Raw genomic sequence first — 112,643 nt, 5'->3', positions numbered from 1 at the left:
GCCCGCAGATGATGGTGACCGCACCCGCTTCAGCGAACTTGTGCGCCGCCGCCAGACCGATGCCCGAGCTGCCGCCGGTGACCAACACGACCTTGCCGGCCACGGTGCCACGCAGGCTGCGGTCGATGTGCAGGTCCGGGTCGAGATGCCGCTCCCAGTAGTCCCACAGGCGCCAGGCGTAGTCCTTGAGGTCGGGGCAGGCGATGCCGCTGCCCTTGAGCGCGGCCGTGGTCTCGCGGCAGTCGAAGCGCGTGGGGTAGTTGACGAAGGTCATCATGTCCTCGGGCAGACCGAGGTCCTGCATCACCGCGCGGTAGACGCGGCGCACCGGGGCCAGGGCCATCAGGCCCTTCTTCACGCTCTTGGGAATGAAGCCCAGCAGCGCCGCGTTGACGAACAGGTTCATCTTGGGCGCGTGCGCCGCCTTGCTCAGGATGTCGAGCACGTCGCCGACGCGGTAGCCCATCGGGTCGACCAGGTGGAAGCAGCCGCCGCTGGCGCGCTTCTGGTGGCTGATGTGGTCCAGCGCGTTGACCACGAAGTCCACCGGCACGATGTTGATGCGACCGCCCTCCAGGCCCACGCTGGGCATCCACGGCGGCAGGATCTGGCGCATGCGCTGGATGAGCTTGAAGAAGTAGTAGGGCCCGTCGATCTTGTCCATCTCGCCGGTGCGGCTGTCGCCGACCACGGCCGCCGGCCGGTACACCGTCCATGGCAACTTGCATTCGAGGCGCACGATCTTCTCGCTCTCGTGCTTGGTCATGAAGTACGGATGGTCCAGTCCCTCGGCCTCGTCGAACATGTCCTCGCGGAACACGCCTTCGTACAGGCCCGCCGCGGCGATCGACGACACATGGTGGAAGTGCCCGGCACCAATCGCCTTGGCGAACTCGACGGTGTTGCGCGTGCCGTCCACATTGACGACGATCTGGCTCTCGGCATCGGCCTCCAGGTCGTACACCGCGGCCAGGTGGTGGAAGTGGTCGATCTGGCCCTTGAGCGCCTTGATGTCCTCGGCGCTCACGCCCAGCTTTTTCGCCGTCAGGTCACCGAACACCGGGATGGCCCGGGTCGCGCCCACGCCCCAGAACTCGCGCAACCCTGCCACCTTGCCCGCACTTTCCTTGCGCAGCAGGAAGTGCACCACCGCGCCCTTGCGCTCCAGCAGTTTCTTGACGAGCCGTTTGCCGATGAAGCCGGTGGCGCCGGTGACGAAATAGTGCATCGAGGTACTCCTGGATTTGTGGGTATCGGGAACAACCGTTCATTGTTCACCACTAGCCGATGGCGCCGGTTCAGCACAAACCCGTGGCGCGCACCCCAGTTTTTAGTCGCTGGCCCCTACACAGGCATGGCGCCACAGCCGTACAGTCCCATCACCCTGAGGCATTGCCACGCCTCCATCCCGATCCACCCCGTTCACGGAGCTTCCATGGTCACCAAGACTCGCAAATCCGGCACCGCCAGCACCGGTGCATCCGCCGCCGCCTCGCCGCTGTCCGGCGCGATCAAGGATTCCGCCCAGCAGATCTGGCTGGCCGGCCTCGGCGCTTTCTCCAAGGCCCAGGCCGAAGGCGGCAAGGCCTTCGAGACCCTGGTCAAGGAAGGCCTGTCGATCCAGCGCAAGACCCAGGCTGTCGCCGAAGAACGCCTCAACGAGGCCACGCAGCGCATGACCAACATGGCCAGCGATATCGGCAGCAAGGCCGCGGGCCAGTGGGACAAGCTGGAGAACATCTTTGAAGACCGCGTGGCCAAGGCCCTGAACAAGCTGGGCGTGCCCTCGGCGCGCGACATCGAGGCGCTGATCGAGCGCATCGACGCCCTCAGCGCCGCCGTGGCCGGCGAGGGCGGCAAGACCGTGAAGGCCGCCGCACCGCGCAAGGCCGCCGCACCGAAGGCCGCGGCCAAAGCTGCCACGAAGACCAGTCCGAAAACCGCCAGCGCCAAGCCCGCCCGCAAGGCACCGGCGCGCGCCAAGAAGGCGGCCTGAGCGGCCGGGGCCATGCGCCGCTCGGCTGAGCAGGAAGGGGCGCCCGGCGCCCCTTTTTTTCGTCCGCGCGGACTGCTGCAACGCAACACCTGCCGCCTTCGTGGCGGTCTACACTCGACCGCATGACGCCTTCCCGCCCCCGTTCGACACGGCGTTCCCGCCCCACCCCCCGCATCGCGCTGGCCTTTGCCGGCGGCGGGCCTCTGGGTGCGATCTACGAGATCGGTGCCCTGTGCGCCCTGGAAGACAGCCTGCACGGACTGGACTTCAACGGTTGCGACCACTACATCGGCGTGTCGGCCGGCGGCTTCATCGCCGCGGGACTGGTCAACGGCATCACACCGCGCCAGCTGTGCGATTCCTTCATCGAGGACCGCCTGGGCGATGACCGCTTCGACCCCGCCTGGCTGATGCGCCCGGCCTGGCGCGAGTTCATCGAACGGGCGCAGCGGGTTCCGGCGCTGATGGGCGGTGCGCTGTGGGCCTGGGCCGCCCAGGGCAAGCGCTTCACCAACGCCTTCGAGCGCATGGGCGCCGCGCTGCCCACCGGCGTGCTGGACAACGAAGGCATCCACGAACAGATCCAGCGCCTGTTCAGCAAACCCGGCCGCAGCAACGACTTCCGCCAGCTGCGCGCCCGCCTGACCCTGGTGGCCACCGAGCTCGACACCGGCGATGCCACGCCTTTCGGACGCCCGGGCTGGGACCACGTGCCGATCTCGCGCGCCATCCAGGCCAGCGCCGCCCTGCCCGGCCTGTTCCCGCCGGTGGTCATCGACGGCCGGCACTACGTGGACGGCGCGCTGAAAAAGACCGTGCACGCCACGGTGGCGCTGGACGAGGGGGTGGACCTGCTGCTGTGTCTGAACCCGCTGGTGCCGTTCCACGCCGGCGCCGCCAGCGAACACATTCCTTCCCTGGTCGAAGGCGGGCTGCCGGCGGTCATGAGCCAGACCTTCCGCTCGATGATCCACTCCCGTCTGGCACTGGGCTTCAAGCACTACGAACGCACCTACCCCGACACCGACATCGTGCTGATCGAACCCGACCAGCGCGACGCCGAGCTGTTCTTCGCCAACACCTTCAGCTACCGCCAGCGCCGCGAGCTGGCCGAACACGCCTTCCAGCAGACCCGCCAGCTGTTGCGCGACCGGTCCGGCCACCTGGGTCCGACGCTGGCGCGGCACGGGATCACGCTGGACGGGGCCGCCCTGCGCGACCCGCACCGGCGGCTGCTGCCTGCGGAACCGGTGCGGCGCGAGACGGCCCTGGAGCGACTGGACAGCGCCCTGGAAACCCTCGAACACCGGCTGCAGACGCAGCGCGCCTGACATGACCCGCAAAGCCCCCCGACGCACGGCCGAACGCATCCTGGAAGTCACCCTCGCGCTGTTCAACCGCTTCGGTGAGCCCAACGTCTCCACCACGCTGATTTCCTCCGAACTCGGCATCAGCCCCGGCAACCTGTACTACCACTACCCGGCCAAGGACGAGCTGATCAACTCGCTGTTCGAGCGCTACGAGAAGGCGCTCAACGAGCTGCTGCAGGCCAGCGACGGCGTGCGCAATGTGGAGGACGCCTGGTTCTTCCTGCACTCGCTGTTCGAAATAGTCTGGGAATACCGCTTCCTCTACCGCGACCTCAACGACCTGCTGTCCAAGAACCGGCTGCTGGAGACGCGCTTCCAGGCCGTGCTCAAGAACAAGATCCGTTCGGTGCGCAGCCTGCTCAGCGGCATGTCGCGCGCCGGCGCCATCGACCTCGATGCGCGGGAACTCGAACCCACGGCCAACTGCATGGTGGTGCTGCTGACCTACTGGCTGAGCTTCGAGTACGTGCGCGACCCGCGCCATGCGCTGGAGCCGGACAACGCGCAGGCGGCGCTGCTGCGTGGTGCGCAGCACGTGCTCAATGTGCTGGCACCTTACCTCGAAGCCGGCCAGCGCCAGCATCTGCTGCAGCTCACGGGCGCCTACCGCACGGCGCCCTGAGCCCGGGGCCGCCGCCTGGGCCTATTGGGGCGGGCTGCGGCGCAGCCCGTCCACCGCCTGGAACAGGGCCTGGCGGGCCTGGGACACCACCTGGGCCCGCCAGTCGTCGGTGTTGACATAGAACGCGTCCCGCACCCGTTTCTGGATCACGGTACGCAGGCCGGCCGGGGCATCCGGGTGCAGGCGCATCCACTGGTCGCCGCGCAGGGCGTTGAGGACATCCAGCAGCGGCAGGGTGCCGTATTCCAGCGCGATCCCGGTGTATTGGGCCTGCGGGCACTCTTCGTAGACCGCGTTCCACATCAGGCCGGTCAGGCGGGCCGAGGCAGAGCTGCCGTCGTAGATCGAGGTCACGGGCGTCTGGCCGTCGCCACCCCACCAGGCGCGGGCGCGCTGCAGGGCCGCGTCGTCGTCGCGGCAGGCGAAGATGCGCTCGCCCAGGCCGCTCGGGCCCAGCCCGGTGTGCAGGTCGATCCAGGCGATGTGGCGCGCGCTGCGCCCATGTTCGCGCAACACCTCGCGCAGCGTGCGGTGGCTCCAGGTCGGCGCCGTGCCGCCGAAGAACAGACCATCGGGGTGGCTGTGCTGGCCCTGGGAGACCGCGCTCTGGTACGCGCCCAGCCCCTTGCGCCCGATGAAGTGGGCGATGACCGCCTCGTTCTCGGCCACGGGCGGCCAGACCGCCGGCAGCAGGAACGGGTGCAGTTCGTCATAGGCCGGGTTCGCCGGCAGGGGCTGCGAGAAATCCTGGAAGTTGCGGTTGAGATCGACGTTGTCCTCGGTCACCCGGCGCAGGTGCGAGAACCCGTAGGGATTGAGCGCGTGGATGTACAGCACCGCGACCCCGGCGGCACGGGCGTGCGCGCGCCAGTCGGCGTCGTGGGTGGCAAACACCTGGATGCCCGAGCCACAGAACCCTTCCACGCCGTGGCAGGCGCTGCTGACGATCAGGAGTCGCTCGGCATCCGGCGGTCCGTCCAGGGCCACGTCCATGGCCAGGGTTTCCTGGTCGCGCCCGGGCAGCGGGTGGTTGTGGCTGCGGATGGCCATGCCGGCGGCGGCGGCCCCCTCCAGAAACTGCACGCGGGCCCGGGCATAGGACGACGCGAAAGCGGACTGGGGATTGATCATGCGGCGTCCTTGCGCGGTTGCGACAGCCACTGCTCGGCCAGCCGCACCCAGTAGGTCGCGCCCAGCGGGATCAGGTCGTCGTTGAAGTCGTAGCTCGGGTTGTGCAGCGTGCAGGGGCCGCCGCCGTGGCCGATCTCGCGGTGCGCGCCCTCGCCGTTGGCGATGAAGATGTAGCAGCCTGGCCGCGCCTGCAGCATGTAGGCGAAGTCTTCGGCCCCCATGGTCGGCTCCTGCACCAGCACCTGGTCGGCGCCGACGATGCCGGCCAGCACCTCGCGCACGAACGCGGTCTCGGCCGGGTGGTTGACGGTCGGCGGGTAGTTGCGGCGGAACTGGAACTCGCAGCTGGCGCCGAAGGCGGCGCAGGTGTGCTCGGCGATCTCCTGCATGCGCCGCTCGATCAGGTCCAGCACCTCGTAGGTGAAGGTGCGCACCGTGCCCTGGATCTCGCAGCTGTCGGGCACCACATTGGTCGCTTCGCCGGTGTGGATCATGGTCACGCTGATCACGCCGGCGTCCACCGGCTTCTTGTTGCGCGAGATGATGGTCTGGAAGGCCTGCACCATCTGGCAGGCCACGGGCACCGGGTCGATGCCGTTGTGCGGCAGCGCGGCGTGCGAGCCCTTGCCGCGGATGACGATGTGGAACTCGTTGCTGGAAGCCATCACCGGGCCGGCGCTGGCGGCAAAACTGCCCACCGGCAGGCCCGGCCAGTTGTGCATGCCGAACACCGCCTCGACCGGGAACTGCTCGAACAGGCCGTCCTTGATCATCTCGCGGGCACCGCCGCCGCCCTCTTCGGCCGGCTGGAAGATCAGGTAGACAGTGCCGTCGAAGTTCCGGTGTTTCGAGAAGTGCTGCGCCGCCGCCAGCAGCATGGCGGTGTGGCCGTCGTGGCCGCAGGCGTGCATCTTGCCGGCGTGCTGGCTGGCGTGCGCGAAGTGGTTGTGCTCCTGCATGGGCAGCGCGTCCATGTCGGCGCGCAGGCCGATGGCACGGCCACAGGCCCCGCCGTCGCGGCCGTGCACGATGCCGACCACACCGGTGGTGCCCATGCCACGGTGCACCGGGATGCCCCACTCGGTCAGTTTGGCGGCGACCACCTCGGCGGTGCGCACCTCTTCAAAACAGAGCTCGGGATGGGCGTGGATGTCGCGGCGCACGGCGGCGATGGCCGCGGACTGGGTCAGGATGGAGTCGATCAGCTGCATGGTGTCCTCATCTGCAAACGGCCATGGTAGCCATGCACGGCCCTGGAGACAGGTCCGTTCGCGACAACCCGGACCGGACCGGGGATGTCGGCCCTGCCCGCGTCAGCGGCGCACCCGGCCGTCTTCGGTCAGCAGGGTCAGTTCGACGAAGCGGGAGCCGGCGTGCTTCTGCGGCCCGAAGTCCAGCGGAAATCCACCGATGCTCACATCCTTCATGCCCCCGATGGCATCGATGAAGGCCTCCCGGCCGGCGCCTCGGGCGCGCTTGAGCCCCTCCACCAGCACCTTCGCGGCCACAAAGCCTTCGATGCCGGAGTAGTTGGGCGCCACACCGCGCTGGTCCTTGAGCGCGGCCAGGTACTCACCCGAGATAGGCGTTGCAGGCGAATAGGGAAAAGGCATCACCTGGCTGACCGCCACACCCTTGGCCACCGCCCCCAGTTCGTCCAGCAGCGCCTGCGTGCCGACGAAGGAGACGTTGTAGAAGTTGCCAGGGTAGCCCTGCTGGCGCGCCAGCCGGATGAAGGTGGCACAGGCCTTGTACGAACCGATCTGCACGATGGCCTCGGGCTTGACGGCCATGATGTCCTTGAGCGCCGGCGCCACCTCGTTGCTGTTGCGCTCCACCGTTCCCACCGCCGCCGGCTCCATGTTGAGCGCCTTCAGGGCGCGCTCGACACCTTCGAGCCCGGCCTTTCCGTAGGCGTCGTTCTGGTAGAACACCGCCACCCGCTTGACGCCGATCGAGGTGACCTGCTTGACGATGGCGGCGGTTTCGTCAAAGTACGAGGCCCGCACATGAATGGCGTAGCGGTTGAACGGCTCGCGCAGGGCCTGCGCCCCGGTGAAGGGCGCAAAGAAGGGCAGCTTGGCTTCAGTGGCCAGCGGCAGGGCGGCGAGGCTGGTGGGGGTACCGACGTAGCCGAACAGGGCGAATACGCCGTCGGCGATGAACTGCCTGGTGTTGGCCACGCAGCGCTCCGGATCGTAGCCATCGTCCAGCCGCTTGAGTTCGATGCGGCGCCCGTTGACGCCCCCGGAGGCATTGACCTGGTCAAAGTACAGCTGGGCCCCCAGGTTGAACTGCAGCCCCAGCTGCGCGGACGGCCCGGTGAACGGCGCCGACTGTCCCAGCACGATGGCCCCCGATCCGCCAGCCGCCTGGGCCCACGCGGAACCGGCCACGCCGGCCAGGGTAGAAGCGCCCAGACAGGCACCCAAGTAAGAAAGAACCCGACGACGTTGCATCCAGTGACTCCTGATATGCTTTTTTGAGCTGGTCGGATGTCACCTCGTTCGTAACAGGGCGTCACCAGACTTGCGAAGCCTACTACATAGGCCCCGCCCCGCCTATACGCCATTCACCGCATTTCATGGCCCACAACCCCAACGAATTCACGGTCCGGGGCGCTTGCCCCCACGACTGCCCCGACACCTGTGCCCTGGTCACCACAGTGGTGGACGGCAAAGCCGTGCGCGTGGCCGGCAACCCGGCACACCGCCACACCGACGGCGCGCTGTGCACCAAGGTATCGCGCTACCCCGAACGCACCCACCACCCCGAACGCATCCTCACGCCGCTGCGCCGCACCGGCCCCAAGGGCAGCGGGCGGTTCGAGCCCATCGGATGGGACGAGGCACTGGATGACATCGCCGCGCGGCTGAAAGACATCGCCGCGCGCAACCCGCAGGCCATCGTGCCCTACAGCTACGCCGGCACCATGGGTCAGGTGCAGAGCGAGGGCATGGCGGCGCGCTTCTTCAACAGGCTCGGCGCCTCTTTCCTGGACCGCACGATCTGCGCGGCCGCCGGCGGCGAGGCCCTGGTGCACACCCTGGGCGGCAAGCTGGGCATGAAGGTCGAGCACTTCGCCGAGGCCAAGCTGATCCTGATCTGGGGCAGCAACTCCATTGCCAGCAATCTGCATTTCTGGCGCCTGGCGCAGCAGGCCAAGCGTGACGGCGCGCGCCTGGTCTGCATCGACCCGCGCCGCAGCGAAACCGCCGACAAGTGCCACGAGCACATCGCGCTGCGCCCCGGCACCGACGCCGCACTGGCGCTGGCGCTGATGCACGAACTCATCAGGAACGACTGGCTGGATCACGACTACATCGCCCGCCACACCCTGGGGTGGGAGCAGCTGCGCGAACGCGCCCTGCAGTGGCCGCCCGAGCGTGCGGCCGAGGTTTGCGGCATCCCGGTCGAACAGATCGAACGGCTGGCGCGCGACTACGGCACCACGAAGCCGGCCGCCATCCGCCTGAACTACGGCATGCAGCGCGTGCGCGGCGGCGGCAACGCGGTGCGCGCCATCGCCTGCCTGCCGGCGCTGACCGGCGCCTGGCGCCACCGCGCGGGCGGTCTGCTGCTCTCGGCCTCGGGCCACTTTCCTGTCGACCGCGCCGCGCTGCACCGCCCCGACCTGCTGGCCGGCCGCACGCCACGTACCATCAACATGGTCACCATCGGCGACGATCTGCTGCGCGAATCCTCGCCAGCGTTCGGCCCGAAGATCGAGGCGCTGATCGTCTACAACAGCAACCCGGTGGCGGTCGCGCCCGAGTCGCCCAAGGTGGTGCAGGGTTTTGCGCGCGAAGACCTGTTCACCGTGGTGCTCGAACACTTCATGACCGACACCGCGGACCACGCCGACATCGTGCTGCCCGCCACCACCCAGCTGGAGCACTGGGACATCCACACGAGTTACGGCCACACCGACGTGCTGCTCAACCGGCCCGCCATCGCGCCGGTCGGGCAGGCGCGACCCAACACCGAGGTGTTCCGCCAGCTGGCTCAGCGCATGGGCTTCGACGACCCCTGCTTCGCCGACGACGATGAAACCCTGTGCCGCCAGACCTTCGGCGACCGGGTGGACTTCCAGCAACTGCTCGACCAGGGCTTTGCCACGCTGTCGGTGCCCGAGGCCCCGTTCGCCGAGGGTGGCTTCCCGACGCCCTCCGGCAAATGCGAGTTCTTCAGCGCACGCCTGGCGGCGCAGGGGCTGGACGGCCTGCCCGACCACGTGCCCAACCACGAGCCGGCCGGCAGCGACCCGCGCCACCCGCTGGCCATGATCTCGCCGCCCGCGCGCAACTTCCTCAACTCCAGCTTCGTGAACGTGAAGAGCCTGCGCGACATCGAAGGCGAACCACTGCTGGAGATCAGCGCGGCCGACGCCGCCCCGCGCGGCATCGCCGACGGTGACCTGGTGCGGGTGTTCAACCAGCGCGGCAGCTACCGCTGCACCGCGCGCCTCTCGACCCGGGCACGCGAGGGCGTGGTCAACGGACTGGGCATCTGGTGGCGCAAGCTGGGCCTGGACGGCAGCAACGTGAACGAACTGACCAGCCAGAAGCTCACCGACCTGGGCCGTGCACCGGTGTTCTACGACTGCCTGGTGCAAGTGGAAAAGGGATGACCCCCCCTGCGCCGCCTCACGGCTTCCTCCCCGGAGGAAGGCACCGCGCCAGAGGCCCGGCGAAGCCGGTTCCTCGGCGCGTGCTGGTGGTGTGTTGTCTGGCGGGTTTGCTGTCCGGTTGCGCTTCGTCCGACGCCGGCCCCGGCTACTACTGGCAGTCGGTCACCGGCCACCTGAAGCTGATGCACGCGGCGCGGCCGGTGCAGGACTGGCTGGACGACCCGGCCACACCACCCGCGCTGCAGCACAAGCTGCAGCTCACGCAGCGCATCCGCACCTTTGCGGTCACCGAACTGGGTCTGCCCGACAACGCCAGCTACCGGCGCTATGCCGACCTGCAGCGCAAGGCGGCGGTCTACAACGTGGTCGCCGCGCCCCCGCTGTCGCTGCGCCTGCAGCAGTGGTGCTTCCCGGTGGCCGGCTGTGTCGGCTACCGGGGCTACTACGACGAGGCCGAGGCCCGGTCGTTTGCGGCCGGGCTCGGCAGCGACCTGGACGTGGCGGTCTATCCGGTGCCCGCCTACTCCACGCTGGGCTGGATGAACTGGGCCGGTGGCGACCCCCTGCTCAACACCTTCATCGGCTACCCCGAGGGTGAGCTGGCACGGCTGATCTTTCACGAGCTGGCCCACCAGGTGGCCTACGCCTCCGGTGACACCGTGTTCAACGAGTCCTTCGCGACGGCGGTCGAGCGCATCGGCGGCGCGCGCTGGCTGGCCCAGGCCGACGAGACAGCGCGCCAGACCTACGCCGGCTTCGATGAGCGCCGCAAAACCTTTCGTGCGCTGACGCGCGAGACCAGGGAACGGCTGCAGGCACTCTACGACGACGCCACGCTCGACGACACCGCCAAACTGGCCCGCAAGGCCCAGGTGCTGCACGACTTCCGCCAGCGCTACGCCGGCCTGCGCCGAGGCTGGGGCGGCTACAAGGGCTACGACGCCTGGGTCGCCCGGGCCAACAACGCCAGCTTCGGTGCCCAGGCCGCCTACGACCAGTGGGTGCCGGCATTCGAGGCGCTGTTCGAGCGCGAGGGCCGCGACTTTGCGCGGTTCTATGATGCGGTGCGCGCGCTGGCCCGCCAGACCGCGGCCGAGCGCCAGGCCGCCCTCCAGGCCCTCGATCCCGCCGCCCGGCCACCGTCAACCCTCTGAACAACGCGAACACCATGGCGAACATCCACATCCGGCGCAACCACCACCTCGGCATCTCCGGCGCACGCAAGGTGGCCTGGCAATGGGCCGAACAGGCCGAGGCCGAGTTCGACATGCAGTGCGCCTACGAAGAGGGTGTGGATTGCGACGAGGTGCATTTCTCGCGCACCGGTGCCAAGGGCACGCTGCGGGTCACGGCGGATCACTTCGAGCTGGACGCTCAGCTCGGCTTCCTGCTCGGCGCCTTCAAGGACCGCATCGAGAGCGAGATCGTCAAAAACCTGGACGAGCTGCTGGCGGCCAAGAAAAAGCCGGCGGCCAAAACGGCCACCGGCTCGAAGAAAAAGTAAGACAGGCCCCGCGCAGCAGCGGAGCGTGGGAGCTCAGCTCAGCGACGCGATCAGGTCGATGTACTGCTGCTGCGCATCGTCCTGAGACGTGCCCTTCAGGCCGTTCCAGGCGTCCCACTTGGCGCGGCCGACCATGTCACCGAAGCCGGGCTTCTTCTCGGTGTTGTCGCCCACCGTGCCCTGCTTGTACAGGCCGTAGATCTTGAGCAGCGTGGCGTTGTCGGGGCGCTCGCTGAGGTTCTTGGACTGGGCAACGGCGGCATCGAAGCGGGACTTGAGGTCGGACATGAAGGTCTCCGTGAGTGAGGGGGTGGCCCGGACCCGGGCTAGGGGAGGCCCGGTATCTTACGGTTGCGACTGCCCCCAGAATAGACGCCGCCACCCAATCACAACCAGCCCCCAACCCCGGGGCCTCGCAGGAGACACCATGGTCACGCGCATCCGCAAAGGCACGCCGAAATCCCCACCCGAGGGCCGCAGCACCCTGCAGTCGGTGGCCGGCGTCCTGGGCCTGGAGGGCGAGCGCATGAGCAAGGTGGACACCGCCTGGCTGCGCATGGACTCGGACACCAACCTGATGATGATCGTGGGCGTCTGGATCCTGCGACCCGGCATCACGCGCGAGGCGCTGGCTCAGCGGGTGCAGGACAAGCTGCTGGGCTACCGGCGCTTCCGGCAGACCGCCCAGCAGGACGCCGCCGGCGCCCACTGGCGCGACGACCCCGACTTCTCGCTCGACCGCCATGTGGTCACGCACACGCTGACCCGCCGCCGCGGTCAGGAAGCCCAGGCGGCGCTGCAGGCGCGCGCCGGCGCGCTGGCCATGGTGCCGCTGGACCCGGCGCACCCGCTGTGGCAGTTCGAGCTGATCGAGGACTACGAGGGTGGTTCGGCGCTGATCGCGCGCATCCACCACTGCATCGCCGACGGGATCGCGCTGATCAGCGTGATGATGAGCCTGGTCGATGGCGGCACCGAACCGCCCAAGCGAAAGCCCCGGTCGCACAAACAGGGGCTGGAGGCGGCCGAGGACTGGGTGGCCGACACGCTGATCCGCCCCTTCGGTGACATCGCCGCACGGGCGCTGGACGCCGCCGGTGGCGGGGCGGCGAAGTCGCTGTCGATGCTGGCGGCGCCGCAGCAAGGGCTCGGGGAAACACTGGACCAAGCCATGGAGGTGGCGCGCCTCGGAGGCCAGCTCGCCAGCGATCTGGCGGCACTGGCCCTCATGCCCGACGACTCACCCACGCGGCTCAAGGGCGCACCCAAGGGTGAAAAGCGGGTGGCCTGGTGCCAGCCCATCCCGCTGACCGAGGTCAAGGCCATCGGCAAGGCGCTCAACTGCTCGGTCAACGACGTGCTGCTCAGCTGCGTGGCGGGCGCGATCGCCGGCTACCTGCGCCACCATGGCGACGACCCGGCAGGCAAGGAGATCCGCGCCATGGTGCCGATCAACCTGCGGCCGATGGAGGACGCCTGGAAGCTGGGCAACCGCTTCGGCCTGATCCCGCTGGTGCTGCCCGTGGGCATCGCCAACCCGATCGAGCGCGTGTACGCGGTGCGCGCGCGCATGAACGCGCTCAAGGGCAGTCTGCAGCCGCTGCTGACCTTCGGCCTGCTGTCGGTAGCGGGCCTGCTGATCAAGCCGGCGCAGGACGCGATGCTCAGCCTGTTCGGCCGCAAGACCACCGCCGTGATGACCAATGTGCCCGGTCCCGGCGAGAAGCTGAAGTTCTGCGGCGCGACGCTGGAGCAGACCATGTTCTGGGTGCCACAGACCGGCACGGTGGGCCTGGGCGTCTCCATCCTGAGCTACGGCGGCGGCGTGCAGTTCGGCGTGATCGCCGACAGCGCGCTCTGCCCCGACCCGCAGCGCATCATCGACGCCTTCGAACCGGAATTTGCGCAACTGCTGGCCGTGACCCTGATGCTGCCCTGGGGCGAGGTCTAACCGAACCGCTTGTGGGCGATTTCGAGCAGGCCGTCGAAAATGAGGCTGTCCACCAGCTCGCAGGGCGTGGACATGCTGGGCGCCATCTTCCAGCCCGCGCCGCCGGTCATGTAGCAGACCGGGTCTTCGCCGCAATGGCCGCGCAGGTTGTCCCACATGCGCTGCACCGCACCGGCGATGGCGAAGGTGCCACCGCTGGTGAGGGCGTCGCTGGTGTTGGTCGGGAAGTCGCGCACCTCGCCGGTGGGCACGTGCAGCCCGGCGGTGCCGGACTCCAGCGCGCGCAGCATGATGCCGTGGCCGGGCAGGATGATGCCGCCCAGGAAGCGGCCGGCCGAATCGATCGCCTCGACCGTCACCGCGGTACCGACCATGACCACGATGCAAGGCCTGGCCGGCCCCTTCTGCAGCAGGCGCTGGCGCGCGCCGATCATCGCAACCCAGCGGTCGGAACCCAGGCGGGCCGGGTGGTCGTAGCCGTTGCTCAGACCCGCCTCCGACGCGCTGGACACCACCCACTGGGGCGTCACGTCCCACTGTTCGAGCTGTTCCTCGACCCGCCGCTTCACAGCGTCGCCCGCCACGATGCAGCCCAGCACCCGGGTGGGTGCGGACAGGCTGCTCCAGTCGCCCTCGGCCAGTTTCTCGATGTTCTCCAGGAACTGTGCACCATGCGCCAGCAGGCGCCCTCCCACACGGGGGGCGTCGTACAGCGCCCATTTCAATCGCGTGTTGCCAACATCCAGCGCCAGTAAAGTCATGCGGAAGATTATGAACAAGGCCTGGCAGGCACTTTGCGGCGATGCAGCATCCTCATCGCGACATCACCGGCGTCAGATCAACCCGATCCAGCAGGCCCGCTGCACCGCAGAGAGCTTGTTGTCGGTCTTGAGTTTGGCCATGGCATTGGCCAGGTGGTAGTTGACGGTGCGCTCCGAGCAGTCCATGCGCTGCGCGGTTTCGCGCGCGGTCAGGCCTTCGAAGGCGTAGTTCAGGCTCTCCTGCTCGCGGGGGCTGAGCGTGACCCGCTGCTCGGCGATGGCGCGGCGCAGCATCGGCCAGATGTTGTAGGCCGACCAGGCCAGGGCCGCGGCCTCGGAGCGGTCCGCGAAGGCCCGGGGGCTGAACATGAAGCACTCGAACGCGCGCCCCGCCGGCAGGCTGAAGGCCACCCGCACCAGGGTCTGGTGCCCGTGGGCCAGCCAGAGCCTGCGCCAGCGGCTGGACGGCTCGGCATAGGCCGCCTTGGAAATGTCCTGCCAGGCCACCAGGGGTGCATCGCTGTCGCGCCAGCTGGCGCCAAAGTCGGTGCTGGCGGCCAGGGCCTCCGCGGCACCGAGCAGGCGCGGCGGATGCACGGCCAGCACCTCGCGCTCGTCCCGCCCCCCCATCGGATTGGGCCCCATCACCAGCACCGCCTCGACCCCGGAGTCGCGCAAGGCGCGAACCCAATCGGCCAAAATGGCGTCCACGCCCACGCTGTCAAAGTTGACAGGAAGGGTCATGACGGGCGACGCCCCGTTGCCGGGACAATGGACCCGCCCGCCACAAGACCACGGGCTGGCAACGTCGGTCGACGCTGGAAGGAATACATGTTGCAGTGGGACCGTCTCAGGGTTCACAACGCCAGGCTGAGGTTCTGGCGCTGGGTGGTGGACGAAATTGTCCATGCACCTCTGGAGCCTATTTTGCATCCTTCGACGGCCCGCCTCCAATGGCTGGGCGTCTTCACCTTCGGCGGCCACTTCATCTTCGGGTGGCTGTGGGGCCAGGCCCTGCCGCAGCCCTACGAGCTGTTTGCGGTGCGCGTGGTGCTGGCCCTGACGGGGCTGCTGCTGCTGCATCCGCGCGTGAACCGGGACCTGCAGTCCAAGACCAGCGTCTGGGTGTACGGACTGATCTTCTGGCTGCAGCTGCCGCTGTTCTTCGGATGGATGTTCCTGATGAACGAGGGCAACAAGGTCTGGCTGGCCAGTGTGTGCAGCATGATCCTGATCTATTTCCACATCACCGACTGGCGCCTGGCCTCGCTGGGCTGCATCACCGGGTTCGCAGTCGCCGCGGGCCTGTTCCTGCTCACCGGCACACAGCAGACCTGGGTCGGCATCGAGCCCGAGAACCTCACCCTGATCGGCTTTGCCCTGGGCATGAGCCTGATGCTGGGCATGTCGGGCGCCAACCTGCGCCGGGTCCGGCTGATCAACACGCTCAGCACCATGGGCGTGATGGCGCACGAACTGCGCACGCCACTGGCCACGGTGAACCTGGTCGGCGACGTGCTGCGTGGCCTGGCCCAGCACGACGTGCCCGAACCCAAGCGCAAGAAGCTGGAAGAGCTGGCGCAGCGGCTGCAGAACCTGGTGCGCAGCATGAACCGGCAGATCGACACCCAGATCTCCAACGCGCAGCTGCTGAGGCTGCCCCGGCCCACCGCCCATCTCACCGCGTTCGAACTGGTGCAGGACGTGCTCGGCCAGTACCCGTTCCGCTCACCGCGCGAGCGCGAATGCGTGCAGCTGGCGCTGGAAGAGGACTTCGGCTTCCTGGGGTCTCGTGCCCAGTTTTCACAGGTTCTGGTCAACCTGATCAAAAATGCCATGCATGCGCTGGCCGCATCCGGAGACGCCCCCAAGCCGGGCGACCTGCGCGTGGAGGTGACGGTCAAGGACGGGCTGGGCAGGATCGTGGTGACCGACAAGGGCACCGGCATTCCGCTGCAGAAACAACACCGCATCTTCGAACCCTTTTTCTCACTGCAGAGCAGTGTCGGCAACGGACTGGGGCTGACGTTCTGCAAAAACGTGGTGGAGGCGTCGGACGGTCGGCTGCTCCTCCAGTCCCAACCCGGTCACGGTGCCTCGTTCACGATCGTGCTGCCCCTGCGGGACGAGCGTGCCCCCTTCATACCGCCCACGAGCACACACTGAGCCATGGCCTTCAACTTTCCGCTGTACCACCGTTCGGGAAGCCTGATCTTTCTGGACGACGACATCGACTATCTGGAGATGCTGGGCATGGTCGTGCCCAGCTTTCTGCAGGTCGAACTGTTTTCACGACCGGCGGCTTTCATCGCCCGGATGAACGACGAGCCGGCGCGCTGGGAGGCCGACGCGGGGCACCACCTGCAGATGATCGACCGCTGGCGCCACGGCCACCATCTGCTGCCGCAGGTGCTGCGCTACTGGGGCTCCAACCCGGCGCGCTACCAGCTGGCACAAACCTGTGTGGTGGACTTCGCCATGCCAGGCATCGATGGCCTGAAGGTGCTCGAAACCCTGGTGGACTGGCCGGGCTCGCGCATCCTGCTGACCGGGCAGGCCGATGAGCAGATCGCGATCAAGGCCTTCAACAACGGCCTGATCGACCAGTTCATCCCCAAGCAGACGGCCGACATCGCCGGGCGCCTGATGACCACCCTGATCAAGCTGGCCCGGCGCGCCCATCCGCGGCTGAACACCGTCTGGCGCACGGCCATGCAGTCCCACCACCAGGCCCTGCTTGAGGTGCCATCCATCATGGAGGCGCTGCTGACCCGCGCCCGCTCGCACTGGATCGAGTACGTCGTGCTCGATGAACCCTTTGGCATGCTGGGCCTGACGCCGGAAGGCCTTTGCGAATGGCTGCAGCTGGAGCCCGCCTCCGGCCTGAAGGACGTGGCCGATCTGGCCCGGTCGGCGGGACTGGGGTTCGACGTCGTGCAGGCCATCCAGAAGGGGCTGCTGCTTCCGGCGGTCGAGCTGCACCAGCAGCTGGGCCTGCGCGGGCCGATCCGGACCGAAAAGGCCTTTGCGGTGGGCGACGACGGACAGCTCATCGGCGCCCTGTTCCTGCTGGCGGAGACCGACCTGCCGCTGCCGATCTACCCGTACCGCAACTTCCTGGACATGCAGGGCGTGCGGACCATTCAGGACAGCTGAGCACCACCGCGCTGGCGGCGGGCGGCCGCCCATTCCCAGGGCCGGACCCGGTCGGCGACCAGGCGCGCAGCCGACTCGACGTGTTCGAGCTCCGCCTCGGTCAGCGCCGAGTGCAGGGTCATCCGTGCCAGGGACCGGTTGCGGCTGGTGGCCGGTGCACCAAAGAACGCGGTGTGCACCCCCAGCGCATCCAGCTCGTCGCGCACCTGGATGGTGGCGGGCTCCGGCCCCGCTTCGAGCGCGATGATCTGCTCGGTGCCCTGGTCGATCGGATACCCCATACCGGTCAGCGCGCTGCGGATGCGCCGGGTCACCAGCCGCAGGTTCTCGCGCGCGGCGTCGGCCTGCTGCAGCACGTCCACCGTGGCCGCCAGGCCGGCCGCTTCGTGCGGCAACACGCAGGAGCTGAAGATGTTGGGGAAGCTGGAGGTGAGGATGTGGTAGCGCAGGCGGTCCGGCGCGGTGAAGAAGCCGGCCCGCCCCGCCATGGCCTTGGCCAGGCTCGCGGAGATGAAATGCACCCGGTCCGTCACCCCCAGCTGGGCGCACAGGCCGGCGCCCGAGGGACCGTGGGTGCCCAGCGAGTGCGACTCGTCGACCAGGATCATCGAGCCGTGCCGCTCCACCACGTCGAGCATCTCCAGCAGCGGGCACACCGCGCCGGTGGTGCTGTAGACCGAGTCCACCGCCACCAGTCCCGGGCCGTGCCGGCTCATGAGCTTGTCCAGGTGCTGGGGGTCGTTGTGCCGGAACACCTGCGAGGGTGCGCGGGCCGCGTGGGCACCTTCCCACAGCGAGGCGTGGGCCTGCCCGTCCAGGTACACCGGCGTCTCCGGATTGGCCACCGACTGGATCAGGCCGACATTGGCCGCGTAGCCGGACTGGCACACGAACCCGTCCTCCTTGCCCACCCAGCGCGCGAGCTTCAGTTCGAGGTTGCGGGTCGGGTGTTCGTCGTGCATGAACACCCCGGACTGCACGGCGAAACTGCCGCTGCGGGTCAGCGCCTCCACCTGGGCCCGCACGATGTCCGGATGGCCAGACACCGACAGGTAGTCGTTGCCGTCCAGGCGCACCGAGTTGGGGCCGGGGCGTGCGCCCTGCACCGCAAACCGACCCTGCCACAGGTCGTTCCAGCGGGGCACGAAATCCTTCTGGATCCGCGCCTCCAGCGCGGCCGTCAGGCGGGGAGAAGGACGTTGCGCTTCAAGGGTGTGGTCCAGCAGTTCCATGGGGTGCTCCTGTTAAAGAAGAACCCATTGAAAAAACTTGTAGGATGAAAATCGCCCCCTCCCTGTCAGCATTAGCAGGGGTGGTTACGCTTTCTTCTCAAGTCTGACGCTGTTTATCCGATAAGCGGCGCGCCAGCGGATGGCAGCGGTCTCTCTGATCTCAGTTCTGGCGCCAGGGCAGCCCGTGGTACCGCCAGCCGCCCTTGCGCCCGCGCTGGCCGTGGCCGTCGGGATCACCCTCGAAGCCTTCGAGGATGTTGTAGGCCTCCAGGCCCAGTTCCGTGGCACGCCGCGCGGCCGCGACCGAGCGCACACCGCTGCGGCACAGCAGCACCAGCTTGCGTCCGCCATCGGCGGCGGCGCGCACCGCCTCGTCGAACCCGGCGTTCATGGCCATGCCCGGCCACTGCTTCCAGGCCACCGGCAGCGCGCCGGGCACAAAGCCCACCCATTCGCGCTCGGCGTCGGTGCGCACATCCACCAGCACCGCCTCGCCCTGCTGCACCCACTGCCAGGCCAGCTGGGGCGACACATCGCCCGCGTAGCCGCCCTGCCCGGTGCGCGGCTGCATCAGCTGCACCCCGTCGGCGTCGTGGCGCAGCCCGGACGTGAGGTTGGCCGGCACGGCCTCGTCGATGCGGCGCGGCCGGGGCAGGTTCAGGCTGTCCATGATGGCCACGAATTCGGCCTCGGTCTTGCCGGCCACGCGCGGGTTGCTGGTCTTCTCGTTGCCGATGGTGGACGAGGTGCGGCCCTGGTAGTCGTGCCCGGGCCAGACGGTGGTGTCATCGGGCAGCGCAAACAGCACTTGTGTGAGGCTGCGGTAGAGGTCGACCGCGCTGCCCGACTGGAAATCGGTGCGGCCACAGCCGCCGATCAGCAGCGCGTCGCCGGTGAACACATGGTCGCGCCAGAGGTAGCTCATGCTGCCGGCCGTGTGGCCCGGCGTGTGCAGGGCGCGCAGGCGCTCGGCACCGAACTCAAGCTCGTCGCCATCCTGCAGCTGCCGGCCCGCGGTGCCGATGCCGCAGCCCGCCGGCGCCGCCGTCCTGGCGCCCGCCAGCTCGGCCAGCTTGCCGGCGCTGGTGATGTGGTCGGCATGGGCATGGGTCTCCAGGGTCCAGACCAGGCGCAACCCATACTCGCGCAGCACCGCCAGGTCGCGCTCGATCTGCTCGTCCACCGGGTCGATGATCACGGCCTCGCGCGTGGCCTGGTCGAACAGCAGGTAGGTGTAGGTGCTTGACGCCGGGTCGAACAGCTGGATGGGTTTCATGGCAGGACCTGAAGGGCGGTGGGTCAGGAAAAACGGGCCAGCATGTCGGCCACGTCGTCGGGCGGCACGTCGCCCTGGGCGATCACGCAGCCGACCATGGCAAAGAAGCTCTTGTCCAGGGCCTTGCGGGCGGCGGACAGCTGCTGGGCCACCGTCTCGCAGTCGGCGTCGGACTCCAGCAGCTTCTGGATGCCGCGCAACTGCCCTTCGACGCGCTTGAGGCGCAGCACCAGGGCACGTTTGCGTTCGGGGTCGTGGACGGTGGGCATCGGTTTCTTTCTCTCTGGGCGACGGCCGAAAGATTCTAGGCCTCCAGGCCTGGGCGGGCTTCCCCCATGGTGTATCCGGGCGGCCTGCGTTAACATTCGAATTTACGTTTACGTAAACGTCAATCAACCATACGGACACCTTCATGAACACCCGGAACGGCAAAGACCAGGCGCTTTTTCAGGCGCTGCGCGCACCGGCGGACAGCCCCTGGGCTCGGTGGCAGGTCGGGCCGGGCCGGCGCCAGGTTCGGCTGAAGGACTTTGACCCTGGGGACAAGCCTTTCTCGAAGGGCAGCAAGGCCGAGGACCAGGCCCGGGTGCTGGCCCTGGCGCGCGAGATCGACGAGCTGCAGAACCTGTTCTACGCCGATGGCCGGCACAAGCTGCTGGTGATCCTGCAGGGCACCGACACCTCGGGCAAGGACGGCACCATCCGCGGCGTGTTCGGCCAGACCAGCCCGCTGGGCGTGCACACCGTGGGCTGGAAAGCGCCCACCGAGCCTGAGCGTGCGCACGACTACCTCTGGCGCATCCACCAGCAGGTGCCGGCCGCGGGCCACATCACCGTGTTCAACCGCAGCCACTACGAAGACGTGCTGGTGCCGGTGGTCAATGGCTGGATCACCCCGGCGCAGACGAAACAGCGCTACCAGCACATCAACGACTTCGAGCGCCTGCTGGCCGAGACCGGCACCGTGGTGCTGAAGTTCATGCTGCACATCGGCTTCGACGAGCAGCGCGAGCGCCTGCAGGAGCGGGTGGACGACGTCACCAAACACTGGAAGTTCAGCCTCGGCGACCTCGAAGTGCGCAAGCAGTGGGCGCAGTACCAGCAGGCCTACGAGGACCTGCTCGAAGCCACCAGCACGCCGTGGGCGCCCTGGACCGTGGTGCCCGCCAACAGCAAGACGCACCGCAACCTGATGATCGCGACCACCGTGCGCGACACGCTGCAGGCGCTGGACCTGCGCTTTCCTCCCGAAGACCCGGCCCTCAAGGGGCTGCGGGTCGAATGACCGCTCATCCCGACAAGACCACCCGAGAGAGACCCCACCATGACCGACCTGTCCGCCGACTTCAAGGCCCTGGCCAGCTACCGCCCCACGAACAAGGTGCGCTTTGTCACCGCCGCGAGCCTGTTCGATGGCCACGACGCCGCCATCAACATCATGCGGCGCATCCTGCAGGGCATGGGCGCCGAGGTGATCCACCTGGGCCACAACCGCTCGGTGGACGACGTGGTCACGGCCGCGCTGCAGGAAGATGTGCAGGGCATCGCCATCAGTTCGTACCAGGGCGGCCACGTCGAGTACTTCAAGTACATGGTGGACCTGCTCAAGCAGCGCGGCGGTGAGCACATCCAGGTGTTCGGTGGCGGTGGCGGCGTGATCGTGCCGGCCGAGATCCGCGAGCTGCACGCCTACGGCGTGGGCCGGATCTACAGCCCCGAAGACGGCCAGCGCATGGGCCTGCAGGGAATGATCGGCGAGATGGTGATGCGCTGTGACCGCGACATCAGCGGCTATGCACCGAAGGCGATCGAGGCTATCGAGGGCCATGGCGAGATGAACTGGCGCGCGCTGGCGCAACTCATCACGGCGCTGGAGAACGGCAAGGCCGACGCCGCGCTGGTCGAGGCCATGCGCACCGCAGCGACCGGCAAGACCGTGCCCGTGCTCGGCATCACCGGCACCGGCGGCGCCGGCAAGTCCTCGCTCACCGACGAGCTGATCCGCCGCATCCGCCTGGACCAGGACGACGCGCTGCGCGTGGCGGTGATCTCCATCGACCCCAGCCGCCGCAAGAGCGGCGGCGCCCTGCTGGGTGACCGCATCCGCATGAACGCCATCACGCCCTGGCAGAAGGGCCCGCGCGTCTACATGCGCAGCCTGGCCACACGCGACACCAGCAGCGAGATCAGCGCTGCCCTGCCCGACGTGGTGGCGGCCTGCAAGGTGGCGGGCTTCGACCTGATCATCGTCGAGACCTCGGGCATCGGCCAGGGCGATGCGGCCATCGTGCCGCACGTGGACATTCCGATGTACGTGATGACGCCCGAGTTCGGTGCCGCCAGCCAGCTGGAAAAGATCGACATGCTGGACTTCGCCGAGTTCGTGGCGATCAACAAGTTCGACCGCAAGGGCGCGGCCGACGCACTGCGCGATGTGGCCAAACAGGTGCAGCGCAACCGCGAAGCCTTCACCGTCATGCCCGACCAGATGCCGGTGTTCGGCACCATGGCGGCGCGCTTCAACGACGACGGCGTGACCGCGCTCTACCAGGCGCTCAAGGCCCGGCTGATCGAGAAGGGGCTGAAGCTGACCGACGGCCAGCTGCCGCTGGTGAACGTTCGCCACAGCACCAACCAGACGCCCATCGTGCCGCCGGCGCGCACGCGCTACCTGGCCGAGATTTCGGACACCGTGCGCGGCTACAAAAAGAAGGCTCGGGAACAGGCGCAGCTGGCGCGCGAGATCCAGCAGCTGCGCGCCGCCGCTGCGATGCTCGCGGTGGACAAACCCAACCGGCCCAAGGCCTCCGAGGCTGCCATCGACCTCGCGCAGACCCGCGAGCTGCAGCAGGACCCGGCGGCCCGCAAGCTGCTGGCCCAGTGGCCCGACATGCAGAAGGCCTACGCGGGCGACGAGTACGTGGTGAAGATCCGCGACAAGGAAATCCGCACCGCGCTGACCACGAAATCGCTCAGCGGAACCACCATCCGCAAGGTCGCCTTGCCGCAGTACGAGGACCACGGCGAGATCCTCAAGTGGCTGATGCTGGACAACGTGCCCGGCAGCTTCCCCTACACCTCGGGCACCTTCGCCTTCAAGCGCGAGGGCGAGGACCCGACCCGCATGTTCGCCGGCGAAGGCGACCCCTTCCGCACCAACCGCCGCTTCAAGCTGGTGAGCGAGGGCATGCCGGCCAAGCGCCTGTCCACCGCCTTCGACTCGGTCACGCTCTACGGCAACGACCCCGACCTGCGGCCCGACATCTACGGCAAGGTGGGCAACAGCGGTGTGAACGTGGCGACGCTGGACGACATGAAGGTGCTGTATTCGGGCTTTGACCTGTGCAACCCGACCACCAGCGTGTCGATGACCATCAACGGTCCGGCGCCGTCGATCCTGGCGATGTTCATGAACACCGCCATCGACCAGAACCTGGAGAAGTTCAAGGCCGAGAACGGCCGCGAGCCGACCGACACCGAGGCCGCCAAGATCCGCGAATGGGTGCTGGCCAATGTGCGCGGCACGGTGCAGGCCGACATCCTCAAGGAAGACCAGGGCCAGAACACCTGCATCTTCTCGACCGAGTTTTCATTGAAGGTGATGGGCGACATCGCCGAATACTTCGTGCACCACGACGTGCGCAACTTCTACTCGGTGTCGATCTCGGGATACCACATCGCCGAAGCGGGGGCCAACCCGATCAGCCAGCTGGCCTTCACGCTGTCCAACGGCTTCACCTTCGTGGAGGCGTACCTGGCGCGCGGCATGCACATCGACGACTTCGCGCCCAACCTGTCGTTCTTCTTCAGCAACGGCATGGACCCGGAGTACACGGTGCTGGGCCGCGTCGCCCGCCGCATCTGGGCCGTGGCGATGAAGGAGAAGTACGGCGCCAACGAACGCAGCCAGAAGCTCAAGTACCACATCCAGACCTCCGGCCGCAGCCTGCACGCGCAGGAAATCCAGTTCAACGACATCCGCACCACGCTGCAGGCGCTGATCGCGATCTACGACAACTGCAACTCGCTGCACACCAACGCCTTCGACGAAGCGATCACCACGCCGACCGAAGACTCGGTGCGCCGCGCGATGGCGATCCAGCTCATCATCAACCGCGAGTGGGGACTGGCCAAGAACGAGAACCCGAACCAGGGCAGCTTCATCATCGACGAGCTGACCGAGCTGGTGGAAGAAGCCGTGCTGGCCGAGTTCGAGAAGATCGCCGAACGCGGCGGCGTGCTGGGCGCGATGGAGACCGGCTACCAGCGCAGCAAGATCCAGGAAGAGAGCATGCACTACGAGATGCTCAAGCACACCGGCGAGTACCCCATCATCGGCGTCAACACCTTCCGCAACCCCAAGGGCGACCCAGTGCCCGAGTCCATCGAGCTGGCTCGCTCGACCGAAGAGGAAAAGCAGAGCCAGCTGCAGCGCCTGGCCGACTTCCACGCCCGACACGCCGCCGAGGCGCCGATGCAGCTGGCGCGCCTGAAGCAGGCGGTGATCGAGAACCGCAACGTGTTCGAGGTGCTGATGGACGCGGTGCGCTGCTGCAGCCTGGGCCAGATCACCAGTGCACTGTTCGAGGTGGGCGGGCAGTACCGCCGGAACATGTGATCGCCCGCCCGGGTCCGGGTTGCTAGACTCCCTGTGACCCATCTGGGTCCACGCACAGCAACCCACCCTTTCATGGCCTCACCCAGCGAGCCGACCACCCCCCCGTTCCGCAGCGACACCCGACCCTGGGGGCTGGTGGCGCTGGTGCTCGTGTCCATCGGCCTGCTGGTCGCGCTGGTCACCGTCCTGCTGCTGGCCCAGCGGGATGCAGCCCTGGACCTTGCACAGGCCCGGGCGCAGCGGGAGGTCCGGCGCCTGGCCGCAGAACTCGACCAGTCCCTCCGGCTGGGTCGCGCCGCCATCGAGGTCAGCCGCCCTCCGTCCGGGTTGCAGCCGCTCAATCTGCTGGGAGACCACCGCCCGCTGGTGGACTCTCTGAGCCTGCCGTTCGAACTGCACCGCCGCCCCCCCGGCGACCGGGCCGCCCCCGCCATTCCCGAACGGGCGTGGGTGCCGGAGCTGGCCCGCCAGGAAGGCGGGCGCTGGGTGCTGCCCTTCCTGTGGCGCCAGCCGGGGGCCGGTGCCCCCGAGACCTACGAGCTGTGGTTGCCACGAGACGCCCTTCTGGGGCGCTTCGAATCCGAAGGCCTGCCCGAGGGCGGCAGCATGAGCCTGTTCCGGCTGGAGCCCGACGGGGCCACCACGCTGCTGGTGCGCCATCCCATGGTGGCCGAGGAGCAGGGTCGCAGCTTCCGCGGCCATGTGGCCACCGCGCTCGACCACCAGCCCGGCGGTGTGTTCCGGGCCGCGGCCATGCTCGACGGCGTGGAACGCATCGTCGGCTACCAGCGCCTCGGCGGCGAGGCCGACCGCGTGGTCTTGGTGTACGCCCTGTCGGTCGACAGCGTGCTGACCGGCTGGCGGACCATCCTGCCGCTGGCCTGGGGCCTCACCCTGCTGGTGGCCGCAGCCATGGCCTACGGCGCGTGGCGCCTACACCGCTCGATGCGCGCACTGGCCCGCAGCGAGCACCATCTGCAGACCCTGACCGACCACATGCCCGATGTGGTCGTGCGCTACGACAGCGCCTGTCGCGTGCTGTATGCCAACCCGGCCATCGAAGTGGCGACCGGGCTGAACCCCGGTGCACTGATCGGCCGCCCCATCAGCGCCCTGGGCGGCTCCCCCGACAACGAAACGCTGTGGACCGCCTGCCTGCAAAGGGTGTTGGCCAGCGGGGAGGCCGAGACACTCTACTTCAGCCACCCGGGACCCGGCGGCATGAGGCACTGGGAGTCCCAGGCCCGCCGGGAGCCTGCGCCGGCCGGCGAAGCCCCCACCGTCCTGGTCATCACGCGCGACATCACCGAGCGCCATGAAGCGGAAGCCTTGCGGCACTCCGCGCAACAGCTCTTCGAGACCGCCTTCCAGGCCGCCCCCGAGGCCATGTCGCTCAGCGAGTGGCACAGCGGCCGACTGCTGCTGGTCAACGACACCTTCTGCGAACTGTTCGGGCGATCACGCGAACAGCTGATCGGTCAGCCCTCGGCCGGTCTGGGGCTCTGGAACTCCGCCATCCGCCACCAGAGCCTGATCGATGCCCTGGAGCATGGCGAGAAGGTGCGCGATGTCGAGGGCAGCAGCCACCGGGCCGACGGCCAGTTGATCCATGTGCGCTACAGCGCCGAACGGGTGCAGCGGGACGGCGGTGACTGCCTGTTGCTGATGTTCCGCGACGTCACCCAGCTGGAGAGAGACCAGCGGGCGCTCAAGCGCAACGAGCAGCGATTCCGGCTGGCCGCCTCACATGGGCAGGTCTGGGAACGCGACTTCCTGCGCGACCTCATCCTGCCCAGCGACGAGTTCTTCCTGAACCTGGGGTACCAGCCTCCTGCGCAAGAGCAGATGGAGAAGGTCGTCATGGGGCTGATCCATCCGGAGGACCGCCGACGCGTGCGCGAGACCCTGCTCCGTTTCCTCCGGGGCGAGGCCGATTTCCGCATCGAGTTCCGTGCCGTCGACTCCCAGGGCCGGGTGCGCTGGCTCGACACCCGGGGCAGCGGCCTGCGCAACGCCATGGGCCGGGTGACCTACATGGCGGGCACCACCTTCGAGATCACCGACCGCAAGGCACTGGAAGAAGCGCAGCGTCAAACCCTCAAACACCTGGACACGGTGGCCAATGCCTCGGCCGGTCTGGCCTGGACCGTGGACGACCAGAAACACCCGGACTGGCTCAACCAGGCTTGGCTCGACTTCACCGGCCGCGACCTGGCCACCGAATGCGAGACCTTCTGGCTGGAGGACCTGCATCCGCAGGACCGGGACCGCTGCGAGAAGATCTTCGACGAGAGCTTTGATGCGCGCCGGCCCTACAGCATGGAATACCGCCTGCGCCGCCACGACGGCGTGTACCGCTGGGTGCACGAACAGGCCAGGCCCCGCTACGACGCCGACCAGCGCTTCATCGGCTACGTCGGCTCCTGCCTGGACGTGACCGATCTGCGGGAGGCCGAGGCCACCGCACGCGAGCGCGACGCCACCCTCAAGCAGGTCTTCGACGTGCTCCGGGACTTGCTGTTTGTGGTGGACGCCCAGGAGCGCTTCGTGTTCTACCAGGCAGGCGCCGACCAGCTCTATCGCCGGCCCGAGGAGTTCCTGGGGCGCACCATCCGCGAGGTCATGCCCGCGCCGCTCGCAGCCACCATGCATTCGGCCATGGCCAGGGCGCGCACCGACGGACTGCAGGAGCTGGACTACAGCATGGAACTGTCCGATGGCGCCCACTACTTCAACACCCGCCTGGCCTGGCTGCCGGGCGGCGACCAGTGCATGTTCCTGGTGCGCGACACGACCGAGCAGCAGCAGGTCCAGCGCGAGCGGGAGCACCTGAACGACTTTGTGCTGCTGCTGTTCCGCCTGGCCAACCGCTTCATCAACCTGCCCCTGCAGCAGATGGACCAGGCCATCCTGGAAGCGCTGGGCGATCTTGGAAGCTTCGTGGCCGCCGACCGCGCCTACCTGTTCGCCTACGACTTCCAGACCCGCACCAGTTCCAACACGCACGAGTGGTGCGCCGAGGGCATTGCCTCCGGGCAGGCCCTTCTGCAGAACCTGCCGATGGGCCGGGCCCAGGACTGGGAGGCGGCCCACCAGCGGGGCGAGATGGTGTATGTGCCCGATGTGCAGGCCCTGCCCGAAAGCACCCTCAAGGACCTCATCATGGCCCAGGGCATCCGAAGTCTCATGACCCTGCCCCTGACAGGGCAGGACGGCTGCCTCGGCTATGTGGGCCTGGACTCGGTCCGCAGCACGCACGAGTACGACGAGGAAAAAATCACGCTGCTCAAGCTGTTCGCACAGATGCTGGTCAACCTGCAGGAACGCAGCCGCGCCCAGGCCCGGCTGCGCGAACTGGCCGAGCAGCTCGAACAGAAGGTGCAGGAGCGCACCCAACAGCTGCACGACAGCGTGCAGCGGCTGCAGGTCGTCAACCGCGAGCTGGAGTCCTTCACCTATTCAGCCTCGCACGACCTGCGCACGCCGCTGCGCGGCATCGAGGGGTTCAGCGCCCTGCTGCTGGAGGAGCACGCGCAGCAGCTGGACGAGCAGGGCCGCGACTACCTGCGCCGCATCCAGCGCGCGACGCTGCACATGTCGCGTCTGGTCAGCGACCTGCTGGCCTACTCCCGGCTGCAGCAGATGACGGAGCAGATCGGGCCGGTGGGTCTGGCCGCGTGCGTGCGGGACGTGGCGACGCCGTTCCGCGACGAGCTCGAAACCCGCCAGGGCGTGCTGGAGACGTCGGTGCCCGACGACCTCCAGGTGCAGGCCGACCCCAAGGGCTTGGCCATCGTGCTGCGCAACCTGATCGACAACGCACTCAAATTCACGCCCGCGGGCCAGGCGCCGCACATCCGCATCGAGGCGCAAATCCACGGCGACCGGGTGTTGCTGAGCGTGACCGACCAGGGCATCGGCTTCGACATGAAGCACCACGACCGCATCTTCGGCATGTTCCAGCGCCTGCACCGGCAGGACCAGATCCCGGGCACCGGCATCGGGCTGGCCCTGGTGCTCAAGGCCGTGGAGCGCATGGGCGGGACGATCCGCGCCGAGAGCGCCCCCGGCCAGGGTGCGCGCTTCGAAATCGAACTGCCTCTGGCCTGAATGCGGGAAAGCCTGCTTGAACGTCCCGCCGCCGTTCCTACACTGACCCGTCTTCCATCAGCGAACCGACCATGAACCTACCCGTCAGCCTCATTGGCGTTCCCACCGACATCGGCGCCGGCGCGCGCGGCGCCTCCATGGGGCCCGAGGCCCTTCGCGTGGCCGGCCTGCAAGCGGTGCTGGAGAGCCACGGCCTGCAGGTGATCGACCGTGGCAACCTGGGCGGCCCGTCCAACCCCTGGCAACCGCCGGTCGACGGTTACCGCCACCTGCCCGAGGTGGTGGCCTGGAACACCACACTGCACGACGCGGTGCACACCGAACTCGCCCAGGGCCGACTGCCCATCGTGCTGGGGGGCGACCACTGCCTGGGCATGGGGTCCATCAGCGCGGTGGCCCGCCACTGCCGCGAAACCGGCAAGCAGCTCCGCGTGCTGTGGCTGGACGCGCACGCCGACTTCAACACCGCCGAACTCACCCCCAGCGGCAACGTCCACGGCATGCCGGTGGCCTGCCTGTGCGGCCACGGCCCGGCGGTGCTCACCGGCATCGGCGGCCACACCCCGGCCATCACAGCCGACGTGGTGCGGCAGATCGGCATCCGCAGCGTGGACCCGGGCGAGAAGCGCTTTGTGCACGAGGTGGGGCTGGAGGTGTTCGACATGCGCTACATCGACGAGATGGGCATGCGCCACACGATGGAGCAGGCGCTGATGGGGCTGGACGACAGGACCCACCTGCACGTGAGCTTCGACGTGGACTTCCTCGACCCGGAGATCGCGCCCGGCGTGGGCACCACGGTGCCCGGCGGCCCGACCTACCGCGAGGCCCAGCTGTGCATGGAGATGATCGCCGACACGGGGCGCCTGGCCTCGCTGGACGTGATGGAACTCAACCCGGCGCTCGATGTGCGCAACCGCACCGCCGAGCTGGCGGTGGACCTGATCGAGAGCCTGTTCGGCAAGTCGACACTGATGAGGAAGAAATAGGCTCCCCCCGCGCCGCCTTCGGCGTCACCCCCCCCGGGGGCGATGCGAGCGGCCCGGCGAAGCCGGTTCCTCCGCATCACTGGAGCAGGCACGCGCTCCGTATGCGTTGTCTTTCAGCTCTTGCCTACGAGTTCGAGGTGCTCGACCACCGGCGGCTGCAGGAAGAACGGGCCGACGATGCTGCGCCACTCGGCAAAGGCCGGCGACTGGCGGAAACCCACCGTGTGGTCTTCCAGCGTGTCCCAGTAGATGTTCAGGATGTAGCGGCCCGGGCTTTCGATGCTGCGGTTGACCTTGAAGCCCTGAAAGCCTTTGGCCTGGGCAATCACGGTGCTGGCCCCGCGCAGGATCGCGGCTTCAAAGTCGGCCGCCTTGGCGGGGTCGATGCGGATGTCGGCGTGTTCAAGAATCATGTTCGCTCCTGCGGGTTCAGGCCACGGCGGCCCGGCGGTCGTCGCGAATCATATCCACGGCCTTCTCAGCCATCATGATCACCGGCGCATTGGTGTTGCCGCCGACCACGCTGGGCATCGCCGACGCATCGACCACGCGCAGCCCGTCCACGCCGTGCACCTTCAGCCGAGCGTCGACCACGGCACCCGCCGCCGGGTCCGGCCCCATGCGGCAGGTGCCGACCGGGTGGTAGATGGTGTCGGCGTGGTGGCGAACGAACTGCTCGATCTGGGCATCGCTCTGAGCGTCGCGCGAGGCGACCGATTCGATGCCTCCATGGCGCGCCAGGGCCGGCTGCTGCAGCAGGGCGCGCATGCGCTTGAAGCCCAGCACCAGCCGCGCCACGTCGTCCGGGTCCTGCAGGAAAGCCGGGTCGATCAGCGGCGCCACCTGCGGGTCGCTGCTGGCCAGGCGCAGCGTGCCGCGGCTCCTGGGGCGCAACAGGCAGACGTGGCAGGAATAGCCATGGCCCAGCACGGTCTTGCGGCCGTGATCGACCAGCTTGCCGACCACGAAGTGCAGCTGCAGGTCGGGGATCGCCTCCTCGGGTGAGCTCTTGATGAAGCCGCCGGCCTCGGCGAAGTTGGTGGTCAGCATGCCGCGGCGGCGGCTGCGCCACTCGAAGACGCCCTTGACCATGTCGGCGATGCCGCTCGGGGAGATGCCGAACAGTGAAGTCAAACGAGGGGCGTTCACCACCATCACCACGTCCGGGTGGTCGTGCAGGTTGCGGCCTACGCCGGGCAGTTCGAGCACTGAGGCAATGCCGTGCTCCGACAGGTGCGCGGTCGGCCCGATGCCCGAGAGCATCAGCAGCTGCGGCGAACCGAAGGCGCCGGCGCTCAGCAGCACCTCGCCACCCGGGTTCAGGGCCAGGGTCTGCGGCGCGCCGCGGCCGCCATCGGGCCGGTATTCGACGCCCACCGCCACGGGGCGCCCACCCCGCTGTTCCGTCACCACGCGCGTGGTGAGCGCGCTGGTGATCACCCGCAGGTTGCTGCGCCCCAGGTGCGGCGTGAGGTAGGCCTTGGCGGCGCTGAAGCGCTCGCCATTCTTGTGCGTGACCTGGTAGACGCCCACGCCCTCCTGCTCGGCGCCGTTGAAGTCCGCGTTGACTGGGTAGCCCGCCTGACGCCCCGCCTCGACGAAGTCCGGCAGCACCGGGTTGGGCGAGCGCAGGTCCATCACGTTCAGCGGGCCGCCGCTGCCGTGCCAGTCGTCGGCCCCGCGCTCGTTGTGCTCGGCGCGCTTGAAGTACGGCAGCACCTCGCTGAACGACCAGCCCGGATTGCCTTCGGCGGCCCAGGCGTCGTAGTCCTGCGCGTGGCCGCGCGCATAGATCATGGCGTTGATGGAGCTGGAGCCGCCCAGCACCTTGCCGCGCGGCTGGTAGCCCCGCCGGCCGTGCAGCCCCGGCTGCGGCACGGTGGAATAGTCCCAGCCGTTGAGCTGGTACTTGGCCATCACCGCCAGCCCCCCGGGGCAGTGGATCAGCACGCTGCGGTCCGGCGGCCCGGCTTCGAGCAGCGCCACGCGCACGGCCGGGTCTTCGCTCAGGCGGCCGGCCAGCACGCTGCCGGCGGACCCACCGCCCACGACGATGTAATCGAACATGTTGACTCCTGGCGTCGCGCGCCTGTCATGCCGTTGCAGGACGCTGCGCGACAATGCGGGGCAAGGTAGCACAGGGCTTTTCGCCGCAGTAGGCTGGCCCGCCTAGAGCGCCTCCGTCTTTACCCTCATCTTCCAGGAGTGATTCCCACATGAGCAGCATCCAGACCGTCGGCATCATCGGCGCCGGCACCATGGGCAACGGCATCGCGCAGGCCTGCGCCGTCAGCGGCATCCGCGTCGTCATGGTCGACGTGGCCCAGGCCGCGGTGGACAAGGGCCTGGCCACGGTGGCCGGCAGCCTGGACCGCCTGATCAAGAAAGAGAAGCTGACCGCCGAAGGCAAGGCGGCGGCGCTGGCACTGATCACAGGCTCGACCAGCTACGACGACCTCAAAGGCGCGCAACTCGTGATCGAGGCCGCGACCGAAAACGAAGGCCTGAAGGTCAAGATCCTGCAGCAGCTCGACGGCATCCTGGCGCCCGAAGTCATCGTCGCCACCAACACCAGCTCGATCAGCATCACCAAGCTGGCCGCGGCCACGCAACGCGCCGACAAGTTCATCGGCATGCACTTCTTCAACCCGGTGCCCATGATGGCGCTGGTGGAGATCATCCGCGGCCTGCAGACCAGCGACGCCACACACGACGCCGTCAAGGCCCTGGCCGAAGCCCTGGGCAAGACACCGATCACCGTGAAGAACGCCCCCGGTTTCGTGGTCAACCGCATCCTGGTGCCCATGATCAACGAGGCCTTCTTCGTGCTGGCCGAGGGCATCGCCACGCCCGAGGACATCGACGCCGGCATGAAGCTGGGCACCAACCAGCCGATCGGCCCGCTGGCCCTGGCCGACATGATCGGTCTGGACGTCTGCCTGGCGGTCATGAACGTCTACATGGCCGAGTTCAACGACAGCAAGTACCGCCCGGCCCCGCTGCTCAAGGAGATGGTGGCGGCCGGCTGGCTGGGCCGCAAGACGGGGCGCGGGGTGTATACGTACTGAGGCACCCACGACAGAAGGGTAGTTGATCCAGTGGCACCGCGGAACCGGCTTCGCCGGGCCGCCAGTGCCGCCCCCCGGGGGTGACGCCGAAGGCGGCGCGGGGGGAGCCATTTCTTGAGGCAGATCAATGGGCGGCGGCGCCGCGTCTCCAGAATGGCCTGAACGCCATCAAGGAGTCTCCCATGAGCGCAGCCCCCGTCTCCATTGCCATCTTCGAGTTTCTCGACAGCACCCACCAGGACATCCAGGACCATGTGCGGCAGCTGCACGGGCTGGTGGACGCCATCGAGTCCGACGGGCTGAACGCGGCCACCCGGGCGCTGGCCCGCCGCGTGTTGAACTACTTCAACACCGAGGCGCGCCAGCACCACCTGGACGAAGAAAAGCACATCTTCCCGGCGCTGCTGGCCAGCCAGGACGCCGAGGTCGCGCAGGCGGCCGAGCACCTGATCCAGGACCACGGCTGGCTGGAAGAGAACTGGATCCAGATCGCCCCTTCTCTGGAAGCGGCCACCAACGGCAACCTCTGGTTCGACCCGGCCGAGCTGCGGCATGCGCTGAAGGTGTTCGAGGCGCTGTACCTGGACCACATCCTGCTGGAAGAGTCGCTCGCCTACCCGGAGGCGAAGAAGCGCATGAAGGGCATCGACACCATCGGTATGGGCCGTGAGATGGCGCGGCGGCGCGTGATGGCCCAGGACGAGGTGCGCGCCCTCGCCTGAGAGCCCCTGCTCGGAAGGAGCCAAGAGGTGCCCTCGTACACTGACCGGCTTCCTGTCCTGCACCTGAAGCCATGAGTTCTTTCGACTTCGACCTCTTTGTCATCGGCGGCGGCAGCGGCGGTGTGCGTGCCGCCCGCATGGCCGCCGGGCGCGGCGCCCGCGTGGCGCTGGCCGAAACCCTGGGCACCGACGGCCTGGGCGGCACCTGCGTCAACGTGGGCTGCATCCCCAAGAAGCTCTACAGCTACGCGGCGCACTACCACGACGCCTTCGAGGAGTCGCGCGGTTTTGGCTGGGAACTGGACGCCGCCCCCACCTTCAACTGGTCCACCCTCAAGGCCAACCGGGCCAAGGAAATCTCGCGCCTGAACGGCGTCTACGCCAACCTGCTGCGCGGCTCGGGCGTCACCGTCATCAACGGCTTTGCGCGCATCGACGGACCGCACGCCATCACCGTGGCGACGCTCAACGCCGATGGCTCGCCGGGCCACCAGTCCTGCACCGCCGCGAACGTCCTCATTGCCACCGGTGGCACGCCCTTCGTGCCGCACTTCACCGGGCGCGAGCACGTCATCACCTCCAACGAGGTGTTCGACCTGGAACCGTTCCCGCAGCGCCTGCTGGTGGTCGGCGGCGGTTACATCGCCTGCGAGTTCGCGTCCATCTTCAACGGCCTCGGCGCCAAGGTCACCCAGCTCTACCGGGGCGAACAGGTGCTGCGCGGCTTCGATGACGAGATCCGCCACTTCGTGGCCGGCGAGATGCAGAAGTCGGGTGTGGACCTGCGCCTGAACGCCGGCGTGGTGGACATCCGCAAAACCGCGGACGGTCTGCGCGCCGAGCTGGAAGACGGCAATGTCGTCATGGCCGACGCCGTGCTCTACGCCACCGGCCGAAAGCCCAATGTGCAGGGACTGGGCCTGGAGGCCTTGGGCGTGGCCCAGGGCGCGCAAGGTGAGGTCATCGTGAACGAACACTACCGCACCAACGTGCCCAGCATCTGGGCCGTGGGTGACGTGACCAACCGGGTGCAGCTCACGCCGGTGGCGCTGGGCGAGGCCATGGTGGTGGTGGACCAGCTGTTCGGCCCGGCCCCCGGCAAGGCGCCGCGCAGCATGGGCTACGAGTTCATCCCCACCGCGGTGTTCACCCACCCCAGCATCGGGACCGTGGGCTACAGTGAGGCGCAGGCGCGCGAGAAGTTCGGCGCGGTCACCGTGTTCCGCAGCGAGTTCAAGGCGCTGCGGCACACGCTCTCGGGCAGCAGCGAACGCACGCTGATGAAGCTGATCGTGGACACCGCCAGCGACCGCGTGGTGGGCCTGCACATGGTGGGCGCCGAGGCCGGCGAGATCGTGCAGGGCTTCGCCGTGGCCATGAAGGCCGGCGCCACCAAGGCGGTGTTCGACAGCACCATCGGCATCCACCCGACGGCGGCCGAAGAGTTCGTGACCATGCGCGACCCCGTCAAGAGCTGAACCACAGCAACCCGGCCGCCACCAGCACGGTGTGCAGCCAAAGGCCCGGCGCCAGCCAGCGCAGGTAGGCCATGCCCCCGGTGAGCCCGGCGGTGACGCTCTTGCTCGCCGCGTGCACCAGCAAGGCCAGCGCCACCGCCCACACGCCGGCCGGCCCCGACACGGGGGTGGTGGCGGAGAACACCGCCGCCAGCGCAGAATGCAGGTCGGCCAGCGCGGCCACCAGCGCCCCCGCCACCAGGCCGGCATCGCCCAGCCAGCGCTGCAGGGCGTGCACCACCAGCTGCACGCTGCTGAGCAGCACGGCCACGGCCGCGGCGCCGCGCAGGCTGAACATGCGGTCGTCGCCGCGCACGGACAGTCCCTCGATGCGCGGCGACGACACCACCAGCCCGTCGCCATCGGTCGGCGCACCGCGCAACAGCACCCAGCCCCACAGCGCCACCACCCCGGCCCCCACCAACGCCGGCAGCCACAGCCGCGCCAGCCAGGCCGGCTGCATGGCCGCGGCCACCAGCAGCAGCTGCACCTGGGTGGACACACAGGACAGCAGGCCGCCGCCGGCCATCAGGCGGGGCTGGGCGCCCTGCTCGCGCACAGCCAGCCCCAGGGTCGCGATGGTGGCCGTGCTGGACACGAACCCGGAGGCCAGCGCCGACACCGCCACCGCATGGTGGGCCGCGAGCAGCCGAGCCGCGAGGTGCGCCACCGACTGCACGCCCAGCAGCAGCACCAGCAGCTGCACCACCTTGTGCGGGTTCAGCGGCGTGCCCCACAGCGGCTGGTCGGGCACCAGTGGCAAGGCCATCAGCGCCAGCGCGGCCAACACAATGCCATCGCGCACCTCGCCCGGGCGCAGCCAGTGCAGTGCGAACCGGTGCAGGCGCTCGCGCCCGGCCAGCAGCGCGGTCAGGCCCACGGCCAGGCCCGCCGCCAGCGGGGGACTCCACACACAGAGCACGCCGGTCAGGTAAATCAGCAGCAGCGCGATCTCGGTCGTCGTTCCGGGGTCGTCGGAGCGGTCGCGCTGGTAGGCCAGCAGGGCGAGCCCGGCCACCAGCAGAGCACCGGCGACCACCAGCCCGCCGATCTGGGTCAGCGCCGCCGCCGCGCCGGCCACACTGGTCACCGCAAAGGTGCGCAGGCCGGCGAACGACCGGTTCGGGCCACTGCCCTTGCGCCGCTCGCGCTCGATGCCCACCAGCAGGCCGCAGCCGAGGGCGACCGCCAGCACGGCGGCGGCAGGTGTATCGGGCACAAGGCCCCAGGGATCGGTCATGGACATGGCGCAGCGGAAGGACCCAGGCTGCCGCCACTGTAGCGCCACCACTGTCATGCGAAGCCCGTCACACATGGCCACAATAGCCCCATGCACAAAACCCCGACCTTCATCGCCCCCCAGCTGTTCGACGACCCGGCCGCCGCGCTGGCGCAGGTGCAGCACATCTACGACAGCAGCGTCGCCTTCCTGCGCGAGGCCATGCACGACTTCGTGGCGGGTGCCGAACCGGGCGGTGCCCGCATCCGCGCCTGCTACCCCTTCGTGCGCCTGCACTCGCGCAGCGTCTCGCGCCAGGAGGCCGGGCTGCAGAGCCGCCTGAGCTACGGCTTCGTCGCCGGGCCGGGCCGCTTCGAGACCACGCTCACCCGTCCCGACCTGTACGCCGACTACTACCTGGAGCAGTTCCGCCTGCTGCTGGCCAACCACGACGGCAAGCTGGAGGTGGGCACCAGCACGCAGCCGATCCCGATCCACTTCTCCTTCGCCGAGCATGAACATGTGGAGGGCGAGATGGGCCCCGAGCGCCGCGCCCTGATGCGGGACGTGTTCGACCTGCCCGACCTGACCGTCATGGACGACGGCATCGCCAACGGCACGCACGAACCCAAACCCGGCGAGCCGCACCCGCTGTCGCTGTTCACCGGCCCGCGGGTGGACTATTCGCTGCAGCGCCTTCGCCACTACAGCGGCACTTCGCCCGACTGGTTCCAGAACTTCGTGCTGTTCACCAACTACCAGTTCTACATCGACGAATTCATCAAGCTCGGCCACGCCGAGATGGCCGACCCGCGCAGCGACTACATCGCCTTCGTCGAACCGGGCAACCTGGTCACGCGCCGCGCCGGCCTGTCGGCCCAGGCCATCGACGCGCTGGGCAAGGCCCTGCCCCGCCTGCCGCAGATGCCGGCCTACCACCTGCTGCGCGAAGACCGCTCGGGCATCACCATGGTCAACATTGGCGTGGGGCCCGCGAATGCCAAGACCATCACCGACCACATCGCCGTGCTGCGCCCGCACGCCTGGCTGATGCTGGGCCACTGCGCCGGCCTGCGCAACGGCCAGCAGCTGGGCGACTATGTGCTGGCCCACGCCTACGTGCGCGAAGACCATGTGCTCGACGAAGAACTGCCGCTGTGGGTGCCGATCCCGGCGCTGGCCGAGATCCAGGTGGCGCTGGAGCAGGCCGTGGCCGACGTGACCGGTGTGCCACCGCAGGAGCTCAAGCGCATCATGCGCACCGGCACCGTGGCCAGCACCGACAACCGCAACTGGGAGCTGCTGCCCGACAACACGCCCCAGCGCCGCTTCTCGCAATCGCGTGCCGTCGCACTGGACATGGAAAGCGCCACCATCGCCGCCAACGGTTTCCGCTTCCGCGTGCCCTACGGCACGCTGCTGTGCGTGAGCGACAAGCCCCTGCACGGCGAGATCAAGCTGCCCGGCATGGCCAACCACTTCTACCGCGAGCGCGTGGACCAGCACCTGCGCATCGGCATCCGCGCGGTGGAACTGTTGCGCGCCGGCGGGGTCGACCAGCTGCACAGCCGCAAGCTGCGCAGTTTTGCGGAAGTGGCTTTTCAATAAGGCGCAGCGCGCCACCCCATACCCCTCATGCTCACGGAACAACTGCAAACCCTCATCGGCGTCGAACTGTGGCTGGCCTCGGCGCTGGTCATTCTTTTCATCACCCTGCTGGTAGACCAGGCCCTGCGCCTGGTGCTGCGCCGCATCGAGCGCTGGACCCACGCATCCAGCAACCTCTGGGACGAATCGCTGCTGCGATCGGCACGCCGGCCACTGCAGGCGATGGTCTGGCTGGTGGGCCTCAGCCTGGTCGCACGGGCCGTGCATGCGCGCTGGCCCGAGCACGACTGGCTGGGCACCGTGCTGCTCTGGCGCGACATCGGCTTCATGGTCTGCGTGGCCTGGTTCCTCTGGAAGCTCATCGGCGAGGTGACGCAGACCAGCATCCGCCGCCGCACCGAAGCCGGTGAAGACTTCGACCTGACCACCGCGCTGGCGCTGAGCAAGCTGCTGCGCCTGGTGGTGGTGGTGGTCTCCGTCATGACGGCCGCACACGGCCTGGGTTTCCAGATCGGCGGGCTGCTGGCGCTCGGTGGCGTGGGCGGTATCGCGGTCGGCCTGGCCGCCAGGGACCTGCTGGCCAACTTCTTCGGTGGCCTGACCATCTATCTGGACCGCCCCTTCAGCGTCGGCGACTGGATCCGCTCGCCCGACAAGAGCATCGAGGGCACGGTGGAATACATCAGCTGGCGCCACACCCGCATCCGCGCCTTCAACAAGAACCCGATCTACGTGCCCAACGCGGTGTTCACCAGCATCGTGGTCGAGAACCCCTCGCGCATGAGCCACCGGCGCCTGAACGAAGTCATCGGCCTGCGCTACGACGACTTCGCCCAGGTGCAGTCGGTGTGCGACGACATCCGCGGCTATCTCCAGCAACACCCGGCCATCGACACCACGCAGACGCTGATCGTCAACTTCAACCGCTTCGGCGCGAGCTCGCTGGACATCATGGTCTACGCCTTCACGCTCACCCGCGCGTGGGCCGAGTACCAGAAGCTCAAGCAGGAGCTGCTGCTGGCGATGGGCGGCATCATCGAGCGCCATGGCGCGCAGATCGCCTTTCCGACGCAGACCCTGCACCTGGCCACGGACGCTGGCGAGGCGGCCCCACCCCATGAACGTGGCGCGTGACGCGCAACGCCGACGGCGGCTTTACCTTGGCTTGACATTTCTGCGGTGTGGCAGAACCACTGGCCCCACACAATGCGACCGACATGAACAGAATCCATCTCCCTGATGCGGCCCACCGGCCAGCGCTGCACCGCGCGAGTCTGGCGGCGGCGCTGGCGTTGAGCCTGTCGGCCTGCGCCCACCTGCCGTCCCCGCCAGATCAAGCCGGCAGCAACGGCATGCTGCCGGTGGCACCGACCCAGTGGACCGCGGCGCCCGCCACCGAAGGGGTGGCAGCCACCGCGCTGACCCAGTGGTGGCAGCGCTTCAACGACCCCGCCCTGGGCGCGCTGGTCACCCAGGCGCTGCAGGCCAACTCCGGCGTGCGCAGCGCACAGGCCGCGCTGCAGCAGGCGCGCGCCCAGCGCGACGTGCAGCAGGCAAACAACGGTCCCTCGCTCAGCGCCTCGGGCTCTGCCCAGCGCAGCCGCTCCGGCACGGCCGACGCCAGCAGCCGCTTCCAGGCCGGCTTCGACGCCAGCTGGGAGCCCGACGTCTTCGGCGGCAACCGCGCCAGCCTCGACGCCAGCGAGGCCGACGCCCGCGCCTCCGAAACCAGCCTGGCCGATGTGCAGGTGTCGCTGGCGGCCGAGGTGGCCGCGTCGCTGATCGAGCTGCGCGGCCTGCAGTCGCGGCTGGACATTGCGCAACGCAACCTGGCCGCGCAGTCCGAAACGCTGCAGATCACGCGCTGGCGGGTGCAGGCCGGCCTGGCTTCCTCGCTCGACCTGGAACAGGCCATCGCCGCGCAGGCCCAGACCCAGGCCCAGATCCCCGCACTGCAGGCCAGCCTGGCCCAGGCCCGCAACGCGCTGTCGGTGCTGACCGGTCAGGCACCCGGCGCGCTGGACGCCACACTGGGCGCGGTCGCGCCGGTGCCGCAGCCGCCCGCGGACATCGCACTCTCGCTGCCGGCCGAGACCCTGCGCCAGCGCCCCGACGTGCGCACCGCCGAACACCGCATCAGCGCCGCGCTGGCGCGGGTGGCGGCCGCCGACGCGGCGCGCTACCCGAGCTTCCGGCTCGGCGGATCGCTCGGCCTGTCCGCGCTCACGCTGGGCACGCTGACCGACGGCGCCTCCGTGGTGCGGTCGCTGCTGGCCAGCGTGTCGGTGCCGCTGCTGGATGGCGGCGCGGCGAAGGCCCAGGTGCGCGCACAGGAGGCGGCGCTGGAACAGGCGCGTGCCGGCTACGCCAGCACGGTCCTGACCGCGCTGCAGGACGTGGAGGACGCGCTGGTCGCCATCCAGGGCGACCGCGAGCGCCTGGCCCACCTGCAGACCGCCGCCGAGGCCGCCGTCACCGCCGAGTTGCTGGCGCGCCAGCGCTACCAGAGCGGCCTGATCGATTTCCGCACCGTGCTCGACACCCAGCGCACCCTGCTGTCCGCCCAGGACAGCGTGGCCAGCGCCCAGGCCTCGCTGTCCACCGGCCACGTCCGCCTCTACAAGGCCCTGGGCGGCGGCTGGACCCCGGACACCGGCGCGCCGAGCGCCGCCCGCTGACCGATTTATCCCGATGACCATGAACGCCAAGAAGACCTCCACCCCCGCCGACGCCCAGGACCTGCTGGGCGATGACCGTCCGCCCCGCTGGTGGCAGCGCGCCTCGACCTGGATCGCGGTCGCGGCGCTGGCGCTGGCCGGCGGCGGCCTCTATGTGTGGCAGTCGCAGAAGAACGCCAAGGCCGCGCCGGTCTACGTGACCGAACCACTCAAGACCGGCGACATCACGCTCACGGTCGCGGCCAACGGCACGCTGCAGCCGACCCGCTCGGTCAACGTGGGCAGCGAGCTCTCGGGCACGGTCAAGCGCGTGCTGGTCGACGTGAACGACCGCGTCAAGGCCGGCCAGGTGCTGGTCGAGCTGGACACCGCCAAGCTGCAGGACCAGGTGACGCAGGCGCGCGCCGGGCTGGCCTCGGCCCAGGCGCAGCTCGCACAGGCGGTGGCCACGGCCCGCGAGGCCCGTGCCACGCTCGCCCGCTTCGAGGAGGTCGCGCGCCTGTCGGGCGGCAAGGTGCCCTCGGCCACCGAGCTGGACAGCGCCAAGGCCGCCGTGGACCGCGCCGTGGCCGCCGAGGCGGCTGCCCAGGCCTCGGTCAACGAGGCCCGTGCCGCGCTGTCCACCAACGAGACCAACCTGTCCAAGGCCTCGATCCGCTCGCCCATCAGCGGCGTCGTGCTCTCCCGCTCGGTCGACCCGGGCAACGCGGTCGCCGCCTCGCTGCAGGCGGTCACCCTGTTCACCCTTGCCGAGGACCTGGCCCAGCTCAAGCTGGACGTGGCGGTGGACGAGGCCGACGTCGGCAACGTGAAGGTCGAGCAGAAGGCGACGTTCACCGTCAGCGCCTTTCCGGCGCGGCGCTACCCGGCCACCATCCAGCGCGTGGCCTTCGGCTCCACCAAGACCGACAACGTCGTCACCTACACCACCACGCTCAACGTCGACAACGCCGACCTGAGCCTGCGCCCCGGCATGACCGCGGCCGCGACCATCGTGGCCAAGGAGGCCAAGGGCGTGCTGCTGGTGCCCAACACCGCGCTGCGCTTCTCGCCCGCGTCGTCCAACGGGGCTGCCGCCGCCAGCGGCGGCAGCATCCTGTCGAAGATGATGCCGCGCCCCCCGAACACCCGCCCCAAGACCGCCGGCATGGACCGCCGCGGTGGTGGCCCGCGCCAGCTCTGGGTGCTGGAGAACGGCCAGCCCGTGGCCAAGGAAGTCCGCACCGGCATCAGCGACGGCCGCAACACCGAGGTCAGCGGCGAGGGCCTTTCAGAAGGCATGGCGGTCATCACAGAGCAACGCGCCTCCGGAGCGGCCCAGTGAGCGACACCCCGCTGATCCGCCTGTGCGGCATCACCAAGACCTACGGCGAAGGCCACACGGCCTTCCAGGCGCTCAAGGGGGTCGACCTCGACATCCAGCAGGGCGACTTCGTGGCCATCATGGGCCCCAGCGGTTCGGGCAAGTCGACCGCCATGAACACCCTGGGCTGCCTGGACGTGCCCACCACCGGCGAGTACCTGTTCCGCGGCGTGCACGTGGAGACGCTCTCGCGCGACCAGCGCGCCCGGCTGCGCCGGCGCTACTTCGGATTTGTGTTCCAGGGCTTCCACCTGCTGGCGCGCACCTCGGCCCAGGAGAACGTCGAGCTGCCCCTGGTCTACCGCGGCGAACCCGCGGCCCTGCGGCACTCGGCGGCGCTCGCGGCGCTGGAGAAGGTCGGCCTCAAGGGCTGGGAGCACCACACCCCCGGCGAGCTGTCCGGCGGCCAGCAGCAGCGCGTGGCCATTGCGCGCGCCATCGTCACCGAGCCGCAGGTGCTGCTCGCCGACGAACCGACCGGCAACCTCGACACGCAACGCAGCCACGAGATCATGGAACTGCTCTGGCGCCTGAACGCCGAACAGGGCATCACGGTGCTGATGGTCACGCACGAGCCCGACATGGCCGAGTACGCGCGCCGCATGGTGCGCTTCGTCGATGGTGTGGTCGCCAGCGACGTGCGCAACCCGGTGCCGCACATGCTGCGCGAAAGCCAGTCCGAGGGAGGCAGCCATGTGGCTTAACACCCTGGTCCTGGCGCTGCGCTCGATCCGGCGCAACCTGCTGCGCTCCTTCCTCACCATCCTGGGCATCGTGATCGGCGTCAGCGCCGTGATCACCATGGTCACCGTCGGCAACGGTGCGACCGCGGCGGTGCAGAACCAGATCGCCGGCCTGGGCACCAACCTGCTGCAGGTGCGGCCCGGCCAGCGCATGGGGCCGGGGGGTGGCGGCGGCGGTGCGCCGGCGTTCAAGGAGAGCGACGGCGAGGCCATCATGGGACAGGTCAGCGGCATCCTGGCGGTGGCGCCCGAAGCCCGCACCGGCACCACCCTGGTGGCCAATGGCCGCAACTGGAATTCCAGCGTGATCGGCAGCACCAACGACTGGCTGGTCACCGGCAACTGGAAGATCGCCGACGGCCGCAACTTCAGCGACGACGAACTGCGCGCCGGTGGGGCGGTCTGCCTGATCGGCCAGACGGTGCAGCGCGAGCTGTTCGGCAACACCAGCGCCGTGGGCGGCCAGCTGCGGGTCAAGGCCATGAGCTGCGAGGTCGTCGGCACGCTCGAATCCAAGGGCCAGGGCGCCTTCGGCAACGACCAGGACGACATGGTGCTGATGCCGATCAAGACACTGCAGCGCCGCATCGTCGGCCACACCCGCGTCAACACCCTGCTGGTGTCGATGAGCGATGGCGCCGACGCCGCGCGCGTGACCGCCTCGATCACGCAGCTGCTGCGCGAGCGCCGCAAGCTGGCCGAGACCGACGAGGACAACTTCAACGTGCTCGACACCAAGCAGCTGGCCGAAACCCTCTCGGGCACGACCAGGATCATGACCATGCTGCTGGGCGCGGTGGCCGCCGTCAGCCTGCTGGTGGGCGGCATCGGCATCATGAACATCATGCTGGTGAGCGTGACCGAACGCACCCGCGAGATCGGCCTGCGCCTGGCCATCGGCGCGCTGGAGCGCGAGGTGCTGCTGCAGTTCCTGATCGAGGCCGTGGTGCTGGCCGCGCTCGGCGGCCTGGTGGGCATCGTGCTGGCCACCGGCGCCTCGGTGGCGCTGTCGGCGGTGATGGACGTGCCCTACCAGTTCAACCTGGGCGTGAACCTGCTGAGCTTCCTGTTCTCGGCCGCCATCGGCGTGCTGTTCGGCTACTTCCCGGCGCGGCGCGCGGCGCGGCTCAATCCGATTGACGCATTACGTCATGAGTGAAGTCAGACCTCGCGGGGCCTGACCTTGCTCGCGGCCAGCTTGGCGTTGGCGCGCGCCGTGTCGGTGTCCGTCGCCCGGGCCAGCGCGACGCCCATGCGGCGCTTGGTGAAGCTCTCGGGTTTGCCGAACAGGCGCAGGTCGGTGCCGGGCACACGCAGCGCCTCATCGACGCCGTCGAACACGATGCCCTGGGCCTCGACACCGCCGTAGATCACGGCGCTGGCGCCCGGGTTGCGCAGGGACGTGTCCACCGGCAGGCCGAGGATGGCGCGGGCGTGCAGTTCGAACTCGCTCTGGTGCTGCGTGCACAGGGTCACCAGGCCGGTGTCGTGCGGGCGCGGGCTGACTTCGCTGAACCAGACCTGCTCGCCCTTGACGAACAGCTCCACGCCGAACAGGCCCAGGCCGCCGAGGTTGTCGGTGACGGCCTTGGCGATCTGGCGCGACTTTTCAATGGCGGCCGGCGTCATCGCCATGGGCTGCCAGCTCTCAACGTAGTCGCCGCTCACCTGCACATGGCCAATGGGTTCGCAGAAATGCGTCTCGACCTCGCCACTGGCGCCCCTGGCGCGCACGGTCAGCTGGGTGATCTCGTAGTCGAAGTCGATGAAGCCTTCGACGATCACGCGGCCATGGCTCACGCGGCCGCCGGCCATCGCGTAGTCCCAGGCTTTCTGCACATCGGCCGGGCCGTCGATCTTGCTCTGGCCCTTGCCGCTGGAACTCATCACCGGTTTGACGATGCAGGGGTAACCGATGCCGGCGTCAATGGCCGCCTGCAGCTCGGCCAGCGAGTCGCAGAACTGGTAGGGGCTGGTCGGCAGGCCCAGGGTCTCGGCCGCCAGGCGACGGATGCCCTCGCGGTCCATGGTCAGGCGCGCGGCGCGCGCGGTCGGGATCACCGTTACCGTGCCGGCGGCTTCGAGCTGCTCCAGCATGGGCGTGGCAATGGCCTCGATCTCGGGCACCACCAGGTGCGGGCACTCGGCCTCGATCAGCGCCTTCAGCTGCGCCGGGTCGCTCATGGTGATGGTGCGCGCGTGGTGCGCCACCTGCTGGCCCGGCGCGTTCTCGTAGCGGTCGACCGCGACGGTCTCCACGCCCAGGCGCTGCAGCGCGATCAGCACCTCCTTGCCGAGTTCGCCGCTGCCCAGCAGCATGACGCGGGTGGCGGAGGGCGAGAGGGGTGTACCAAGCGTCGTCATGAGGGTCCTCGAAAAAACGTCAGGGGGCGGCAAGGCCCATGGCCTCGCCCATGCGCACCGGCCGACCGGCCGCCCAGCGCGGGTTGAAATCGATGGTGTCCTTCGGCCAGAGCATGACGACCGTGGAACCCAGCAGGAAACAGCCCATCTCCTCACCGCGCTGCAGCAGGCAGGGCTCGTCGTCGTAGGTCCATTCGCGCACGTTGCGGGTGCGCGGCGGATTGACCACACCGTGCCAGACCGTGGCCATGCTGCCGACGATGGTGGCGCCCACCAGCACCAGCGCAAACGGACGGGTCTCGCCGTTGACACCGTGCGGCACGTCGAACACGCAGACCACGCGCTCGTTGCGTGCGAACAGACCGGGCACGTGCGCCGCCGTCACCGGGTTCACCGAGAACAGCTCGCCGGGCACGTAGATCATGCGCCGCAGCCGCGCGTTGCTGGGCATGTGGATGCGGTGGTAGTCCTTGGGGCTGAGGTAGATCGTGGCGAAGGAGCCGCCGCGGAACTGCGCGGCCAGGCCGGCGCTGCCCCCCACGAGCGCGCGGGTGCTGTAGCGGTGGCCCTTGGCCTGGTAGATCTGGTCGTCCTTTATGGCACCGAGCTGGCTGATCGCGCCATCGACCGGGCAGACAAATCCGTCGCGCGCGAGCGGGCGCACGCCGGCGCGCAGCGGCCGGGTGAAGAACTCGTTGAAGGTGGCGTAGCTGCGCGGATCGGGGTTGACCGCCTCGTCCATGTTGACGCCGTAGCGCTTGATGAACCAGGGAATCACGTTGTGCGTCCACCAGGTAGCGCGCGAGTGGGCGCACCAGCCGGCAAACCGCGTGATCGCGGTCTTGGGCAGCAGGTATTGCAGAGCGACGGCGGGGGGAAGGGACACTTTGGAGCGAGCCGGACGCGGCGTCAGACGACCGTTCGGCCGGGAAGCCGGCATTGTAGGACGGCCGTTTTCACCCGCCATTTCCGCCCGCAGGGGCACGGCGGGCACGGCACAATCGGCCGCCATGAGTGAACTGCTGTTCGAGTGCCGGGACCTGGTCAAGCGCTACGGCGGCCAGACGGTGGTCGACCGCCTCTCGTTCGGCATCGCGCCGGGCGAGTGCCTGGGCGTGATCGGCCCCAACGGCGCCGGCAAGACCACCACCATCCGCATGTGCCTGGGCCTGACGGCACCGGACGCCGGTGCGGTGACCGCCTTCGGCCTGTCCATGCCGCAGGAGTCGCTGGCGGTCAAGCAGCGCCTGGGCGTGGTCAGCCAGATGGACACGCTGGACCCGGATTTTTCCTGTGCCGAGAACCTGCTGGTGTACGGCCGCTACTTCGGCCTGAAGGACGCGACCATCCGCGCGCGCATCCCGCAGCTGCTGGAGTTTGCGGCGCTGTCGCACAAGGCCGGCGCCAAGCCCGGCGAGCTCTCGGGCGGCATGAAGCGGCGGCTGTCGCTGGCGCGCGCCCTGGTCAACGACCCGCAACTGCTGCTGCTCGACGAGCCCACCACCGGGCTGGACCCGCAGGCGCGGCACCTGATGTGGGAGCGCCTGCAGCTGCTGTTGCAACAGGGCAAGAGCATCCTGCTGACCACCCACTTCATGGACGAGGCCGAGCGCCTGTGCTCGCGCCTGCTGGTGCTGGACCACGGCCGCAAGATCGCCGAGGGCCGGCCGCGCGAGCTGATCGCGCAGCACCTGGAGCCCGAGGTGGTGGAGGTCTACGGTGCCGGCGCGCTGGCGCTGCACAACGCACCGGCACACGCCGCCCTGCGCCAGCTGGCCGGGCGGGTCGAGGTGAGCGGCGAGACGGTGTTCTTCTACACACATGACGCCCGGTCGCTGCTGCAGGCGCTGGCGCCGATGCACGACCTGCGCACCCTGCACCGGCCGGCGAATCTGGAGGACCTGTTTCTGAAACTGACCGGCAGACAAATACGGGAGGACGGCTGATGAGCAACCCATCCCATTGGTCCGTCCCGCGCCTCTCGATGCGCTGGTGGCCCGTGTTCCAGCGCAACCTGCTGGTGTGGAAAAAGCTGGCGCTGCCCAGCCTGGTCGGCAACATCGCCGAGCCGCTGATGTGGCTGGTCGCCTTCGGCTACGGCATGGGTGCGCTGGTGGGCCAGGTGAGCCTGTCCACGCCGCAGGGGCAGCAGGCCGTGCCCTACATCCTGTTCCTGGCCAGCGGCAGCATCTGCATGAGCGCGATGAACGCGGCCAGCTTCGAGGCGCTGTACTCCGCCTTCTCGCGCATGCATGTGCAGAAGACCTGGGACGGCATCATGAATGCGCCCGTGCGGCTGGACGACGTGGTGCTGGCCGAGATGCTGTGGGCGGCCTTCAAGGCCCTGTTCACGGTGCTGGCCATCCTGGGCGTGATGCTCGCGCTGGGCATCAGCCACTCACCGAAACTGCTGCTGGTGCTGCCGGTCCTGCTGGTGGCGGGCATCACCTTCTCGTGCATCGCCCTGGTGTTCAACGCGCTGGCCCAGGGCTACGACTTCTTCACCTACTACTTCACGCTGTTCCTGACACCGATGATGTTCCTCTCGGGTGTCTTCTTTCCCCGGGAACAGCTGCCGGGTCTGGTGCGCGCCATCTCCGAATGGCTGCCGCTGACCAATGCCGTCGCGCTGGTGCGCCCCCTGTTCATGGACCAGTGGCCCGATCGGCCTCTGGTGCACCTGGCGGTGCTGGCGGTCTACGCGGTCGGCGCGTTTTGGGTCGCGCTGGCGCTGACCCGCAAACGCTTTGCGAAGTGATCAGTGCACGGCGAGCTGCAGGGCCGGCTGGGCTGCGGCGTAGAACTCGACGCCCGAGTCCATGAAGGCCTCGTTGTCGATCGCTGCGTCGTAGGCACGGACGGCCTTGCGCTGTGTGAGGGTGCGGTGGGTGATCGGAATCAGGGGCTTGTCCAGCGGGCGGCACACGCGGTGGCGCAGGCCGCGCAGGTCGCGGCTGCTTTCCATGGCCGTGATCACGGCTTCCGGATCGAGCATGAGGACGAAGGGGTTGAGGCTGGCGGTGGAGTTCATGGCGGTGTCCTGGAGAAAACGGGGTGAAAACAAGGCGTTTGTCGATGTCACAAACTGTATTCACCCTGTTTCAAGACGTTAAGTCGGCGCCTTGCCATTCGCGTTGTAGGAAATTGCCTGACAAGCTGCGAGATAAGCGGTAATCACCTGTCAGTTTTCCGCCGAGCGGGGACCCGGCCGGCCCCACCTCGCGGCCCCCTCAGGCGCGCAGCGCGTCCACCGCCGCCGCCACCACCCCCTGCACGCTGCCGCTCTCGGCGTAACACTTGCGAAGCCAGGTGGCGTGGTTGCCGTCGCGCGCCGCGGTGCGTTCGACCTCGTCCAGCGCGGCCTGCGCCTCCAGCACATCGGCGTGGTGGCCGAGCTTGCGCAGCGTGGCCAGGATGTCCTCGCGGATGCTGATCTGCTCGCGCGTCTTGGGGTTGACCATCATGCCGTCGAGACCAAAACGGCAGGCCTGGAAGCGGTTGTAGGTGTAGACGAGGTAGTCGTCCTCGACCGGCGGCGGTTCGTCGCGCTGCAACAGGTGGCGGCACAGGCACTGCAGGTAACAGGCCAGCGCCGCGGCGCGTTCCACCGTCAGCGGCGTGTCGCAGACCCGCAGCTCGATGGTGCCGTACTCGGGCTTGGGCCGGATGTCCCAGTAGAAGTCCTTCATGGACTTGACCACGCCCGTGCTCTCCATCTTGGTGAAGTACACGTTGGCGAACTCGTCCCAGCTGAGCGTGAAGGGAGCGCGCCCCGAGAGCGGGAAGGCGAACACCGAGTTCAGGCGCGCCGAGTCGAACAGCGTGTCCACACCCTGGAAGAACGGCGAGGACGCCGACAGCGCGATGAAGTGCGGCACATAGCGGTTGAGCGAGTGCAGCAGGAACAGCGCCTCGTCGGGCGAGCTGCAGCCCACGTGCACGTGCTGCCCGAACACGGTGAACTGCTTGGCGAGATAGCCGTACAGCCCCGAGAGCTCCTGAAAGCGCGGCTTGGAAAAGATGCGCTGCTCGAACCAGCGCTGGAACGGGTGGGTGCCGCCCCCGGCGAGCGCGATGTTGAGGCGGTCACCCGCATTCACCAGGGTGTCGCGGATCTCGCGCAGCTGCGCCAGCAGCGGGCCGTGCATGTGCTGCACGTCGGTGGCGATCTCGATCATGCTCTGCGTCATCTCAGGCGTGACCACGCCCGGGAAGGGCTTGCGCCGCAGCAACTCCAGCAGGTCGTTGGCGCTGCTGGAGAGGTCCATGTCGTAGGTGTTGACGAGCTGCAGTTCGAGCTCGACGCCCAGCGTGAGGGATTCGGAGGCCTTGAAAGTTTCCAGCGGCATGTCTGCGTCACTCCCGGGTCACATGCGTTTCGCTCGCCGCCTGCAGGGCGCGCTGCGTCACCAGAGGGCCGAACAGCTCCTGCAGCACCATCATGAACGCCAGGACCATCAGCACCTGGCGGGCGGGTTCGAAGCCGTAGAGGCGGCTCTGTTCCAGCAGCAGGATGGCGAAGGCCGACATCGGCGTGAGCGCCAGGCCGGTCAGCAGACCCTTGCGCTCGGTGCTGCCCGACAGGCGCGCCGCGGCCACGTTGCACACCACCTTGGTGGCGATGCGCACGACGATCAGCACCAGCCCCAGCAGCAAGCCGCCACCGATCTCGCTCCAGTCCAGCAGGGCCGCGATGTAGACGAACAGGAACAGCGTCAGCATGTCGCCCGCGGTGCCGAAGCCGCGCTGGGCGTTGGTGAGGTGCACGCGGCGTTCGCGCGCCACGATGCCGAAGGTCAGCGCGGCCAGCAGCGGCGAGAGCTTGAGGCCGTAGGCCATGGTGGTCAGCAGCACCACCGCGAGCGCGAACACCAGGGTCACGTCGCGCTCCTGGATGCGCTGCGAGCGCAGCAGTGCGGGCATGCCCACGCCCAGCAGCGCCCCCACGGCGACCGAGGTGACCAGCACGTGCACGCTGCCGAAAGCCGCCAGCACCAGGTCGCCCGAGGTCGAGAGGTGCCAGTAGCCGATGACCAGTTTGAGCGCCAGTACGGCCACCAGGCAGTTGATTGCGCACAGGTGCAGCACGCGTTCGGTCACCTGGCCGGCGCTGCGCATCTCGTTGGCCACCCGCACGATGCCGGCGGGCGAGGCGGACACCGACAGCGCCGCGATGATCAGCCGGGTGTCTGTGGGCAGCGTGAACAGCCCCGACACCCAGTACACCGTGGCGAAGGTCAGCACCGACTCCACCAGCCCCAGCGCCAGCACCCAGGGGTTGTGGCGGAACCAGCGCAGGTGGATGCGGTAGCCCAGCTCGAACAGGATCAGCGACAGCGCCACGTTGGCCAGGAAGGGCAGGCCCGGCACGGCGTCGGTCAGCCCCGGCAGGTTGATCAGGCTGGCCACCAGGCCCACCGCCACATAGCTGGTCACCCGCGGCAGGTTGGCCCATTCGTGCAGCCGCTCGCCCAGATACCAGGCCACCAGCAGCACCAGGGGCCAGGCCATGGACTGAAGAAGAAAGGGAAAGTCGGTCACCATGCAGAAAAAGAATGGTTGGAGGGCGGCGCCCCGGCCCCCGGGTGTACCACCCCGGGAAGGTGCTGTCATGTAACAGGACGAAACCCCTCAGGGGGCGGCGGCCTCTTGACGCCAGTGAAAACGCTGTTCCAGCAGGCGCGGTTCGTCGAAATGGCGGCGGCCAACAAAGGCCGTCGGGTGCCGCCCCCACTGCCGCATCGCGCCGGGGCTCTCGATGCCCATGGGCCAGAACAGGACCCGTTCGCCGCGCTCGGTACCCGGCATGATGCCATGGGACCCGAACGCACTGCGATGGCCGCCGTCCGCCGTGGGCAGACTGCGCAGCTGGTCCTCGTGCTCCAACGAATAGGTCGTCCCCGCCGCGCCTCCCTCATCGGCGGCCACACCGACCAGCTGGTGGTCCGATGCGCTCAGATGCACCCGCAGGCGCTGGCTCGGCGCGAGCTCGGGCAGTGTGGCCGGCACGAACGCCCATTCGATGCGCGCCGACGGCGGCGGGCGCAGGTCCATGCTGCGCGCCGGCACGAACACGTGGTAGCAGCCGCAGCCGTGGATGCTGTCGAGCATCAGCGGCCGACCGCCTTCGTCCAGGGTCATGCGCAGCACCACCGCATCCACTCGACCGGCCAGCAGGTCCAGCCCGTGGCGCGCCGGCCGCTCGGGAAACCACAGGCTGTAGACCAGCTGCAGCAGCACCCGGTCGCCGTAGCGCGTGTGGGCGATGCGCTGGTAGAGCACCGGCTGCGCGGTCTGGACCTCGGGCGCCGGGCCCTCGCCCCAGCGCAGCCAGCCGGGCCGGTCGGCGTCGGAACGGGTCTCGATGTGCACCACCGGCGCGTAGGCCTGCAGCAGGCGGCGGGCGGTGTCGGCGTCGGGTGCCGGAATACCGAGAGCGTCCACCGGCAGCGGCGTCCACGGCACCGTCGCTGCGGCCCCGGTCGCGGGCCGGTAGCGGGCCCAGCCCGGTGCGTCCGCGGGCGGCGAGGCCATCCAGCGGCTTTGCCAGTGCCGCAGTTCGCGCTCCACACCCGAGAAGAACGGCCACTGGCTCAGCGGGTAGAGACCCAGCGTGCGCAGCGCAACGCTGTAGTCGTCGGGCACCAACGCGGCGTCGCGCAGCCGGCGCCGGGCGGCCTCGTCGGCCGACAGCGCCTGCCAGAGCAGCGGGCCGCAGGCCTTTGCGCGCGCCTGGAGGTCCTCGCGGTCCACGGCGCCCAGCGCGTCCACGGCGGCGCGCGGCAGGTTGCGAATCTCGGCCCTGCGCGCCACCTGGTCCAGCGCCATCAGGCGGTCGCCCCAGGCCTGCCAGCGCGCAGCATCCTGCAAGGCCTCGTCGCGGAAAGACGCCAGCAGGCGGTCGACGCGGACGAAGGGGAAGCCGGCGATGCGGGCCGCGCCGCCGTCGCGCACCGCATGCGCATCGGTCTGTTCGTCGAGCTGCTGCAGCCACCGCTGGCAGGCGGCCACCGGTTCACCTTCGTCGGCGCCGCGGGGCACAGGCGACGCGCACCCTGCCAGCACCACCACGGCGGTGGCGAGCAGGCGCGAAATCACGGGCTTGCAAACCATCGCACGATGGTAGCGGCCGGCCTCGCCAGCGCCGAAGGTCTGGTTACACGCCCGCAATGGCGCAGGGTTACCATGCCGCATGACCCCAACCCGACGCCTTTCCCTCGCCCGTACCGTTGGCCTGCCGCTGCTGCTGTCGCTGACCGCCCTCGCGTCCCACGCCCAGTCCACCCCCGCCACCGCCCCTGCGGCCGCCGCGGCGCCCAGCCCGGCCAAGAAGGAGCTGATCCAGCGCGTGCTCAAGCTGCAGCAAGGCGGCATCGAGCGGCTCGCCACGGCCATGACCGAAGAACCCGCACTGCTGCTCGCCGACCGAGCCTCCGAGATCATTGCCGCCAAGGTGCCCAAGGATCGGCAGGAGACCGTCGCCAAGGAAGTCCAGTCCGAGCTGCAGAAGTACCTCAAGGACACCGTGCCCCTGGTGCGGCGCAGCGCCCAGCAACTGGCGCCAGCCACCATCGGCGCGGTGCTGGAAAGCAAGTTCAACGAGGACGAGCTGCGCGAGATCGTGGCGATGCTGGAGTCCCCCGCGTACGGCAAGTACCAGCAGCTCAGCGGTGAGATGCAGCAGTCGCTGCAGGCCAAGCTGGTGTCCGACACCCGGGCCACCGTCGAGCCCCGCGTGCAGGCGCTGGAGAAGACCCTGGGTGAGCGTCTGAAGGCCGCCACCTCCGCGGCGGCCGCCACACCCGCCAAGCCCGCGGCCAAGCCGGCCGCCAAGTAAGCCCCTGACCTGAGCCCGCACGCCGCACACGCGGCGCGGGCCTCAGACCGCGAAGCGCTCGCGCAGCGGCTGCAGGCCCAGTTCGTCGACGATCTGCAGCAGGCGCTCGCGGGCGCGCTGCCGCTGGCCCTGCGGCCCGTCGTGGCGGCGCGCCAGGATCAGCTCGTTCTTCATCGAGTGCTCCCAGCCCACCAGTTCGGTGACCGTGACCTGGTAGCCGTGGGCTTCGAGCTGCAGGCAGCGCAGCACGTTGGTGATCTGGCTGCCGAACTCGCGTGTGTGCAGCGGGTGCCGCCAGAGTTCGGCCAGCGGTGTTCGGGCGAGTGACAGCGCCTTGTGCTGGCGCATCACCGAGGCCACCTCGGCCTGGCAACACGGCACCAGCACCATGAAGCGGGCCTGCTTGGCCAGACCGAAGGCGATGGCGTCGTCGGTGGCCGTGTCGCAGGCGTGCAGCGCCGTCACCACGTCGATCTGTGCCGGAAGATCAGGGTGGTCCAGCGCCTGCTGCACCGTGGTCGCCAGAAAACCCATGCGCGCGAAGCCCAGCCGCTGCGCCAGCGCGCGCGACTTCTCCACCAGCTCGGCGCGCGTCTCGACCCCGTACACCCAGCCGACCGGCTTCGACTTGAAGAACAGGTCGTAGAGGATGAAGCCGAGGTAGGACTTGCCCGCGCCGTGGTCGGCCAGGGTCACGTCGCCGCGGTCCTGGAGCACCTCGGCCAGCAGCGGCTCGATGAACTGGACCAGGTGGTAGACCTGCTTGAGCTTGCGGCGGGTGTCCTGGTTGAGCTTGCCCTCGCGCGTGAGGATGTGCAGCTCCTTGAGCAGTTCGACGGACTGGCCCTCACGCAGTTCGGGCAGTTGCTCCTGCAGGCTGGGGGCTTCTCGGGTGCGGCGGGCGGCTTTGGGCATGGCTGGATTGTCGCAGGCGGTCACAATCGGCGCATGCACGCCACCGACCCGCGACACCCCTACGAAGCCCTCACGCCCGATGTCGTGCAGGACGCGCTGGCCAGCCTCGGCCTGTGGGGCGACGGTCGCCTGTCGGCTCTGAGCAGCTACGAGAACCGGGTCTACCAGGCGGCGCTGGAGACACCACTGGACGCCCACGCACAGGTGGTGCTCAAGTTCTACCGCCCGGGTCGCTGGAGCGAGGCACAGATCCTCGAAGAGCACGCCTTCGCGGCCGAGCTGGCCGCCGCCGATGTGCCGGTGGTGGCGCCTCTGGTGATCGACGGCCGCACGCTGCACCGCCACGGTGGCTTCCTGTTCAGCGTGAGCCCGCGGCGCGGCGGCCGGCGACCCGAGCTGGAGGACTTCGAGGTGCTGGAGTGGACCGGCCGCTTCCTCGCGCGGCTGCACACCGTGGGCGCCGCCCGGCCCTTCGTGCACCGCCCGGCGCTGGACGCTGCCAGCTTCGGCCACGAGCCGCGCGACTGGCTGCTGACGCACGAGGCCGTGGCGCCCGAGGTGCGCACCGCCTGGCGCCAGGCGCTGGACGAAGCGCTGCAGATCATCGAATCGCACCCCGCCCTGCGCCCGGTCCGGGCTTCGGCCACCGAGGACCGCGTGGCCCTCATCCGCCTGCACGGCGACTGCCACCCGGGCAACATCCTGTGGACGCCCGAGGGCGAGCCCGGCGCCGGCCCGCACTTCGTCGACCTGGACGACGCACGCACGGGACCTGCCGTGCAAGACCTGTGGATGCTGCTCTCGGGCGAGCGGCGCCAGCAGACGCAGCAGCTGGGCGCCCTGCTCGATGGCTACGAACAGATGCGCGACTTCGACCGGCGGGAGCTGGCCCTGATCGAGCCACTGCGCACGCTGCGGCTGGTGCACTACAGCGCCTGGATCGCACGGCGCTGGCAAGACCCGGCCTTCCCTATCAACTTCCCCTGGTTCGGCAGCCGCGACTACTGGCAGGGCCAGGTGGACATGCTGGTCGAGCAGATCGAGGAAATGCAGAAGCCGCCGCTGGTGGTTTGACCCTTTCTTCATAAAGGTTTCTGGCAATTAAATTGTGTGCAATTAAATTGCCAGCTACAGTTCACGCCATGCCATCCACAACACCCCTCGACGAACGCGCCCTGCTGCTGGACAACCAGCTGTGTTTCGCGCTCTATTCGGCCTCGCTGGCCATGACCAAGCTGTACAAGCCGCTGCTGGAGTCGATGGGCCTGACCTATCCCCAGTACCTGGTCATGCTGGCGCTGTGGGAGCGCGACGGCGAAACCGTCTCGGCGCTGGGCGAACGACTGCACCTCGACTCGGGCACCCTGACCCCGCTGCTCAAGCGACTGGAGGCGGCCGACCTGGTCTCGCGCCTGCGGGACACCACCGACGAACGACGCGTGCTGATCCGCCTGACCGCGGCCGGTCGACGGCTCAAGGCCCGGGCGGCGCGCCTGCCCGCCTGCGTGATGCAGGCCGCGCAGTGCAACCTCGACGAGGTCACTGCCCTGACCCGACAGATCCAGACGCTGCGCGACCGGCTCAGCGCCTGACCCCTTCACCCACCCGCTTGCTGCGCAAGCTTTTCATGAAAGACCCGACCATGGCCTCTCTCGACAAAGTTCTCTACACCGCCCGCACCCACACCACCGGCGGCCGCGACGGCGCCTCGCGTTCCGACGACGGCCGTCTGGACGTCAAGCACACGCCGCCCGGCGCGCCTGGCAACGGCACCAACCCCGAGCAGCTGTTTGCGGCCGGTTACTCGGCCTGTTTCATCGGCGCCATCAAGGCCGTGGCCGGCAAGATGAAGCTGACGGTGCCGGCCGATGTGGCGGTGGACGCCGAGGTGGACCTGGGCCCCGTGGGCCAGGCCTATGGCATCGCGGCGCGCCTGACGGTGCACCTGCCAGGCATGGACCGCGCGCAGGCCCAGGCCCTGGTCGACGCCGCCCACCAGGTCTGCCCGTACTCGAACGCTACCCGCGGCAACATCGACGTGACCCTCACGCTGGCCTGATCAGCCGCGCTTCTGGATCGTTCCGGCCAGGTGCCGCTCGCGGAAGCGGCGCATGGCCCGGAACAGCACCGGCGGCATGTAGTCCTGCGACACGCGCCAGCGCAGGCCGCCGATGCGCTCGTTCGGGCGCTCGGCAAAGATGGTCGTGTGCGCACCGTTCTTCTCTTCGTCGGGCCGCCCGTTCGTGTAATAGAACAGCGCCAGCGACTTGCGCGAGTCGCCTTCCGGGCAGGTCAGCGGGTCCGGATGGCCGTGGAAAGTGTTGCTGGTTGGCGAGAAGATCGCCAGGCGGTTGAACACCGGCAGGATCTTGGCGCCGCAGTACGTCACCTCGCGATCCCACAGCTCCAGGCTGCCGCCGTACTCTTCCTTCCAGTTCTTGTTCATGTAGAAGATGACGTTGATCCGGCGGTCCAGGAAGTTCTGGTCGTGCTTGTTGAAGTCGGCGTGCAGCTTGAGCAGGCCGCCGCGCGGCGTCTGGTGCAGACCGCCGCCCCGCATCGAAGGATCGGCAATCATGTTGTCGATGCCGGTGACCTTTTCAAGGAAGCGCAGGAACGGCGCCGAGTTGAACTGGTAGAGCATCTGGCGCGTCACCGGCCCGAACTTGGTCTCGTCCACGCACACCAGCTTGCGCTCGGCCGGGCGGTTGTAGTTGTGCCACTCGATGTCCTGCGCCCTGGGGAACTCCTGCCACATCGCCTCGGCGATGTCCTCGGGCAGGAAGTTGTCGAACGCCATGTGGTTGAACGGCGTGCCGAGCTTGTACTGGGCCTCGCCCTCGATGGCGAGTTGTTCGTAGCGGGGGTCGTCGAAGACGAAACGGTTGGACAGTTCGGGGCGGGACACGGAGGACTCCTGAGGGTGCCGGGACGGTGGTCCCGTGAAACATCCCTTCAGCGACCGGCCCCCCTTTTCAGGGCGTGGCGGCAGGCGTCTTGTGCGCTTGCATGCGGCGTCCGAGCACGCCGAGCAACACGGTCAGGGCATCTCCGAGCAGAGTGGTCAGGCGCATGCTCACGGCCAGCCCGGCGGCCACCGCAGCTCCGGTCAACGGAGTGAAGAGCACCACCATCATCGCCTCGCGCACCCCGAGACCACCGGGAGAGCCTGGCACCACATAGCCCACCACCCAGGCGCTGCTGTAGAGCAGCGCGATGCTGAACCAGTCAATGTCGGGACTTGCGAATAAGTATTCCGACTGCAATTTCACTACATAGCCCTGCTGCATGAAGTTGATCAAGATCAACAGGGACACGAACAGCGCGGTGCGCAGTTGCGGCAGGCGCAACAGCCGGCCGCCGCCAATCTTCATGCTCAGCCTGGGCAGCAGGGTGTTGAGCACCTTGATGCCCAGCCAGGGCGCCACCAGGGCCAGCGGCAGGATCCAGACCAGCTTGGAAGCGAAGGCGGGTGCTGCCGCCCCGTCGGCGGTGTGCAGGTCCCACAGCACCACGGTGCCCAGCAGGGCGAGCAAGCAGCTGATCACCAGGTTCCAGATGCCCTCGAACACCGCCGTGCCCACCGCGACACCCACGGGAATGCCGGTGGACTTGGCCAGCACGCCGCGGCCGATGAACTGACCCACATTGCCCGGCAGGTACTTGCCCAGCTGGGAAATGAAGAACACCTGCACCGCCAGCCGCGTGGGCACGCGGTGGCCCTGGTCGGACATCAGCAGGCGCCACACGTGGGTGCCGAAGAAGTGGGCCAGCACCACGCTCATCATGCTGAGCAGGCCGACGGCCACGGTGGCCAGGTTGAGGGGAATCGGCGGCAGCTTCTCCATGTGGATCATGAAGGCGCGCACGAAGAACACGATCGACGCCACGACGGCCGCATACATCAGCCACTTGAAAACGGTCTTGGCGTATTTCATGGAAACCCGTGGGAAACAAAGCGAAGCGGCGCTACAAGGCGCCGCACAACCCCACAAGTGTAGTCGCCGGGTGGTGGCCAGCCACCACCCGGACCCTGACGCAGATCAAGCCAGGCTGCCCAGGCGCTCCATCGCGTCGGCCAGCCAGTCCTTGGGCAGGGGCTCGTCCTTGGCCGGCGCAACCATCCAGCCTTCGCCAGCCGAATGGAGGCCGAAACGCCCCTGGGTCCAGAGTTGCCAGGCCAGCCAGGCGCAGTCGTGGGCCGAGGCCGGACCACCGGCGGGTGCGGTCAGCAGGGCCGTGCAGGGCTCGGTGCGGGCGAGATGCAGCACACCGTCCCGGACCTCTGCGCCCAGGACAGCCGCCAGCTGCGCCAGCGCATGCGCATCGTCCTGCCGGGCGCCGAACCGTTCCAGCCAGGAGCGGACCTGCAGCGCCACCCCGGCGCCCCGGCGCGCCTCGGCCTGCTGCAGGTCGGCGTGGTCCCATCGGTGCCAGTCCACCGCCGGCTCCTGCGCACCCACCCACAGGGCCGCCTGCGCAAAGCGGAACAGCGCGCGCTCGTACGCCGCCGGGTCGGCACCGGCGCCGATCACGAGCAGGGACGACAGACGGCCCGACACCAGGCGAGCCTGCTGGGCCAGCATCTTGTCGCGCACCAGTTCGTCGCGCTCGCTGCGCAGGGCCGACAGCTCCAGTGCGTTCTTCAGGTCGGAGCGCAGGCTCTCCAGCTCCCAGGGCTTGGCGATGTAGCGGTAGATCTCGCCGGTGTTGATCGCATCAATGGCCTCGCCGATCTCGGAATAGGCTGTGGTGAGCATGCGCACGATGTGCGGGTAGTGGGTGCGGGCGTGGCGCAACAACTCGTTGCCGCGCTCACCGGGCATGCGCTGGTCGCACACCAGCACGGCGATGTCGGCGCCGTGCACGCTGAGCACCGCCCGCCCCTCGTCGACCGAGTTGGCGGTCAGCACCGGGGCCAGCGGCCCCACCAGCCGCTCAAAGTACTTGAGGGCGATCGCCTCGTCATCGACGTACAGGATCTTCTCGGGTTTCATCTGGATACCTCATGGTGTTGTTCTGTGTCCGTGGCACCAAAGTGCAGGCGGACCGCGGTGCCGCCAGCGGGCGGTGACCGGACCTCGACCGTCCCGCCCACGGATGCCATCACCCGCTGGCAGAAGACCAGGCCCATGCCGCTGCCGCCACTGGCCGACCGGGTGGTGACGGGCTCCCGGGTCAGCCGGGCCAGCACCTCCGGCGCAATGCCCGGACCGTTGTCACTGATTTCAATGACCGCCCGGTCCGGCGTTCCTGCGACCACGATGCGGATGCGGGGTTCGGCCGGCGGTGCCGAATGCAGGGCCAGCAGGGCATTCTTGACCACGGTGCACAGCACCAGGTACAGCAGGTCGCGCTGGCCGGGCAGGACGAAGTCCTGCAGCAGATCGCAGACCAGCCAGCCGGCCTCATCGCCATCGAAAGGATAGCCCTCGCGCACCGATCGCACCAGATCACTGGCCAGTTCGCTGGCGCTGCCGTCGGCGTGATAGGCGTCGCGCGCGGTGCGCACGAAGGTCGCCACCAGGGACTGCGCATAGTCGGTGCGGCGCAGGGCCGCGTCCAGCATCGCGCCGATTTCGCCGGGACGGCGCTGGGTGAGACAGACCAGGTCGGTGTTGCCGCACAGAGGGGCCTGCTGGCGTTCGCGCATGGCGTGCAGGTAGCCGCTGACGGTGGCCAGCGGCGTGCCCACCTCGTGCGCCAGGAATCCGAGCGTCTCTCGCAGGGCCTCGTCCCGCCGCTGCAGCAGGGTCTGCTCGCGCAATCGCTGCTGGCAGGCCGCCAGAGCCTCGCGCAAGGCCCGCCGGGTCACCGGTTCGTCCAGCGGCTTCTCCAGGATCCGCCCCACATGGCCCAGGTTGACCGCCGCCATCGCCACGTCCTTGTCGGCATAGGCCGACATCAGCAGCCGCGACACCAGGGGGTGCCGCTCCCGGACCTCGGCCAGCAGGGCCACACCGTCGCGTTCGGGCATGCGGTAGTCGGTCAGCAGGACGGCGACCTCGTGCCCCTGCCGGTCCAGCAGCTCCAGTGCCTGCCGCACGCTGGCGGCGGTTCGCACGTCGAACTCGTCGCCGTAGGAGCGCGCAAACCACTTGAGCGCCTGCGGTTCGTCGTCGACCAGCAGCACGGCACGGGCCAGCGGGGGAACGGAACCGGAACCCGGCAGGTCGGATTTCATTGGGGCGGCCTCGGCAGATCGAACGAAAACTCGGTCCATTCGCCGAACACGCTGTCGACGGACAGGATGCCGCCGTGCCGCTGCACGATGCCGTAGCTCACGCTAAGCCCCAGCCCGAGGCCGGCCCCCACGTCGCGGGTGGTGAAGAAGGGCTCGAACACCCGGCCGATGTTGGCCGGGTCGATGCCGTGCCCGTTGTCCCGCACCGAAATCCGCAGCCGCTCACCCTCCGGCGCCACCCGCACATCGATGCGCGGCTGCGCCCGCTGCACGGACTGCATGGCGTGGGCGGCATTGCTCAGCAGGTTGATCAGCACCCCGATGATGGCCGGCTCGTCACCCATCACATGGGTGTCCTGGGGCAGGTCGAGCGCCAACTCGATGCCCTTGAGTTCGTAGCCGGCCAGGCGGATGGCCGAGCGCACCGCGTGCTCCAGCAGGAAGGGCCGCTGGCTGTCGTCACCGGGCTTCTGATAGGCAAAAGTCTTGAGGTCAGAGACGATGTTCTGCACCCGGGTCAGCCCCTCGCGCGCGTCGTCCAGGCTCTCCTTGAGCATCGGGTCGGTCTTGGCCGAAGGCACGCTCAGGCCCATGTTCACCGCCATCAGGGCGTAGTTCACCGGGTTGTTGAGCTCGTGCAGCAGCCCGGCCGAGAGGGTGCCGATGGCGGCCATCTTCTCGCGCTGGATCAGCTGGCCCTTGACCTCGGCCAGGGTGCGGTTGGTCTCCTGCAGCTTGTCGTTGTTCATGGCCACCTCGTGCTGCAGCTGGAACAGGCGCAGCCGCGCCCGCTCGTTGAACCAGGTGCAGACCGCGCTGGCAATGGCCGAGAACAGGATGAACAGGCTGTTGGTGTAGAGCTTGCCGGGTTCGGCCACGCCGTCGGGGTGGAGCGTGCAGGCCATCAGGTAGAGCACCAGCGTGAGCACACCGAAGCCGATGCCCTCGAACAGCGTGATCGGCAGGATGATGCCCACCGCGTACATCGCCAGGTGCAGGCCGACAAAGTAGATCGAATCGACCCCGCTGGTCAGCCAGATCATCCAGGCGATCATCACCTGCGGCAGCACCAGCCAGGTCATGGTGAGCACCCGCACCTGCTGCGCCCCCACCCGGGTGTAGAGCAGCATCAGGATGCCCAGGGTCAGGCAGGCCACCAGCAGACGCAACAGGAAGAACTCGGTCAACCACTCCGGATAGGAGAAATAGTCCAGACCCACCCCCGCGAGCACCAAGCCGATGGAGGTGATGCTGCCGGCCTTGCTGTAGGCGAGCCGGAACGCCGACAGCTGACGCTCGTAGGACGCGGTGTCCCTGGCGATCATGCAGTGTCCAGGGGGCCGCGCCCCGGCAGCGTGGTTTCCGCGAACACGTTGACCCCGGTCTGGTCGGTGTACAGGTCGATCGCCGCCCCGACCTCGGACATCACGGACATCATCTGCGCCTCGTCGCGGTAGATCAGGTGCCACTCCAGCAGGTGCTCCATGCCATGGCGTTCGGGGTTGCTCGAGTGCACATTGGTCAGCAACATGCGCGCGCCCGGAGCGGAGCGGGACATGAAATAGCGGATCAGCCGGGTGCAGACCTTGTCGGACAGGTAGTCGAACAGGCCCGCGCAGTAGATGAAATCAAAACCCCGGCCGCCTTCCAGCGCCTGCGACTGGGCCGGGCGCTTGAGCAGGTCGTGCACCGACTCCTGGACATAGTTCACCTCGACCCGCCGGCCGGTCTCGGCCATCACCGCGTCGATGCGCTCGCGCGTGTAGTCCAGGGTCTCTCGGCTGAAATCGAGCAGGGTGAAGCTCAGGCGGCTGAGGTCCGCGCCGGAGGCGATCAGCCGCTGCAGCTCGACCGCCGGGCCGCAGCCGACGTTGAGGATGCGCACCTGGCGCCCTTCCCGCTCGCCCAGGGCCACGGCACGCCGGAGGTAGTCGACCAGGATGTTGATGCGGTTGCGGTGCGCCTCGGCCACCGCCGCCCGCAGGAAGGTCGCGTTGACCAGCTGGATGTAGGTGCTGCTGCCCTGCCGCGGGTCGCCCAGCAGCTGGTTGACCATCTCGTAGTCGCCGGCATAGCCCAGCGGCTTGGCAAAGGTGCGGTAGACAAAGGGCGCCCGCAGCACCAGCGGATGCAGCGCCGCCTGGGCGTAGCTGCGGTGCAGCAGCGCGTCGTCCGCCGGCACGCTGGCGGCCTCGCTTTCCAGCCGCACCAGGAAGCTCTTGCCCTTGGTCATCAGGGGTTCGGCCATGGCCCAGAACACGGCATCGGTCAGCCGGCCGTCCTCGCCCTTGGGCAGCGAGTCCAGCATGTCGGCCTGGTCGATCCAGCGCGCGGTCTCGGACAGGAAGGCCCGGAACTCGCTGACCGCCACCTGGTAACTTTCCTTGACCCGGAAGCGCTGCTCCCAGTCCTCGACAAAACGGGCAGCCTCCATGCCAACCTCCCGCACATTGCCACGGGCCAGATTGAGGTCCGACCACTCGTCAATCAGGGCCAGCGAGACCACCGCCATCAGGCCGGTGTTGAGCAGGCTCACCACCACCGCCTTGCCCTGGTAGATGGCGCGCTCGCCGGAGCGGATCACCAGGTCGCTGAGCACCTCGCTGACCTGGACGATGGAATAGGGGTTGTAGATCTCCATCACCAGCGAGCGGCGCTGGAGACTGGTCAGCGTGCCGCGCGCGGCTTCGCCTTGGCTGTTTCGGAAGGTGACAACAGGATCAAAGGGGCGCTGGGGTTGCACGGTGGTTGGATGTCAACGGTGGTGGGGCGAATCGCCCCGATCGGAAGCTCCCAATCTGCCAGTGTAGTCATCTGCGACCTGTTTCACGGGCGCAACTGTCGTCCAAACGCCGTTCGGGCGCAAAAAAACCCGGGCCGGATACCGGACCGGGTTTCAGACCTTATGCACTCGATTTCCGTAGCGCTCAGGCCAGCAGCGCGTTGACCCGCCGGACGTAGGCGGCCGGGTCGTCGGGCAGGCCGCCCTCGGCCAGCAGCGCCTGGTCGAACAGGATGTGCGCCAGGTCGTCGAAATGGGCCGCGCCGTCGAGCTTGCGCACCAGCGGGTGCGACGGGTTGACCTCCAGCGTGGGTTTGGCTTCCGGGGCCTTCTGGCCCGCGGCCTTGAGCATGCGGGCCAACTGGCTGGAGAGCTCGCCCTCGCCCACCACCAGACAGGCGGCCGAATCCACCAGCCGGGTGGTCACGCGCACGTCGCTGGCCTTGTCCTTGAGGGTTTCCTTGAGCTTGTCGAGCACCGGCTTGAAGCTCTCGGCCGCCTGCTCGGCCGCCTTCTTCTCTTCCTCGTCCTGCAGTTCGCCCAGGTCCACCGCGCCCTTGGCCACGCTCTGCAGCGGCGTGCCGTCGAAATCGGGCAGGAAAGACAGCGCCCACTCGTCGACCCGGTCGGTCATCAGCAGCACCTCGATGCCCTTCTTGCGGAAGAGTTCGAGCTGCGGGCTGTTCCTGGCCGCCGCCAGCGTGTCGGCGGTGATGTAGTAGATGGCCTTCTGGCCGTCCTTCATGCGGGCCTTGTAGTCGGCCAGCGACACGGTCACCGCGTCGCCGGTGGTGCTGGCAAAGCGCAGCAGCTTGGCCAGCTTGTCGCGGTTGGAGAAGTCCTCGCCCAGGCCTTCCTTGAGCACGGCGCCGAACTCGGCGTAGAAGGCGGCGTACTTGTCGGCGTCCTTGGACAGGTCGTCCAGCATGGTCAGCACGCGGCGGGTGTTGCCCTCGCGGATCGCCTTCACGTCGCGGCTTTCCTGCAGCAGCTCGCGGCTCACGTTCAGCGGCAGGTCGGCCGAATCGACCACGCCCTTGACCCAGCGCAGGTAGGCGGGCATGAGGCTCTCGGCCTCGTCCATGATGAAGACGCGCCGCACATAGAGCTTGATGCCGGCCTTGCGGTCGCGGTTCCACAGGTCCATCGGCGCCTTGGACGGGATGTAGAGCAGCTGGGTGTACTCGGTGCTGCCCTCGACGCGGTTGTGGCTCCAGGCCAGCGGGTCGGCCTGGTCGTAGCTGATGTTCTTGTAGAACTCGGCGTACTGCTCGTCGCTGATGTCCTTCTTGCTGCGCGCCCACAGGGCGTTGGCGGAGTTGGCGGGCTCCCACTCGTCGCGGGTGATGTACTCGCTCTTCTCGGCGTCCCACTCTTCCTTCTGCATCAGGATGGGCAGGCTGATGTGGTCGGAGTACTTGGTGATGAGCGACTTGAGCTTCCAGTGGCTCAGGAACTCGGTCTTGTCCTCGCGGATGTGCAGGGTGATGGTGGTGCCGCGCGCGGCGCGCTCGATGGTCTCGACCTCGAAGTCGCCCGTGCCGCCGCTGGTCCAGCGCACGCCTTCGGCGGCCGGCAGACCGGCGCGGCGCGACTCGACCACGATCCTGTCGGCCACGATGAAGCCCGAATAGAAGCCCACGCCGAACTGGCCGATCAGCTGGGCGTCCTTCTTCTGGTCGCCGCTGAGGTGGCTCATGAAGTCGCGCGTGCCGCTCTTGGCGATGGTGCCCAGGTGTTCGACCGCCTCGGCCTGGCTCATGCCGATGCCGTTGTCGGTGATGGTGATGGTTTTCGCGTCCTTGTCGAAGGCCACCCGCACGTCCAGGTTGGGCGCGTCCTCGAACAGCGCGGCGTTGTTCAGGGCCTCGAAGCGCAGCTTGTCGCAGGCGTCCGAGGCGTTGGAGACCAGCTCGCGCAGGAAGATCTCGGGGTTGGAATACAGCGAATGGGTGACCAGGTGCAGCAGCTGGGCCACCTCGGCCTGGAAGGAGAGGGTCTGTTTGCTCATGTTCTTTGAAAATCGTCAGAAGGTATGAGGGCCATGCCACCCGCTCCGGACCGGCCGGGTGGCACTCGCGAGGGCGCAATTATGGGCAGGCCGCGCGATTTCAAGCCGGGGTGTCAAGCCGGCGCGGCCAGCCAGGTCTGCAGCTGGGCCGCCACCTTCGGGCTGGACAGCAGGTCCAGGTGCCCGGTCCGGAACACCGTGCACTGGTGCTCGGGCGCCAGCGCCAGCCGCATCGACGGGTCTTCGTGGCGGCCCAGCGCGCTGTCCAGCGGCACCAGGCCGTCGCCGGTGAGGCGCTCGGCCAGCCGGCTGCGTTGCCCGGCCAGCGTGGCCGCCACCGCATAGCAGGCCACGCCCTCGGGCAGCGGCAAGGGCTGGCGGTGGTCGGCGCCCGAGGCAAAGCGGTCGCGGCCCTGCCAGTCGGCGTCCTGCACATGGCCGTGGCGCAGGTCGGTGATGCCCGCGCTGCGCAACTGGCCCAGCCGCGCGAACGGTGCGGTGAAGGGGTTGGCGGCCAGCAGCCAGTCGGCCCCGTGGCCGGCGCGCTCCAGCGGCGCGCCGTGGTGCGGCGTGCCCAGGAAGACCAGTTCGCGCAACAGCTGCGTCCACGACAGGCCCGCCGCCTGGCCCACCGCCACCGCCGAACGGGCCACCAGCCCGCCCATGCTGTGGCCCACGATCGTGATGCGCGCCGGCGGCACGGGCCAGGCGGCCACCAGCTGCTCCAGCAGCAGCGCCAGCGCGCGCCCGCTGACCGAAATGTGCAGGCCGCTGTTGTAGCGCAGGTAGATGGGCGTGGCGCCCAGCGCCTGCGCCAGGAACGCCCCATGGTCGTGCCCGCTGCGGCGCCATTGCGCGTCGTTCATGCACAGGCCATGAACGAGCAGCAGGATGTGCGGACCGGCGCCGGGCAGCTCTTCTTTCAGCGAACCAGGCGACAACGACAGCGGCACGCCGCCGGCGCGCAGCTCCATCGCCTGCGCCAGCGGGTTGCCCAGTGCCTGCAGCCGGTCGCCCAGCACGCCGTTGAGTGCGGCCAGCACCGTCTCGCGCTGCGGCGAGGCCTCGGGGTGGGTCGCCGGGTCGTCCAGCAGCGGCAGCAGCACGCCCAGCGCCGCGTTCGTGCCCCAGCCCGCCAGCCGGGCCACGCCGCGCACGGCCTGGTAGATCTGCCCCGTCAGGCCACCGGTCTGCTCACCCGTCGTGCCACCGGACAGCCCCAGCCGCCGGTGCACCGCCTGGTGCACGCCTTCGGCGATGTTGATCACGCCGTGGGTGCCCTGCACCGCCAGCTGGGCCGCTGCCTGCAAGTCGGTCGGACGCACGTGGCGCAGCAGGGCCTGGCGCAGCGGTCCGGTCGGAGTGGGCTTGGTCATGCGATCGTGGGCGCCGGGCTCAGAACCGTTCGTCTCCGCCCAGGTAGCGCCACTGCCCCACCGGCAGATTGCCGAGCATCACGCGGCCGATGCGGATGCGCTTGAGACCGACCACATGAAGGCCGACCTGCTCGCACATGCGGCGGATCTGGCGCTTCTTGCCTTCCCTGAGCACGAAGCGCAGCTGCTCGGGGTTCTGCCAGTCGACCTGCGCTGGCTTGAGGGGCTGATCGTCGAGGCTCAGGCCGTGGCGCAGCAGGGCCAGGCGCTCGGCGGGGAACACGGCTTGCACGTCCTGCGTCACCACGCCGGCGCCCTTGGGGCCGTTGGGCGCCCAGTGCACGCGCACCAGGTACTCTTTCTCGACGCCCGAGTCCTCGCCGATCAGCGTACGGGCGACGCGGCCGTCCTGCGTGAGCACGAGCAGACCGGTGGAGTCGATATCCAGCCGGCCGGCCGGCGCCAGCCCGCGCGTGTGCACCGCCTCGAAGCGGCGGCCGCTGCGGTCATCGCGCCAGTGGCTCTGGGGCTTGATGAGCACGGCGGCGCTCTCGTGGCCGTCTTCGGGCAGGCCGCTCACATAGCCCACCGGCTTGTGCAGCAGGATGGTGACCTGCCCGGCCTGCTGGTGGCGCGCCTGCGGCAGCACCTCGACCTGCGCGTCGGGCGGCACCGGCTGGCCCATGACGGCGGGCTGGCCGTTGACCAGCACCCAGCCGCGCGCAATCCATTCGTCGGCCTCGCGGCGCGAGCACAGGCCCAGTTCGGCCATGCGCTTGTTCAGGCGGATCTCGCCACGCACGTTGCCCACGCGGGCCAGGTCGGGCCGGGTGTCGCGCGGCGGGCGGGACGGCCGGGGTGCCTGCGATGGGCGGCGGGGTGCGGTGTCGCCCTGCGGGTTCTGCGCCGCCCAGGCGGCCTCACGCGCCGCACGTTCGGCCTTCACTTCAGAGAGGGGTCGGGCCCGGGCCGGGCCGCGCGGGCGCACGGGTGCGCGCGGGGCCGCCGGCTTCTCGGCCGGGGCTTTGGCCTTGAGCTGCAAGGTCTTGGGTTTGTCGGTCATGCCCCGATGATCCCATGGCCATGCCGGCCCGCTACAGCTCCCCGGACCGCAGCGACGAAAGGTCCAGCACCCGCAAGCCCCCGTACTCCACCCGGATCCAGCCCTTGTCGGCCAGCGCCGTCAGCGCCTCGTTCACCCGCTGGCGCGACAGGCCCACGAGGTAGGCCAGCTCCTGCTGGGTGATGCGCAGCACCCCGCCGACGTTGGGTGAGAGCAGCGGGTGGAACAGCGCCGCCAGGTTGCGCGCCACCCGCAGGTCGGGGCTGGAGATGCGGTCGATCTCGCGCGCGGCGATGAACTGGCCCAGCCGCTCGTTGAGCTGGTTCATCACGAAGCGGTTGAAGCCGATCGAGTGGTCCAGCAGCCAGTGGAAGGTGTCCACCGGCAGGCCGGCCACCCGGCTCCTGCGCAGGGCCTGGATGTTGTAGCGGTAGGCCTCGCGCTTGAGCACCGTGCCCTCGCCGAACCAGCCGCCGGGCGCGACGCCGGTGAAGGTGATCACCGCGCCCTGCGAGTCGTCGTTGCTCATCTTGAGCAGGCCGTCGAGCAGGCCGAACCAGTAGGTCGCGGGCCGCCCGATACGGCAGATCAGCTCACCCACCTGCACCTCGTTGACCACCAGGGCGTCCAGCGCGCGCTGGCGCTCGGCCGGGGTGAGGCTGTTCAGCCAGGGGATTTCGCCCAGCTCGTCCAGCGACGGCGGGCGGGCGGTGGCGCGCAGTGTCGCGCCGGAGCGCAGAGGGGTGGTGGACGGCATGACGAGGGCCTCTCACAGGGGACATCGGGGCCGGACGGCAAGGACTCACACCAGCAGCAGCGATGTGACCATCGCCAGCCCGATGCCCGCATACAGCACACGATAGCGCACTTGCAGGCGCCGTACGCTGACATGGGGCAGGCCCTCGCGCAAGGCCTGCCAGGTCCAGAAGGCGTGCACGGGATACGCCAGGGCGACCACCGCGACCAGCGCGTCGGGCACCCTCCCCTGCAGGGCCAGCGCCACCAACAGGGCGTTGGCCAGCGTGAACAGCCCGAAGGCCATCAGGAAGCAGGCACGCCGACCAAAGCAGACGGCGTTGGTCCGGATGCCGTTGCGCGCATCGGCCTCGGCGTCGCGGACTTCCTGCGTCAGGTGCCCGGCACTGAACACCACCGCAAAGAACAGCCCGATCACGGCCCCGCCGGCGTCGATTTCCCGGAACACGGCGTACCCCATCAGGAAGTGCAGCACCCCAGTGACGAAGTGCAGCAGGGAATTGGCCAGCGGCACGCCTTTGACCGACACCTGCGGCAGCGAATACAGGGCGCTCGCCATCATCAGCAGCAGCCCCAGCAGCAGCGGCGTGCGGCCCAGCCAGGCCAGCCCGGCCATGCTGAGCACGAGCGTGAGCAGCACCAGGACACCGATTTCCCGGCGGCTGACCCCGCGCTGCAGGAACACCCGCGACGCCCGGGCAGGGTCCCGGCTGTCGTGCTCGATGCCGGCCCAGTCGTTGAGCAGGAACACATGGGCCACCAGCGCGGCATTGGCCAGCACCAGCAGCACCAGGTTCCACACACGGTCGGCGTCCAGCGCTCCGATGGCAAAAACCGCACCCAGCACCGGCGCGCCCTGGAGCACCACGATCTCGTCGTACCGGATGCTGGCGAGCAGGGCCCGGCACCGGCGCGTGCCGGTCAAGCGGATGGTCATGGTCAACCCCCGGTGCCCAGGAAGATCCGCAGCCACATCGCGTAGCCGACGTCTTCCGACCAGTACCTGCGGGACACCGAGGCGCTGAGGTCGTTGTGATAGAGCATGGGCGGGTTGTTGCGCACCGCGGCGAACCGGTCGGCGGCCAGGGCCTCCAGCAGCGGCCGCGCTTCATCGGCGGTCGGCCGGTTGGTCGACCCCGGCCCCATCCGGGCGATCAGGCGCGCGGCATCGAGCCAGACCTGCTGCTCCGGGAACTCGGCCCGCACCCTGTCGGCGGGCAGAGCCAGGTCGCAGCCATGCGCCCGCAGGTCGGGCTGGCGCATCACCGGCACCAGCGGTGCCCGGCTGTAGTAGACCCAGAGCCGGTCCTGATCGACGCTGCGGCGCAGCGCCTGGCACAGTTCGCGGGCCGCGGGCGGGTCGTCCTGCGCCAGCCACATCCACACGTGCATCTGGATGCCGATGTCCGCGGGGTTCGGGTCGGCGCCGGGGTTGAGGCACTGGTAGCCGCTTTCAGGCGACAGCCAGGTGCGGTAGAGGCCCTCTGCGGTGCGGTAGGCCCGAACACCCGCCAGCGCCCGGGGGCGCAGGGAGTGGTCGCCCGGCGCGAGGCGCCAGACCAGCGCGGTGTCGTCGGCATCGGGCGTGATGGTGCACATGCCGGTCTCGCTCGCGGCCCGTCCGCCGGGTCTGCCGTGGTAGCGCACCAGGCCGCCAGGCTCGATCTGGTCGTTCAGATGCGCACGCGCCCGGTCCAGACCGGCCGACAGGCCCTCGGGGGTGCCCTCGGCCGCCAGCAGGTCCACCATCAGGGCGGTGAGGTAGGTGTTCATTTCCTCCACCGGCCGCTCGTAGGTGGTGCCGCTGGTGTATGCCGTGAACCAGTAGCCGTCGCCCTGCTGCCGGCGGTTGATCAGCCCCACCGCCAGGCGCGCACTGCGGGAGAGCCCGTCCTCGCCCGCCACGGACCTCTCCACTGAAGCGGCGGGCGCCGTCGCCGGTTCGACGCGGATCGCCCGCAGCCCCACCACCAGCCCCCGCGGATCGCCGTTGGGCAGGGGCACGACCGTCGCACGGTCCAGTGCCAGCAGGCTCAGGAGATTGCGCCCGGCGTGCAGGCGGACACGGACCACGGCCGATGTCACGCCCTCGAAGCGGCGCTCGCCGCCCACCGGCAGGTCGTTGTGGAGCAGCATGAACCGCCGCCCCGGGACAGTCATGCCGGGGCCGGGCTCCATGTCGAACCGGAGGTCGACCTCGAGCGCCCGCCGGGACCAGAGGGCAAAACCGATCCCCTGGGCATACCCTTGTCCCAGCCACAGGAAGCCGCGCTCGTCGCCGCCGAGGTCGTTGACGGGCCAGGGGGTCTGCAGGGCCGATTCGTCCACCCCCACCTGCTCCTGCAACGCGCCCGAAACACCGATCAGGGGCGCCTCGGCCGGGGCCTCGAAGCTGCGCAAGGGTGCGTCGTTGCCTCCGGCGGCGCCGGTCACCTCGTACAGCCGTTGGCCAGCCGATCGCAGCAAGACCGGCTTCAGATCTTCCTGGGCATTGAGCCAGCGCACCATCCCGCGCGTGTCGACCGGGGGAAACCAGCGGAACAGCGCGCGTGCATCGTCCTGGATCAGCACATGGGTCACCCGCTCCGAAACGATCAGGCGGCGCATCCGCTCCTCGTCAAACGGCGCCGTTCCCCAGGGGACCACGGCGTTCGAATACCCGGTGCCAGGCGAGAACAGCGGGTAGTCGCGCACATCCTGGTGGCCCACCAGCAGCACCCGCGAACCCGGCGGCATGGCCGAACGCAGCACCTCGTCGAAGGGCTCGTTGACGTCGATGCCTGGCAGCGGATCGGTCATTGCCTGGCGCACCTCCTTTGCGAGACTCCGGACCGGCGGGTACACCGCATACACCAGCAGCAGGGCCAGCAGCCCCTGGACCAGGCGCCTGCGGGCCAGGCCGGCGGTCAGGCGCGGTGCGACTATCGCAAGCCCCAGCGGCAGCGCCAGGGCAAAAGGGCCGCAGAGAAACCGCGCGGGCACCTCGGAGTGGGCCATCCAGCGCGCGCCGAACAGCACCGCCCCCAGCAACGGAATGGCCAGCAGCGCCAGCGCGGCCACCCCGTCGAGCCGTCGGCGCGCCCTCAGGTGCCCGGCCAGCCGCCAGGCGGCGGCACCCAGCACCGGCAGCCACAGCAGCCCCCACAACGAGAACCGCGTGGCCTGTTCGGGCAGGGCGTACACGTACCGCCCCGGCCATGGACCCTCCGCCTCACCCGCCAGAGGCTGCCCGGCTCCGACCGCCGAAATGAGCCGGTTGGCGGTGGCGCTGAAGCCGGCCCGAACCTCGGGCGACCCCGGCGCGGCCGGCAACTCCAGCAGCAAGGACACGAACCGGATGGCATGGGTGTAGGCCACCTGCGGCGTGGTTTCGGCCTGCACCACCCGACGCACCTCCGGGGGCCCCATGGGGTGGTGGTAGCGGACCGTGTTGAAGGCCAGGGGAATGAGCAGGGTGCTCAGCACCCCCGCCCCCAACAGGCCTGCACCGAAGGCCTTGAGCCGCGCCCCGACGCCGGCCGCCCCGGGGGCCCACCACAGGATCAGCAGCAGGCCAGGCAGCAGCGCCGCAGGAAACGACCGCACGTTGGTGCTCAGCGCGACAAACACCCCGAGGAAGAAACAGCGCAGTCCCGGCCTGTCTGCCCCGTCGCAAAGCGTCACCGCCCAGTAGGCCAGGCCCAGCAGCGAGAGCACCGACCAGACCTCCGGCTTCAGACCCGAAGCACTGGAGACGATCAGCGGCGTCGAGACCAGGATCAGCACCCCGGCCAGCGCGGCCGTCTGCCCCAACCGGAATGCCCGCAGCAGCAGGTACTGCCCTATGGCCGCCAGCGGCAACGCCAGGCCGAACACCAGCCGACCGACCACCTCTGACTTGGTCAGCAGCACCGGCCACAGGAAGAACAGCTCGCTGCCGAAGGGCACCAGGTTCTGCCGGATGTTGTGGGTCTCGAAGGGGAATACCGTCGCGTGCTGTATCCAGTAGAGGGCCCGCGAGGCGTGGTACATCCGGTCATCGAAGTGGTACAGCGGTTCCAGCGCCTGCCGCACCAGCGCCAGCAGGAGCACACCGACGATGGCGCACAGCAGCAGCAGGCCCCAGGCCGTGAGTCCTTTGAAACTGGTGACCAGGGCGGCCCGCAGCCCCGTCCCGCCCGACAGCGACCCAGCCACGCCGCCCCGGCGCCAGCCGCCGGTGAGCGGAGCAGTGGCCGCCGCCATGAGCACCTGGAGCACGAGCCAGCCCGCGGGGGTCAGCTGGTGCGCCAGCGAGGTCAGACCGGTGATCGCACCGACCTGCAGCAGGGCGGTGCCGACGAAGATCCAGTAGCGGTCGGCTGGCGCATCGGAGAGGTGGCGGGCCCAGCGCAGGGACACCCAGGCCAGCAGGAGCAGGGAAACAGCAAAAGACATGAAGCAGGCAAGGTCAGGCGGCCGGTTCGCGTGGCGCAGCGCCGTGTTGATTCACTCCCTGGATTCCATTGCCACGGCCACTGCAGCGACCACGCCGCACCAGAACGCCCAGACTGGCGGGCACCTGACAAACATCGGCGCACCGTGCCGGATTTTCCTAGGGAAAGTCCTAGCAGGGTTGACCCCTCAATTGTCGTCGCACCGACAACATGACGTCAAACATCGGCCTACTATCCGCCCCATTGAATCAGGCGGTCACCGTCTTCCTGCCCGCTCGGCGGAAGACCCAAGGAGTCAAGCACATGCAAACCACCTTCCCCCGGCTGCTGCTGGACCACGCGACCCGGCGCCCCGACGCGCCGGCCATGCGAGAGAAGGAATACGGCATCTGGCAGACCACCAGTTGGTCGGGCATGGCCCGGCTGGTCGAGGCCATCGCCTGCGGCCTGCACCAGGCCGGCCTGACCCGCGGCGAGCACCTGGTGGTGATCGGCGCCAACCGGCCCCGCCTCTACGCCACCATGCTGGCAGCCCAATCGCTGGGCGCGATCCCCGTGCCGCTGTACCAGGACGCGGTGGCCAACGAGTGTGTGTTCCCGATCAACAACGCCGAGGTGCGCTTCGCGGTGGTGGAGGACCAGGAGCAGGTCGACAAGATGCTGGAGATCCAGCCCCAGTGCCCGCAGCTGGCGCACATCTTCTACGACGACCCGCGCGGCCTGCGCAACTACGACCAGCCCGGCCTGGGCGGCCTGGAAGAGCTGGTCGGTGCGGGTCAGGCCTTTGCCAAGGCACACCCCGGCTTCTTCCGCGAGGAGGTCGAGAAGGCGCAGCCTGGCGACGTCGCCGCCATGTTCTTCACCTCGGGCACCACCGGCAACCCCAAGGGCGTGGTCCACACCCACAGCACCCTGATCGACCGCGCGGCCGTCGGCGCGCGCTTTGACAAGCTGACCGAAAAAGACGAGGTGCTGGCCTACCTGCCGCCGGCCTGGATCGGGCAGAACATCTTCAGCTACGCCCAGTGGCTGGTGGCCGGCTACGTGGTGAACTGCCCCGAGTCGGGCGCCACCGTCACCATCGACCTCAAGGAGGTCGGCCCCACCTACTACTTCGCCCCTCCGCGCGTGTTCGAAGGCCTGCTCACCACGGTGATGATCCGCATGGAAGACGCGGGCGCGCTCAAGCGCAAGATGTTCCACGCCTTCATGGACGTGGCGCGCCGCGTCGGCCCCGCCAGGATGGACGGCAAGTCCGTGGGCTTCATGGACAACCTGAAATACGCACTGGGCAACCTGTTCGTCTACGGCCCGCTGCGCAACAGCCTGGGCATGAGCCGGGTGCGCGTGGCCTACACGGCCGGCGAGGCCATCGGCCCCGACCTGTTCAGCTTCTACCGCAGCATCGGCATCAACCTCAAGCAGCTCTACGGCTCCACCGAAACCGCCGTGTTCGTCTGCCTGCAGCCCGACCACGAGGCGCGCGCCGACACCGTGGGCGTGCCCTGTGAGGGCGTGGAGATCAAGCTCAGCGAGACCGGCGAGATCCTGGTGAAGTCGCCCGGCCTGCTCAAGGAGTACTACAAGAACCCCAAGGCCACCGAAGAGGTGCTGACCGCCGACGGCTGGTACCACACCAGCGACGCCGGCTTCATCGACGCCTCGGGCCACCTCAAGATCATCGACCGCGTGAAAGACGTGGGCCGCATCAAGGGCGGCAGCAACGACGGCGCCATGTTCGCGCCCAAGTACGTCGAGAACAAGCTCAAGTTCTTCTCGCAGATCAAGGAGGTGGTGGCCTACGGCGACCAGCGCGAGAAGGTCTGCGTGATGGTCAACATCGACTTCGAGGCCGTGGGAAACTGGGCCGAGCGCCGCAACCTGCCCTACGCCGGCTACACCGACCTGGCGCAGAAGCCCGAGGTCTATGAGCTGATCCGCGAGTGCGTGGAGAAGGTCAACGCCGACCTCAGCCGCGACACCCTGCTGGCCGGCAGCCAGATCAGCCGCTTCCTGGTGCTGCACAAAGAGCTGGACGCCGACGACGGCGAACTCACCCGCACCAACAAGGTCCGCCGCGGATTCATCGCCGAGAAGTACAGCGTGCTCGTGGACGCGCTCTACGGCGGCAAGGCCGAGCAGTACATCGAAACCCAGGTCAAGTTCGAGGACGGTCGCACCGGCAGCGTGAGCGCCACGCTGAAGATCAGCGACGCCAAGACGTTTGCACCCGTGAAAGCCGCAGCATGAGCCAGAAAACAATCGGCGACGTCATCCTCGACGTCCAGAACATCAGCCTGCGCTTCGGTGGCGTCAAGGCGCTCACCGACATCTCGTTCAACGTCAGGGAGCACGAGATCCGCGCCATCATCGGCCCCAACGGCGCGGGCAAGAGCTCCATGCTCAACTGCATCAACGGCGTCTACCAGCCGCAGGAAGGCCAGATCACCTTCCGCGGCCAGCACTTCAAGCACATGAACAGCCGCCAGGTGGCCGAGATGGGCATCGCGCGCACCTTCCAGAACCTGGCGCTGTTCAAGGGCATGAGCGTGATCGACAACATCATGACCGGCCGCAACCTGCGCATGAAGAGCAACCTGTTCCTGCAGGCGCTGCGCATCGGTCCGGCCCAGCGCGAAGAGGAGCAGCACCGCGAGTTCGTCGAGCACATCATCGACTTCCTCGAAATCCAGGCCTTCCGCAAGACCCCCGTGGGCCAGTTGCCCTACGGCCTGCAGAAGCGCGTGGACCTGGGCCGCGCCCTGGCGATGGAGCCGCAGGTGCTGCTGCTGGACGAACCCATGGCCGGCATGAACCTGGAAGAGAAGCAGGACATGAGCCGCTTCATCCTCGACGTGAACGACGAGTTCGGCACCACCATCGTGCTGATCGAGCACGACATGGGCGTGGTGATGGACATCAGCGACCGCGTGGTGGTGCTGGACTACGGCAAGAAGATCGGTGACGGCACACCCGAGGAAGTGCGCACCAACGAAGAAGTCATCAGCGCGTACCTCGGTACGAGCCACTGAACCCGGAGACGACACCATGGGATTCTTTCTCGAAACTCTCTTCGGCGGCCTGATGGCCGGCATGCTCTATTCGCTGGTGGCGCTGGGCTTCGTGCTCATCTTCAAGGCCTCGGGCGTCTTCAACTTCGCGCAGGGCGCGATGGTGCTGTTCGCCGCGCTGGCCATGGCCCGCTTCTCCCAGTGGATTCCGCAGTGGCTGGGCATCGAAAGCAAGCTGCTGGGCAATGTGCTGGCCTTCATCGTGGCGGCCGGCTGCATGTTCATCCTGGCCTGGCTGATCGAACGCCTGGTGCTGCGCCACCTGGTCAACCAGGAAGGCGTGACGCTGCTGATGGCCACGCTGGGCATCACCTACTTCCTCGATGGCCTGGGCCAGACCATCTTCGGCTCGGACATCTACCCGATCGACGTCGGCATGCCCAAGGACCCGGTGTTCCTGTTCGAGAACGTGTTCGAGGGCGGCGTGCTGGTGAACCAGGAGGACATCATCGCGGCCGTCATCGCGGCCTGCCTGGTCGCCGCGCTGTCGCTGTTCTTCCAGAAGACCAGCACCGGCCGCGCGCTGCGTGCGGTGGCCGACGACCACCAGGCGGCGCAGTCCATCGGCATCCCGCTCAATCGCATCTGGGTCATCGTCTGGTGCGTGGCCGGCATCACCGCCCTGGTGGCCGGCGTGATCTGGGGCTCCAAGCTGGGCGTGCAGTTCTCGCTCACCACCGTCGCCCTGCGCGCGCTGCCCGTGATCATCCTGGGCGGCCTGACCTCGGTGCCCGGCGCCATCATCGGCGGCCTGATCATCGGCGTGGGCGAGAAGCTCTCGGAGGTCTACCTCGGCCCCATGGTCGGCGGCGGCATCGAGATCTGGTTTGCGTATGTGCTGGCGCTCGTGTTCCTGCTGTTCAGGCCCCAGGGCCTGTTCGGCGAAAAGATCATCGACCGCGTGTAAGGAGACAAGAACATGTTCTATCGCGAAAACGGCCAGTTCAAGACCTCCTACCGCGCCGACCAGCAGATCTTCCCGATCGCACAGGACCGCTGGGCCATCCTCGCCCTCATCGCGTTCGCCTTCGTCGGCGTGCCGATGCTGGCCGACGAATACCTGTTCCGCGCCATCTTCATCCCGTTCCTGATCCTGTCGCTGGCCGCCCTGGGCGTGAACATCCTGGTGGGGTATTGCGGCCAGATCTCGCTGGGGTCGGGGGCCTTCATGGCCGTGGGCGCCTACATGGCCTACAACACCTACATCCGCATCGAAGGCATGCCACTGATCCTGGCGCTGCTGTCCGGCGGCTTCTTCGCCACGCTGGTGGGCATCTTCTTCGGCTTCCCCAGCCTGCGCGTCAAGGGGCTGTACCTGGCGGTGGCCACGCTGGCGGCGCAGTTCTTCTGCGACTGGGCCTTCCTGCGCGTGGGCTGGTTCACCAACAACAACGCGTCCGGGTCGGTGTCGGTGTCCAACCTGCAGGTGCTGGGCATGCCCATCGAGACCCCGTTGCAGAAGTACCTGTTCTGCCTGGCCTTCCTGGTGGTGTTTGCCCTGCTGGCCAAGAACCTGGTGCGCAGCTCGATCGGCCGCGAATGGATGGCCATCCGCGACATGGACGTGGCCGCTGCTGTGATCGGCATCCGCCCCAAGTACGCCAAGCTGTCGGCCTTCGCGGTGAGCTCCTTCATCGTCGGCGTGGCTGGCGCGCTCTGGGGCTTCGTGCACCTCGGGTCCTGGGAACCGGCGGCCTTCTCGATCGACCGCTCTTTCCAGCTGCTGTTCATGGTGATCATCGGCGGCATGGGTTCGATCATGGGCAGCTTCTTCGGCGCCGCCTTCATCGTGCTGCTGCCGATCTTCATCGAACGCATCAGCCTGCTGGTCGGCCTCTCGACCGCAGCCGCCGCCCACATGACCTTCATGGTGTTCGGCGCGCTCATCGTCTGGTTCCTGATCGTGGAACCCCACGGCCTGGCCAAGCTGTGGAGCATTGGCAAGCAGAAGCTTCGCCTCTGGCCTTTCCCCCATTGATTGCCTTTTCTTTCTGTGTGTGCCTGACCTGTCCTTAAGGAGACAAAGCGATGAAAGTACGTAACCTGGTTCTCTCCGTGTCGCTGGCCTGTGCCGCCCTCTCGGGCGCGGTGGTCCCGACGGCTGCCATGGCCCAGGCCAAGGAGCAGTTCTTCCCGGTGCTGGTCTACCGCACCGGTGCCTACGCCCCCAACGGGGTGCCATGGGCCAACGGCTATGTGGACTACCTCAAGCTGGTCAATGCCCGCGGTGGCATCAACGGCGTGAAGCTCAGCTTCGAAGAGTGCGAGACCGGCTATGCCACCGACAAGAGCGTGGAGTGCTATGAGCGACTGAAAGGCAAAGGCGCCACCGTGTTCCAGCCCCTGTCCACCGGCGCCACCTTTGCCTTGACCGAGAAGGCGCCGATCGACAAGATCCCGCTGATCACGGCTGGCTATGGCCGCAGCGAATCGGCCGATGGCGGTGTGTTCAAGTGGAACTTCCCGCTGGCCGGCACCTACTGGGTGGCCGCAGACGCCATCATCCAGCAGCTGGGCAAGAAGGAAGGCGGCCTGGCCAGCCTCAAAGGCAAGAAGATCGCGCTGGTCTACCACGACAGCCCCTTCGGCAAGGAACCCATTCCGCTGCTGCAGGAACGCGCTTCGCAACTGGGCTTCCAGCTGAGCCTGCTGCCCGTGACCGCCCCTGGCGTCGAGCAGAAGGCCACCTGGCTGCAGGTGCGCCAGCAGCGCCCCGACTACGTGGTGCTGTGGGGCTGGGGCGTGATGAACTCCACCGCACTGAAGGAAGCCCAGGCCACCGGCTACCCGCGCGAGAAGATGTACGGCGTGTGGTGGGCAGGTGCCGAGCCGGACGTCAAGGACGTCGGCCAGGGCGCCAAGGGCTACAACGCCGTCACGATGCAGCACGGCACGGAAAAGGGCGCCGATGTGGTCAAGGAAATCCTGTCCAAACTGCACGACAAGGGCCAGGGCACCGGACCGAAGGAAGAAGTGGGCGACGTGCTCTACATGCGCGGTCTGATGAGCGCCATGTTTGCAGTCGAAGGCGTGCGCCAGGCTCAGGAAAAGTACGGAAAGGGCAAGGTCGTGACCGCCGAGCAGGCCCGCTGGGGTTACGAGAACCTCAACCTGACACAGGCCAAGCTCGACGCCCTGGGTTTCAAGGGCGTGATGCGCCCGGTGTCCACCAGCTGCCAGGACCACATGGGCGCGAACTGGGCCCGCGTGCACACCTGGGACGGCAGCAAGTGGCAATTCACCAGCGACTGGCTGCAGGCCGATGAACAGATCATCAAGCCAATGGTCAAAGCCGCCGCCGACAAGTACGCCGCCGAGAAGAAGCTGACCCGTCGCGCCGCGTCGGACTGCGGAAGCTGATCGGTGTCACCCCTGGTCGCTGGTTCGCCAGCGACCATCTGCAAGGCCGGTGCGCCGAGCCTTGCAAATGGTCCAGAAGGAAACACCATGAGCACCAATCCCAACATCGTTCTCAACGTCAACGGCATCGAGGTCATCTACAACCACGTGATCCTCGTGCTCAAGGGCGTTTCCCTGAACGTGCCCGAAGGCAAGATCGCGGCCATCCTGGGCGGCAACGGCGCGGGCAAGACGACCACACTGCGCGCCATCTCCAACCTGCTCAAGGGCGAGCGTGGCGAGGTCACCAAGGGCAGCATCGAGCTGCGCGGCGAGCGCATCGAGAACCTGTCGCCCGCCGACCTGGTCAACCGCGGCGTGGTGCAGGTGATGGAGGGGCGCCACTGCTTCGCGCACCTGACCATCGAGGAAAACCTGATGACGGGGTCCTACACGCGCACCGACAAGGCCGAGGTCGCGCGCAACCTGGAGAAGGTCTACAACTACTTCCCGCGCCTCAAAACGCGCCGCACCTCGCAGGCGGCCTACACGTCTGGTGGCGAGCAGCAGATGTGCGCCATCGGCCGCGCGCTCATGGCCAACCCCAGCGTGGTGCTGCTGGACGAGCCCTCGATGGGCCTGGCACCGCAGATCGTGGAGGAGGTGTTCGAGATCGTGAAGGACCTGAACACCAAGGAGAAGGTCACCTTCCTGATCGCCGAACAGAACACCAACATGGCCCTGAAGTACGCCGACTACGGCTACATCATGGAAAGCGGTCGCATCGTGATGGATGGCGCCGCCGGCGACCTGCGCAACAACGAGGACGTCAAGGAGTTCTACCTGGGCATGGGCGGCGGTGAGCGCAAGTCGTTCAAGGACGTCAAGAGCTACAAGCGCCGCAAGCGCTGGCTGGCCTGATCCCGCATCCCATCAACCCGAGGCTTCCTACACCATGAGCGAACACTTCGACGCCCTGGAAACCCGATCCCCTGCCGAGCGCGAGGCGGCGCAGATGGCCGCGCTGCCGGGGCAGCTGGCCCACGCCAGGCAGAACAGCGCGGCATTTGCCGACATCCTGCGCGACATCGACGTGTCGGGCATCAACAACCGCACCGCCCTGACGCGCATCCCGGTCACGCGCAAGAGCGAGCTGCTGGAGCGCCAGAAGGCCAAGCGGCAGCACGACGCCTTCGGCGGTTTCTCGGCCCTGGTGCGCGGCCCGGCCATGTCGCGCATCTTCGCCAGCCCGGGTCCCATCTACGAACCCGAGGGCGCGGGCAAGGACTACTGGCGCGCCGGCCGCGCGCTGTTCGCCGCAGGCTTCCGCGCCGGCGACCTGGTGCACAACAGCTTCAGCTACCACATGACCCCGGGCGCCTTCATCCTGGAATCGGGCGCACATGCGGTGGGCTGCACCGTGTTCCCCGGTGGTGTCGGGCAGACCGAGCAGCAGCTCGAAGCCATGGTCGACCTCAAGCCCAATGCCTACACCGGCACGCCCAGCTTCCTGCGCATCCTGCTGGAGAAGGCGGCCGAGGCCGGCATCGCCCTGCCGAGTCTGACCAAGGCCTCGGTGGGCGGCGAGGCCTGCCCGCCCAGCCTGACGGCCTGGTTCAAGGAGCGCGGCGTCGACGTCTACCAGACCTACGCCACCGCCGACCTGGGCCTGGTGGCCTACGAGACGCCCTCGCGCGAAGGGCTGGTGCTGGACGAGAGCGTGATCGTCGAGATCGTGCGCCCCGGCACCGGCACACCGGTGGACGAAGGCGAGGTGGGCGAACTGGTGGTGACCACGCTCAACACCGCCTACCCGCTGGTCCGCTTCGGCACTGGCGACCTCTCGGCCATCCTGCCGGGCCAGTGCCCCACCGGCCGCACCGCACCACGCATCAAAGGATGGATGGGCCGCGCCGACCAGACCACCAAGATCAAGGGCATGTTCGTACACCCCTCGCAGGTGGCCGAAATCACCCGTCGCTTCCCCGAGGTGAAGAAGGCCCGGCTGGTGGTGAGCGGCGAGATGGCCAGTGATGCCATGTGCCTCCAGGTGGAAGCCACCGAAGTCGGCGACGGCCTTCGCGAGCGCATCGAGACCGCAATCCGGGAGGTGACCAAGCTGCGCGGCGACGTGCAGGTGGTGCGCCCCGGCAGCCTGCCCAACGACGGCAAGGTGATCGAAGACGCACGCAGCTACAAGTGAGCGCAGGCGCCTCAGTCAAAGGGTTTCCACCGAGGCCTGGCTAAGTAATTTCCGCCATGACCGGCGCTGTGTGGCGCACTACCATGCGATTCTGAACATCCCATAGGAGCACCCACATGAAGAAGATCCTGGCCTTTGCCCTGACCGCCGCCGTTTCGGCCGGCGCATTTGCCCAAGGCTTCCCCAGCAAGCCCATCACCCTGGTGGTGCCCTTTGCCGCTGGTGGCCCCACCGACCTGGTGGCCCGCCAGCTCGCCGAAGCCATGCGCAAGCCGCTGGGCGGCGCTTCGGTCGTGGTCGAGAACGCCGCCGGCGCCGGCGGCACCATCGGTGCCGCCAAGGTGGCCCGCGCCGCGCCGGACGGCCACACCCTGCTGGTCTGGCACATCGGCATGGCCGCCACCGCCAGCCTCTACCGCAAGCTGCCCTACAAGCCGCTGGAGGACTTCGAGTACCTGGGCATGATCAACGACGTGCCGATGACGCTGCTGGGCTCGCCCAAGCTGCCCGCCGCCACCTACCGCGACTTCGAGAACTACATCCGCGCCAACGGTGGCAAGCTGAACCTGGCCCACGCCGGTCTGGGTTCCGCCTCGCACCTGTGCGGCCTGATGTGGCAGTCCGCGGTCAAGCTGGACAAGGCCATGACCACCATCGCCTACCGCGGCACGGGCCCGGCCATGAACGACCTGATCGGCGGCCAGGTGGACGTGATGTGCGACCAGACCACCAACACCACCGCGCAGATCGAAGGCGGTCGTGTCAAGGCTTTCGCTGTCACCACAGCCAAGCCGCTGTCCGGCCACAAGCTGCTCAAGGACTACCCGTCGCTGCAGGAAATGGGCCTCAAGGGCTTCAACCTGACCATCTGGCACGCCATGTACGCACCGAAGGGCACGCCGGCGGATGTGCAGAAGAAGCTCAACGACGCTCTGCAGGTCGCGCTGAAGGACCCGGACTTCGTCAAGAAGCAGGCCGAGCTGGGCGCTCTGGTGGTCACCGACAACCGCGTGACCCAGGCTGGTCACAAGGCCTTCGTTGCCAGCGAAATCACCAAGCTCAAGACCGCAATCGACGCTGCCGGCGAATTCGCCGACTGACCATCCGGGACCGGGCCGCCAGCCCGGCCAACGAACGACAGCCCGCTGATGCGGGCTGTTTCGTTTCCGGGGCCCGGGGGGCTTGGAGGCGTCAAACGCCCCAGACGATCTCCACCTCGGCCTTGGCGCAGCGCTGGAGCATCTCGATGAACGGCGCGCTGCGCATGCGCAGGCTGACCGCCTCGAACTGCGGCGCCGGTTCGCCCTTGGCCAGCGCCTCTTCCTTCATCTGCTGCTGCGCCGCTTCTTCGGCCTGCACCGCGGCGCGCAGGGCGGCGATGGCGCCAGGCATTTCCTCGGGCCGGATGATGCCGGAGGACGAAGCATCCTTGCCCAGGATGTCCAGGATGTGCTTGCCGCTGGGCGCCAGCATCACCAGATCGCCGGTTTCGCGGGACTTGAATCGGTACAGGGACATTCGGGACTCCTCCACTGAGAACACTGCACAGCATTCTTGCACCGTTCGGCGGGAAGCCCGTCCGCCCCTTCCCCCCTGCGGGTTAACCCGGTTGTTCGCATTTAGTTCAAGCCTAAACTAATCAGGCATGAACACACCCACTCCTGCGCTGCGGCGCATCCTGTGCATCGGTGGCGGCCCGGCGGGCCTGTACTTTGGTCTGCTGATGAAGCGGCGCTTCCCGGCGCTGGAGGTGACCGTGGTCGAGCGCAACCGGCCCTACGACACCTTCGGCTGGGGCGTCGTGTTCTCCGACCAGACCCTGGTCAACCTGCGCCGGGCCGACCCCGAGACCGCGCAGGCCATGCAGGACGCCTTCAACCACTGGGACGACATCGAGGTGTTCTACAAGGGCGCCAGCGTGCGCTCCGGTGGCCACGGCTTCATCGGCATCGGCCGCAAGCGCCTGCTCAACATCCTGCAGGAACGCTGCGAGGCCCTGGGCGTGAAGCTGGTCTTCGAGACCGATGTCACAGACGACCAGGCGCTCGCTCAGCAGTACGGCGCCGACCTGGTGATCGCCAGCGACGGCCTGAACAGCCGCATCCGCACGCGCTACGAAAGCACCTTCCAGCCCGACATCGACACCCGGCTGTGCCGCTTCGTCTGGCTGGGTACGAAGAAGACCTTCGACGCCTTCACCTTCGCCTTCGAACAGACCGAGCACGGCTGGTTCCAGGCCCACGCCTACAAGTTCGACGACGAAACCTCGACCTTCATCGTCGAGACGCCCGAACCGGTGTGGAAGGCGCACGGCATCGAAGACATGAGCCAGGAGGAAGGCGTCGCGTTCTGCGAGAAGCTGTTCGCCAAATACCTCGACGGCAACGCCCTGATCAGCAACGCCAAGCACCTGCGCGGCTCGGCCAACTGGATCCGCTTCCCGCGCGTGATCTGCAACACCTGGGTGCACTGGCAGGACATCGCCGGCAAGCAGACCCCGATCGTGCTGATGGGCGACGCCGCCCACACCGCCCACTTCTCCATCGGCAGCGGCACCAAGCTGGCGCTGGAAGACGCGATCGACCTGGCCAACGAGTTCACAGACAACGCCGGCGCCGACATGGCCACCGTGCTGCAGGGCTACGAGGCCCGACGCAGCGTCGAGGTGCTCAAGATCCAGAACGCCGCACGCAACTCCACCGAGTGGTTCGAACATGTGGACCGCTACACCGGCATGGAGATCCAGCAGTTCGCCTACTCGCTGCTCACGCGCAGCCAGCGCATCAGCCACGAGAACCTGCGCCTGCGCGATGCGAAGTGGCTCGAAGGCTACGAAGACTGGTTGCAGTCCCGCGCCGGCGGCCGCAGCGCCGGTGGCAAGCCCACTCCGCCCATGCTGCTGCCGCTCAAAGTGCGCGGCGTTGAACTCAAGAACCGCATCGTCGTCTCCCCGATGGCGCAGTACAAGGCGCAGGACGGCGTGGTCGGCGACTGGCACCTGATGCACCTGGGCGCGCGCGCCGTGGGCGGCGCTGCGCTGGTGATGGTCGAGATGACCAGCCCGACGCCGGAGGGCCGCATCACCCCCGGCTGCCCCGGCCTGTGGAACGACGCGCAGCAGGCCGCGCTGGCCCGCATCGTGGACTTTGCGCGCCAGAACGGTGGCGCCAGGATGGGTCTGCAGCTCGGTCACAGCGGCCCCAAAGGCTCGACACAGCTCGGCTGGGAGGCGATGGACGAGCCACTGGCCACGGGCAACTGGCCGCTGCTGTCGGCCAGCGCCCTGCCCTATGGTCAGCAGAACCAGGTCCCGAAGGCCATGACCCGCGCCGACATGGACGCGATGACCGCAGCCTTCGTCGAGTCCACACAACGCGCCGCAGCGGCCGGCTTCGACTGGCTGGAGCTGCACTGCGCGCACGGCTACCTGCTCTCGGCCTTCATCTGCCCGCTGACCAACCAGCGCAGCGACGGGTACGGCGGTTCACTGGAGAACCGCTGCCGCTACCCGCTCGAAGTTTTTGCGGCGATGCGCGCCGCCTGGCCCGCCGACAAACCCATGAGCGTGCGCATCTCGGCGCACGACTGGGCACCCGGCGGCAACACACCCGACGACGCGGTCGCCATCGCGCGACTGTTCAAGGCCGCCGGCTGCGACGTGATCGACGTGTCGTCCGGCCAGACCACGCGGCAGGCCAAGCCGGTCTACGGCCGCATGTACCAGACACCGTTTGCCGACCGCATCCGCAACGAGGTCGACATCCTCACCATGGCCGTCGGAGCGATCAGCGAGGCCGACCACGCCAACAGCATAATCGGCGCCGGCCGCGCCGACCTCTGCGCCGTGGCCCGCCCCCACCTGGCCGACCCGGCCTGGACGCTGCACGAAGCCGCCAAGCTGCAGACCCGCGCCATCGACTGGCCCCTGCCCTACCTCAGCGGCCGCGACCAGCTCTACCGCGAGATCGCGCGCCAGCAGGCCCTTCAAGGCACGGTCGTCACCCAGGACCCGGCCGAAACCTCATGACCACCATCGACACCCTCGACCTCGAAGCCCGCGCCCACAGCGAACACGCGCAGGAGCTGCGGCTGTGGCTGCGCCTGCTGGCCTGCTCGCAGCTGATTGAAAAACGCGTTCGCACCGGCCTGCGCGAGCAGTTCGACACCACGCTGCCGCGTTTCGACCTCATGGCCCAGCTCGAACGGCACCCAGAAGGCCTGAAGATGAAGGAGCTGTCGCAGCGCCTCATGGTCACCGGCGGCAACGTCACCGGCATCACCGACCAGCTGGTGGCCGAGGGTCTGGTGGAGCGCGTGGGCGTCGAGGGCGACCGCCGCGCCTTCCTCGTGCGCCTCACCCCCGCCGGACGCAGCGCCTTCGAGCGCATGGCCGTGCAGCACGAGCAATGGATCGTGCAGGCCTTCGAAGGCCTCGGCCCCAAGGATCTGGACCACCTGCACAAGCTGCTCGGCAAGGTGAAGCAGCACCAACTGGACCTCGAATGAAACACCCCATCCCCGACCACAACCCCATGCGCGGCCAGTACAGCGCCATGGCCACCACCACGCCCACCCACTTCGCGCTCAGCGTGCAGGACGGTGTGGCCACCGTCACACTCAACCGGCCTGAGCGCAAGAACCCGCTGACCTTCGACTCCTACGCCGAGCTGCGCGACTGGTTCCTGGGCCTGCAGCGCGCGACCGACATCAAGTCGGTGGTGGTCACCGGCGCGGGCGGCAACTTCTGCTCCGGCGGCGACGTGCACGAAATCATCGGTCCGCTGACGAAGATGACCATGCCCGAGCTGCTGGCCTTCACCCGCATGACGGGCGCGCTGGTCAGCGCCATGCGCGCCTGTCCGCAGCCCATCGTGGCCGCGCTGGATGGCGTCTGCGCCGGCGCGGGCGCGATGATGGCGCTGGCCTCGGACCTGCGTCTGGGCACGCCCGCGGCCACGGTCGCCTTCCTGTTCACCCGCGTCGGCCTGGCCGGCGCCGACATGGGCGCCTGCGCCCTGCTGCCGCGCATGATCGGCCAGGGCCGCGCGAGCGAACTGCTGTTCACCGGCCGTGCCATGAGCGCGCAAGAAGGCCACGCCTGGGGCTTCTTCAACGCGCTGCACGAAAGCGAAGTCCTGCTGCCGGCTGCGCACAAGCTGGCGTCGCAGCTGGCGCAAGGCCCGACCTTCGCCCACGGCATGACCAAGACCATGCTGCACCAGGAATGGGCCATGACGCTGGACCAGGCCATCGAGGCCGAAGCGCAGGCCCAGGCCATCTGCATGCAGACGCAGGACTTCCGCCGGGCGTACGAAGCGTTCGCAGCGAAACAAAGACCCGTCTTTGAAGGGGACTGAAATGGTCGCCTTCGAACACCCCCATCCGCACGGCGCGCTGGCCCCCACCGCGCACCTGGAGCTGCCCTTCTTCGAGGATGCGCACCGGGCGCTGGCCAACGGCCTGGTGGCCTGGGCGCGCGAACAGCGCGTCGATGAAACCGACGACCGCGCCGCCTGCAAGGACTGGGTGCGGCGCCTGGGCGCGGCAGGCTGGCTGCGCTACTGTGTGCCCGAAGCGCATGGCGGCGCCCTGCCCGCGCTCGATTCGCGCGCGCTGGTCATCCTGCGCGAGACGCTCGCCTTCCACTCGCCACTGGCCGACTTTGCATTCGCCATGCAAGGGCTGGGCAGCGGCGCCATCACGCTGGCCGGCACGCCCGCACAGAAGGCCGCCTACCTGCCCGCCGTCGCCGCAGGCGAGAAGATCGCCGCCTTCGCCCTGAGCGAGCCCGAGGCCGGCTCCGACGTGGCCGCCATGGCGCTGCGTGCCACGCCTTCTGCCGCCGGCTGGGAATTGAACGGCCAGAAGACCTGGATCAGCAACGGTGGCATGGCCGACTTCTATGTCACCTTCGCCAAGACCGAACCCGATGCCGGCGCGCGCGGCATCAGCGCCTTCATCGTCGACGCCGACACTGCGGGCCTGGACAGCAGCGCCCACATCCAGGTGATGGCACCGCACCCGCTGGCCACGCTCACCTTCAGTGGCTGCACCGTTGCGCAGGAAGCGTTGCTGGGCAACGCCAACGGAGGTTTCAAGCTCGCCATGCAGACGCTCGACATCTTCCGCGCCTCAGTTGCCGCTGCTGCCCTGGGCATGGCGCGCCGCGCCTTCGCCGAAGCGGTGGCGCACGCCAAGCAACGCAAGATGTTCGGCCAGACCCTGGGGGACTTCCAGCTCACGCAGGCACGGCTGGGCGAGATGGGCGCGCTCATCGACGCTGCCGCGATGCTCACCTATCGCGCCGCCTGGCTGCGCGACCGCAGCTCCTCCTGCGGCGCCGGCACACCGGCTTACACCGCGGCGGCGGCGGCGGCCAAGCTCACGGCCACCGAGAACGCGCAGAAGGTCATCGACATGGCATTGCAGATGTTCGGCGGCCGCGGCGTGCAGGTGGGCACCGTGGTGGAACACCTGTACCGCGACATCCGCTCGCTGCGCATCTACGAGGGTGCGAGCGAAGTGCAACTGCTCATCCTCGGCAAACACGCCCTGAAGGCCTGAACCGGAGACCCGCATGGCCCAACACCCTTCCGCCCAGACCGACCGGTTCGTGCACGACCGCCTGCCACCACCGGACCATTGGCCCGAGTTGCGCTACGACCTGCCAGAACTGCAGGCGCTGCCCCAACAGCTCAACGTGGTGCAGGCGCTGTTCGACCGCGCCTTCGCCGCCGGCCACGCGGACCGACCGCTGTTCCGCAGCGACGAACGCACCCTGAGCTACGCCCAGGCCCGTGCCGAGGTGAACCGGTTCGCCAACGTGCTCGCCGGCCTGGGCCTGCAGCCGGGCAACCGCGTGCTGCTGCGCGGCGGCAACTCCATCGCCATGGCGCTGGCCTGGCTGGCCGTGGTGCAGAGCGGCCTGATCGCGGTGGCCACCATGCCGCTGCTGCGCGCCACCGAGCTCAAGAGCATCATCGACAAGGCCCAACCATCGGCCGCGCTGTGCGACGTGAAGCTGCAGGACGAGCTCAAGGCTGCGCTGGCGCAAGGCCCGGACACGGCCACCATGCCGCTGTGTCTGTTCAATACCGGCGACGCCGCGGTGGTGCTGGACCATTCTCTTGAAGCGCTGGCCCGCCACGCCAGCGACCAGGCCGCGCCCTGCCCCACCAGCGCCGACGACATCGCGCTGCTGGCCTTCACCTCTGGCACCACCGGCAGCCCGAAAGCGGCGGTGCACACCCACCGCGACGTGCTGGCCGCCTGCGAAACCTGGCCGCGCCATGTGCTGCGCGCCACCCCCGACGACATCGTCATCGGCTCGCCGCCACTGGCTTTCACCTTTGGTCTGGGCGGCCTGCTGGTGTTCCCCATGTGGGCCGGCGCCTCGGTGTACTTCCCGAGCATCCCGTACACCCCCGAGGCCATGGTGAAGCTGATCGGCCAGGTCGGCGCCACCATCTGCTATACCGCGCCTACTTTCTATCGGCAGATGGCGGCGTTCGCGAAGCAGCACGGCATTGGCCGATTGCGTCTCAGCGTCAGCGCCGGCGAGGGCCTGCCCGACGCGACACGCCAGCTGTGGAAGGAGGCGAGTGGGCTGGAGATGCTGGACGGCATCGGCGCCACCGAGATGTTCCACATCTTCATCTCGGCCGCGCCTGAGGATGTGAAGCGGGGCGCCATCGGGCGTGTGGTGCCGGGCTACGAAGCCAAGATCGTCGACGAACAGGGCAACGACCTGCCACGCGGCCAGGTCGGCCGGCTGGCCATCAAAGGGCCGACGGGCTGCAAGTACCTGGACGACGCCCGCCAGTCGAACTACGTGGAAGGCGGCTGGAATTTCCCCGGCGACGCCTTCCTGCAGGACGAAGATGGGTATTTCATCTACCAGGCGCGCACCGACGACATGATCATCACCGCCGGCTACAACGTGGCTGGGCCCGAGGTAGAGGCCGCGCTGCTGCAGCACCCGGCGGTGGCCGAATGCGGCGTGGTCGGCAAGGCCGACGATGAGCGCGGCATGATCATCCTCGCCTACGTGGTGCTCAAGCCCGGTCAGGCGGCCGACGCCGACCAGGTGAAGACCCTGCAGGATCACGTCAAGCACACGCTGGCGCCCTACAAATACCCGCGCGAGGTGCGCTTCGTCAGTTCGTTGCCTCGCACCGAAACCGGCAAGCTGCAGCGCTTCGCGCTGCGCAAGATGGCCTCCGAGGCCGTGACCTGAACTTCAAGAAAGACCCGTCCCCATGCAATTCCTGCAACCGCCCGGCTGGGCCATCCCCAAGGGCTACGCGAACGGCGTGGCCACCCGAGGCACCCTCGTCTTCGTTGGAGGCCAGATCGGCTGGAACGGTGAACAGCAGTTCGAAAGCGACGACTTCATCGACCAGACCAGGCAGGCCCTGCAGAACGTTCACGCGGTACTGTCCTGTGCAGGCGCCGGCCCCGAGCACATGGTTCGTATGACCTGGTACATCACCGACCGCGACGAGTACAACAGCCGCCTGCGCGAGTTGGGGACCGCATACCGCGAAGTGATGGGCAAGTGCTTCCCGGCCATGACCTGCGTGGAGGTCAGTCGGCTGGTGGAAGCGCGTGCCAGGGTCGAGATCGAGGTCACTGCGGTGGTGCCGGACTAAACCAGGAACCGCAAAAGAGCCACAAACAAAAAAGCCCGCAACTGCGGGCTTTTTGAGGAACTCTGGTTAGTTCCGGATTGGTTGCGGAGGCAAGATTTGAACTTGCGACCTTTGGGTTATGAGCCCAACGAGCTACCAGGCTGCTCCACTCCGCGTCAAGCCTTGTATTCTATCACGCTTTTGCGTCGTCGGCGGCAGGTGCAGCATCTTCTGCACGATCCACCAGTTCGACCAAGGCCATGGGAGCGTTGTCGCCCACGCGGAAGCCCATCTTCAAGATGCGGGTGTAGCCACCAGGACGGGCCTTGAAGCGCGGGCCCAGTTCGTCGAACAGCTTGACGACCACATCGCGGTCGCGCAGGCGGTTGAAGGCCAGGCGGCGGTTGGCCACGGTGGCTTCCTTGGCCAGAGTGATCATGGGCTCGACCACGCGGCGCAGTTCCTTGGCCTTGGGCAGGGTGGTCTTGATGACTTCGTGCGTGAGCAGCGAGTTCATCATGTTGCGCAGCATCGCCTGGCGGTGCTCGCTGGTGCGGTTGAGTTTGCGAAGTCCGTGTCCGTGACGCATGGTGATTTCCTTTCAGTGTTTTGCCCCCAGCCGGATCAGGTACTGGGGGTTCGTCAGACGTTGATGACGGTTCAGTGCTTGTCGAGACCAGCCGGCGGCCAGTTCTCGAGCTTCATGCCCAAGGTCAGGCCGCGCGAAGCGAGCACTTCCTTGATTTCGTTGAGCGACTTGCGGCCCAGGTTGGGGGTCTTGAGCAGCTCGTTCTCGGTGCGCTGGATCAGGTCACCGATGTAGTAGATGTTCTCCGCCTTGAGGCAGTTGGCCGAACGAACAGTGAGTTCGAGTTCGTCCACAGGACGCAACAGGATGGGGTCGAACTGCTGCGAGCTGCGTTGTGCAGGCTGATCGAACGCCGACAACTCCACGCCTTCCAGCTGGGCAAACACCGCCAGCTGCTCGACCAGAATCTTGGCCGATGCGCGCACAGCTTCCTCGGGACCGATGGAGCCATTGGTCTCGATCTCCAGAACCAGTTTGTCCAGGTCGGTGCGCTGTTCAACGCGGGCGCTCTCGACGGTGTAGCTCACACGCTTGACCGGGGAGAACGAGGCGTCCAAGACGATGCGGCCCAGCGAACGCGAAGCGTCGTCGTTGCGGCGCAGGCTGCCCGGCACATAGCCACGGCCTTTTTCCACCTTGATCTGCATGTCCAGTTTGGCACCGGCAGACAGCGTTGCGATCACGTGGCCAGGATTGACGATTTCGACGTCGTGCGGGGTCTGGATGTCGGCGGCAGTGACCACACCCTCACCGTCTTTGCGGAGGCTCAGGGTGACCTCGTCACGGTTGTGCAGCTTGAAAACCACGCCCTTGAGGTTCAGGAGCATGTTCACGACGTCTTCCTGGACGCCGTCAATGGATGAGTACTCGTGCACCACACCAGCGATCGTCACTTCGGTCGGCGCGTGGCCCACCATCGACGACAACAGCACACGGCGCAGGGCGTTGCCCAGTGTGTGGCCGTAGCCGCGCTCGAAAGGCTCCAGCGTCACCTTGGCGCGGTTGGTCGAGACTTGCTCGACATTGATGGTCTTGGGCTTGAGCAGATTGTTCAGCATTCAAACTTCCTTCAGTTCCCTCGGCTCGTTACACCGATAAGGCAGACGGAGCATGGCCCGGCCTCGCCAGAAACGACGACGACCGGGAACGAAATTAACGCGAGTACAGTTCGACGATCAGCGATTCGTTGATCTCTGCACCGAACTCGTCACGGTCCGGCGTCTTCTTGAAGACACCTTCGACCTTGTCGGCCGAGACCTCCACCCATGCGGGGAAGCCAATCTGCTTGGCCAACTCCAGGGCTTCAATCACGCGGGCCTGCTTCTTCGACTTCTCGCGCACGGCGATCACATCACCGGGCTTGACCGAGTAGGAAGGAATGTTCACCGGGCTGCCATTGACGGTGATGGCTTTGTGCGACACGATCTGGCGGGCTTCGGCACGGGTGGATGCAAAACCCATGCGGAACACCACGTTGTCCAGGCGCGATTCCAACAGGAACAGCAGGTTGGCGCCGGTGTTGCCACGACGGCGGTCCGCCTCGGCAAAGTAGCGGCGGAACTGGCGCTCCAGCACGCCGTAGGTGCGCTTGACCTTCTGCTTTTCACGCAGCTGCAGACCGAAGTCGGAGGTGCGCTGGCCAGAGGTACGGCCGTGCTGGCCGGGCTTGGAGTCGAACTTTGCCTTGTCGCTGATGGAACGGCGTGCGCTCTTGAGCAACAGGTCGGCGCCTTCACGGCGGGAAAGTTTGGCCTTGGGGCCGAGGTAACGTGCCACGTTGGGTTCCTTGTTGATAGTCTGCCGCAACCCACACCAGCCGGTGTCATTGCGGGAGCTCTTCCCTGACGGGAGAAGCGGTGGGCTTAGCAAAAATGCCACCGCAGGCGACTGCGGTGGCGCTCAAAAAAGCTTTTGATTGTAGCGCTTTCCTATCCTCCGTCACAGAGGCAGGAAGCGACCCATCAGATGCGGCGGCGCTTCTGAGGGCGGCAACCGTTGTGCGGCACGGGCGTCACATCGGAAATCGAGTTGATGCGGATGCCCAAGGCACCCAAGGCGCGCACGGACGATTCACGGCCAGGACCCGGGCCCTTGATCTCGACGTCCAGGTTCTTGATGCCTTGTTCAATGGCGGCGCGACCAGCCACTTCCGAGGCCACCTGAGCAGCGAACGGGGTGGACTTGCGCGAGCCCTTGAAGCCCTGACCACCCGACGAAGCCCACGACAGTGCATTGCCCTGACGGTCGGTGATGGTGATGATGGTGTTGTTGAAGGACGCGTGCACGTGCGCGATGCCGTCCGCCACGTTCTTGCGGACTTTCTTGCGGACGCGGGCGGCTGCCGAACTGTTGGGAGCTTTAGCCATGTTTCTCTTTCAACCGATTATTTCTTGAGCGACTGGGCGGCCTTGCGGGGACCCTTGCGCGTGCGGGCGTTGGTCTTGGTGCGTTGACCACGAACCGGCAGACCGCGGCGGTGCCGGAAGCCACGGTAGCAACCGATGTCCATCAGACGCTTGATGTTCATCGTGGTCTCGCGACGCAGGTCACCTTCAATGGTGAAGGTGCCGACCTGATCGCGCACCTTCTCGAGTTCCGCGTCGGTCAGGTCCTTGATCTTCTTGCTGTAGTCGATGCCACAGGCTTCGCAGATCTTGCGAGCGCGGGTGCGACCGATACCGAAGATTGCCGTCAGGCCGATCTCGGCGTGTTTGTGCGGCGGGATGTTGATGCCTGCAATACGAGCCATGTTGGTTCCTCTGAACTTCCGAATCAGCCTTGACGCTGCTTGTGGCGCGGGTCGGTGCAGATGACTCGCACGACACCTTTGCGCTTGATGATCTTACAGTTGCGGCACATTTTCTTGACCGAAGCCGAAACTCGCATAGTCTTCTCCTAGATATTCCAAAACATTCAATGTCGACTGGTCACTTCGCCCGGAACACGATTCGTGCTCTGGTCAGGTCATAGGGAGTCAACTCCACCTTGACCTTGTCGCCGGGGAGGATCCGGATGTAGTGCATCCGCATCTTGCCGGAGATGTGCCCGAGCACCACATGTCCGTTTTCCAGTTTGACCCGGAAGGTTGCGTTCGGGAGGTTTTCAACCACCTCCCCCTGCATTTCAATCACATCGTCTTTGGCCATACGACAGCGCCGACATCAGGATTTGAAGTTGGCCTTTTTCAACAGTGATTCGTACTGCTGGGACATCATGTAGTTCTGCACCTGGGCCATGAAGTCCATGGTGACCACCACGATGATCAGCAATGAAGTACCACCGAAGTAGAACGGCACGTTGTACTTCAGGATCAGGAATTCCGGCAGCAAGCAGACTGCAGTGATGTAGATAGCGCCAGCCAGTGTCAAACGAAGCAGAATCTTGTCGATGTAGCGGGCTGTCTGGTCACCGGGACGAATCCCGGGAATGAACGCGCCACTCTTCTTCAGGTTGTCGGCCGTTTCGCGGCTGTTGAACACGAGCGCCGTGTAGAAGAAGCAGAAAAACACGATCGCTGCGGCGTACAAGGCAACATAGATCGGTTGTCCTGGAGACAGAGCAGACGCGATGTCACGCAGCCAGCGCGTGGAATCCCCTGTGCTGATCCAGCTCACCACCGTGGTCGGCAGCAGGATGATGGACGACGCGAAGATGGGCGGAATTACACCGGCCATGTTCAGCTTCAGGGGCAGGTGCGAAGACTGACCACCGTATACCTTGTTGCCGACCTGACGCCGTGCATAGTTCACCAGAATCTTCCGCTGGCCGCGTTCGACGAACACCACGAAATAGGTGACCAGAATCACCAGCGCGATGATGAAGAGCGACACCAGGATGTTCATGGCGCCAGTGCGCACGAGCTCCAGAAGCCCACCGATTGCATTGGGGAGCCCCGCCGCGATACCTGCAAAGATGAGGATCGAAATGCCGTTGCCCAATCCGCGCTCGGTGATCTGCTCGCCCAGCCACATCAGGAACATGGTCCCTGCCACCAGACTCACCACCGCCGTCAGGCGGAACGCCATGCCCGGATCGATCACCAGCCCCGCCTGTCCTTCCAGCGCCAGGGCAATGCCCATAGCCTGGAATATCGCCAGACCCAGCGTTCCGTATCGGGTGTACGCGGTGATCTTGCGACGACCGGCCTCACCCTCCTTTTTCAGCTGCTCGAATGTCGGGACCACATAGGTCATCAACTGCATGATGATCGACGCCGAGATGTACGGCATGATCCCCAGAGCGAAGACTGTGAAGCGCGAGAGAGCGCCACCCGAAAACATGTTGAACAGGCTGAGGATGCCGCCCTGCTGGCCCTTGAACAGCTGTTCCAGTTGGGCAGGGTCGATCCCGGGCACAGGGATGTGTGCGCCGATCCGGTAAACCACCAAGGCCAGCAACAGGAACACCAGCCGGCGACGCAGGTCGCCGAACTTGCCTGTCTTGGCCAGGGTCGTGGAGCCAGTAGCCACAGATTGCCTTTTGCTTGCGATCTGAATCAGGCCAGCGAGCCGCCAGCGGCCTCGATGGCAGCCTTGGCACCGGCGGTTGCGCCGATGTCCTTGAGCTTGACCGCACGGGTGATTTCACCGGTCTTGATGACCTTGACGCGCTTGGCCAGCTGAGCCACCAGGCCAGCCTGCTTGAGCACCAGAAGATCGATCTCGGCGGCATCCACCGTGTTCAGGTCTGCCAGGGTCACTTCGGCATTGAACTGGAGTTGCGCAGACTTGAAACCACGCTTGGGCAGGCGACGCTGCAGCGGCATCTGGCCGCCTTCGAAACCGACCTTGTGATAGCCACCAGAACGCGATTTCTGACCTTTGTGGCCGCGACCGGCCGTCTTGCCCAGGCCGGAGCCAATGCCACGGCCGACGCGACGCTTGGCGTGCTTGGCACCCGCTGCGGGTTGAATGGTGTTGAGTTCCATGACGAATGAGTCCTCTTCGGTCGGGTGCTCAGAGCACCTTCACCAGGTAGGCGATCTTGTTGATCATGCCGCGCACGGCGGGCGTGTCCTGCAGTTCGCTGACGCTGTTGAGCTTGCGCAGACCCAGGCCACGAACGGTGTCGCGGTGCGACTGCTTGGTGCCAATCGGGCTGCGCACCAGTTGAACCTTGACGGTGTTTTGAGTGGTCATGATCGTTCCCATCAGCCCAGGATCTCTTCAACCGACTTGCCGCGCTTGGCGGCCACGTCGGCAGGAGTCGTGGAATTTTTCAGAGCGTCCAGCGTGGCACGCACCAAGTTGTAGGGGTTGCTCGAACCATGGCTCTTGGCCACGACGTCAGTGATACCCAACACCTCGAATACGGCACGCATCGGACCGCCAGCGATGATGCCGGTACCCTTGGCAGCAGGCAGCATCATGACATTGGAGGCGCCGTGCTCGCCATGCACCGCATGGTGCAGAGAACCGCTCTTGAGCGACACCTTGATCATGTTGCGGCGAGCCTGCTCCATGGCCTTCTGGACGGCCACAGGCACTTCGCGAGCCTTGCCCTTGCCCATACCGACACGGCCGTCGCCATCACCAACCACGGTCAGCGCAGCAAAACCGAGAATACGACCACCCTTGACCACCTTGGTCACGCGGTTGATCGCGATCATCTTTTCGCGCAGACCGTCGTCGTTGCCTTCGTTCTTTACGTTTGCCTGAAATTTAGCCATTTTGTGTATCCCGTCTGATCAGAACTGCAGACCGGCTTCACGAGCCGCATCGGCGAGGGCCTTGACACGGCCGTGGTAGGCAAAACCGGAACGATCGAACGCCACCTTCTCGATACCAACGGCCTTGGCCTTTTCGGCAATGCGCTTGCCGATCAGGGCCGCAGCGGCGGCATTGCCGCCTTTGCCAGCGGCGCCCAGCTGGGCGCGCACTTCGGCCTCGGCGGTCGAAGCGGAAGCCAGCACCTTGGCACCATCGCCGGAGATGACGTTGGCGTAGATGTGCAGGTTGGTGCGGTTCACGGTCAGGCGAACAGCGCCTTGCTGCGCAATGCGGATGCGCGTCTGACGGGCCCGACGGAGACGTTGCTCTTTTTTGGTCAACATGATCCTGGTCCTTATTTCTTCTTGGTTTCCTTGATCACGACCTTCTCATCCGCATAGCGGATGCCCTTGCCCTTGTAGGGCTCGGGCGGGCGCACGGCGCGCACTTCGGAAGCGATCTGGCCCACGCGCTGACGGTCAGCGCCTTTGATGACGACTTCGGTCGGCGTCGGGGTTTCAACCTTGATGCCGGCAGGCATTTCGATCTCAACCGGATGCGAATAACCGACGCTCAGGTTGAGCTTGGCACCCTGGGCTTGGGCCTTGTAACCCACACCGATCAGGGACAGCTTCTTTTCGAAGCCCTTGCTCACACCGACCACCATGTTGTTCACCAGCTGACGCATGGTGCCGGACATGGCATTGGCTTCCCGCGAATCGTTCGTAGGGATGAACGACAGCGAGCCAGCGTTGTTCTCGACCTTGACCAGCGCGTTTTGCGCCAGAGCCAGGGCACCGAGCGTGCCCTTGACGTTGATCAGGTCGTCCTTGATGGCCACTTCGACCCCTGCGGGGACGGAGACTGGCTGCTTACCAATACGCGACATTTCAGTTGCTCCTCAATGCCCGCATCAGGCGACGTAACACAGGACTTCACCACCGACACCGGTGGCGCGGGCCTTGCGATCGGTCATCACGCCCTTGGGAGTGGTGACGATGGCGACGCCCAGGCCGTTCTGCACTTGGGGCAGCGCGTCACGGCCGCGGTAGATGCGCAGGCCAGGCTTGCTCACGCGCTCAATGCGCTCGATCACAGGACGGCCGGCGTAGTACTTCAGGGCGATTTCGAGTTCGCTCTTGCCGCCTTCGGTCTTCACCTGGAAGCCGTCGATGTAACCCTCGTCCTTCAGGACCTGGGCAATGGCCGCCTTGACTTTGGACGCCGGCATCGACACGGTGGTCTTTTCGACCATCTGCGCGTTGCGGATGCGGGTCAACATGTCAGCGATAGGATCACTCATGCTCATTTGTGGTTCTCCTAGGGCTTACCAGCTGGCTTTGGTGATGCCGGGGATCTCGCCGGCAAAGGCCATCTCGCGGACCTTGGCACGGGCCAGGCCGAAGTAGGCAAACGTGCCACGCGGACGACCAGTGATCTCGCAGCGGTTGCGCTGACGGGTCGGATTGGCGTTGCGGGGCAGCTTCTGCAGCGCCAGACGGGCCGCATCGCGCGCTTCGTCGCTTTGCTTGGCGTCGTTGGCGGTCGCCTTCAGTTCGGCGTATTTCTTGGCGAACTTGGCGGCGAGCTTCTCGCGCTTGAGTTCACGTTGGAGTAGTGCTTGTTTAGCCACGCGCCACCTCAGTTCTTGAACGGGAAACGGAAACCAGCCAGCAGTGCCTTGCACTCTTCGTCGGTCTTGGCGGTTGTCGTGATGCTGATGTTCAGGCCGCGCAGGGCATCGACCTTGTCGTACTCGATCTCGGGGAAGATGATTTGCTCTTTGACGCCGATGTTGTAGTTGCCACGGCCGTCAAATGCCTTGCCCGAAATACCACGGAAGTCGCGCACGCGCGGCAGAGCCACAGTGACAAAACGGTCCAGGAATTCGTACATGCGGGCGCCACGCAGGGTCACCATGCAGCCGATGGGCTGTTGCTCGCGGATCTTGAAGCCAGCAATGGCTTTCTTGGCCTTGGTCACCACGGGCTTCTGGCCAGCGATCTTGGTCAGGTCGCCAACAGCGTTGTCCATGATCTTCTTGTCGGCGACCGCCTCGCTCACACCCATGTTCAGGGTGATCTTGGTGATGCGGGGCACCTGCATCGGGGACTTGTAGCCGAACTTCTGGGTCAGCTCGGGCGCAACCTTGTCGCGGTAGATTTCTTGAAAGCGTGTCATGGTCATGCCACCTTGATTTCTTCGCCGCTGGACTTGTAGACGCGCACCTTGTTGCCGTCGGCCAGCTGCTTGATGCCCACGCGGTCAGCCTTGCCCGTGGCGCCATTGAAGATGGCCACGTTGGACTGGTGGATGGACATGGTCTTTTCCACGATGCCGCCGGTCACACCCTTCATGGGGTTGGGCTTGGCATGCTTCTTGACGATGTTGACGCCCTCGACGACCACACGGTCGTCAGATGCGCGCTCAAGCACCTTGCCGCGCTTGCCTTTGTCGCGCCCGGCGATGACGATGACCTCGTCGCCCTTACGAATCTTGTTCATGATGAATCCTCAGAGAACCTCGGGGGCCAGGGACACGATCTTCATGAACTTCTCGGTACGCAGTTCACGCGTGACCGGGCCGAAGATGCGGGTGCCGATCGGCTCCAGCTTGGCGTTGAGCAGCACGGCGGCATTGCCGTCGAATTTGATCAGGGCGCCATCCTGGCGACGGATGCCCTTGGCGGTGCGAACCACCACAGCGTTGTAAACCTCGCCTTTTTTGACGCGGCCACGGGGCGCTGCTTCCTTGATACTGACTTTGATGACATCGCCCACACTGGCGTAACGGCGCTTGGAACCACCGAGCACCTTGATGCACATCACGGACTTGGCACCCGTGTTGTCAGCAACATCGAGTCGAGATTGCGTTTGGATCATTTGATTTAAGTCCCAACTTGAATCCTTCCGGCCACCACGGCTGGAAGTGATCAGTCTTGGGCCCGTCGTAGCCAACCACCCCGAAAGGATGGCCCGCGTCGCTGGGCAGAAAGCTTCGCCTTTTACAGCGAAGCCGCGGATTATTGCACTGCGAGATCAGTCTGTCAACTGTTCTTTGGTCACAGCCGGCCTCAGGTCGCGGCGGCCGGTGGCAAGTAGCTGGCGCACAGCGACTCGAACTCGGCCAGCGAAGGCCGGTCACAGCCCTCCTCTGCCAGGATCTCCGCCACACGCGGCGCCATGGCAGCGGCGGCGAGGGCATCCAGAAACAAAGCGCGCCAGCGCCGGGCAAGCACATCTTCAACAGTGTGCGCATACTCACTTCTGACGGCATACCGCACCATCGCCTCGGTGAGCCCCAGCCCCAGGGTTTGATCCGCGCCGGGGCAGGCTTGCACCTCATCGGCGTGCTGCCCGTACAGGTGCAGACCGGGGTCAGCATGCAGCGGCACCACCGCCCGCCCCGCGACGGGCGCGCCGTCCAGCGCATGGTGTTCTGTCTGCCCCCCCGGCCTGCGCGTCAGCAGGCCTGCGGAAAAACAGCGCTCCATGACATCGTCCGCCATGGCCCGGTAGGTGGTCCATTTGCCGCCGGTGACCGTCAGCAGCCCGCTGGACTCCACCACGATGGTGTGTTCCCGCGACAGCACCTTGGTGCCTCCTCCGTCGTCCTTGGGCGGCGCCACCAAGGGGCGCAACCCGACCCACACACTGCGGATGTCGTGCCTCTGAACCGGACGGCGCAGCACATGGGCCGCTTCACCCAGGATGAAATCCAGTTCTTCCGCGAACGGCTGCGGTTCACGCGGCAGGTCCTGGCGGGGGGTGTCGGTGGTGCCCAGCACCAGTTTGCCCAGCCAGGGCACTGCAAACAGGACGCGGCCATCGCGCGTCTTCGGCACCAGCAATGCGTGGTGGCCGTTCAGGAATTCGCGGTCCACGACCACGTGCACCCCCTGGCTGGGGCTGACCATGCGGTCGGCGCCCGCGCTGCCCGGCGCACCGGCGCGGGCCCGCAGCGCATCGACCCAGACGCCGGTGGCGTTGATCACGCATCCGGCCTCGACCCGGCGAGAATGCCCGGACAGGCGGTCGCGGACGGTCACGGAGAAACCGGGCTCCGTCCGCTCCAGCGCCTCCACCTCGGCGTAGTTGAACAGCTGCGCCCCGGCGTTCTGAGCGGTTCGGGCCAGCGCCAGCGCAAGCCGGGCGTCGTCGAACTGGCCATCCCAGTACTGCACACCGCCCTTGAGCCCTTCGGGATTGACGCCGGGCAGGGCCTGCAGGGTCTGCGCCCGGCTGAGGAACTCCGTGCGCCCCAGGCCGGCGCGCCCTGCCATCAGGTCGTACAGTTTGAGCCCGGCGCCGTAGAACGGCGTCTGCCACCAGGCGTAGGAAGGCATGACGAACGGCAGCGGCTGCGCCAGGTGCGGCGCGATGCGCAGCACGGTGGCCCGTTCCGCCAGCGCCTCACGCACCAGGGCCACATTGCCTTGCGCGAGGTAGCGCACGCCACCGTGCAGCAGCTTGGTGGAGCGCGAAGAGGTGCCGCCCGCGAAGTCGTGCGACTCGAACAGGGCGACGGAGAACCCACGCAGCGCCGCGTCCAGCGCCACACCCAGGCCGGTGGCGCCCCCGCCGACCACCACCAGATCAAACCGGGGTTGGCGGGCCAGGGACTGAAGGCGTTCTACGGGATTCATGAATCAGAGGGTGACCGCACACACCCACCAGGGGTGCGTGCGGAGGTTTTACATCAGACCGGAAGACAGCATCCGGTCAACGCGCCTTGCCGGCCTTCCAGGCGTCCAGCAGGGTCTGGTAGGCGATGGTCTCGCCCTTCGGCTTCTCGTTGGCCAGCTTCTTCCACGGCGCCGACTTGTCGGAAAGCCACTTGTCGGCGCTTTCCTTCTTGTTCAGCTTGGGCGGGCACTGCGCCATGCCGGCGCGCTCCAGGCGCGCGAGCACCTCGTCCATCTCCTTGGCCAGATTGTCCATCGCACCCTGCGGGGTCTTCTCACCCGTGACAGCCTGCGCCACGTTCTTCCACCACAGCTGGGCCAGCTTGGGGTAGTCGGGCACGTTGGTGCCGGTGGGCGACCAGGCCACGCGGGCCGGGCTGCGGTAGAACTCGACCAGGCCACCCAGCTTGGGCGCCATGTCGGTCATGGCCTTGCTCTGGATGTCGGACTCGCGGATCGGGGTCAGGCCGACGATGGTCTTCTTGAGCGAGGTGGTCTTGGCGGTCACGAACTGGGCGTAGAGCCAGGCAGCGGCCGTCTTGTTGGCGTCATGTCCCTTGAAGAAGGACCACGAACCCACGTCCTGGTAGCCGTTCTGCATGCCCTGCTTCCAGTAGGGGCCGTTCGGGCCTGGCGCCATGCGCCACTTGGGCGTGCCATCGGCGTTCACCACGGGCAGGCCGGGCTTGACCATGTCCGCCGTGAAGGCGGTGTACCAGAAGATCTGCTGCGCGATCTGGCCCTGGGCCGGCACGGGACCGGCTTCGCCGAAGGTCATGCCGGTGGCTTCCTTGGGCGCGTACTTCTTCATCCAGTCGACGTACTTGGTCAGCGCGTAGACGGCCGCGGGCGAGTTGGTGGCGCCACCGCGCTCGACCGAAGCGCCCACCGGCGTGCACTTGTCGGCCGCCACGCGAATGCCCCATTCGTCGATCGGCAGGCCGTTGGGCGCGCCGATGTCGGCGGTACCGGCCATGGACAGCCAGGCGTCGGTGAAGCGCCAGCCCAGCGACGGGTCCTTCTTGCCGTAGTCCATGTGGCCGTAGATCGGCTTGCCGTCGATGGTCTTGACGTCGTTGGTGAAGAACTCGGCGATGTCCTCGTAGGCGGACCAGTTCAACGGCACACCCAGGTCGTAGCCGTACTTGGCCTTGAACTTGTCCTTGAGGTCCTTGCGCTCGAACAGGTCGGCACGGAACCAGTACAGGTTGGCGAACTGCTGGTCGGGCAGCTGGTACAGCTTGCCGTCGGGCGCGGTGGTGAACTTGGTGCCGATGAAATCCTTGATGTCGAGACCGGGGTTGGTCCACTCCTTGCCCGCGCCGGCCATGTAATCGGTCAGGTTCATCATCTTGCCGTAGCGGTAGTGGGTACCGATCAGGTCCGAGTCCGAAATCCAGCCGTCGTAGATGGACTTGCCCGACTGCATCGAGGTCTGCAGCTTCTCGACCACGTCGCCTTCCTGGATCAGGTCGTGCTTGACCTTGATGCCGGTGATTTCCTCGAAGGCCTTGGCCAGCGTCTTCGATTCGTACTCGTGGGTGGTGATGGTCTCGGACACCACCGAGATCTCCTTCACGCCCTTGGCCTGCAGCTTCTTGGCGGCGTCGATGAACCATTTCATCTCGGCCAGCTGCTGGTCCTTGCTCAGCGTGGAAGGCTGGAACTCGCTGTCGATCCACTTCTTGGCGGCGGCCTCGTCGGCCCAGGCCGCGTGGCTGCCCAGGGCGCAGAGCGCGGCCAGCGCGAGCGCGTTGTATCGCAATTTCATCGTGTCTCCTTCTCTCGGGTTGATGTGAACGCTGCCCCTCATGGTTCTGGGTGACCACGGCCCCGGGGCAGCGCCGGGCCGTATTCCCTCGAAACGGTTCAGCCCTTGCGCATCACCAGCGCCAGGGCCAGCATGGACAGCACGAAGCTGATCCACACACTGGGCTCCTCCTCCAGCGACATCAGCTCGGCCATCCACTCGGCCGCGCCGACGAACACCAGGTTGATGTAGGCCGCCAGCAGCAGACCGATGAAGAGCCGGTCGCCGCGCGTGGTGGCCATCGGCAGGAAGCCCTTGCGCAGGGTGGTGGGAGAGCGGATCTCCCACACGGTCATGCCGATCAGCATCAGCACGATGCAGGTAAAAAAGACGGCCACCGGCGTGGTCCATGCCATCCACTCGAACATCACACCCTCCCCATGGCAAAGCCCTTGGCGATGTAGTGCCGGACGAACCAGATCACGATCGCCCCCGGCACGATGGTCAGCACGCCCGCCGCGGCCAGCGTGGCCCAGTCCATGCCGCTGGCACTGACGGTGCGCGTCATGGTGGCGACGATGGGCTTGGCGTTCACGCTGGTGAGCGTGCGCGCCATCAGCAGCTCGACCCAGCTGAACATGAAACAGAAGAAGGCCGCCACTCCCACGCCCGCCTTGATCAGCGGCAGGAAGATGGTGATGAAGAAGCGCGGGAAGCTGTAGCCGTCGATATAGGCCGTCTCATCGATCTCACGCGGGATGCCCGACATGAAGCCCTCCAGAATCCACACCGCCAGCGGCACGTTGAACAAAAGGTGCGCCAGCGCCACCGCGATGTGCGTGTCCATCAGGCCGACCGTGGTGTAGAGCTGGAAGAACGGCAGCAGGAACACCGCCGGCGGCGTCATGCGGTTGGTCAGCAGCCAGAAGAAGACGTGCTTGTCGCCCAGGAAGCTGTAGCGGCTGAAGGCATAGGCCGCGGGCAGCGCCACGGTCAGCGAGATCACCGTGTTGATGCACACGTAGATCAGGCTGTTGATGTAGCCCGAGTACCAGCTCTCGTCGGTGAAGATGAGCTTGTAGTTGTCCCAGGTGAACGCCTGGGGCCAGAGGCTGAAGCTGCTGAGGATTTCCTGGTTGGTCTTGAAGCTCATGTTGACCATCCAGTAGATGGGCAACAGGGCGAAGACCAGGTAGGCGATGAGGAACAGCGTCCTCTTCTTGAATCGACGCTCGTTCACGATTGCACCTCTTTCTCGGCCTGGCCGAGGCTCTGCATCCAGTTGTAGAGCACGAAGCAGAACAGCAGGATGATGAGGAAATAGATCAGGGAGAACGCAGCGGCGGGACCGAGGTCGAACTGGCCGACCGCCTTCTGTGTCAGGTACTGGCTGAGGAAGGTGGTGGCGTTGCCGGGGCCGCCACCGGTGAGCACGAAGGGCTCGGTGTAGATCATGAAAGAGTCCATGAAGCGCAGCAGCACCGCGATCATCAGCACGCCGCGCATCTTGGGCAGCTGGATGTAGCGGAACACGGCGAACTTGCTGGCGCCGTCGATGCGCGCCGCCTGGTAGTAGGCGTCGGGGATGCTGCGCAGGCCGGCGTAGGCCAGCAGCGCCACCAGCGGCGTCCAGTGCCACACGTCCATCAGCAGCACCGTGAGCCAGGCGTGCGTGGCGTCGCCGGTGTAGCTGTATTCGATGCCCAGGTTCTGCAGGGCGTGGCCCATCAGCCCGATGTCGGCGCGGCCGAAGATTTGCCAGATGGTGCCGACCACGTTCCAGGGAATCAGCAGCGAGAGCGCGACGATCACCAGCGTGGCCGAGGCCTTCCAGCCCTGCGCCGGCATGGCCAGCGCGAGCGCGATGCCCAGCGGTATCTCGACCGCCAGCACCGCCATGGAGAACTTCATCTGGTTCCACAGCGCGGCGTGCAGGTCCTCGTCGCGCATCACACTGGCGAACCATTCGGTGCCCACGAAGACGCGGCGCTCGGGCGAGATGATGTCCTGCACCGAGTAGTTCACCACCGTCATCAGCGGCAGGATGGCCGAGAAGGCCACGCAGATGAAGACGGGCAGGATCAGGAACCAGGCCTTCTGGTTCACGGGTTTTGTGGTCGCGCTCATGCCACCAGCTCCTCGTTCTTGTAGAAACAGGTGTGCTCACCCAGCACCTGCGCACCGACCTCGTCGCCCACGGCGGGCAGCGCCGCATCCGGCGCCAGGCGGGCTTTGAGGGTCTGGCCGGCCGCGTCCAGCGTGACCAGGAAGTAGGTGCCGATGTCCTGCACTTTCTGCACCGTCGCGGGCAGCGTGGCCGCGGCCCCGGCGGGCGCCAGCGCCAGGTACTCGGGGCGGATACCCAGGCGCAGCGAGCCTTCGGGCAGCGCCTGCGGCGCCGCCAGCTGTCGGCCGCCGAGCTGCAGCTGCCCGCCCGCGGACTGCGTGTCCAGGAAGTTCATGCCCGGCGAGCCGATGAAGTGGCCGACGAATGTGTGGGCGGGGCGCTCGAACAGCGCGTCGGGCGTGCCCAGCTGCACCACCTTGCCGCGCGTCATCACCACCACCTGGTCGGCGAAGGTCAGGGCCTCCACCTGATCGTGGGTGACGTAGATCAGCGTGAGCTTCAGTTCGTGGTGGATCTGCTTGAGCTTGCGCCGCAGCTGCCACTTAAGGTGCGGGTCGATCACCGTCAGCGGCTCGTCGAACAGCACGGCCGACACGTCGGGCCGCACCAGGCCGCGGCCCAGCGAGATCTTCTGCTTCTGGTCGGCACTGAGCCCGGCGGCGCGCATGTCCAGCTGGTGGCTCATCTCCAGCATCTCGGCGATCTGGCCCACCCTGGCCTTGATCTGCTGCGCCGGCACCCGGCGGTTCTTCAGCGGGAAGGCCAGGTTCTCGGCCACGGTCATGGTGTCGTAGATGACCGGGAACTGGAACACCTGGGCGATGTTGCGCTGCTGCGGCGTGGCGCGCGTCATATCCTGGCCGTCGAACTTCACTGTGCCGTGCGACGGCACCAGCAGGCCCGACATGATGTTGAGCATGGTCGTCTTGCCGCAGCCCGAGGGGCCGAGCAGCGCGTAGGCGCCGCCGTCCTCGAAGCTCATGTTCAGCGGCAGCAGCGCGTAGTCGCTGTCTTCCTTCGGGTTCGGCCGGTAGGAGTGGGCGAGGTCGAGATCGATGCGGGCCATCTCAGACTCCCTTCGCGCGTTGCGGCGCCACCAGCAGGTCGCCGGACTGGTCGAAGGCGTACACCTGCGCCGGGTTCACGTGCAGGGTGATCGCGCTGCCCAGGGCGAAGTCGTGCACGCCGGTGAGCTGCGCCACGATCTCGCCGACCGCCGTGTGCACGTGCACGAAGGTGTCGGAGCCGGAGATTTCGGCCAGCTCGACCTGACCGGCCAGGGCCACGTCGCCCGGACGCGGCGCCACGCGCACGGCGCTGGCGCGGATGCCCAGGGTCAGCGACCGAGTCGCTTCGCGCGGCAGGCTCACGGCGATCAGCGGACCGCCCTGCAGCTGGGCACCGCCCTCGGCCACGTCGGCGGCCAGCAGGTTCATGGGCGGATCGCTGAAGGCGCGCGCCACGCGCAGCGACTTCGGGCGGTGGAACACCTCGGCCGTGGGGCCGTACTGCAGCAGCTCGCCCTGGTCGAGCACCGCGGTGTAGCCGCCCAGCAGCAGGGCCTCGCCCGGTTCAGTGGTGGCGTAGACCACGGTGGAGTCGCCAGCGGCGAACAGCTGGGTCAGCTCTTCGCGCAGCTCCTCGCGCAGCTTGTAGTCCAGGTTCACCAGCGGCTCGTCCAGCAGCATCAGAGGGGCGTTCTTGGCCAGCGCGCGCGCCAGGGCCACGCGCTGCTGCTGCCCGCCCGAGAGCTCGGCCGGCAGGCGCTCGAGAAACACCTCGATGTGCAGCCGCGCCGCCAGTTCGCGCACGCGGCGCTCGATCTCGGCCCGGGGCCGACCGCCGAGCTTGAGCGGCGAGGCGATGTTGTCGAACACCGTCATCGACGGGTAGTTGATGAATTGCTGGTAGACCATGGCCACGTTGCGCTCGCGCACCGGCGTGCCGGTGACGTCGCGCCCGTCCACCAGCACGCGCCCGCTGGTCGGCACGTCCAGGCCGGCCATGAGGCGCATCAGGCTGGTCTTGCCCGCCTGCGTGGCGCCCAGCAGCACCGTGACGGCGTCCGGCGCCGGATTCAGACTCATGGGGTGGAGGTGGACCGAAGGCCCGACCGTCTTGCCCACCTGCTCCAGGGATAGCTGCATTCGATGTCCAGAAGGAGGCCCGCGGGCCTGTTGTTTTATTTTCGTTTGGCGGATTCTATTGTTCGTTTTTGTTCTTCTTGATTCGGTATTTACCCTTAACGGCCGAATATTCTTTTCCGTTATGTTCGGAGCACCCCGATCCCCGACCGCACGATGTCCATGAACCTGGCCCCCCGACACACCCACCTGCTGGACGTGGTGCGCACCCACGGCCCGCAGACCATCGAAGCCCTGGCCGAGCGCTTTGGCGTCACCCTGCAGACCGTGCGCCGCGACGTGCAGCGCCTGGCCGAAGCCGGCCTGCTCTCGCGCTTTCATGGCGGCGTGCGACTGCCCGGCTCCACCACCGAGAACATCGCCTACCGGCAGCGCCAGGCCATGGAGTCCGAGGCCAAGACCCGCATCGCCCGGTCCATCGCCCAGCGCGTGCCCAACGGCTGCTCGCTGATCCTGAACATCGGCACCACCATCGAGGCCGTGGCGCGCGAGCTGATGCAGCACCGCGGCCTGCGTGTCATCACCAACAACCTGCACGTGGCCGCCCTGCTCAGCGCCAACCCGAGCTGCGAGGTGATCGTGGCCGGGGGCCAGGTGCGCGGCGCCGACCAGGGCATCGTCGGCGAGGCCACGGTGGACTTCATGCGCCAGTTCAAGGTCGACATCGGCCTGATCGGCATCAGCGGCATCGAGGCCGACGGCACGCTGCGCGACTTCGACTACCGCGAGGTCAAGGTCGCGCGCACCATCATTGGCCAGTCGCGCGAGGTCTGGCTGGCGGCCGACCACAGCAAGTTCAACCGCCCGGCGATGGTGGAGCTGGCCCGGCTGGACGAGGTGGACGTGCTGTTCACCGACGAGCCGCCCCCACCACCCTTCGACGCCCTGCTGACCCAGGGCGATGTGGAATGCGTGGTGGCCGGGCGCGAGGCCAGCTGACCCTTTCGAGCAGACAAGAGACCAGAGACGAGACACCCCATGACTTACCTGCTGGCCCTGGACCAGGGCACCTCCAGTTCGCGCAGCATCGTGTTCGACCGCGACGGCCGCGTGGTCGCGATGGCGCAGCGCGAGTTCCGCCAGATCTACCCGCAGCCGGGCTGGGTCGAACACGACCCGCGCGACCTCTGGACCACACAGCTGGAGACCGCACGCGAGGCGCTGGCCAAGGCCGGTCTGAAGGCCGCCGACATCCGCGCCGTGGGCATCACCAACCAGCGCGAGACCACGGTGGTCTGGAACCGCAAGACCGGCGAGCCGGTCTACAACGCCATCGTCTGGCAGGACCGCCGCGCGGAGAGCACCTGCGCCGCGCTGCGCGAACGTGGTCTGTCCGATCCGGTGCTGCAGAAGACCGGTCTGCGCATCGACGCCTACTTCTCGGGCACCAAGCTGCAGTGGATCCTGGACCACGTGCCCGGCGCGCGCGCGCAGGCCGAGGCCGGCGAGCTGGCCTTCGGCACCGTCGACAGCTGGCTGATCTGGCAGCTCACCGGCGGCGCGGCCCACGTGACCGACCACAGCAACGCCGCGCGCACCATGCTGTTCAACGTGCACACCCAGCGCTGGGACGAGGAACTGCTGGCGGCCATGACCATCCCCGCAGCCATGATGCCCACCGCCCTGCCCTCCAGCGCCCACTTCGGCGAGGTGCGGCCCGAATGGCTGGGCGGCCCGCTGGTGATCGGCGGCGTGGCCGGCGACCAGCAGAGCGCGCTGTTCGGCCAGGCCTGCTTCTCGGCCGGCATGGCCAAGAACACCTACGGTACCGGCTGCTTCATGCTGATGCACAACGGCGAGCGCTTCCAGACCAGCCAGAACGGCCTGATCACCACCGCCGCCGCGCAGTTGCCCGGTCCTCCCCAGTACGCCTTCGAGGGCAGCGTGTTCATCGGTGGCGCCGTGGTGCAGTGGCTGCGCGACGGCCTGCGCGCCATCCCCTCCAGCAGCGAGGTGCAGGCGCTGGCCGAGAGCGTGCCCGACGCCGGCGGCGTGGTCCTGGTGCCGGCCTTCACCGGTCTGGGCGCGCCCTACTGGCAACCCGAGAGCCGCGGCGCCATCGTCGGCCTCACACGTGGCAGCACCATCGCCCACATCGCGCGCGCCGCGCTGGAGAGCATCGCCTTCCAGAGCGCCGCCCTGCTCGACGCCATGAGCCGCGACGCGGTCGCCAGCGGCGGCGTGCCGGTGGCCGAGCTGCGCGTGGACGGCGGCGCCTGCGTCAACGACCTGCTGATGCAGATCCAGGCCGACCTGCTGGGCATCCCGGTGGTGCGACCGGCCGTGATCGAGACCACCGCCCTGGGCGCTGCCTACCTCGCAGGCCTGCAGTGCGGTGTGTACGCCGGGCTGGACGAGCTCTCGAAGCAGTGGCGCGCCGAGCGCGTGTTCCACCCGACGCTCTCGCGCGAGCGGGCGGCGGAAAAGATGGCCGAATGGGAACACGCGGTGCGGCAGACCACCGCGCCCTGAGCGCTCAACGCCTCGGGGACAATGGCGGCATGAACACGTCCACCCACCCCCTCATCACCTTCATCGGCGGCGGCAACATGGCCAGCGCCATCATCGGCGGCCTGGTCCGCCAGGGCCACCCGACCAGCGCCCTGCAGGTGGTCGAGCCCTGGGACGAGCAGCGCACCAAGCTGACGCAGCAGTTCCCCGGCATGACCGTGCAGCCCGCCGCCAGCGCCGACCTGAAGCCGTCCGACCTGGTGGTCTGGGCCGTCAAGCCGCAGACCTTCAAGGACGCCGCCGCGGCCGCCCGCGCCCATGTGGAGGGCGCGCTGCACCTGAGCGTGGCCGCCGGCATCACCAGCGAGAGCATCGCCACCTGGCTCGGCACCGAGCGCATCGTGCGCGCCATGCCCAACACCCCGGCCCTGGTCGGCCTGGGCATGACCGGCCTGATGGCGCGCGCCGCCGTGAGCGCCGACGACAAGGCCCTGGTCGAGCGCGTCGTGCGCACCACGGGTGAGCTGGTCTGGGTCAAGGTCGAGGCCGACCTGGACGCGGTGACCGCGCTCTCCGGCTCCGGCCCTGCCTACGTGTTCTATTTCCTCGAAGCCATGCGCGACGCCGGCGCGAAGATGGGCCTGGCGCCCGAGGTGGCTTACCAGTTGGCGGTCGGCACCTTCGTCGGCGCGGCCACGCTGGCCCAGCGCTCGGACGACCCGCCGCAGGTGCTGCGCGAACGCGTCACGTCCAAGGGCGGCACGACCTATGCCGCCATCACGTCAATGGAAGCGTCGGACATGAAGGCGCTGTTTGAAAAGGCGCTGATTGCTGCGCAAACCCGCGCCGCCGGACTCGGCGCAGAGTTCGGCAAGTAGTCTTTGCGCGGCTCGCGGACGCAGCGGGTTTGCGGGATAGATCACAAGTGAGGCATCTATGAGAACTCTTGAAGAGCTGGTAAATCGCGAAGAACCGGCGATGCCGCTAGTTTTCCAGTGGATCGCTCAAAGTGCCTGGCGAGTTGAGGTACTCAACCCGTCAGAAGAGCGTGGTGATGTTCTGACCGACCTTCAAGTCACAACTCGATCCCCAATGGGGGCAATCGCCTACGAGACCGGAGGGATCTTCATAGACCACGGCTGGCTGCGAATCCTCGGATCTGGCCATCCCAAACTGCCCCGAAACATCGTCGACTGGAATTCCAATAGATCCTCTGGTCATCTACTCGTGGCAGATGATGTGATTGGGGGTTTCTTCTCCATAAACGGTGGCGCTCTTGGTGATGATCGTGGTTCCGTGTACTACTGGGCACCGGACACGTTGAGGTGGGAACCACTGGGACTCGGATACTCAGACTTTCTTGCTTGGGCGCTTAGCGACAAGCTGGCTGTCTTCTACGAGGGCTTCCGATGGCCAAAGTGGGAGGCTGAGGCCGAGCAAGTAAAGGGGGATCAGTGCTTCAATTTCTACCCATTCCTCTGGACAGAGCAAGGTTCGGTCGGTTCAAGCTCTCGCAAGCTAATTAGTGTTGCCGAGCAGTACGCATTCAATGCAGACGCAGGTGCGTAGTGAAACAGACGACCAACCATTCCATCGAGAGGACCCGTCCGGGCAAGCTGGGCCTGACCTCTCATGTCCAACGTTGAGTTCCCGTTTCGCTAGTTGAATAGCGTTAGCTCCTGGCAGATAGACGTCACCGTACAGCGCCAATGCCGCCTACCTGCCACACTCCCAGCAACCCTACCCACGGAAGCGGCGTGCCCTGCGCAGCGGCATAAAGGAGGAGGCGGCTCCAGCCGCCGGGGGACAGCCGCGGAGCAGGGCGCGGCGCTTGCGTGGGCCGAAGAAGCGCCGCGCCCGAAACGCAACGCACGTCAAACCAACCCGAGCACAACCCCCACAAACACCGTGAACCCTAGCCAGTGGTTCAGACGGAAGGCCTTGAAGCAGCCGTCGCGCGTGCGGTCCTTGATCAGCCGCCAGTGCCAGACCACCTGGGCCAGCGCCACCAGCAGCATTGCGCCCCAGACCAGGAGGTTCACCTGGCCCCAGAGCACGGCGGTCCAGATGCCGAGGAACACCAGGTAGAACGCGGTCACGGCCGGCACATCGGCATCGCCCAGGGTGATCGCCGAGGTCTTCATGCCGATCTTCAGGTCGTCGTCGCGGTCGACCATGGCGTACTCGGTGTCGTAGGCCAGCACCCAGAACAGGTTGCCCGCCATCAGCGCCCAGGCCTGCCAGGGCACCACCTCAGTCACGGCGGCGAAGGCCATCGGGATGCCGAAGCTGAAGGCTACGCCCAGCACCGCCTGCGGCATGGACACATGGCGCTTGGCATACGGATAGATCAGCGACAGCACCAGACCCAGCACCGACCAGGCGATGGTCGCGGTGTTGGTGGTCAGCACCAGCAGGAAGGCGACGAAAGCCAGCACGCCACCGACCGCCAGCGCCTCCTTCACGCCCACGCGCCCGCTGGTCACGGGCCGCTGCGCGGTGCGCTTGACGTGCTTGTCGAACTCGCGGTCGGCCACGTCGTTGACGCAGCAACCCGCGCTGCGCATCAGGATGGTGCCCAGCACGAACACCACCAGCAGGTGCAGGCCCGGGAAACCCTGGGCGGCGATCCACAGCGCCGACAGCGAGGGCCACAGCAGCAGCAGCCAGCCGGCGGGCCGGTTCCAGCGGATCAGGTCGAGGTAGAGCGCCAGCTTCGACGGGCGCGGTTCGGGCAATGCGGCGGAGCTCATGACAGTCTCTTCACACCCGGCAGTTCGCAGGCATAAACGGCGTTGCGCAGTTCGGCGATGGCTTCATAGCGCGTGAAGCTGCGGCGCCAGGCCAGCACCACGCGCCGCGTGGGCGGGTCGCCGTCGAAGGGCAGGTAGTGCACGAACGATGCGTCGCCCAGGTCCTGCGAGTTGTCGGCCGAGCCGTCGAGCGCCGAGCGCGGCACCGACAGGCGCGGCACCAGGGTCACGCCCATGCCGGCGGCCACCATGTGCTTGATGGTCTCCAGCGACGAGCCTTCGAAGCTCTTGCGGATGCCCTCGGTGTCGCTGGAGAAGCGCGCGAACTCGGGACAGACCTCGAGCACATGGTCGCGGAAGCAGTGCCCCGTGCCCAGCAGCAGCATGGTCTCGTTCTTGATCTCGTCGGTGGTGATCGCCTTGCGCTTGGCCAGCGGGTGGCTGGCCGGCACGGCGGCCATGAAGGGCTCGTCGTACAGCGGCGCGATCGCGAGGTTGGTGTCCGGGAAGGGCTCGGCCAGGATGGCGCAGTCGATCTCGCCCAGGCGCAGCTGCTCCAGCAGCTTGACGGTGAAGTTCTCCTGCAGCATCAGCGGCATCTGCGGCGTGCGCTCGATGACCTGGCGCACCAGATTGGGCAGCAGGTAGGGGCCGATGGTGTAGATCACGCCCAGCTTGAGCGGCCCGGCCAGCGGGTCCTTGCCGCGCTTGGCGATCTCCTTGATCGCGGCGGCCTGCTCCAGCACGGTCTGCGCCTGGCGCACGATCTGCTCGCCCAGCGGCGTGACCGCGATCTCGCTGGCGTTGCGCTCGAAGATCTTGAGCTCCAGCTCTTCTTCTAGCTTCTTGATCGCCACGGACAGCGTGGGCTGCGACACGAAACAGGCCTCGGCGGCCTTGCCGAAGTGCTTCTCGCGCGCCACGGCCACGATGTATTTCAGTTCCGTCAGGGTCATGGCTGTATTTTGCTCTCGGACGCCGCGCCGCCTGCGCCCATGGGCATGTCGTCCAACCCGGACAGGCCCGGGAGCCCCCCGTCCAGCACCGGCATGTCCGCCAGGCGGTCCAGCACCACCTCGCGCACGCAGTGCCTCAACCATCGGTGCGCCGGGTCGGCGCTGTACCGCGGGTGCCAGATCAGGGACACGGAGAACGCCGGCACCTGCACCGGCAGGGGAGCGCTGTGCATGCCGTCGCGAAGGCTGTGGGTGTGGCGCTCGGGCACG

107 protein-coding genes, 1 tRNA gene and 1 pseudogene (2 of these 109 cut by a window edge) are annotated in these 112,643 nt (G+C 67.5%); 46 read left to right on the top strand and 63 right to left on the bottom strand.

Going from position 1 to position 112,643, the window contains the following annotated elements; genetic code table 11:
• Positions 1-1,228 carry the 5' portion of an SDR family oxidoreductase gene (locus tag BC358_RS01395; protein ID WP_079364372.1) on the bottom strand. It extends 758 nt beyond the left edge of the window, so only the first 1,228 of its 1,986 coding nucleotides appear in the window; it begins with the start codon at positions 1,226-1,228; its stop codon lies beyond the left edge, outside the window.
• A 207-nt stretch (positions 1,229-1,435) separates the two neighbouring features.
• On the opposite strand from BC358_RS01395, the gene BC358_RS01390 reads away from it, so the two are divergent.
• The 3 genes from BC358_RS01390 (at position 1,436) to BC358_RS01380 (ending at position 3,988) form a co-directional block, all read left to right on the top strand.
• On the top strand, positions 1,436-1,996 hold the full coding sequence (locus tag BC358_RS01390) for a phasin family protein (protein WP_066153763.1): 561 nt from the start codon (positions 1,436-1,438) through the stop codon (positions 1,994-1,996).
• Positions 1,997-2,118: 122 nt separating this feature from the next.
• Positions 2,119-3,327, top strand: coding sequence for a patatin-like phospholipase family protein (locus BC358_RS01385; protein ID WP_079364371.1), 1,209 nt, complete (start codon positions 2,119-2,121; stop codon positions 3,325-3,327).
• 1 nt (position 3,328) lies between these two features.
• On the top strand, positions 3,329-3,988 hold the full coding sequence (locus BC358_RS01380) for a TetR/AcrR family transcriptional regulator (protein ID WP_079364370.1): 660 nt from the start codon (positions 3,329-3,331) through the stop codon (positions 3,986-3,988).
• 21 nt (positions 3,989-4,009) lie between these two features.
• Here BC358_RS01380 and BC358_RS01375 read toward each other — a convergent pair whose 3' ends face one another.
• The 3 genes from BC358_RS01375 to BC358_RS01365 form a co-directional block, all read right to left on the bottom strand.
• A complete protein-coding gene (locus tag BC358_RS01375) occupies positions 4,010-5,119 on the bottom strand; it encodes a M14 family metallopeptidase (RefSeq protein WP_079364369.1) in 1,110 nt (369 codons plus the stop codon).
• Positions 5,116-6,330 (bottom strand): M20 aminoacylase family protein, encoded by a 1,215-nt coding sequence (locus BC358_RS01370; protein ID WP_079364368.1) that lies wholly within the window; start codon positions 6,328-6,330, stop codon positions 5,116-5,118. The genes BC358_RS01375 and BC358_RS01370 overlap by 4 nt, the downstream gene beginning before the upstream one ends.
• 102 nt (positions 6,331-6,432) lie before the next feature.
• Positions 6,433-7,578: an ABC transporter substrate-binding protein gene (locus tag BC358_RS01365; RefSeq protein ID WP_079364367.1), complete on the bottom strand. Its 1,146-nt coding sequence runs from the start codon at positions 7,576-7,578 to the stop codon at positions 6,433-6,435.
• 125 nt (positions 7,579-7,703) lie between these two features.
• On the opposite strand from BC358_RS01365, the gene BC358_RS01360 reads away from it, so the two are divergent.
• The 3 genes from BC358_RS01360 (at position 7,704) to BC358_RS01350 (ending at position 11,253) form a co-directional block, all read left to right on the top strand.
• Positions 7,704-9,749: a molybdopterin-dependent oxidoreductase gene (locus BC358_RS01360; protein ID WP_079364366.1), complete on the top strand. Its 2,046-nt coding sequence runs from the start codon at positions 7,704-7,706 to the stop codon at positions 9,747-9,749.
• Positions 9,750-9,829: 80 nt separating this feature from the next.
• The gene (locus BC358_RS01355; RefSeq protein WP_373270124.1) at positions 9,830-10,903 is read left to right on the top strand and encodes an aminopeptidase; all 1,074 of its coding nucleotides are present in this window, start codon (positions 9,830-9,832) and stop codon (positions 10,901-10,903) included.
• Positions 10,904-10,917: 14 nt separating this feature from the next.
• Positions 10,918-11,253 (top strand): polyhydroxyalkanoic acid system family protein, encoded by a 336-nt coding sequence (locus BC358_RS01350; protein ID WP_079364364.1) that lies wholly within the window; start codon positions 10,918-10,920, stop codon positions 11,251-11,253.
• Positions 11,254-11,286: 33 nt separating this feature from the next.
• On the opposite strand, the gene BC358_RS01345 is transcribed toward BC358_RS01350, so the two are convergent.
• On the bottom strand, positions 11,287-11,541 hold the full coding sequence (locus BC358_RS01345) for an acyl-CoA-binding protein (RefSeq protein ID WP_066153785.1): 255 nt from the start codon (positions 11,539-11,541) through the stop codon (positions 11,287-11,289).
• 139 nt (positions 11,542-11,680) lie between these two features.
• On the opposite strand from BC358_RS01345, the gene BC358_RS01340 reads away from it, so the two are divergent.
• Positions 11,681-13,204 carry a wax ester/triacylglycerol synthase family O-acyltransferase gene (locus BC358_RS01340; RefSeq protein ID WP_079364363.1) on the top strand — a complete coding sequence of 508 codons (1,524 nt, stop codon included), beginning with the start codon at positions 11,681-11,683 and terminating at the stop codon, positions 13,202-13,204.
• On the opposite strand, the gene BC358_RS01335 is transcribed toward BC358_RS01340, so the two are convergent.
• Both BC358_RS01335 and BC358_RS01330 read right to left on the bottom strand, forming a co-directional pair.
• A complete protein-coding gene (locus tag BC358_RS01335) occupies positions 13,201-13,965 on the bottom strand; it encodes a type III pantothenate kinase (protein ID WP_079364742.1) in 765 nt (254 codons plus the stop codon). The two genes, BC358_RS01340 and BC358_RS01335, sit on opposite strands and share 4 nt — an antisense overlap.
• Positions 13,966-14,037: 72 nt before the next feature.
• Positions 14,038-14,709 (bottom strand): helix-turn-helix transcriptional regulator, encoded by a 672-nt coding sequence (locus tag BC358_RS01330; RefSeq protein WP_066153788.1) that lies wholly within the window; start codon positions 14,707-14,709, stop codon positions 14,038-14,040.
• 183 nt (positions 14,710-14,892) lie between these two features.
• Between BC358_RS01330 and BC358_RS01325 the strand changes: the two genes are divergently transcribed.
• Positions 14,893-16,131: a PAS domain-containing sensor histidine kinase gene (locus BC358_RS01325; RefSeq protein ID WP_243721671.1), complete on the top strand. Its 1,239-nt coding sequence runs from the start codon at positions 14,893-14,895 to the stop codon at positions 16,129-16,131.
• A gap of 3 nt (positions 16,132-16,134) precedes the next feature.
• Positions 16,135-17,121 carry a response regulator gene (locus BC358_RS01320; protein ID WP_079364362.1) on the top strand — a complete coding sequence of 329 codons (987 nt, stop codon included), beginning with the start codon at positions 16,135-16,137 and terminating at the stop codon, positions 17,119-17,121.
• On the opposite strand, the gene cqsA is transcribed toward BC358_RS01320, so the two are convergent.
• From cqsA to BC358_RS01305, 4 genes and pseudogenes are all read right to left on the bottom strand, one after another.
• Positions 17,109-18,353 carry an alpha-hydroxyketone-type quorum-sensing autoinducer synthase gene (gene cqsA, locus BC358_RS01315; protein ID WP_066153794.1) on the bottom strand — a complete coding sequence of 415 codons (1,245 nt, stop codon included), beginning with the start codon at positions 18,351-18,353 and terminating at the stop codon, positions 17,109-17,111. The genes BC358_RS01320 and cqsA overlap by 13 nt on opposite strands.
• Before the next feature lie 160 nt (positions 18,354-18,513).
• Positions 18,514-18,924, bottom strand: coding sequence for a rhodanese-like domain-containing protein (locus BC358_RS22235; protein ID WP_256861408.1), 411 nt, complete (start codon positions 18,922-18,924; stop codon positions 18,514-18,516).
• A gap of 24 nt (positions 18,925-18,948) precedes the next feature.
• A pseudogene (locus tag BC358_RS22230) lies at positions 18,949-19,629 on the bottom strand (MBL fold metallo-hydrolase); the annotation flags it as partial.
• A 23-nt stretch (positions 19,630-19,652) separates the two neighbouring features.
• Positions 19,653-19,898: a metal-sensitive transcriptional regulator gene (locus tag BC358_RS01305; protein ID WP_066153800.1), complete on the bottom strand. Its 246-nt coding sequence runs from the start codon at positions 19,896-19,898 to the stop codon at positions 19,653-19,655.
• 143 nt (positions 19,899-20,041) lie between these two features.
• On the opposite strand from BC358_RS01305, the gene BC358_RS01300 reads away from it, so the two are divergent.
• The 4 genes from BC358_RS01300 (at position 20,042) to rocF (ending at position 29,346) form a co-directional block, all read left to right on the top strand.
• A complete protein-coding gene (locus tag BC358_RS01300; RefSeq protein ID WP_079364360.1) occupies positions 20,042-20,914 on the top strand; it encodes a PPK2 family polyphosphate kinase in 873 nt (290 codons plus the stop codon).
• A gap of 39 nt (positions 20,915-20,953) precedes the next feature.
• A complete protein-coding gene (gene icmF, locus BC358_RS01295; RefSeq protein ID WP_079364359.1) occupies positions 20,954-24,247 on the top strand; it encodes a fused isobutyryl-CoA mutase/GTPase IcmF in 3,294 nt (1,097 codons plus the stop codon).
• A 72-nt stretch (positions 24,248-24,319) separates the two neighbouring features.
• Positions 24,320-28,357 (top strand): PAS domain S-box protein, encoded by a 4,038-nt coding sequence (locus tag BC358_RS01290; protein WP_079364358.1) that lies wholly within the window; start codon positions 24,320-24,322, stop codon positions 28,355-28,357.
• Between the two features lie 71 nt (positions 28,358-28,428).
• Positions 28,429-29,346 (top strand): arginase, encoded by a 918-nt coding sequence (gene rocF, locus BC358_RS01285; RefSeq protein WP_143434136.1) that lies wholly within the window; start codon positions 28,429-28,431, stop codon positions 29,344-29,346.
• A 113-nt stretch (positions 29,347-29,459) separates the two neighbouring features.
• Here rocF and BC358_RS01280 read toward each other — a convergent pair whose 3' ends face one another.
• Positions 29,460-29,759 (bottom strand): antibiotic biosynthesis monooxygenase, encoded by a 300-nt coding sequence (locus BC358_RS01280; protein WP_066153812.1) that lies wholly within the window; start codon positions 29,757-29,759, stop codon positions 29,460-29,462.
• 16 nt (positions 29,760-29,775) lie between these two features.
• Positions 29,776-31,413 (bottom strand): GMC family oxidoreductase, encoded by a 1,638-nt coding sequence (locus BC358_RS01275; RefSeq protein WP_079364356.1) that lies wholly within the window; start codon positions 31,411-31,413, stop codon positions 29,776-29,778.
• 149 nt (positions 31,414-31,562) lie between these two features.
• Here BC358_RS01275 and BC358_RS01270 point away from each other — a divergent pair, with 149 nt between their 5' ends.
• The 3 genes from BC358_RS01270 (at position 31,563) to gorA (ending at position 34,614) form a co-directional block, all read left to right on the top strand.
• Entirely contained in the window at positions 31,563-32,414 is an 852-nt protein-coding gene (locus BC358_RS01270; RefSeq protein WP_079364355.1) for a 3-hydroxybutyryl-CoA dehydrogenase, read from the top strand.
• A 182-nt stretch (positions 32,415-32,596) separates the two neighbouring features.
• Positions 32,597-33,136: a hemerythrin domain-containing protein gene (locus BC358_RS01265; protein WP_066153821.1), complete on the top strand. Its 540-nt coding sequence runs from the start codon at positions 32,597-32,599 to the stop codon at positions 33,134-33,136.
• A 71-nt stretch (positions 33,137-33,207) separates the two neighbouring features.
• On the top strand, positions 33,208-34,614 hold the full coding sequence (gorA, locus tag BC358_RS01260; protein ID WP_079364354.1) for a glutathione-disulfide reductase: 1,407 nt from the start codon (positions 33,208-33,210) through the stop codon (positions 34,612-34,614).
• Here gorA and BC358_RS01255 read toward each other — a convergent pair.
• On the bottom strand, positions 34,604-35,899 hold the full coding sequence (locus tag BC358_RS01255; RefSeq protein ID WP_079364353.1) for an MgtC/SapB family protein: 1,296 nt from the start codon (positions 35,897-35,899) through the stop codon (positions 34,604-34,606). The two genes, gorA and BC358_RS01255, sit on opposite strands and share 11 nt — an antisense overlap.
• Positions 35,900-35,983: 84 nt before the next feature.
• Between BC358_RS01255 and BC358_RS01250 the strand changes: the two genes are divergently transcribed.
• From BC358_RS01250 to BC358_RS01225, 6 genes are all read left to right on the top strand, one after another.
• Positions 35,984-37,480 (top strand): AMP nucleosidase, encoded by a 1,497-nt coding sequence (locus BC358_RS01250; RefSeq protein ID WP_079364352.1) that lies wholly within the window; start codon positions 35,984-35,986, stop codon positions 37,478-37,480.
• Positions 37,481-37,507: 27 nt separating this feature from the next.
• The gene (locus BC358_RS01245) at positions 37,508-38,614 is read left to right on the top strand and encodes a mechanosensitive ion channel family protein (protein WP_079364351.1); all 1,107 of its coding nucleotides are present in this window, start codon (positions 37,508-37,510) and stop codon (positions 38,612-38,614) included.
• An 83-nt stretch (positions 38,615-38,697) separates the two neighbouring features.
• On the top strand, positions 38,698-40,158 hold the full coding sequence (locus BC358_RS01240) for an efflux transporter outer membrane subunit (RefSeq protein WP_127804774.1): 1,461 nt from the start codon (positions 38,698-38,700) through the stop codon (positions 40,156-40,158).
• 19 nt (positions 40,159-40,177) lie between these two features.
• The gene (locus tag BC358_RS01235) at positions 40,178-41,482 is read left to right on the top strand and encodes an efflux RND transporter periplasmic adaptor subunit (RefSeq protein WP_079364740.1); all 1,305 of its coding nucleotides are present in this window, start codon (positions 40,178-40,180) and stop codon (positions 41,480-41,482) included.
• Positions 41,479-42,225 carry an ABC transporter ATP-binding protein gene (locus BC358_RS01230; RefSeq protein ID WP_079364350.1) on the top strand — a complete coding sequence of 249 codons (747 nt, stop codon included), beginning with the start codon at positions 41,479-41,481 and terminating at the stop codon, positions 42,223-42,225. The genes BC358_RS01235 and BC358_RS01230 overlap by 4 nt, the downstream gene beginning before the upstream one ends.
• The gene (locus BC358_RS01225; protein ID WP_066153835.1) at positions 42,215-43,423 is read left to right on the top strand and encodes an ABC transporter permease; all 1,209 of its coding nucleotides are present in this window, start codon (positions 42,215-42,217) and stop codon (positions 43,421-43,423) included. The genes BC358_RS01230 and BC358_RS01225 overlap by 11 nt, the downstream gene beginning before the upstream one ends.
• A gap of 2 nt (positions 43,424-43,425) precedes the next feature.
• Here BC358_RS01225 and purT read toward each other — a convergent pair whose 3' ends face one another.
• Positions 43,426-44,628 (bottom strand): formate-dependent phosphoribosylglycinamide formyltransferase, encoded by a 1,203-nt coding sequence (gene purT, locus BC358_RS01220; protein ID WP_079364349.1) that lies wholly within the window; start codon positions 44,626-44,628, stop codon positions 43,426-43,428.
• Positions 44,629-44,647: 19 nt separating this feature from the next.
• Positions 44,648-45,514 (bottom strand): archaetidylserine decarboxylase, encoded by an 867-nt coding sequence (asd, locus tag BC358_RS01215; protein WP_243721669.1) that lies wholly within the window; start codon positions 45,512-45,514, stop codon positions 44,648-44,650.
• Between the two features lie 124 nt (positions 45,515-45,638).
• Between asd and BC358_RS01210 the strand changes: the two genes are divergently transcribed.
• Both BC358_RS01210 and BC358_RS01205 read left to right on the top strand, forming a co-directional pair.
• The gene (locus BC358_RS01210) at positions 45,639-46,574 is read left to right on the top strand and encodes an ATP-binding cassette domain-containing protein (RefSeq protein WP_079364347.1); all 936 of its coding nucleotides are present in this window, start codon (positions 45,639-45,641) and stop codon (positions 46,572-46,574) included.
• Positions 46,574-47,386, top strand: coding sequence for an ABC transporter permease (locus BC358_RS01205; RefSeq protein ID WP_079364346.1), 813 nt, complete (start codon positions 46,574-46,576; stop codon positions 47,384-47,386). The genes BC358_RS01210 and BC358_RS01205 overlap by 1 nt, the downstream gene beginning before the upstream one ends.
• Here the strand turns inward: BC358_RS01205 and BC358_RS01200 are convergent, their stop codons facing one another.
• The 4 genes from BC358_RS01200 to BC358_RS01185 form a co-directional block, all read right to left on the bottom strand.
• Entirely contained in the window at positions 47,387-47,659 is a 273-nt protein-coding gene (locus tag BC358_RS01200; RefSeq protein WP_079364345.1) for a hypothetical protein, read from the bottom strand. It lies immediately after the preceding gene.
• 199 nt (positions 47,660-47,858) lie between these two features.
• Positions 47,859-48,977, bottom strand: a complete 1,119-nt coding sequence (locus BC358_RS01195) for a YbdK family carboxylate-amine ligase (RefSeq protein WP_079364344.1) — start codon at positions 48,975-48,977, stop codon at positions 47,859-47,861.
• A gap of 7 nt (positions 48,978-48,984) precedes the next feature.
• Entirely contained in the window at positions 48,985-50,139 is a 1,155-nt protein-coding gene (locus BC358_RS01190) for a cation:proton antiporter (RefSeq protein ID WP_179129990.1), read from the bottom strand.
• Positions 50,140-50,259: 120 nt separating this feature from the next.
• On the bottom strand, positions 50,260-51,741 hold the full coding sequence (locus BC358_RS01185; protein WP_079364342.1) for a hypothetical protein: 1,482 nt from the start codon (positions 51,739-51,741) through the stop codon (positions 50,260-50,262).
• A gap of 79 nt (positions 51,742-51,820) precedes the next feature.
• Here BC358_RS01185 and BC358_RS01180 point away from each other — a divergent pair, with 79 nt between their 5' ends.
• Positions 51,821-52,465: a hypothetical protein gene (locus tag BC358_RS01180; RefSeq protein WP_079364341.1), complete on the top strand. Its 645-nt coding sequence runs from the start codon at positions 51,821-51,823 to the stop codon at positions 52,463-52,465.
• A gap of 42 nt (positions 52,466-52,507) precedes the next feature.
• On the opposite strand, the gene BC358_RS01175 is transcribed toward BC358_RS01180, so the two are convergent.
• Complete coding sequence (locus BC358_RS01175) at positions 52,508-53,380, bottom strand: SAM-dependent methyltransferase (RefSeq protein ID WP_079364739.1); 873 nt, start codon at positions 53,378-53,380, stop codon at positions 52,508-52,510.
• A 33-nt stretch (positions 53,381-53,413) separates the two neighbouring features.
• Here BC358_RS01175 and BC358_RS01170 point away from each other — a divergent pair, with 33 nt between their 5' ends.
• From BC358_RS01170 to BC358_RS01160, 3 genes are all read left to right on the top strand, one after another.
• Positions 53,414-54,454, top strand: coding sequence for a serine/threonine protein kinase (locus BC358_RS01170; protein WP_079364340.1), 1,041 nt, complete (start codon positions 53,414-53,416; stop codon positions 54,452-54,454).
• Between the two features lie 68 nt (positions 54,455-54,522).
• Positions 54,523-54,972 carry a MarR family winged helix-turn-helix transcriptional regulator gene (locus BC358_RS01165; RefSeq protein ID WP_066153866.1) on the top strand — a complete coding sequence of 150 codons (450 nt, stop codon included), beginning with the start codon at positions 54,523-54,525 and terminating at the stop codon, positions 54,970-54,972.
• Positions 54,973-55,022: 50 nt separating this feature from the next.
• Entirely contained in the window at positions 55,023-55,439 is a 417-nt protein-coding gene (locus tag BC358_RS01160; protein ID WP_066154081.1) for an organic hydroperoxide resistance protein, read from the top strand.
• Here the strand turns inward: BC358_RS01160 and BC358_RS01155 are convergent, their stop codons facing one another.
• From BC358_RS01155 to BC358_RS22410, 12 genes are all read right to left on the bottom strand, one after another.
• Positions 55,440-56,288: a 2OG-Fe(II) oxygenase gene (locus BC358_RS01155; RefSeq protein ID WP_079364339.1), complete on the bottom strand. Its 849-nt coding sequence runs from the start codon at positions 56,286-56,288 to the stop codon at positions 55,440-55,442. It abuts the gene before it with no gap.
• A 67-nt stretch (positions 56,289-56,355) separates the two neighbouring features.
• Entirely contained in the window at positions 56,356-57,318 is a 963-nt protein-coding gene (locus tag BC358_RS01150) for a lysylphosphatidylglycerol synthase domain-containing protein (protein ID WP_079364338.1), read from the bottom strand.
• A 105-nt stretch (positions 57,319-57,423) separates the two neighbouring features.
• Complete coding sequence (locus BC358_RS01145; RefSeq protein ID WP_079364337.1) at positions 57,424-58,377, bottom strand: response regulator; 954 nt, start codon at positions 58,375-58,377, stop codon at positions 57,424-57,426.
• Positions 58,374-59,564 (bottom strand): hybrid sensor histidine kinase/response regulator, encoded by a 1,191-nt coding sequence (locus tag BC358_RS01140; protein ID WP_079364336.1) that lies wholly within the window; start codon positions 59,562-59,564, stop codon positions 58,374-58,376. Before BC358_RS01140 ends, BC358_RS01145 begins: the two co-directional genes overlap by 4 nt.
• A complete protein-coding gene (locus tag BC358_RS01135; protein ID WP_079364335.1) occupies positions 59,561-60,889 on the bottom strand; it encodes a sensor histidine kinase in 1,329 nt (442 codons plus the stop codon). The genes BC358_RS01140 and BC358_RS01135 overlap by 4 nt, the downstream gene beginning before the upstream one ends.
• Positions 60,886-62,307, bottom strand: a complete 1,422-nt coding sequence (locus BC358_RS01130) for a bifunctional 2-polyprenyl-6-hydroxyphenol methylase/3-demethylubiquinol 3-O-methyltransferase UbiG (RefSeq protein WP_079364334.1) — start codon at positions 62,305-62,307, stop codon at positions 60,886-60,888. The genes BC358_RS01135 and BC358_RS01130 overlap by 4 nt, the downstream gene beginning before the upstream one ends.
• Before the next feature lie 184 nt (positions 62,308-62,491).
• A complete protein-coding gene (gene htpG / locus BC358_RS01125; protein WP_079364333.1) occupies positions 62,492-64,357 on the bottom strand; it encodes a molecular chaperone HtpG in 1,866 nt (621 codons plus the stop codon).
• Positions 64,358-64,470: 113 nt separating this feature from the next.
• Entirely contained in the window at positions 64,471-65,733 is a 1,263-nt protein-coding gene (locus tag BC358_RS01120) for a permease (protein WP_079364332.1), read from the bottom strand.
• 19 nt (positions 65,734-65,752) lie between these two features.
• Positions 65,753-66,796 carry a pseudouridine synthase gene (locus BC358_RS01115; RefSeq protein ID WP_256861397.1) on the bottom strand — a complete coding sequence of 348 codons (1,044 nt, stop codon included), beginning with the start codon at positions 66,794-66,796 and terminating at the stop codon, positions 65,753-65,755.
• A gap of 31 nt (positions 66,797-66,827) precedes the next feature.
• Positions 66,828-67,553 (bottom strand): Crp/Fnr family transcriptional regulator, encoded by a 726-nt coding sequence (locus BC358_RS01110; RefSeq protein WP_066153891.1) that lies wholly within the window; start codon positions 67,551-67,553, stop codon positions 66,828-66,830.
• A 45-nt stretch (positions 67,554-67,598) separates the two neighbouring features.
• The gene (locus BC358_RS01105) at positions 67,599-68,489 is read right to left on the bottom strand and encodes a UbiA family prenyltransferase (RefSeq protein WP_079364331.1); all 891 of its coding nucleotides are present in this window, start codon (positions 68,487-68,489) and stop codon (positions 67,599-67,601) included.
• Positions 68,490-68,491: 2 nt separating this feature from the next.
• On the bottom strand, positions 68,492-71,968 hold the full coding sequence (locus BC358_RS22410) for a hypothetical protein (RefSeq protein WP_079364330.1): 3,477 nt from the start codon (positions 71,966-71,968) through the stop codon (positions 68,492-68,494).
• Between the two features lie 302 nt (positions 71,969-72,270).
• Here BC358_RS22410 and BC358_RS01095 point away from each other — a divergent pair, with 302 nt between their 5' ends.
• The 8 genes from BC358_RS01095 (at position 72,271) to BC358_RS01060 (ending at position 81,680) form a co-directional block, all read left to right on the top strand.
• On the top strand, positions 72,271-74,217 hold the full coding sequence (locus BC358_RS01095; RefSeq protein WP_079364329.1) for a long-chain fatty acid--CoA ligase: 1,947 nt from the start codon (positions 72,271-72,273) through the stop codon (positions 74,215-74,217).
• Positions 74,214-74,999 (top strand): ABC transporter ATP-binding protein, encoded by a 786-nt coding sequence (locus BC358_RS01090; RefSeq protein ID WP_079364328.1) that lies wholly within the window; start codon positions 74,214-74,216, stop codon positions 74,997-74,999. Before BC358_RS01095 ends, BC358_RS01090 begins: the two co-directional genes overlap by 4 nt.
• A 16-nt stretch (positions 75,000-75,015) precedes the next feature.
• Positions 75,016-75,945 (top strand): branched-chain amino acid ABC transporter permease, encoded by a 930-nt coding sequence (locus tag BC358_RS01085; RefSeq protein WP_066153908.1) that lies wholly within the window; start codon positions 75,016-75,018, stop codon positions 75,943-75,945.
• 12 nt (positions 75,946-75,957) lie between these two features.
• A complete protein-coding gene (locus BC358_RS01080; protein WP_066153911.1) occupies positions 75,958-77,016 on the top strand; it encodes a branched-chain amino acid ABC transporter permease in 1,059 nt (352 codons plus the stop codon).
• 50 nt (positions 77,017-77,066) lie between these two features.
• Positions 77,067-78,398 carry an ABC transporter substrate-binding protein gene (locus tag BC358_RS01075; RefSeq protein ID WP_066153915.1) on the top strand — a complete coding sequence of 444 codons (1,332 nt, stop codon included), beginning with the start codon at positions 77,067-77,069 and terminating at the stop codon, positions 78,396-78,398.
• An 87-nt stretch (positions 78,399-78,485) separates the two neighbouring features.
• Positions 78,486-79,298, top strand: coding sequence for an ABC transporter ATP-binding protein (locus tag BC358_RS01070; protein ID WP_066153918.1), 813 nt, complete (start codon positions 78,486-78,488; stop codon positions 79,296-79,298).
• A gap of 34 nt (positions 79,299-79,332) precedes the next feature.
• Positions 79,333-80,580 (top strand): phenylacetate--CoA ligase family protein, encoded by a 1,248-nt coding sequence (locus tag BC358_RS01065; RefSeq protein ID WP_079364327.1) that lies wholly within the window; start codon positions 79,333-79,335, stop codon positions 80,578-80,580.
• 116 nt (positions 80,581-80,696) lie between these two features.
• Positions 80,697-81,680 (top strand): tripartite tricarboxylate transporter substrate-binding protein, encoded by a 984-nt coding sequence (locus BC358_RS01060; protein ID WP_066153924.1) that lies wholly within the window; start codon positions 80,697-80,699, stop codon positions 81,678-81,680.
• A gap of 91 nt (positions 81,681-81,771) precedes the next feature.
• Here BC358_RS01060 and BC358_RS01055 read toward each other — a convergent pair whose 3' ends face one another.
• Complete coding sequence (locus BC358_RS01055; RefSeq protein WP_079364326.1) at positions 81,772-82,098, bottom strand: DUF1840 domain-containing protein; 327 nt, start codon at positions 82,096-82,098, stop codon at positions 81,772-81,774.
• Between the two features lie 127 nt (positions 82,099-82,225).
• Here BC358_RS01055 and BC358_RS01050 point away from each other — a divergent pair, with 127 nt between their 5' ends.
• Genes BC358_RS01050 through BC358_RS01025 form a run of 6 tightly spaced genes read left to right on the top strand, consistent with a single transcriptional unit; the run spans position 82,226 to position 89,231 of the window.
• Positions 82,226-84,607, top strand: coding sequence for a bifunctional salicylyl-CoA 5-hydroxylase/oxidoreductase (locus BC358_RS01050; RefSeq protein WP_079364325.1), 2,382 nt, complete (start codon positions 82,226-82,228; stop codon positions 84,605-84,607).
• Positions 84,604-85,086 (top strand): MarR family winged helix-turn-helix transcriptional regulator, encoded by a 483-nt coding sequence (locus BC358_RS01045; protein WP_079364324.1) that lies wholly within the window; start codon positions 84,604-84,606, stop codon positions 85,084-85,086. The genes BC358_RS01050 and BC358_RS01045 overlap by 4 nt, the downstream gene beginning before the upstream one ends.
• Positions 85,083-85,937 (top strand): enoyl-CoA hydratase family protein, encoded by an 855-nt coding sequence (locus BC358_RS01040; protein ID WP_079364323.1) that lies wholly within the window; start codon positions 85,083-85,085, stop codon positions 85,935-85,937. Before BC358_RS01045 ends, BC358_RS01040 begins: the two co-directional genes overlap by 4 nt.
• Position 85,938: 1 nt before the next feature.
• Positions 85,939-87,144 (top strand): acyl-CoA dehydrogenase family protein, encoded by a 1,206-nt coding sequence (locus BC358_RS01035; RefSeq protein ID WP_079364322.1) that lies wholly within the window; start codon positions 85,939-85,941, stop codon positions 87,142-87,144.
• Positions 87,145-87,157: 13 nt separating this feature from the next.
• A complete protein-coding gene (locus tag BC358_RS01030; RefSeq protein WP_079364321.1) occupies positions 87,158-88,816 on the top strand; it encodes a benzoate-CoA ligase family protein in 1,659 nt (552 codons plus the stop codon).
• A 22-nt stretch (positions 88,817-88,838) separates the two neighbouring features.
• A complete protein-coding gene (locus BC358_RS01025; RefSeq protein ID WP_066153948.1) occupies positions 88,839-89,231 on the top strand; it encodes a RidA family protein in 393 nt (130 codons plus the stop codon).
• A 78-nt stretch (positions 89,232-89,309) separates the two neighbouring features.
• Here the strand turns inward: BC358_RS01025 and BC358_RS01020 are convergent.
• From BC358_RS01020 to BC358_RS00895, 26 genes are all read right to left on the bottom strand, one after another.
• Positions 89,310-89,386, bottom strand: a tRNA-Met gene (locus tag BC358_RS01020).
• Positions 89,387-89,403: 17 nt separating this feature from the next.
• Entirely contained in the window at positions 89,404-89,799 is a 396-nt protein-coding gene (gene rplQ / locus BC358_RS01015) for a 50S ribosomal protein L17 (protein ID WP_066157198.1), read from the bottom strand.
• A 71-nt stretch (positions 89,800-89,870) separates the two neighbouring features.
• Positions 89,871-90,857, bottom strand: coding sequence for a DNA-directed RNA polymerase subunit alpha (gene rpoA, locus BC358_RS01010; protein WP_066157201.1), 987 nt, complete (start codon positions 90,855-90,857; stop codon positions 89,871-89,873).
• A 94-nt stretch (positions 90,858-90,951) separates the two neighbouring features.
• Positions 90,952-91,575 (bottom strand): 30S ribosomal protein S4, encoded by a 624-nt coding sequence (gene rpsD, locus BC358_RS01005; RefSeq protein ID WP_066157718.1) that lies wholly within the window; start codon positions 91,573-91,575, stop codon positions 90,952-90,954.
• A 185-nt stretch (positions 91,576-91,760) separates the two neighbouring features.
• Positions 91,761-92,165, bottom strand: a complete 405-nt coding sequence (gene rpsK / locus BC358_RS01000; RefSeq protein ID WP_079364320.1) for a 30S ribosomal protein S11 — start codon at positions 92,163-92,165, stop codon at positions 91,761-91,763.
• A 17-nt stretch (positions 92,166-92,182) separates the two neighbouring features.
• Complete coding sequence (gene rpsM, locus BC358_RS00995; protein ID WP_066157205.1) at positions 92,183-92,548, bottom strand: 30S ribosomal protein S13; 366 nt, start codon at positions 92,546-92,548, stop codon at positions 92,183-92,185.
• A gap of 23 nt (positions 92,549-92,571) precedes the next feature.
• On the bottom strand, positions 92,572-92,685 hold the full coding sequence (gene rpmJ / locus BC358_RS00990; RefSeq protein WP_066157211.1) for a 50S ribosomal protein L36: 114 nt from the start codon (positions 92,683-92,685) through the stop codon (positions 92,572-92,574).
• 41 nt (positions 92,686-92,726) lie between these two features.
• Complete coding sequence (gene infA / locus BC358_RS00985; protein WP_009514918.1) at positions 92,727-92,945, bottom strand: translation initiation factor IF-1; 219 nt, start codon at positions 92,943-92,945, stop codon at positions 92,727-92,729.
• Positions 92,946-92,960: 15 nt separating this feature from the next.
• Positions 92,961-94,268, bottom strand: a complete 1,308-nt coding sequence (gene secY / locus BC358_RS00980; RefSeq protein ID WP_066157213.1) for a preprotein translocase subunit SecY — start codon at positions 94,266-94,268, stop codon at positions 92,961-92,963.
• Positions 94,269-94,294: 26 nt separating this feature from the next.
• Entirely contained in the window at positions 94,295-94,726 is a 432-nt protein-coding gene (rplO, locus tag BC358_RS00975; protein ID WP_066253437.1) for a 50S ribosomal protein L15, read from the bottom strand.
• 28 nt (positions 94,727-94,754) lie between these two features.
• Positions 94,755-94,937: a 50S ribosomal protein L30 gene (gene rpmD, locus BC358_RS00970; protein WP_066157720.1), complete on the bottom strand. Its 183-nt coding sequence runs from the start codon at positions 94,935-94,937 to the stop codon at positions 94,755-94,757.
• Between the two features lie 11 nt (positions 94,938-94,948).
• The gene (gene rpsE / locus BC358_RS00965) at positions 94,949-95,467 is read right to left on the bottom strand and encodes a 30S ribosomal protein S5 (protein WP_066157220.1); all 519 of its coding nucleotides are present in this window, start codon (positions 95,465-95,467) and stop codon (positions 94,949-94,951) included.
• An 18-nt stretch (positions 95,468-95,485) separates the two neighbouring features.
• Entirely contained in the window at positions 95,486-95,851 is a 366-nt protein-coding gene (rplR, locus tag BC358_RS00960; protein ID WP_066157223.1) for a 50S ribosomal protein L18, read from the bottom strand.
• Positions 95,852-95,862: 11 nt separating this feature from the next.
• Positions 95,863-96,396 carry a 50S ribosomal protein L6 gene (gene rplF / locus BC358_RS00955; protein WP_066157226.1) on the bottom strand — a complete coding sequence of 178 codons (534 nt, stop codon included), beginning with the start codon at positions 96,394-96,396 and terminating at the stop codon, positions 95,863-95,865.
• A gap of 24 nt (positions 96,397-96,420) precedes the next feature.
• Entirely contained in the window at positions 96,421-96,816 is a 396-nt protein-coding gene (gene rpsH / locus BC358_RS00950; RefSeq protein WP_066157229.1) for a 30S ribosomal protein S8, read from the bottom strand.
• An 18-nt stretch (positions 96,817-96,834) separates the two neighbouring features.
• Positions 96,835-97,140, bottom strand: coding sequence for a 30S ribosomal protein S14 (gene rpsN / locus BC358_RS00945; RefSeq protein WP_066157231.1), 306 nt, complete (start codon positions 97,138-97,140; stop codon positions 96,835-96,837).
• Positions 97,141-97,148: 8 nt separating this feature from the next.
• Positions 97,149-97,688: a 50S ribosomal protein L5 gene (rplE, locus tag BC358_RS00940; protein ID WP_066157723.1), complete on the bottom strand. Its 540-nt coding sequence runs from the start codon at positions 97,686-97,688 to the stop codon at positions 97,149-97,151.
• A 2-nt stretch (positions 97,689-97,690) separates the two neighbouring features.
• Entirely contained in the window at positions 97,691-98,011 is a 321-nt protein-coding gene (gene rplX / locus BC358_RS00935) for a 50S ribosomal protein L24 (protein WP_066157232.1), read from the bottom strand.
• A 9-nt stretch (positions 98,012-98,020) separates the two neighbouring features.
• On the bottom strand, positions 98,021-98,389 hold the full coding sequence (rplN, locus tag BC358_RS00930) for a 50S ribosomal protein L14 (RefSeq protein WP_009514936.1): 369 nt from the start codon (positions 98,387-98,389) through the stop codon (positions 98,021-98,023).
• Between the two features lie 191 nt (positions 98,390-98,580).
• Positions 98,581-100,152: a glycerol-3-phosphate dehydrogenase/oxidase gene (locus tag BC358_RS00925; RefSeq protein ID WP_079364319.1), complete on the bottom strand. Its 1,572-nt coding sequence runs from the start codon at positions 100,150-100,152 to the stop codon at positions 98,581-98,583.
• Between the two features lie 76 nt (positions 100,153-100,228).
• Complete coding sequence (locus BC358_RS00920) at positions 100,229-101,962, bottom strand: ABC transporter substrate-binding protein (RefSeq protein WP_066157238.1); 1,734 nt, start codon at positions 101,960-101,962, stop codon at positions 100,229-100,231.
• Between the two features lie 98 nt (positions 101,963-102,060).
• Positions 102,061-102,369 carry a DUF2160 domain-containing protein gene (locus BC358_RS00915; RefSeq protein ID WP_066157242.1) on the bottom strand — a complete coding sequence of 103 codons (309 nt, stop codon included), beginning with the start codon at positions 102,367-102,369 and terminating at the stop codon, positions 102,061-102,063.
• Complete coding sequence (locus BC358_RS00910; protein WP_066157245.1) at positions 102,369-103,181, bottom strand: carbohydrate ABC transporter permease; 813 nt, start codon at positions 103,179-103,181, stop codon at positions 102,369-102,371. The genes BC358_RS00915 and BC358_RS00910 overlap by 1 nt, the downstream gene beginning before the upstream one ends.
• Positions 103,178-104,068, bottom strand: a complete 891-nt coding sequence (locus BC358_RS00905) for a carbohydrate ABC transporter permease (protein ID WP_079364318.1) — start codon at positions 104,066-104,068, stop codon at positions 103,178-103,180. Before BC358_RS00905 ends, BC358_RS00910 begins: the two co-directional genes overlap by 4 nt.
• A complete protein-coding gene (locus tag BC358_RS00900; RefSeq protein WP_079364317.1) occupies positions 104,065-105,135 on the bottom strand; it encodes an ABC transporter ATP-binding protein in 1,071 nt (356 codons plus the stop codon). Before BC358_RS00900 ends, BC358_RS00905 begins: the two co-directional genes overlap by 4 nt.
• A gap of 1 nt (position 105,136) precedes the next feature.
• Positions 105,137-106,216, bottom strand: a complete 1,080-nt coding sequence (locus BC358_RS00895) for an ABC transporter ATP-binding protein (protein ID WP_079364316.1) — start codon at positions 106,214-106,216, stop codon at positions 105,137-105,139.
• Positions 106,217-106,375: 159 nt separating this feature from the next.
• Here BC358_RS00895 and BC358_RS00890 point away from each other — a divergent pair, with 159 nt between their 5' ends.
• Genes BC358_RS00890 through BC358_RS00875 form a run of 4 tightly spaced genes read left to right on the top strand, consistent with a single transcriptional unit; the run spans position 106,376 to position 110,233 of the window.
• Positions 106,376-107,152: a DeoR/GlpR family DNA-binding transcription regulator gene (locus BC358_RS00890; protein ID WP_079364737.1), complete on the top strand. Its 777-nt coding sequence runs from the start codon at positions 106,376-106,378 to the stop codon at positions 107,150-107,152.
• Positions 107,153-107,191: 39 nt separating this feature from the next.
• On the top strand, positions 107,192-108,685 hold the full coding sequence (gene glpK / locus BC358_RS00885; RefSeq protein WP_079364315.1) for a glycerol kinase GlpK: 1,494 nt from the start codon (positions 107,192-107,194) through the stop codon (positions 108,683-108,685).
• A gap of 29 nt (positions 108,686-108,714) precedes the next feature.
• Positions 108,715-109,542, top strand: a complete 828-nt coding sequence (proC, locus tag BC358_RS00880; RefSeq protein ID WP_079364314.1) for a pyrroline-5-carboxylate reductase — start codon at positions 108,715-108,717, stop codon at positions 109,540-109,542.
• Positions 109,543-109,600: 58 nt separating this feature from the next.
• Positions 109,601-110,233, top strand: coding sequence for a DUF2625 domain-containing protein (locus BC358_RS00875; protein ID WP_079364313.1), 633 nt, complete (start codon positions 109,601-109,603; stop codon positions 110,231-110,233).
• A 305-nt stretch (positions 110,234-110,538) separates the two neighbouring features.
• Here BC358_RS00875 and ubiA read toward each other — a convergent pair whose 3' ends face one another.
• The 3 genes in view from ubiA to BC358_RS00860 are tightly spaced (each overlapping or abutting the next) and all read right to left on the bottom strand, a layout consistent with a single transcriptional unit that may run on beyond the window.
• A complete protein-coding gene (ubiA, locus tag BC358_RS00870; RefSeq protein ID WP_079364312.1) occupies positions 110,539-111,417 on the bottom strand; it encodes a 4-hydroxybenzoate octaprenyltransferase in 879 nt (292 codons plus the stop codon).
• Positions 111,414-112,373 (bottom strand): hydrogen peroxide-inducible genes activator, encoded by a 960-nt coding sequence (locus BC358_RS00865; RefSeq protein ID WP_066157265.1) that lies wholly within the window; start codon positions 112,371-112,373, stop codon positions 111,414-111,416. Before BC358_RS00865 ends, ubiA begins: the two co-directional genes overlap by 4 nt.
• On the bottom strand, positions 112,370-112,643 hold the end of the coding sequence (locus tag BC358_RS00860; protein WP_079364736.1) for a LysR family transcriptional regulator. It continues 725 nt past the right edge of the window; only the last 274 of its 999 coding nucleotides appear in the window; the start codon falls outside the window, past its right edge; the stop codon is at positions 112,370-112,372. The genes BC358_RS00865 and BC358_RS00860 overlap by 4 nt, the downstream gene beginning before the upstream one ends.

Origin of the sequence: Hydrogenophaga sp. H7, assembly GCF_002025745.1 — a bacterium.
Lineage (GTDB): Bacteria > Pseudomonadota > Gammaproteobacteria > Burkholderiales > Burkholderiaceae_C > Hydrogenophaga > Hydrogenophaga pseudoflava.
The sequence above is the reverse complement of the archived record's forward strand: the minus strand, read 5'-3'. Positions and strand labels throughout refer to the sequence as shown.

Bases quoted from the DNA above. Each gene is read 5' to 3' on its own strand.
- BC358_RS01390 (WP_066153763.1), top strand. From the start codon at position 1,436: ATGGTCACCAAGACTCGCAAATCCGGCACCGCCAGCACCGGTGCATCC.
- BC358_RS01385 (WP_079364371.1), top strand. From the start codon at position 2,119: ATGACGCCTTCCCGCCCCCGTTCGACACGGCGTTCCCGCCCCACCCCC.
- BC358_RS01380 (WP_079364370.1), top strand. From the start codon at position 3,329: ATGACCCGCAAAGCCCCCCGACGCACGGCCGAACGCATCCTGGAAGTC.
- BC358_RS01375 (WP_079364369.1), bottom strand. From the start codon at position 5,119: ATGATCAATCCCCAGTCCGCTTTCGCGTCGTCCTATGCCCGGGCCCGC.
- BC358_RS01370 (WP_079364368.1), bottom strand. From the start codon at position 6,330: ATGCAGCTGATCGACTCCATCCTGACCCAGTCCGCGGCCATCGCCGCC.
- BC358_RS01365 (WP_079364367.1), bottom strand. From the start codon at position 7,578: ATGCAACGTCGTCGGGTTCTTTCTTACTTGGGTGCCTGTCTGGGCGCT.
- BC358_RS01360 (WP_079364366.1), top strand. From the start codon at position 7,704: ATGGCCCACAACCCCAACGAATTCACGGTCCGGGGCGCTTGCCCCCAC.
- BC358_RS01350 (WP_079364364.1), top strand. From the start codon at position 10,918: ATGGCGAACATCCACATCCGGCGCAACCACCACCTCGGCATCTCCGGC.
- BC358_RS01345 (WP_066153785.1), bottom strand. From the start codon at position 11,541: ATGTCCGACCTCAAGTCCCGCTTCGATGCCGCCGTTGCCCAGTCCAAG.
- BC358_RS01340 (WP_079364363.1), top strand. From the start codon at position 11,681: ATGGTCACGCGCATCCGCAAAGGCACGCCGAAATCCCCACCCGAGGGC.
- BC358_RS01335 (WP_079364742.1), bottom strand. From the start codon at position 13,965: ATGACTTTACTGGCGCTGGATGTTGGCAACACGCGATTGAAATGGGCG.
- BC358_RS01330 (WP_066153788.1), bottom strand. From the start codon at position 14,709: ATGACCCTTCCTGTCAACTTTGACAGCGTGGGCGTGGACGCCATTTTG.
- BC358_RS01320 (WP_079364362.1), top strand. From the start codon at position 16,135: ATGGCCTTCAACTTTCCGCTGTACCACCGTTCGGGAAGCCTGATCTTT.
- cqsA (WP_066153794.1), bottom strand. From the start codon at position 18,353: ATGGAACTGCTGGACCACACCCTTGAAGCGCAACGTCCTTCTCCCCGC.
- BC358_RS22235 (WP_256861408.1), bottom strand. From the start codon at position 18,924: ATGCAGCCGCGCACCGGGCAGGGCGGCTACGCGGGCGATGTGTCGCCC.
- BC358_RS01305 (WP_066153800.1), bottom strand. From the start codon at position 19,898: ATGCCCACCGTCCACGACCCCGAACGCAAACGTGCCCTGGTGCTGCGC.
- BC358_RS01300 (WP_079364360.1), top strand. From the start codon at position 20,042: ATGAACACCCGGAACGGCAAAGACCAGGCGCTTTTTCAGGCGCTGCGC.
- icmF (WP_079364359.1), top strand. From the start codon at position 20,954: ATGACCGACCTGTCCGCCGACTTCAAGGCCCTGGCCAGCTACCGCCCC.
- BC358_RS01290 (WP_079364358.1), top strand. From the start codon at position 24,320: ATGGCCTCACCCAGCGAGCCGACCACCCCCCCGTTCCGCAGCGACACC.
- rocF (WP_143434136.1), top strand. From the start codon at position 28,429: ATGAACCTACCCGTCAGCCTCATTGGCGTTCCCACCGACATCGGCGCC.
- BC358_RS01280 (WP_066153812.1), bottom strand. From the start codon at position 29,759: ATGATTCTTGAACACGCCGACATCCGCATCGACCCCGCCAAGGCGGCC.
- BC358_RS01275 (WP_079364356.1), bottom strand. From the start codon at position 31,413: ATGTTCGATTACATCGTCGTGGGCGGTGGGTCCGCCGGCAGCGTGCTG.
- BC358_RS01270 (WP_079364355.1), top strand. From the start codon at position 31,563: ATGAGCAGCATCCAGACCGTCGGCATCATCGGCGCCGGCACCATGGGC.
- BC358_RS01265 (WP_066153821.1), top strand. From the start codon at position 32,597: ATGAGCGCAGCCCCCGTCTCCATTGCCATCTTCGAGTTTCTCGACAGC.
- gorA (WP_079364354.1), top strand. From the start codon at position 33,208: ATGAGTTCTTTCGACTTCGACCTCTTTGTCATCGGCGGCGGCAGCGGC.
- BC358_RS01255 (WP_079364353.1), bottom strand. From the start codon at position 35,899: ATGTCCATGACCGATCCCTGGGGCCTTGTGCCCGATACACCTGCCGCC.
- BC358_RS01250 (WP_079364352.1), top strand. From the start codon at position 35,984: ATGCACAAAACCCCGACCTTCATCGCCCCCCAGCTGTTCGACGACCCG.
- BC358_RS01245 (WP_079364351.1), top strand. From the start codon at position 37,508: ATGCTCACGGAACAACTGCAAACCCTCATCGGCGTCGAACTGTGGCTG.
- BC358_RS01240 (WP_127804774.1), top strand. From the start codon at position 38,698: ATGAACAGAATCCATCTCCCTGATGCGGCCCACCGGCCAGCGCTGCAC.
- BC358_RS01235 (WP_079364740.1), top strand. From the start codon at position 40,178: ATGAACGCCAAGAAGACCTCCACCCCCGCCGACGCCCAGGACCTGCTG.
- BC358_RS01225 (WP_066153835.1), top strand. From the start codon at position 42,215: ATGTGGCTTAACACCCTGGTCCTGGCGCTGCGCTCGATCCGGCGCAAC.
- purT (WP_079364349.1), bottom strand. From the start codon at position 44,628: ATGACGACGCTTGGTACACCCCTCTCGCCCTCCGCCACCCGCGTCATG.
- BC358_RS01210 (WP_079364347.1), top strand. From the start codon at position 45,639: ATGAGTGAACTGCTGTTCGAGTGCCGGGACCTGGTCAAGCGCTACGGC.
- BC358_RS01205 (WP_079364346.1), top strand. From the start codon at position 46,574: ATGAGCAACCCATCCCATTGGTCCGTCCCGCGCCTCTCGATGCGCTGG.
- BC358_RS01200 (WP_079364345.1), bottom strand. From the start codon at position 47,659: ATGAACTCCACCGCCAGCCTCAACCCCTTCGTCCTCATGCTCGATCCG.
- BC358_RS01195 (WP_079364344.1), bottom strand. From the start codon at position 48,977: ATGCCGCTGGAAACTTTCAAGGCCTCCGAATCCCTCACGCTGGGCGTC.
- BC358_RS01190 (WP_179129990.1), bottom strand. From the start codon at position 50,139: ATGGCCTGGCCCCTGGTGCTGCTGGTGGCCTGGTATCTGGGCGAGCGG.
- BC358_RS01185 (WP_079364342.1), bottom strand. From the start codon at position 51,741: ATGGTTTGCAAGCCCGTGATTTCGCGCCTGCTCGCCACCGCCGTGGTG.
- BC358_RS01180 (WP_079364341.1), top strand. From the start codon at position 51,821: ATGACCCCAACCCGACGCCTTTCCCTCGCCCGTACCGTTGGCCTGCCG.
- BC358_RS01175 (WP_079364739.1), bottom strand. From the start codon at position 53,380: ATGCCCAAAGCCGCCCGCCGCACCCGAGAAGCCCCCAGCCTGCAGGAG.
- BC358_RS01170 (WP_079364340.1), top strand. From the start codon at position 53,414: ATGCACGCCACCGACCCGCGACACCCCTACGAAGCCCTCACGCCCGAT.
- BC358_RS01165 (WP_066153866.1), top strand. From the start codon at position 54,523: ATGCCATCCACAACACCCCTCGACGAACGCGCCCTGCTGCTGGACAAC.
- BC358_RS01160 (WP_066154081.1), top strand. From the start codon at position 55,023: ATGGCCTCTCTCGACAAAGTTCTCTACACCGCCCGCACCCACACCACC.
- BC358_RS01150 (WP_079364338.1), bottom strand. From the start codon at position 57,318: ATGAAATACGCCAAGACCGTTTTCAAGTGGCTGATGTATGCGGCCGTC.
- BC358_RS01145 (WP_079364337.1), bottom strand. From the start codon at position 58,377: ATGAAACCCGAGAAGATCCTGTACGTCGATGACGAGGCGATCGCCCTC.
- BC358_RS01140 (WP_079364336.1), bottom strand. From the start codon at position 59,564: ATGAAATCCGACCTGCCGGGTTCCGGTTCCGTTCCCCCGCTGGCCCGT.
- BC358_RS01135 (WP_079364335.1), bottom strand. From the start codon at position 60,889: ATGATCGCCAGGGACACCGCGTCCTACGAGCGTCAGCTGTCGGCGTTC.
- htpG (WP_079364333.1), bottom strand. From the start codon at position 64,357: ATGAGCAAACAGACCCTCTCCTTCCAGGCCGAGGTGGCCCAGCTGCTG.
- BC358_RS01120 (WP_079364332.1), bottom strand. From the start codon at position 65,733: ATGACCAAGCCCACTCCGACCGGACCGCTGCGCCAGGCCCTGCTGCGC.
- BC358_RS01115 (WP_256861397.1), bottom strand. From the start codon at position 66,796: ATGACCGACAAACCCAAGACCTTGCAGCTCAAGGCCAAAGCCCCGGCC.
- BC358_RS01110 (WP_066153891.1), bottom strand. From the start codon at position 67,553: ATGCCGTCCACCACCCCTCTGCGCTCCGGCGCGACACTGCGCGCCACC.
- BC358_RS01105 (WP_079364331.1), bottom strand. From the start codon at position 68,489: ATGACCATCCGCTTGACCGGCACGCGCCGGTGCCGGGCCCTGCTCGCC.
- BC358_RS22410 (WP_079364330.1), bottom strand. From the start codon at position 71,968: ATGTCTTTTGCTGTTTCCCTGCTCCTGCTGGCCTGGGTGTCCCTGCGC.
- BC358_RS01095 (WP_079364329.1), top strand. From the start codon at position 72,271: ATGCAAACCACCTTCCCCCGGCTGCTGCTGGACCACGCGACCCGGCGC.
- BC358_RS01090 (WP_079364328.1), top strand. From the start codon at position 74,214: ATGAGCCAGAAAACAATCGGCGACGTCATCCTCGACGTCCAGAACATC.
- BC358_RS01085 (WP_066153908.1), top strand. From the start codon at position 75,016: ATGGGATTCTTTCTCGAAACTCTCTTCGGCGGCCTGATGGCCGGCATG.
- BC358_RS01080 (WP_066153911.1), top strand. From the start codon at position 75,958: ATGTTCTATCGCGAAAACGGCCAGTTCAAGACCTCCTACCGCGCCGAC.
- BC358_RS01075 (WP_066153915.1), top strand. From the start codon at position 77,067: ATGAAAGTACGTAACCTGGTTCTCTCCGTGTCGCTGGCCTGTGCCGCC.
- BC358_RS01070 (WP_066153918.1), top strand. From the start codon at position 78,486: ATGAGCACCAATCCCAACATCGTTCTCAACGTCAACGGCATCGAGGTC.
- BC358_RS01065 (WP_079364327.1), top strand. From the start codon at position 79,333: ATGAGCGAACACTTCGACGCCCTGGAAACCCGATCCCCTGCCGAGCGC.
- BC358_RS01060 (WP_066153924.1), top strand. From the start codon at position 80,697: ATGAAGAAGATCCTGGCCTTTGCCCTGACCGCCGCCGTTTCGGCCGGC.
- BC358_RS01055 (WP_079364326.1), bottom strand. From the start codon at position 82,098: ATGTCCCTGTACCGATTCAAGTCCCGCGAAACCGGCGATCTGGTGATG.
- BC358_RS01050 (WP_079364325.1), top strand. From the start codon at position 82,226: ATGAACACACCCACTCCTGCGCTGCGGCGCATCCTGTGCATCGGTGGC.
- BC358_RS01045 (WP_079364324.1), top strand. From the start codon at position 84,604: ATGACCACCATCGACACCCTCGACCTCGAAGCCCGCGCCCACAGCGAA.
- BC358_RS01040 (WP_079364323.1), top strand. From the start codon at position 85,083: ATGAAACACCCCATCCCCGACCACAACCCCATGCGCGGCCAGTACAGC.
- BC358_RS01035 (WP_079364322.1), top strand. From the start codon at position 85,939: ATGGTCGCCTTCGAACACCCCCATCCGCACGGCGCGCTGGCCCCCACC.
- BC358_RS01030 (WP_079364321.1), top strand. From the start codon at position 87,158: ATGGCCCAACACCCTTCCGCCCAGACCGACCGGTTCGTGCACGACCGC.
- BC358_RS01025 (WP_066153948.1), top strand. From the start codon at position 88,839: ATGCAATTCCTGCAACCGCCCGGCTGGGCCATCCCCAAGGGCTACGCG.
- rplQ (WP_066157198.1), bottom strand. From the start codon at position 89,799: ATGCGTCACGGACACGGACTTCGCAAACTCAACCGCACCAGCGAGCAC.
- rpoA (WP_066157201.1), bottom strand. From the start codon at position 90,857: ATGCTGAACAATCTGCTCAAGCCCAAGACCATCAATGTCGAGCAAGTC.
- rpsK (WP_079364320.1), bottom strand. From the start codon at position 92,165: ATGGCTAAAGCTCCCAACAGTTCGGCAGCCGCCCGCGTCCGCAAGAAA.
- rpsM (WP_066157205.1), bottom strand. From the start codon at position 92,548: ATGGCTCGTATTGCAGGCATCAACATCCCGCCGCACAAACACGCCGAG.
- rpmJ (WP_066157211.1), bottom strand. From the start codon at position 92,685: ATGCGAGTTTCGGCTTCGGTCAAGAAAATGTGCCGCAACTGTAAGATC.
- infA (WP_009514918.1), bottom strand. From the start codon at position 92,945: ATGGCCAAAGACGATGTGATTGAAATGCAGGGGGAGGTGGTTGAAAAC.
- rplO (WP_066253437.1), bottom strand. From the start codon at position 94,726: ATGGAACTCAACACCATTCAACCCGCAGCGGGTGCCAAGCACGCCAAG.
- rpmD (WP_066157720.1), bottom strand. From the start codon at position 94,937: ATGACCACTCAAAACACCGTCAAGGTTCAACTGGTGCGCAGCCCGATT.
- rpsE (WP_066157220.1), bottom strand. From the start codon at position 95,467: ATGGCTAAATTTCAGGCAAACGTAAAGAACGAAGGCAACGACGACGGT.
- rplR (WP_066157223.1), bottom strand. From the start codon at position 95,851: ATGTTGACCAAAAAAGAGCAACGTCTCCGTCGGGCCCGTCAGACGCGC.
- rplF (WP_066157226.1), bottom strand. From the start codon at position 96,396: ATGTCGCGTATTGGTAAGCAGCCAGTCTCCGTCCCCGCAGGGGTCGAA.
- rpsH (WP_066157229.1), bottom strand. From the start codon at position 96,816: ATGAGCATGAGTGATCCTATCGCTGACATGTTGACCCGCATCCGCAAC.
- rplE (WP_066157723.1), bottom strand. From the start codon at position 97,688: ATGACACGCTTTCAAGAAATCTACCGCGACAAGGTTGCGCCCGAGCTG.
- rplX (WP_066157232.1), bottom strand. From the start codon at position 98,011: ATGAACAAGATTCGTAAGGGCGACGAGGTCATCGTCATCGCCGGGCGC.
- rplN (WP_009514936.1), bottom strand. From the start codon at position 98,389: ATGATCCAAACGCAATCTCGACTCGATGTTGCTGACAACACGGGTGCC.
- BC358_RS00925 (WP_079364319.1), bottom strand. From the start codon at position 100,152: ATGAATCCCGTAGAACGCCTTCAGTCCCTGGCCCGCCAACCCCGGTTT.
- BC358_RS00920 (WP_066157238.1), bottom strand. From the start codon at position 101,962: ATGAAATTGCGATACAACGCGCTCGCGCTGGCCGCGCTCTGCGCCCTG.
- BC358_RS00915 (WP_066157242.1), bottom strand. From the start codon at position 102,369: ATGTTCGAGTGGATGGCATGGACCACGCCGGTGGCCGTCTTTTTTACC.
- BC358_RS00905 (WP_079364318.1), bottom strand. From the start codon at position 104,068: ATGAGCGCGACCACAAAACCCGTGAACCAGAAGGCCTGGTTCCTGATC.
- BC358_RS00900 (WP_079364317.1), bottom strand. From the start codon at position 105,135: ATGGCCCGCATCGATCTCGACCTCGCCCACTCCTACCGGCCGAACCCG.
- BC358_RS00895 (WP_079364316.1), bottom strand. From the start codon at position 106,216: ATGCAGCTATCCCTGGAGCAGGTGGGCAAGACGGTCGGGCCTTCGGTC.
- BC358_RS00890 (WP_079364737.1), top strand. From the start codon at position 106,376: ATGAACCTGGCCCCCCGACACACCCACCTGCTGGACGTGGTGCGCACC.
- glpK (WP_079364315.1), top strand. From the start codon at position 107,192: ATGACTTACCTGCTGGCCCTGGACCAGGGCACCTCCAGTTCGCGCAGC.
- proC (WP_079364314.1), top strand. From the start codon at position 108,715: ATGAACACGTCCACCCACCCCCTCATCACCTTCATCGGCGGCGGCAAC.
- BC358_RS00875 (WP_079364313.1), top strand. From the start codon at position 109,601: ATGAGAACTCTTGAAGAGCTGGTAAATCGCGAAGAACCGGCGATGCCG.
- ubiA (WP_079364312.1), bottom strand. From the start codon at position 111,417: ATGAGCTCCGCCGCATTGCCCGAACCGCGCCCGTCGAAGCTGGCGCTC.
- BC358_RS00865 (WP_066157265.1), bottom strand. From the start codon at position 112,373: ATGACCCTGACGGAACTGAAATACATCGTGGCCGTGGCGCGCGAGAAG.